Raw genomic sequence first — 115,343 nt, forward strand, 5'->3', positions numbered from 1 at the left:
AATAAAATGAAACAGGTGATGTACAAAACGTCGGACAATCCGTATGTACACCCCTGCTTATGGCAATAGCTTTTAATTACTGTCCGAAGAACTGCTCTCAGTATCCTGAGTCTGATTTTGTGCCTGATAGTCTGCTTCTGCCTGCTTCTGGGCCTGTAAAGCATCATAGTCATCTTTTGCTTCTTTAAATTTGTCTGCCAGGGTCTGTTTTCCGCCTGTTACTTTCTCATTAATGGTAACCTTATCAGAACTGGTCAGCTGCGCTTCCAACTGCTCTCTTCTCTTTAAAACATCACTGTAATCGGAGGTATCAATGTTAGGATCTAAAAGCATTGTCTTTAAAACATCCAGACTAACCGGATAGTACTGCTGCGCCGCTGCCTGCACCCCACCCTCTATATAGGTAGAGCCATAAGCCTTTGTACTGGAATATAAGGCTTCATCTGTCTGCATGGACTGGTAAGCGTAAAAATCCTGCTGAGACACTATCAACTTTAAGGTTGACCCGTTTATTTCCACTACTTCTTTATGCGTCATGGCTATGAAATCCTGTCCCAGTGGAAAAGCAATACGAATATCCACGTAATCACCGATTTCAATTCCAATCGGTATCTCGTCCAATACCACATCCAAGGTTCTTTCGTCATCCGTTAATTTCTGTTGCATTAACATATCGGAAGTTACGATTGTGCCGCTGCTCAAAGATATTTTATAATAGTATCCTTCTATATCTTCCAACGAGATAACTGCATTCTGAGGCAATGAATATTCCGGAACCTCTATCATAGAAAATTGAAAATCCTGCATCTGTGTTCCGCTCTTTGCACTCGTATTCAGCTGATAAACGGTAACCAGTTCCCCTATTTCATCGAGCTGCTGCTGCAGGTTGTTTATTTCATCCTCCCTGCGGGCAATGATATTATCATAGTTTTTCTTCATAATAAACACTCCTGCAGCCGCCAGCAACACTACAAGCACCGTAGCCATTATAAAATATTTTTTCTTTGAGTACATAACTGTTATCACCGTAAAATGAATCTACGGGATACCTCCTTCCTATTGTCCGTAATATTTGTTTCGTCCATAAAGCTTTGAAATCTTTGTTATACCAATAATATGACAGATAATTTTTAAATGTTGTCCAATTACTGTTAATCACCGGTCTCAACTATAGTAACCATATCAAACACCGTAGGAATATTGATGTCACTATTACATTGCCTGTAAATAAGTGTTCCTTTTTTCATATCAGCATCATATAAGAGCAAACCTCTCATGATACTTCCATCCTTTTTCTCAATATAACATTCAAAGTAAGACGGAGCTTCATGGAGAAACCTTACTTTTCCGCTTAAAGCTTCATTGCTTAAAAATTCTCTGCTTTCCTCTATTCTGCACTTATAGATAAATCCGGAAGCATCTGCATATTTTTCAAGAGTATCAAATTCAACATTATAGGTGCTGCTAAGAATCAAACCACTGATTTCCCTTGTAAAATCCGTCTCAATTTCATTCAGGACGGTATCTGTCCTTACATTCTTTTCTTCTCTAAGAATCAGATATGTTTTCTTCTCTCCCGAATAATAACGACTCTCATAACTTTTTGCTACTTCTCCGCTTTTTTCCGTAAACGACTCTGTAACTATGTAATCATTCATACTTTCCTCTTTTATAACCTCCTGACTTTTATTCGATTTACGTGAAATTGTAATTATTGATATGATTAGCAGTATTAGTAATAAAACAAATATAACTATTTGCTTTTTGGTAATATGCAATTTACTTTTCATAACGCTCTCCTCTCCCTCCCGTTATTCACCATTTACAATAATTCCGGGTTCTGTCGTTTCTGTTATTATATTGTCGGGAGTATCACTGTAATGGTTATCCCCTTGGATAATTATTGGTGCTGCCGTACCATCTTTATCCGTCATAGCTCCGGCCTGATTCAGGTCAGAGGCATTTACTGATGCATTTTCTGACAGCTTATCCTGTAAATGGGAATAATCACTTTTTTCAATCGTGCAGCCAGGATTCGCATTTTGCCATTGTTCATACCAGGCAATGCTCCTTGTGCCATACAATAAAAGTGGATCAAAATATACCGTATTCAGTTTAAATCTGACCGTCATAGTTTTACTTTTTGTTTTTCCAAGTGTGTTATATTGTTTAACTTTTTGTTTTGTTTCTACCAATGGCTGAATACCTGTATATTCAATTTCAATGGAACTACCGGTTCTTACAGTCACAGAATCCGAGGTAACAGACGTTACCTTTCCATTAAACTGGGAATAAACCTTATGCTGCTGCTGGATGGAAACAGTAAGCCCGTCATTTGTTTGTTTCTTTCCGCTCTCAATGGAAATAGATTTTCCAAAAGGTATTAATACCATTAACTTATCCTTTGTGAAAGATTCCATATTATTACCGATTACTCCGATATTGGTATAATCCTTTACAGCGCTTAGTAAAGAATTGGCATATGCTATTTTAGCTTCGATATCAGCATCATCGATTAGAGATAATTCAAAAGAATTCTTTTCTGTATATACCGTTCTGAGAGATGCTGCCGTTTCATATTCCACATAATCATCCAGAATAATTTCTATGGGTTTATTACTGCTGAAATCTTCTTCCAAAATATCTTTTGCCTGATACCAGGCATCTTCTGTTTCTTTGAACTCTTTCAACTGCACCTCGTCAATGTCACCCAGTGCCAGGACCAGTTCATTCCATTCTTTCTGCTTATAGCAGGTACTTAATATACCTTTGATCTCTGTCATGGAATCATCGTCCGTTAATCTGTTCATCCCCATCAATTCTCGCAGATCATCTGTAGTGTATGCATCTTCGGCATACACTTTTATTGGAATTAATACTGCCAGAAGCAGCATTGTTAGAAAAATCCGAATTTTTTTATACATTGCAACTACTCACCTTTTCAGTTGTTTTATTTTTAATATGATAGAATATTTTTCTATTCTCCTCTATAACGGGATATTTCAGGCAGAAATTGAAGAAAACTGCACTATGATACAAAAAAACGGGACAGATAGGGTATCTAACTCCTGCTGCATTGATTTAAGTCCTATAGACTTTTTGCAGCAAGAGTAAGAAACCCTATCTGTCCCGAGGGGGATTCATGTTAATGTCTCATTTCTGAGTCTGGACTCGTGTCAATAAATTACGTAGACATGAATCTATACCTTTGGGAGATTTCATTTAGTTAATAGCTTGAGTATTTTCATTCCTTGTAATATTCCTTTACTAATTGTTCTCTCAATTCACAGAAAGCATTCCAAATAAAGGTAGCTTAAAAACATACATTTTTTTTCGCATCTTAATAACTTTTGATATAAGTCCTACTTATGCTTCTTTGTTAATAACTCTTTTGAATCAGACAAAATCCTTAGAAATCCCCCTCTATAAAAGAGCTTAAAGATATAACTTATATTATATAATTACCTTATATAGAAAGCCAATAACTGTTACAGTTCTTCTACACCTCTGATAATATTTATCCTAATACTAGCCCTGTAAAGCCTTTAAAATACATCCTCTTTGTTTTTTTGTTTCTATGTCAGCCAATCGAGTAGGTAATGGCTGCCTGCTGTTCTTATCTACCAAGCTAAAAACAATATTTGTAGCAGTATTAAGTGAAATCCAATTTCCACATGATACAAAAATAGGTTTAACTCCTGTATGTGTTCTCAGTACTCTTCCGTAAATCTTTTCATTTACAATAATATCAGTATAAGCACCCTCTTCATCTTTAGGCATTATATAGTTCGTATTTTCTATTTTTAAATAACTCTTGGCTACTCCTATAGTTGGTTTTTTTAGATAAAAGGAGGCATGAGTCGCTATCCCCATATTTCTATAATGTAAATATCCGTTGCCATCGAAAATTATTAAATCTGTATTATGATTAAGTAATTTATACGTATTAATAATTAATGGTAATTCTCGAAATGATAAATACCCCGGAATATAAGGCACATTGATTTTATCATACAGGGATCTTACTTCAATTATTTCTCTGGAACTACAATCGATCGTTACAATGCTACAAACAGCATATTCCATGCCGTTCTCATTCCAGTAAGCTAAATCAACCCCCGATATTTTATTTAATTCCTCTTTGTTAAAACTATCTTTCAGAACAACCTTATTTAATAAGTTAAGTTGAATTTGGTTATAATAGCTCTCTAGTTCTTTGTTGCACATTTTCTCTCTCTCTTAAAATTACATTTGTTAAAATAATTATTTCATGTTTAATTTTTGATATAATTATCTATTTGATACTTTTCTCTGTATTTTTCAATTTTCTTTTCTACTAAAAAGAAACTACTATTACTTTCGTCTATAGAAGTTTTTTTAATTATTTCTCCTGATTCATTATATAAAATACTATCTATAAATATATTACGTATGACAATACTTATACTTTTAATATTTCCATTTTTATAAAATTCTTTCGCCATGCCATTGATAGTATTATGGTCTGTTTCATTTTCTTCCATTAGCTCCCCTGTATCGTAAAACTTTCTTTCTATTCCAGTCCTATATCCTTCTTTTACTTCAAACTCCCAGGATGGTGTTCCTTTAAAATAATCTACAACTAATCCGGAATATGGTTTTTCCAACCTATCATCCATAAAAAACATATCTTCTCCAGTGTTAACGTCTGTATCTGTAAAAAGTTCATTATAATCTACTTTTTGCATATTAGACCTCCTATTTGCATTTATTAATTATGATTTAAAATATTGATTCCATCTGTTAAATGTCTGCAGTGCTCACACCTTATTTTAGGTACAATTTCACCTGTCTTATATGCTTTTGTTAGATCTATATTTTGCAGATATAGTTCTGATAAGGATGTTTCATTTACCGGTATGCCAAGTGCTCTTCTATTCTTTAATATCTCGTCTAAAGCAACAATTTCAGAATGAGCCGCTAACCTATAGTCAGCAGTTTCTGATAAGGTTATCTCTCCATTTTTAATCTTAGTTTCATATTTTGACACTAATTTTTTTATCAATGGATCTGCCTCATTCTCTAACCACTGGTAATATTGTATGTTACCTGTTGCTGATGTTTTAAAATTCTGCCCATATGCAATTTTACCTGTTAAAGGATCATATATTTCCGATAAACATGGACCTGCTGCTGTCTTTGATTGATTTTCAAGAATCTCCAAGGTCTTTTTATTTGCAGAGGTCTGCATCAATCGGTTTATTTCCTGACTGTTTATTTCAAAAGAAGAAAAATCAAAATTCTTATAGTTTCCCGCAACAGTAAGATTCTTATAATATCCATCTTCCAGAACGCTATAATAATCATAATCTTTAAGCCCTTGTCTACCCTGCACATCAGACCAATACTGATTATACCGGCTTGCCTCTTCCTTTGTCATCCATTTACTGAAATCCTTCGGCATCAAGGCTTTATTGGCTGCCATACCTGCTGTTGTACCAAACAATAATGTTAAGGAAATGGTCACAGCCGAAGGCACTCCCGCTTTGTCACATACAATTACGGTTGTACCTGCTGCAGCTTCTGACACGACTTCTGCTGCAAACAGTTTTGCAAAAGCCACTCCACCCTTACTGGCCAGGGCACCTTGTCCTAAGGTCACCAGGCTTACTGTCGCAGATACCAGTTTAAAAGCTCCTTCTGTGTTCGTTAAATAGTCTCCTGTAATCAGGGTTTTGCCGGTTGCCGCTTCGTATATGGGTATCACGATGGTCAGATCACTCAACTGCCCCAACAATTCCTTCCAAAAAGGTGCATCTTTTTTATGAGCGAATTCTCTTAAGATAAGCTCATCCAGATACTTCTGCAGGCTTTTTTCATCTGAATCTATTTTACCACTATTGACCAAATCTTCATAGTCTTTTGCAAACAAATCTGCAAAGTCATCCACTTTTTGGTTATAGGTACTACTTTCATAAGAATTTCCCCTGGTTTCTTCATAGCGGCTTCCTATAAAATCTTCCAGGTTGAGTTCCGGCAGCTCTACCTCAAATCCATACCCTCTTCCTCCCCCATTAACAGTGACATTTTTCTGAACTCCCAGGGTATTATCCGTCTTTCCGTTTGTCATATCGATGGTAGCCATAAGATCCACCGCTTCGTTAAAGCCTTTATACAGAGGATCCTCCAGGTAACTATCAATGTCGTATAGCACATCATTAATATAAGTTAACAAAGAACATCTATGTTCTGCAAACTCATCGATTCTTTGCCCTTGTGAAAGAAAACCCGCACCTATGGATTTGGAGTCCAGTTCTCCTTCAATGTCCTTGCACAGTTCATCAAGATCTGCAAAATCAAAAAGTAGATTAACTCCGTATCCCGATGTCAAATTGGCTCTCTCCAGCCAGGTGTATTTATCTATTACTTCTCTTTCCAGTTGTTTTACCATGGCAGTTCCTCCGTGAAGCTCCCAGTTATTGATAGGTTCAGATTCAGCTGAGCTAAATCCTGATTTGCTTTATCACCATTAGAAGCAATTCGGATATAAGTGTGAGTATGTGACCATTGTAAATCCAATATAATCTCCCCCTTTTCTTATTTGTTGTTATTTATTGTTTTATTTCACTATAAATAAGTAAATTAGTAACAACTAAAGTGCTTGTGATTTATTTTGGGATGCAAAAATTTTTAACAGTGATTTATGTGGTTCTCAAATCTATTATCTATTGCTTCATATAATTATTTTCTGTTATGACAAAACTTCAAATTTCCCCTTCAACCTTTCACTTTAACCTATTTTTTAACCTGTCAGCTAAATAGTTTTTATATTAAGTATTAAACCCAATACATCTATATATAAATAAAAACTCCGGAGTGAGAAGATATTCCTCTAATAATAGCTACTATCCTGTATGCCATCTACTGTAGGTGTTATATCCCCTTCTCCGGAGTCTCTATTCTAATGTGTATGCTGGGTTGAAATATCTACCAGGGAGGATTTCGTATCATACGCTGCGATAAAGGTGGGAATCGTGCCATCAAAGGTATAGGTCGTACCATCCACGGTTATATAGCCATTATCGTTTCCTGTACTGTATTTTAGGTTCCATTCATCACCGATTGCTTTGATGTCCGCAGTCATTAAGATGACATAATCGTCATTATCGTTAAATTCCTTCCCTGCCTGATATTCGCTTGTAATCGTATACTCTGTCCCTGAAATCAGGAAGGCAGTGCCTACATCATACTCTTTTTCAGCCACGTTTGCAGTCAGAAAAGCCTTTGAAAACTGCTTTGTCTTTGTCACACCCTCTTCAACATAAGACGCTACATACCAGTTGTCCTCCGGTGCCAGGTGGATTCCCTTTTCCCGGTAGGCTACAAAAGTCGAAGAGGAGGGAACTCCGATGGAGAGATGCCATCTCTGTGCCTGATGATAGAACATTTCACTCACAAACTCATCATCTAAGTTGGTTTCTATCCCTCCGTTAATACCATTGGCGGTAATTCCAAGCCTTGATGCCTGTTCTTTTATCGCAGATACCTGGCTGCCGCCGACAAACGTTCTGGCTCTGACTCCCGGCTGCAGGCATTGCAGGGTACCCAGGTTATAGAAGTTTCCAAAGGGAACCGTCAGATACTTATAGGTGGTAATCTCTCCTTCTGCGTCCCTTACCGGCTCAATAAAGTAATCTCTTACCGCATCCGTATTACTGGCTTCCTTTCCGCCTGCTGTGTAGTTACGCCTTGTAGCTTCCTCGGTCCAGTTCAGATACATGGTATATTTATAGAGCTTATCCGCCAAGGTATCATAACCCTCCTTGTAGTTCCCGCTGTCATCCATGTATTCCGAATAAAGACCGAAATAGTTTATGGGCTGGGTATTGCCGTCATTGTTGATATATACATCCACTGGTGTCAGTTCACCGCTTGTTTTATTCAGTGCGTAGAAATAAGGAATAACCTGCAGGTATTGGTTGTAGTCTCCCATGGTTGTGACATCGAAAAGGACATTATAACCTAGCTTTAACTGTTCTGCCTGGAGGATCGACTTGGAGTTCTTATCCGCAGACAAGCTTAAGCCGTTGCTTTCTGCTTTGGTGGTCCATTCCTGTGCACCCCAGGTATTATAATACCCTTTTTCCTTACTGACCTGCTCCCCTCTTACGTCTACTGCCAGGGGATATCCGGCTGTGTTTCTGTGCCAGGACAGATAATGCTCTGAGATCGAGCTGTCCACTCTTGAGATTATCCCCTGCACCAGCCAGTCCTCATTGGTTTCCGCGATGGACTTCTTAAAGTAATTGCTGAACCTCATGTCATCGGAATCCTCCACGATCAGATTCCCGATACGCCCGATTACATCCAGATAAGCCATTTTAGCCGCCGTATGATTAGAGGTGAAATCACTGAATCTGTCTTTGTTGGTGGAATAGGTATTGCCATAATAGTATATGTCATACTCCTCTTCATAGCTGTCATTGCCGGTATAAGGCTCCTCCGTTGTGCTTTGCCCGTCGTAGTTAATACCCTCTACGGCAAACTGGGCCTCCACGCAGGCATGCTCGTTGTTTTCCAGCAAACAGTAGAAATTGTATTCCTTGCAGGGATCGCTTACATTTACCGTACCATCATTGTTCCATACAAAGATTTTCCCGTTCATTACCGCCATATTATTTCCTTCGATCAGGGTCGTACTGCCTCCGTTGCATTGCAGCAGACCATTTGCCCGATCGAACACATAGGTATTGCCGTCAATGGTAAGCTTGGTCCCACCGGTCAGAGCATATTTTCTGGTGGTAGAGGCATCTATGATTTCTAAAGGGATCCAGTTGCCTGCCGCATAACTTTCCCAGACGCCCCTTCTTTCATACAGGACATCAAAGTCAAACTTCACATACTTTTCTCTTGTCCATTCTGTGGTATCCATTCCCTGTTTATAACCTTTTCCCCGGTATACAGAAGGCTGCAGTATCCCGTAAGAATCATTCCCCATAAAATCTCCTGCATTGGGGTAATAGATCTTGAAGAAGTTATCAAGGGTAATATAAGTAGCCTGTTGTACTTTGGTACCATTGGCATCGATTACTTCCAGCTTTGTATGCTTATGGTTGTCATCTTTCCCGCAGGGATCCCAGCATATATCACTGGCATAGTCATAATGTCCGCCGGAATGATGGGGTTCTGTACAGGTCAGGATGGTCTGTTCCGTATAGGTTATCCCGGTGTTGTTCCTGGTCTTGCAATTCCAGATAGGGTTAACAATGGTCACTCCATCTGTGGTCACTTTATCAGGAATCAGATTCATGTTTGCCTTAATAAAGTTAAACAGCTCATTATCTTCCGGTATTGTCTTAACGTCAAGGACGGTAACTTTGGCATAACCATTTCCTGCTCTGACTCCCTGCTGCAGTGTGACGTTGGTAAAGGCTGCATACTTCTGATTTGCCCGGTAAGTGGTGTCACAGCCGGTATAACCGGATACATAAGAGGATCCACCGGCTCCACCCTGGTAAGCTCCTCCACCGGAAGCACCGCCATAGTAGCCGCCGCCACCACCGCCGTAATCCGCAGCAGAATTCGTATTGGCACCGCCATAGCCAAAGCCGCCGTTAACACCTCCGGCTGCGGCAGTTCCACCGCCTGTCTGGGTACCGTATCCATAATTCGCTTCATACCCGCTGGTTACTGCACCGCCGCCATTAATACCTCCTCCGGCGCCTCCGGTTTCATCGTTATCATTTGCCAATGGCGTACTGTAAGTTCCCGGCTGTTTGGAATGATAAGCACCGGAGGCTTCCCCGGTATCATCCGAACCGCCTCCTCCTCCGGCCACTAATATCCTGCTTTTTAAGCTATTAAGATCATTCCAGTTACCAGCAGTTATACGGAAGTCCGTGGCACCACCGCCGGCGCCGAGTTTCGTAGTGGAAACCCAGACAGCATTTCCACCACCGTTCCAGCCACCGGCTGCCGTACCGGTATCAGTATTTCCTTTTTCACCGACATAGATATAAAGGGTCGTGGTTTCTTTTAAAGTTACGGTTCCTGCGGTATATCCGCCTTTACCGCCACGGGAACCTCTGGAGGTTCCACTTGCTGTATTACCACCGCCGGCGGCACCAAAGGCTTCCAGCTGATAGGTTCCTGCCGGTAGTGTGATAGCCTGTACCCCGCCAGTGTAACCGTAGGTGTATGTCTGTCCTGCTTTTACCACTCCCGTGGGATTTTGTACGGTATTGTTTGAGATGACTGTCTCATAGGAAGTAACCGTTCCACCACTTTGTAAAGTTATAGTAGCATAACCGTTACCACTTCTTATACCATTAGACATACTACCGTTGGAGACCCCGCCAATATATCCTGAACCGCCTCCTCCTCCAGAGGACCAGCCAGAGCCGTGATCCTGGGTACTGGTGCCGCCACCACCACCGTAGTATCCACCACCTCCGCCGCCTCCTCCAGCAGAGTTATAACCAGTGCTTCCTTGTCCACCTTGTCCTAATGTACCATTGGTAGCTCCTCTATATGTGATATATGCAGAACCTCCAGCCGTTTGAGTACCAGGCTGTCCCGGATAACCGCTGCTGTTTACTGTACTAGCTACACCGTTCGCACCACCACCACTGCCACTAGTACCGTCACGACCACCACCAGCTCCACCACCGGCTACAATAATTCTGTTCGTTAAGCTTAATCCTCCAATTCGTATATCGGAAGCTCCTCCGCCTCCACCACCAGTTTGCCCAGCGCCAGTATCAATTCCTCCAGCTCCGCCACCATTCCATCCAGCAGTTGGCTTATCCCCTTGACCACCAATAGAAACATAAACTTGATCGCCTTCTGATAAATAGTAACTGCCTGTTGCATACCCTCCGTTTCCGCCTGTTGTATTTAATCCACTACCACCTTGTGCTCCCCACACCTCAAGTTTATATGTACCTGAAGCAGGTGCAGTAAAGGTTTGATAACTACCGGTATACCCGAAACTATATGCCGTGCCAGAAGGTACTGTTTGCGTTTGTGTTACTTTTTCTGTTTCTGTATCTATGGTAGCAGAACGGCTGGTGTTACCATCAACGTTATTACTAACATTTCCTGCGTTTATATTAATACCAAAATTTGAAACAACCTTATTAAACAGCACCGTACCAAGCTCTTTTTTTAGGTCAGTCCAGTCACCTGCTTTTGCTTCTGCCAAAGCAATTTGATAACCCTCGCTGCTTATGGTCAGGCAGGACGCATCATGAACATGTTTCGAATAATTGGATACCACGCCATAAGAGCCATCATTGAAGACTCCATCCCAATCTACGGATGATATTTTAGTTATTTTAATATAACCATTACCGTCATTTACTCCGGTTGTCATCATTGTATTTGTTAAGGTCTCAGCTACATAACCTGAACCACCAGCTCCGCCTGTATTGATTGATGCAGAACCTGCAGTTGCTGCCGTATCCTGGACAGCTGTAACTTTCCCTCCATAATACCCGCCACCATTTCCGGCAGTTGCGTAATTTCCAGAATTTGTTGTATTATATGAATTTAATCCGTTTTGTCCCTGACCCAAAGTATAACCTGTGTTTTGAGTACCGGGTTCATTTGCCGTACTATTAAAGGTTGTTCCAGCAGAACCACCACCGTCACCACCATAACCATCTGTACTGCCATTTGTTAAATAGCTGATCGCACCGCCACCACCACCGGCAACCAAAATTCTGGAAGCCAGTGAATCATAATCCAAAGGAGTACTGACAGTTTGATTTGTATCATAGACACGGATATTAGTAACATATACATCACCGCTAAAAATTTCACCACTCGCAAAAATCCGGAAGTACGCGCCATTCATTTCATTTAGATTTGAACTCAAAGTTGTGGTATAGGCCTTTCTTGTTGATGAAATTGTAAAATCGGTTTGAGGTAATGTATCCGGATGAGCATCTACATGCAGTACATCACTGGAAGCGGTTGTCCATGCTTCAAAACTAATTTTATAAATATGTCCGGCTACAAAAACATTCGTTAAATTAGCTGCCAGATGCTGTGAACCAGCTGTGTATTTCAGGGCAGATTCACCGGTAGACAACTTTACAACAGACACTTTTCCGGTAGAACCGGACGCATTTAAATTATCTGCAAACTTACCAATATTGGGATTTACACTACTGATAATATCTCTATAGAGACTTGGAGCTGATAATCTTATATCAGTTGCACCTCCACCTCCTGCGCCTGATTCCGGTGACGTACCATCCACCATATCGGCACCACCATTACCACCGCCATTATAACCACCTTGCCCATAAGCCTGATAGTCTAAACTGGTTTGGTCACTGCCTTTGCCTCCCGCTACTATATAGAGAGTAGTTTTATTTGTAAAAGTAACAGTACCGGATGAATATCCTCCTTTACCTCCAGAATTCGGAACTATGGTTTCAGTATTTGTCAATCTGCCATTACCTCCGGAGGCACCAAAAGCCTCAAGCATATAAGTACCGGGCTCAAGTGTTACGCTTTGTACATTGCCGGTATAATTATATACCTTGGAGGATACTTCTTTCGACTTATTGCTAATACCATTATACAAATCCTGATAAACCGGATTCGCCTTTTTATAGGTCGTATAACAGCTTGCCGTATGCTCCAGAGTACCTCCGCATCTGGTAATGACTATATTATCTGTGTAGAAATTCGTTGCATATGAAGTATTATATTCCCAACATCCAATGTTAAGCCCCTCACCTCTCATGGTCTCATCAATAGCAGCGGCGTCAATCTGCGCCTCTGTCAGTCCCGTTGTGATCTGTGCTATGACTTTTGTACCATCTATGGATAACTCACAGTCATACAAGGACCCGAGACTAAAGGTTGCTACTACTTTCACTTTACGTCCCAGGATATTTGCAGAGGAAGTCCGCTTTTCTCCCGTACTTGTAATAAATACAGGGGATCCGGTATTTGCCGGAAGATACAAGCCCACACCACCCATTGAGAACAGCATGGTATTGGATGCCGCTGCTGCCGGTACATAAATATCCGCGGATACTCTGACTCTTGAAGCAGGTGTCATATAAATCTTGCAGTCATTATAGGAAAAATTAAGGCTGGTGCCTGCTCCTGCCACTTTCAGAAACTGCCCCGTACCAAAGCCGGAATATGTTTCATCACTGGATGTCAATGTGAACCCTTCAGGCAGCTTATATGTCGTATGGGCACCGTCTGTATTGACAATATTGTTGGTTATGTATTCATCTGTTGTCCCAGATGCGTCATCATCAAATACATTTTCTTTTTCTATTTTGTCAAAATTAAAGGAAAGGCTTGTGGTATCCAAGGTATACTTGCAATTCAAAACTCTGTATTCACACAGAGCAGGCGTACCCGGGCATTTCTCGAGAGCCTGGAGGGTTTCCATGGCATCCTTTACAATCCCTTCTTCTGTACGCTGATCTTCAACCCCTGATTTGACTATCATTGCATCCTGTGCAGAGACTGCATTCAATACAATAAAGTTATTCACTTTATAGTCCGAATTATCATCATAAGCTGAATATTTCGACTCATAGATCAGTCCGGGACCATAATGATATCCACCCTCTACCAAGATATCGCTTTCTTCTTCCTCAAAAGCGTCCGGTATCTCATCCGCATCGGCAGATCCGTCATCGGCGTTCTCTTCTCCCTCCCCAACATTCTTACTTTCTCCTGTATCCTCCGGTACTGTTACTACAGCATCTCCGACTACCTTATACTTCAGAACAGGGATATAGAATACAAAAGAATCACCGGTTATATATTCCTCGTTACTGTTTGTCGGATCCTGCTTTATCTTATCTATGAACAGACGCAAGTCTTTTTCTCTGTTCATACGTGCCTGTGCCTTCCCGGGAGAAGCTATATTAGAAGTGCCATAGGCAGGCCTTGTAAAGGTTTGGTTACTTGTTACACGAGCCAGTCCCAGTTCATCCTTGGGTGATGCGAAGACTGATATGTCGTTGTCGAATCTCGTAGCTATTATGGCATTATCTCCAGTCCCCTTATATTTGGATGAAGTCTGATCGTATTTTCCGTTATAGGATCCTACATTAATAACCGTCTCTATTGCTTTTGCAAAGGTAGTGGCGTTATTGGTCCACATCTTATTCCATTTCGCATCAACCTGCTCCTGTGTAGAAGCCTTTTCAACATCTCCCGAAGCTTGCAAGGAATTGAAATCTTCCTGGGCTTTCACGGCTTTGGTATTCTCTTCATAATAGACCGGGCTTTGGTCTCCGCTGGAGGTCTGTAAGATAAGCATATCTGAAATTACAGTAGCTGTTACCTGCTGGGTACGCCTTGTGTAGAAGCGCTTCCATTCCTCCGTTTGAAGATCCCTGGAATCCAGTTTATTCCCATATGCAGTTTTGGGTGTTGCAGCTGTTGCAGTATTGTCAGATACAAAGTCTTCTGTGGTTATGTTTACTGCCGGGGCTGTTCCAAAGCCTGCGGTCTTGCCGTTACTATACAATATACCGGAGGCGTACCCCCGTTCATGTCCTGTCTTGGCCGGTGGAGCCGGGTTCATAGGGCTCTGTACCTTCCCTAGACCATCGCATTTATTCGTTCTCTTATATTCTCCGTTTGACATTTCTTCATAATATACCTTATCCCCTTGCGCTTCCTGCAGCGAATATCGGATTCTGCCGATCTGTGAGCCATTTGTCAATTTGTTATCTTTATTATAAGCCGGATTATTATAGGCTGCTATGTTATAAAAGATATTCGGGTCACCCTGGGTTATGCCGGCAATAATGTTAGCTTTTCCATCGTAGGTGATATCCGACATCTCAGTGACATAACCATTCTGAAGCTTGTAAACATTACTCTTTGTTATCTTTATGGTATCATAGGTAAGCTCCTGAGACCAAACATCTTCAATAGCCGGCAGATCATGGTCACAGCAGGGTCCGCATAAAGCATGTGCCGGTAAGCTTGAAAGCCCGGTCTTGGTAGTTGCTGCCACATCCGCAGCATTCCCATCGGAATTGTTTGAGGTAAGGGTACCATTTTGGAAAGTCACCTTGATTGTATAGTTAATGGTATCGGAGGCACCTTGCGTAATATCCTTGGCTTCCTTAAAGCTACCGCAGTTATGTGAGTGTTCAACACCCGGAACTGCAGGGCTGCCGCCATTCCCGTTCTTATCCGGCTGTACTGCTGCTTTCGGTTCTGTGTGCCATCCAGTAGCATAATGTCCATGTCCGCAATCAGAGTAACCGCTTCCCGAACCTAATGTACCGGGATTCCACCCCCAGCCGCTGCCTAATTTCCCTTTGTCATTGTTACTTAAGGAAGCTACTGAAGCACTGGAGGAAGAATACGTCCCGCCGCCATAGCTTCTTTGGATCGTATTGGTATATCCATTACTTCCCCCGGTTAAAGTAATTGTAATGACGGCATTCCCTACCTTGTACTGTCTGGCCTGTCCGTCACTGTCGGCAATTTTCTGAACAGTATAGCTGCTGTTGGTGCCTTCCATATCTGTCGCCCATTTTGTTGCTTGTTTCAATGCATTATTGTAAGCATCAACCTTCCAGTCTGTGGAAGGGTCTGCTTTCGTTCTAAGCTTTCCTACGTCATAATCTTTTCCCTCACAAGGTGTGCCGGCTTTTCCTTTGTCAAAGCTTCCGTTATCTGAAGGCTCTTGGGTTCCATTGTCTATACTGCCTGTCCATTCTGCCCATAAGGTGGTTTCTCCGGTATGACCGCTTACAGTAATGTTACCGGAATTATTGCCTTCAGGTGTAGCAATCTGAGAGGATTCAGCTGTTACGGACTTGCTGATTGTTTTACCTGTCGAGTCTCCTACAAAGGTCAGATTTTCGGAATATTTACCTGTGCCTCCTATTAACTTGTCATTTTCCTTATATTCGCATTCTGTTCCATTGTAATGAGTGATGTATTCTCTGATAGCAGTCGTATCATGCTCATAGTCCACTTGCAGGTCAGCCATAAACTCATTGCCGCCGGAGGAGAAATATAAGGTTCTGGTGGAAGGGACACCTGCCATTGCCTCAAAGGTTTCGTTATAAATAGTTCCTTCTTTCATCTCTGCATAAGCAAGCGCTGGCTCCCTGGAAGACCAGGAATCTGAAGGGTAGTCCAAATATTCAGGAGGAGTAGTAAGAGGATTCCATTTATATTTATGATAAACATTATTGCTTTGCCTAACCTCTGCTAGAGTTGTATTCTTACTACTTATCACTAGATTCCCTGTATCTGTGTCTGCCTTACCTGTTGTATAGTACCATTTCTTATCCTGCGCCTGGTACTGAATATATACTCTTGCAGCATATTTAACAGCTTTTTCACCATCTTCTTCTCTAACTAACATAGAAGCAATTGAGGTATCAACCCATTGATTGATGGCCTTTTTTCCTTGTAATAATTCCTTCATATCCTCAGCCGTTATTTTTACCCAGGAATTAGAGGTACACCAGGTATTAGTCCCTGTATGAATCTGAGTATATTTTTTATCGCTTAAAGTATCAAACTTAGCACCGTCATTATCTCTGTACAGCAATATTTTAACTCTAAAATTACTGATATTATTTTGTTTTATAAATGTATCCCATTCTTTAATACTTGACGCTTCTCCTGGTTTCTCACCTTTAATGTTCAGAGCATTTAATAATACTTGAACTTTTACAGTATCATCTGTAAGCACAGCCTCATCTGGTAATTTGCTTGGATCTTTTAGTTCATAATATTTTCTTAGGTTAATATTTTTTGTATTCTCATCATATAGTGCCCCTGTTTTCTTATTATTTGTATTATAAACCGTTGAATCCGTTTGTAATTTCACACCGTAGTTAACAGTGGCACCTGCGATAGGCGGCTCCAAAGCCCAATTGGTACCATACCACGGAGTGGAATTTTCATCTACCTGAAACCTAAGAAGTTTTATCAATTCTGCATCATTATAGGAATCACCCCAAACCAGCTTACCATCCTTTACCTTTCTTACTTCTTCGGATAAAATACGGCTAATTATAGCTGTGGAATAGATTCCCGTATTCTTATAGGTACTTGATTTCGATAATTCAACTGCCTTTTTTAGTCTTTTATTATAGACTTTACTATTTGCAATTGTTGCAACTTTAGAAGACGGAACTAAATCTGATAAATTATAGTCACTCTTTACATTATAAGCCGTCTGAGTAAGGTCATTGCTAGAGACAAATACAGTTGCCGGTTCCACGTCACCGCCTTTTGTACTTAAACTTTCAAGCCTCGCAACCATGCTATGGGTAATTGATAGAGTTGCATCTCCTTTGTTATCCTTCATATAACTTTTTATACCGTTTTGCCAATATGTACGGTTATTAGCCATTGCATTTAGTGTCATTAATAAATCCAGATATCTCAAGTCTAATTCTTCTATAACTGTTATGCTATATGCTTTTAACTTTCCATTACTATCAATTCCCTTAGTATCATAATTTGTCTTACGTTCTTCTTTCCACATAGAGACTATAAATCTATCTGGAAAGGAACCATAATTCATAAATTCTTCCATCTTCTTTTTAATATCTACAGTGTAAGTGTATCCTGTAGAACTGGTTCCTTGCGTATTTGTATCTGTAATAAAAGACCATACCTTTAACGATTCGTCTATCTTTGCAACAGGAGGATTTTCTAATAATTTCGCAAAATCCGCATCTTTCGAAAGAGCTGCAAAATTGCGGTTATTCTTAATATATAACCCCAGTACATTTTGATAAAAAACCCCATTAGGAGCAGGATTCTTATTTGTTCTGTGGCTTGCATCGAAATCAATTATGCTTTTTGTCGTTTCAGGATCGTTGACACCTCCGTATAACATCATAGAACCATTTAAACTGCTTCTTCTTGCCTTGTATACCTGCTTTTTTGTATTAAATCCTTTATCCTCCAGATATTCCGATAATGTATTGGAGCATATCCACAACGCATCCGATTTAGCATATGGTATAACTGATTTTATAGAATCTACTGTTTTTTTATAACCATCCGCATTAGCAGTTGATATTTTTGTCGGATAAAAACTCACTATAAATGCAGGATGCGTTATCGGCCAAATTGATGCATTACCACTTTTTGTTCCTGCAACTACTGCTCCTCCCTGTTTACCAAGTACATAAGATTCTGACTTTGATTGTGCGTGGTTTTCTGTTATGAGTAATAGAAATACCAGGCTAATAATTGATAGAGCAACTACTATAATTAATTTATGTCTTAATTTTCTGTTTGATTTGTTTAGTACTTCAGATATTCTCCGTAAATCATAAAACATTTTGTTTGCCTCCTTTCTTTACATTTTGTTTATATTCTTGTTTGTTGTATATAATATGATTAAAATTTTTATTTCTACTGTAAATTTCTTGAATAAAAGACCAAAAAAATTGGCTTCTTTACAAAGAAGCCAATTAGCAATACTACTATTATTTTACGTTGATTTTAATCGTTTTAGATGTTAAACCAACTCGAACAGATATTGTCACATTTCCAGGCCATATACCGCCTTTAACAAGTATATAATCATCAGTTATTTTAACAACTTTAACAACTTCATATCCCAATCCATCAAAATACTCAACACCTCCCGTAACCTTAACCTTATATCCATTTGCATTTGTAACTTTATATGGTATCTTTAATTCTTTTCCCATTTTTAACGAATAACTGTCTTTCTTTACTTCAATCTTAGTTTCCTTTACATTTTTAAGTTCAGGGTAATCCATTTCTGTTTTATCAATAGATATGAATTTTATATTATACAAGGAACACAGCTCCGCCGTCGCAGATCCTTTATATCCATATACCTTTACCTTTTTTAGCATATTAGCTTTGCTGCCTTTAAAGAATATGTTATCATTCTGATATGAGAACACTTTACAAAAAGGATTCATAATAGTTAACTTCTCCAGATTCGAGCATAGACCAAATGCTCTGCTGCCTATGGAAGTAACACTTTTAGGAATATATACTGTTTTTAGATTTGAGCAATTTTGAAAAGCATATGCTCCGATAGTTTCAACCCCATCCGGTATCTTTATGGATGTAACCGTATTATCAATAAAAGCACTAACACCAATAGTTTTTATGTTCTTAGAAATAGGTAACGTCTTAAAGCTAGTATTTGTAAATGCGGAATCCCCTATTTTCTCAACACTATCCGGATATGTAATACTCGTCAAACTCTCACACCCACTAAATATTCCTTTTGCCAATTCTTTGATATTTCCTTTTATCTTTACGGTTTTTATACCACTACACAGAAAAAAAGCATATTCTCCTATTTCAGTGATACTCTCAGGAAGCTCAATGGAAGTCAGTTTATAACATGCCCTAAAGGCACCATCCCCAATTGTTTTCAAGTTTTTTGGAAAGCGTAAATCCTTTAATTGTTTACATTCGAAAAATGCTGAAGAAGAAATTTCTTCAAGACTATCGGGGAAAGCAATTTTTGTTAAAGACGAACCTATAAATGCTCCTCCTTCTATTATAGTCACTCCATCAGGTATTTCTATAGATACTATACCCGCAGCCTCAAACGCCCCATTTCCAATAATTTTAAGACTTTTTGGTAATTGTACTTCCTTTAAGTTCTTACATGAACTAAATATTCCATCCGAAAGTTTATCAATCTTACTTCCTTCCTGAAACACTACTTTTTTTACTTTACTGTGTGTAAATATGAATTTGTCCATTCCTTCTACAGTATTTGGTATTACTACACTATCTATATCAGTTGATCCCATACAAGCTTCAAACATAAAACTAACATTGTCCGGAATTACGATATCTTTTGCAGTTCCAACATAACCAACCAGTAGATAACCATCTTGAATCACAAACCCTTCTGCGTCTGTTACAGTATTTGCAGAATTGGCATTAACAACTTTATAAGAACACTGGAACATGAGAAAAAGAATCCATGTTACTCCTAATAAATATTTCAATATTTTTTTATACATGTTTATCCCCTTTATCCTATTATTTTTATCTTAAAAAAACATATCTAGATTTTCTTGTTTATAGGATGTATAAATATTCAATATTTTTACACTTATAACCTTTGCTGTAATTTTTCTATTTCCTCTAAGCAGGCCTCCCCTAAAAATCTTTATACTTTGGTTTTTAATTAATTCACACTATGAATAAATTAATACTGTTATTAATAAATAATACAATACGTTATGTGAAATATCAACACAATATTTCCAAACTGTTCCATTAAATTAAATACTTTTACTGCTAAATCCATTTATGATATTATCTCTATCTATAGCAAGTCATTTCTGAATTAATTTGCAGAAAGGAAACTATAAATAACTATATAACAAAAAACTCCGGAGCCGGAAGATATTACTCTAACAATAGCTACTATCCTGTATGTCATCTACTGTAGGTGTTATATCCCCTTCTCCGGAGTTTCTATTTTAAATGCTATCTAATGAGTATTGAAGATGTGAAAATAACTTCCAGGTATCTTCTTATTATTTCTATTTTTTAATGTGTATGCTGGATTGAAATATCTACCAGGGAGGATTTCGTATCATACGCTGCGATAAAGGTGGGGATCGTACCATCAAAGGTATAGGTCGTACCATCCACGGTTATATAGCCATTATCGTTTCCTGTACTGTACTTTAGATTCCATTCATCACCGATTGCTTTGATGTCCGCAGTCATTAAGATGACATAATCGTCATTATCGTTAAATTCCTTCCCTGCCTGATATTCGCTTGTAATCGTATACTCTGTCCCTGAAATCAGGAAGGCAGTGCCTACATCATACTCTTTTTCAGCCACATTTGCAGTCAGAAATGCCTTTGAGTACTGCTTTGTCTTTACCACACCCTCTTCAACATATGATGCCACATACCAGTTGTCCTCCGGCGCCAGGTGGATTCCCTTTTCCCGGTAGGCTACAAAAGTCGAAGAGGAGGGAACGCCGATGGAGAGATGCCATCTCTGTGCCTGATGATAGAACATTTCACTCACAAACTCATCATCTAAGTTGGTTTCTATCCCTCCGTTAATACCATTAGTGGTAATTCCAAGCCTTGATGCCTGTTCTTTTATCGCAGATACTTGGCTGCCGCCGACAAACGTTCTGGCTCTGACTCCCGGCTGCAGGCATTGCAGGGTACCCAGGTTATAGAAATTTCCAAAGGGAACCGTCAGATACTTATAGGTGGTAATCTCTCCTTCTGCGTCCCTTACCGGCTCAATAAAGTAATCTCTTACCGCATCCGTATTACTGGCTTCCTTTCCGCCTGCTGTGTAGTTACGCCTTGTAGCTTCCTCGGTCCAGTTCAGATACATGGTATATTTATAGAGCTTGTCCGCCAAGGTATCATAACCCTCCTTGTAGTTCCCGCTGTCATCCATGTATTCCGAATAAAGACCGAAATAGTTTATGGGCTGGGTATTGCCGTCATTGTTGATATATACATCCACTGGTGTCAGTTCACCGCTTGTTTTATTCAGTGCGTAGAAATAAGGAATAACCTGCAGGTATTGGTTGTAGTCTCCCATGGTTGTGACATCGAAAAGGACATTATAACCTAGCTTTAACTGTTCTGCCTGGAGGATCGACTTGGAGTTCTTATCCGCAGACAAGCTTAAGCCGTTGCTTTCTGCTTTGGTGGTCCATTCCTGTGCACCCCAGGTATTATAATACCCTTTTTCCTTACTGACCTGTTCCCCTCTTACGTCTACTGCCAGGGGATATCCGGCTGTGTTTCTGTGCCAGGACAGATAATGCTCTGAGATCGAGCTGTCCACTCTTGAGATTATCCCCTGCACCAGCCAGTCCTCATTGGTTTCCGCGATGGACTTCTTAAAGTAATTGCTGAACCTCATGTCATCGGAATCCTCCACGATCAGATTCCCGATACGCCCGATTACATCCAGATAAGCCATTTTAGCCGCCGTATGATTAGAGGTGAAATCACTGAATCTGTCTTTGTTGGTGGAATAGGTATTGCCATAATAGTATATGTCATACTCCTCTTCATAGCTGTCATTGCCGGTATAAGGCTCCTCCGTTGTGCTTTGCCCGTCGTAGTTAATACCCTCTACGGCAAACTGGGCCTCCACGCAGGCATGCTCGTTGTTTTCCAGCAAACAGTAGAAATTGTATTCCTTGCAGGGATCGCTTACATTTACCGTACCATCATTGTTCCATACAAAGATTTTCCCGTTCATTACCGCCATATTATTTCCTTCGATCAGGGTCGTACTGCCTCCGTTGCATTGCAGCAGACCATTTGCCCGATCGAACACATAGGTATTGCCGTCAATGGTAAGCTTAGTCCCACCGGTCAGAGCATATTTTCTGGTGGTGGAGGCATCTATGATTTCTAAAGGGATCCAGTTGCCTGCCGCATAGCTTTCCCAGACTCCCCTTCTTTCATACAGGACATCAAAGTCAAACTTCACATACTTTTCTCTTGTCCATTCCGTGGTATCCATTCCCTGTTTATAACCTTTTCCCCGGTATACAGAAGGCTGCAGTATCCCATAAGAATCATTCCCCATAAAGTCTCCTGCATTGGGGTAATAGATCTTGAAGAAGTTATCAAGGGTAATATAAGTAGCCTGTTGTACTTTGGTACCATTGGCATCGATCACTTCCAGCTTTGTATGCTTATGGTTGTCATCTTTCCCGCAGGGATCCCAGCATATATCACTGGCATAGTCATAATGTCCGCTAGAGTGATGGGGTTCTGTACAGGTCAAGATGGTCTGTTCGGTATAGCTTATTCCGGTGTTGTTCCTGGTCTTGCAATTCCAGATAGGGTTAACGATGGTCACTCCATCTGTGGTCACTTTATCGGGAATCAGATTCATGTTTGCCTTAATAAAGTTAAACAGCTCATTGTCTTCCGGTATTGTCTTAACGTCAAGGACGGTAACCCTGGCATAACCATTTCCTGCTCTGACTCCCTGCTGCAGTGTGACGTTGGTAAAGGCTGCATATTTCTGATTTGCCCGGTAAGTGGTGTCGCAACCGGTATAACCGGATACATAAGAGGACCCACCGGCTCCACCCTGGTAAGCTCCTCCACCGGAAGCACCGCCATAGTAGCCGCCGCCACCACCGCCGTAATCCGCAGCAGAATTCGTATTGGCACCGCCATAGCCAAAGCCGCCGTTAACACCTCCGGCTGCGGCAGTTCCACCGCCTGTCTGGGTACCGTATCCATAATTCGCTTCATACCCGCTGGTTACTGCTCCTCCTCCGTTAATACCTCCTCCGGCGCCTCCGGTTTCATCGTTATCATTTGCCAATGGCGTACTGTAAGTTCCCGGCTGTTTGGAATGATAAGCACCGGATGCTTCCCCGGTATCATCCGAACCGCCGCCTCCACCGGCCACTAATATCCTGCTTTTTAAGCTGTTAAAATCATTCCAGTTACCAGCAGTTATACGGAAGTCCGTGGCACCTCCGCCGGCACCCATTTTCGTAGTGGAGGCCCAGACAGCATTTCCACCACCGTTCCAGCCACCGGCTGCCGTACCGGTATCAGTATTTCCTTTTTCACCGACATAGATATAAAGGGTCGTGGTTTCTTTTAAAGTTACGGTTCCTGCGGTATATCCGCCTTTACCGCCACGGGAACCTCTGGAGGTTCCACTTGCTGTATTACCACCGCCGGCGGCACCAAAGGCTTCCAGCTGATAGGTTCCTGCCGGCAGTGTGATAGCCTGTACCCCGCCAGTGTAACCGTAGGTGTATGTCTGTCCTGCTTTTACCACTCCCGTGGGATTTTGTACGGTATTATTCGTAATGATAGTATCATAGGAGCTTACTGTTTCACCTGATAAAAGAGTTATTGTAGCATACCCATTGCCGCTTCTCGTGCCGGAAGTCATGCTTCCATTGGTAACCCCTCCAATATATCCGGAACCGCCCTGGCCTCCGTAAGAAGCGCCATCGGAACTGGCTGCACCGCCGTAATATCCTCCGCCACCTGCCCCAACATAATTCGAGCATGCATGAGAATAATCCTGTCCCTGCCCCAAGGAATATGACGCTGATGCATAATTACCGCCTGTGCCACTATACCAGCTGCCACTGTAATTACCGCCGCCTCCTCCTCCGGCCACTATTACTCTGTTATTCAGGGAAGAACCGCCAACACGTATATCTGTTGCACCACCACCATAGGTAGTTGCATTAATATCACCGTTGCCGGAAGAAGTACCGCCGCCATTATAACCGTATTGACCACCTACATAAATATAAACTTGCTGTCCGGAGGCTAAAGTATAATTTCCTTTTGAATACCCGCCAAGACCAGAATAGTAACCACTGGCCTGAGCACCCCAGGTCTCAAATGTATAGGTACCTGCTGTCGGTGCGGTAAAGATCTGATAACTTCCAGTATAACCAAAATTATAAGCAGTTCCTGAGGGGACTGTGGGTACTTGGGTTACCTTCTCCGTTTCTGTATCCAGAACCGCTGTCTTGCTGGTATTACTGTCAACATTGCTTACACCGCTGCTGGTTCCAATTGCCATCCACAACTCCACTTTATTTACAATTGTATTATTTCCGCCGGGTATACCGGTAGCCGTAACATAAGGCGCATAGGATCCGATTGCATACCACCAGTTATCATGATAGGTGGAGCCATCCAATAAAGAAGCTCCCGAAGTGGATTTGACCAATCCTCCCCAAAAGTTATCGTTCATCTGAATAGCTACTGCTTCATATCCTGCCGCCGATTGTGAACCGTCAGAATTGGTTTCCAGCTCATCCTGCGGTCTGTTCGTCTGCTTCCATATGTTGGTTTGTCCATTTTCTGGATAATATAACATAAATTCATATTTTGAGCCTGTTTTCAGATTCTGAATCTGATTTAAGCAGGAATACTTGAATGTACTATTGGTATTTAGAACCTCTGTATCATTGGCAAAATATTGACCCGTTGTGGAATCATGGTAGTATACGCGTCCCCACAGTTTTCCATTATAGGTTTTAGTCAGCATTCCTTCCGGTATATTGGTATCATTGATATTAAATTGTGTAACAACTTTTTGAAACAGATCTGTACCAAGCTCTTTTTTCAAAGCTGTCCAATTACCGGCTTTCGCTTCTGCCAAGGCAATCTGGTATCCTTCACTGCCTATGTTCAGGCAGGAAAATTCGTGGACATGCTTGGAGTAATTGGACACGATACCATAGGAACCGTCGTTGAATATACCTGTCCAATCGATTGAGGTAACTTTTGTTGAATCTTTCTTTATCGGTATACCGTTATACAAATCCTGATAGACCGGATTCGCCTGCTTATAGGTCGTATAACAGCTTGCCGTATGCTCCAGCGTGCCTCCGCATCTGGTAATTACTATATTATCTGTGTAGAAATTCGTTGCATATGAAGTATTGTATTCCCAGCATCCAATGTTAAGCCCGTCACCTCTCATAGATTCATCAATAGCAGCGGCCGCAATCTGCGCCTCTGTCAGTCCCGCTGTGATCTGTGTGATGACCTTTGTACCATCTATGGATAATTCACAGTCATACAAGGACCCAAGACTAAAGGTTGCTACTACTTTCACTTTACGCCCCAGGATATTTACTGAGGAAGTCCGCTTTTCTCCCGTACTTGTAATAAATGCAGGGGAGCCGGTATTTGCCGGAAGATACAAGCCCACACTACCCATTGAGAACAGCATGGTATTGGGTGCTGTTGCTGCCGGTATATAAATATCCGCGGATATCCTGACTCTCGATGTAGGTGTCAAATAAATCTTGCAGTCATTGTAGGAGAAATGAAGGCTGGTACCTGCTCCTGCCACTTTCAGAAACTGTCCCGTACCAAAGCCGGAATATGTTTCATCTCCGGATGTCAATGTGAATCCTTCAGGCAGCTTATATGTCGTATGGGCACCGTCTGTATTGACGATATTGTTGGTTATGTATTCATCTGTTGTCCCAGATGCGTCATCATCATATACATTTTCTGTTTCTATTTTATCTAAATTAAAGGAAAGGCTTGTGGTATCCAAGGTATACTTGCAATTCAACGCTCTGTATTCACACAGGGCAGGCGTACCCGGGCATTTCTCAAGGGCCTTAAGGGTTTCTATGGCGTCCTTTACAATCCCTTCTTCTGTACGCTGATCTTCAACCTCTGATTTGACTATCATTGCATCCTGGGCAGCTACCGCATTTAAAACAATGAAATCGTTCACTTTATAGTCTGAATTATCATCATAGGCTGAATATTTCGATTCATATAAAAGCCCTGGACCATAATCATATCCTGCCTCTATCAGTATATCGCTTTCTTCTTCCTCAAAGGCCTCCGATATTTCATCGCCATCGCCACCCGAGCCATCATCATCGTAATATTCACCTTCACCGGCATCTTTAATCTGTCCGGCATCCTCCGGTACTGTTACTATAAGATCCCCAACTACTTTATACTTCAAAACAGGGATATAGAATATATATGAGTCACCGGTTATATATTTTTCATTACTGTTTGTCGGATCCTGCTTTATCTTATCTACGAAAAGAAGCAAGTCTTTTTCTCGGTTCATACGTGCCTGTGCTTTCCCGGGAGAAGCTATATTAGTTGTGCCATAGGCAGGCCTTGTAAAGGTTTGGTTACTCGTTACACGAGCCAGTCCCAGTTCATCCTTGGGTGATGAGAAGACGGATAAATCGTTGTCGAATCTCGTAGATATTATGGCATTATTTCCTGTCCCCTTATATTTAGAGGAAGTCTGATTATATTTCCCATTATAGGAGCCTACATTTACAACTGTATCTGTAGCTTTTGCAAAGGTAGTGGCATTATTGGTCCACATCTTATTCCATTTCGCATCAACCTGCTCCTGTGAAGAAGCCTTTTCAACATCTCCCGAAGCTTGCAAGGAATTGAAATCTTCCTGGGCTTTCACGGCTTTGGTATTCTCTTCATAATAGACCGGACTCTGGTCTCCGCTGGAGGTCTGTAAGATAAGCATATCTGAAATTACAGTAGCTGTTACCAGCTGAGTACGCCTTGTGTAAAAACGCTTCCATTCCTCTGTCTTAAGATCCCTGGAATCCAGTTTATTTCCATAAGCGGTTTTGGGTGTGGTAACCGTTGCAGTATTATCTGATACAAAGTCTTCTGTGGTTATATTTACTGCCGGCGCTGTTCCAAAGCCTGCGGTCTTGCCGTTACTATATAATATACCGGAGGCATACCCCAGTTCATGTCCTGTCTTGGCCGGTGGAGCCGGGTTCACCTGGCTCTGTATCTTCGCTAGACCATCGCATTTATTCGTTCTCTTATATTCTCCGTTTGACATTTCTTCATAATACACCTTATCCCCTTGCGCTTCCTGCAGCGAATATCGGATTCTGCCGATCTGTGAGCCGTTTGTCAATTTCTTATCTTTATTATAAGCCGGATTATTATAGGCTGCTATGTTGTAAAAGATATTCGGGTCACCCTGCGTTATGCCGGCAATGATTTTATCTTCTCCGTCATATGTGATATCTGACATTTCAGTGACATAACCATTCTGAAGCTTGTAAACATTACTCTTTGTTATCTTAATAGTATCATAGGTTAGGTCCTGGGTCCAAACATCTTCAATAGCCGGCAGATCATGGTCACAGCAAGGACCGCATAAAGCATGTGCCGGTAAGCTTGAAAGCCCGGTCTTGGCAGTTGCTGCCACATCGGCAGAATTCCCATCGGAATTGTTTGAGGTAAGGGTACCATTTTGGAAGGTCACTTTGATCGTATAATTAATTGTACCGGAAGCACCTTGCGTAATATCCTTGGCCTCATTAAAGTCACCACAGTTATGTGAGTGTTCAACACCCGGAACCGCAGGCTTACCACCGTTCCCGTTCTTATCTGGTGGAACAGCTGCTACCGGTGCTGTATGCCAGCCTGTTGCTCCGTGACCATGACCACAATCAGAGTAACCACTTCCCGATCCTAAGGTACCGGGGCTCCATCCCCAGCCACTGCCTAATTTTCCTTTGTCATTGCTATTTAAAGAAGCTGCTGAAGCACTGGAGGAAGAATAAGTCCCGCCGCCATAGCTTCTTTGGGTCGTATTGGAGTATCCATTACTTCCCCCGGTTAAAGTAATTGTAATAACGGCATTTCCTACCTTATACTGTCTGACCTGACCGTCACTGTCTGCAATTTTCTGAACAGTATAGCTGCTGTTGGTGCCTTCCATATCCGTTGCCCACTTTGTGGCCTGCTTCAATGCATTATTGTAAGCATCGACCTTCCAGTCTGTAGAGGGGTCTGCTTTCGTTCTAAGCTTTCCTACGTCATAATCCTTTCCCTTACAGGGTGAACCGGCTTTCCCGGCATCAAAGCTTCCGATATCCGATGGTTCCTGGGTCCCATTGTCTATACTGCCTGACCATTGTGCCCATAAGGTGGTTTCTCCGGTATGACCGCTAACAGTAATGTTGCCGGAATTGTTGCCTTCAGGTGTTGCAATCTGAGAGGATTCAGCTGTTACAGACTTGCTGATTGTTTTACCTGTCGAATCTCCTACAAAGGTCAGATTTTCGGAATACTTGCCTGTGCCTCCTATTAACTTGTCATTTTCCTTATATTCGCATTCTGTTCCGTTGTAATGAGTGATGTACTCTCTGGTAGCTGTGGTATCATGCTCATAGTCCACCTGCAGGTCAGCCATGAACTCATTGCCGCCGGAGGAAAAATACAAGGTTCTGGTGGAAGGAACACCAGCCATTGCCTCAAAGGTTTCGTTATAAATAGTTCCTTCCTTTATCTCCGCATAAGCCAGAGAAGGCACCCTTGAGGACCAGGAATCTGATGGATAATCTACTTCAATATCTATAGTAGGGGTAGGTGTGATAGAACCTGATGGTGTGGGGGTTATTGTAGGCGTAGTCCAAAAATATGTATGCGTAACCTTATTACTTTCTCTTACATCAGGTATTTTGGTAAGTACACTGCTTATTGATAAACTCTCCTTGCTCTCAACTTCTTTTCCAGAGGTGTAATACCACTTTTTATCCTTTGCCTGATACTTGATATATACTCTGGCGGCATAGTTAACAGGTACTTCTCCTTTCTTCTTATCCAATTCCATGGATGCAATGGAAGGATCCACCCATGTATCAATAGGCTCATTCCCCTCCAATAATTTTAACATAGCATCTGCTGTATAAGCCTTCCAGCTATCCGAGGTACACCAGGTTTTTGAACCAGTATGAATTTGCGTCAATTTACCTACAGCTTTAAAATCTGAACCTCCATTATCTCTGTACAGTACAACTTTTACTTTAAAATTCTTGATACCATTCCTCTTAATAAAATCCTTCCATTCATTTGTGTCACCTGCTTTTTTCCCTTTGCTGTCTATTGCGTTCAAAGAGACTTGAGTACTAACAACATCATTTGTTGTTACCGTATTCTCATATTTCTTACTAGGATCTGTTAACTCATAATATTTTATTAAATTTATACTTTTTGTTGATGCACTATATAATGGCCCATTTTTTCCTTTAATTTTATTAAAATCCGTTGAATCTGTTCTTAAGATAGCCTTATAATTAACGGAACTGAAAATAGGTGGTTCTAAAGCCCAGTTTGTTCCATACCAAGGCGAGGCATCCTTAATCTGGAATTTAAGAAGTTTTATTAATTCTGCATCATTATAAGAATCTCCCCAAACCAGTTTACTGTCTTTTATCTTTCTTACTTCCTCTGATAGAATACGGCTTATGATAGCTGTGGAATAAATACCAGTACTCTTATAAGTTTTTGAACCTGATAATTCAACCGCCTTTTTTAATCTGGTATTATATACCTTACTATTAGTATATTTTGCGACTTTCTCAACGCCATCTTTCGTAGATAGATTGTTATCCTTTTTCACATTATAGGCAGTTTGAGTGAGGTCATTACTGGAAACAAAAACAGTTGCCGGCTCTACATCTCCACCTTTTGTACTTAGGCTTTCCATTCTTGCAACCATACCATGGGTAATGGAAAGAGTTGCTGCTCCTTTGTTATCCGTCATATAACTCTTTATACCATTCTGCCAATACGTTCTGTTATTGGAAATAGCATTTAATGTCATTAATAGGTCTAAATATCTCAAGTCTAATTCTTCTATTGCTGTTATGCTATATTTTTTTAAATTATCATTATTATCGAGACCATTTGTATTATAAGTTACCATGCCCTCTAGTTCCCAGCTTGAAGTTAAAAACTCTGTTGGTAAAGAATTATAATTCATAAACTCTTCCATATTCTTTTTAATATCTACGGTATAAGTCCACCCGTCTTTATCTGACCCTTTTGTATTTGTATCAGTTATAAAAGACCATACTTTTAAAGAGTCACTTACTTTTGAACTGGAAGGTTTCGTTAATAAATTATTAAATTCAGGATCTTTGGAAAGTGACAGAAAATTGCGATTATTTTTGATAAAAAGTCCTAGTACCTTTTGATAAAATACTCCGTCCTTGGCAGGATTCACATTTGTTCTATGACTGGAATCAAAATACACAATTCTACCGGTAGTTTCCGGATCATTTTTGCCTCCATTTAGCTTTAATGAGCCATTTATGCTGGTTCTCCTTGCTAAATACACCTGTTCCTTTGTATTAAAGTTCTGCCGATACAAGTATTCTGACAAAGTATTCGAACATATCCATAACGAATCAGTTCCAGTGTAAGGTATAACTTTTTTTATGGTTTTTAATGTATCACTATAACCGTCATCACTTGCTGTTGAAATTTTTGTCGGATAAAATTTCACTATAAAGACAGGATGTGTTACAGGCCAAATAGACGCGTTACCGCTTTTTGTACCTGCAACAACTGCTGAACCCTTTTTACCTAACACATAACTGTCTGATTCCGACTGGACTTGAGAAAGGTTTGCGAGAAAGAAAACTGCTATACAACAAACCGCGAGGATAACGGAAGTTAATACTTTATATCTTCTATATCGATCTGTTTTATTTATTTTTTTATTTTCTTTCCGTAGGTTATATAACATATTGGGTCTCACTTTCTATATTTGTTATTTATGTTTGTTATTTATGTTTTTGTTTCTGTATATAATATGACAAATTTTTTTAATTTATTAGCTTTTTTTTGTAATTCTCCCAAAAAAATTGGCTTCTATGTAAGAAGCCAATACAAACTGTAGACAATTCATCTCTAGGATGCAAATCTTAGAGCCATTTTTTTATTTATCACTATTCCAAATTCTAATAACATTTCGCTTAAAGGCTTTAAAAGTCCTGTTCTCTGTTTCATCTTTTCTAGCTTTTTTAAGATTCATGCATGCAAAAGTCAGCCTCACTTTCATCTCCATTCATGTTTTCCAGATATTTACGTATATCAGAATCCATGATTCTCCTTTGCCGTTCTTAATAATCTTTCGATTGTTTTCTTCCTCCTGGCATTAAATCCTTTCATTTTAAGTGTTTAAAAGCTATTATCACACTGTTTTTCATATAAGGTTCCCATATATGCCTAGTGGCTAGTTTTACATGATCTCTACTCTCTGTACATTGGGATAAATAAAGGCAGTTTTCACAGATTCCTCCACAGCTTTATAATCCCGATACCCATCTCGGTTTGTTGTGCTATGAAGAAGTACCTGGTTATTTGGATAAACTTATCAAACATAATATCATAAGTATTCTCATACTTTTTGAAAAGTCCTTCTATCGTCATCGGCCTTTTATACGGGAATAATGGATTTATCCCGTCATCAATCAGCAGCTATCTATTGTATAGTAAGAAAAGAGCCTTAAAATCTTGTAAATATTGACTTTTTGGCTCCTTGTGGTGAAAAGTTCAGGGTAAGCCCTGAACTTTTCCTACAGTCTGAAATTGGCTTCTATGAAAGAAGCCAATTAAACTCTTGCCTGTAAACCTATTTTACTGTAATCTTAACTGCTTTACTTGTAAATCCAGCCCTTATCTCTATTGTAACTGTACCTGTCCACTTTCCACCTTTTATGATTATATAGTCATCAGTTATTTTAACGACCTTAGCAACTTCATAACCCAAGCCATCAAAATATTCTACGCCTCCAGTAACCTTGACTGTAGCACCATTTCTATTTGTAACCTTATAAGGAATCTTAATTTCCTTCCGCACTGCTACAGTGTAGCTATCTTTACCCGTTACAATTTTAGCTTCCTTTTTATTTTTTAGTTCAGGATAGTCCATTGCCGTTTTATCAATAGCCACAAACTTAATGCTAAGTACCTTACTCAAATCTTGACATACCTGCTGTTGTACCAAGCAGCATTGCTAAGGAAATGGTAACAGCCGAAGGCACTCCCGCTTTGTCACATACAATTACGGTTGTACCTGCTGCTTCTGGCACGACTTCTGCTGCAAACAGTTTTGCAAAAGCTACTCCACCCTTACTGGCCAGGGCACCTTGTCCTAAGGTCACAAAGCTTACTGTCGCAGATACCAGTTTAATAGCTCCTTCTGTGTTCGTTAAATAATCTCCTGTAATCAGGGTTTTTCCGGTTGCCGCTTCGTATATGGGTATCACGATGGTCAGATCACTCAACTGCCCCAATAATTCCTTCCAAAAAGGTGCACCTTTTTTATGAGCGAATTCTCTTAAGATAAGCTCATCCAGATACTTCTGTAGGCTTTTTTCATCTGAATCTATTTTACCACTATTGACCAGATCTTCATAGTCTTACACCGCTTCATTAAAACCTTTATACAGCGGCTCCTCCAGGTAACTATCAATGTCATATAACACATCCTTAATATAAGTTAACAAAGAACATCTATGTTCTGCAAACTCATCGATTTTTTGCCCTTGTGAAAGAAATCCCGCACCTATGGATTTGGAGTCCAGTCCTCCTTCAATGTCGTTGCATAGTTCATCAAGATCTGCAAATTAAAAAGTAGATTAACCCCGTATCCCGATGTCATATTAGCTCTCTCCAGCCAGGTGTATTTATGTATTACTTGATTAATAAGCAGCGAAGTACACTAAATAAGAAAAGGGGGAGATTATATTGGATTTACAATGGTCACAAACCCACACTTTTATCCGAATTGCTTCTAATGGTGATAAAGCAAATCAGGATTTAGCACAGTAGCTGAACCTTAACCTAGGGGTGGCTGGAAGCTTCATGGAGGAACTGCCATGGTAAAACAACTGGATAGAGAAAATATCCAAAAAAAATTGGCTTCTATGAAGAAGCCAATAGTATCTTGTCAATAAACTATTTTACCGTAACTTTAACTGCTTTCGTTGTAAATCCAACCTTTATCTTTAATGTGACCGTACCAGTCCACTTTAAGCCCTTTATGATAATATAGTCATCAGTTATTTTAACAACCTTGACAACATCATAACCTATGCCATCAATATATTCTGTACCACCCGTAACTTTCACTGTATAACCATTTCCATTTGTAACCTTGTAGGGAATTTTAATTTCCTTATCCATTGCCACCGTATAGCTATCTTTACCAGTTACAACCTTCGGTTCCTTTTTATTTTTAAGTTCAGGATAATCCATTGCTGTTTTATCAATTGATACAAATTTAACATTAAGTACCTTACTCAGCTCCTCAGCTGTAGACCCCTTATATCCATACAACTTTACTTTTTCAAGCATATATATCTTACTACCTTTAAAAAATATATTATCCGTTTCGTTAGTATAGACTTTGCATAAAGGGTTACTGATAGTAAGCTTTTCCAAATTCTCACATTGTCCAAATGCCTCGCTACCAATAGAGGTCACACTTTTTGGTATATAAACAGTTTTCAAATTTAAACATTGACCAAATGCATTATTTCCAATGGTTTTGACTCCTTCGGGCACCTTAATGGATGTGATGTTATTATTACTAAAGGCACTTTCTCCAATACTTTTTATATATTTTGTAATAGGCAGTGTCTTAAAACCGGTGTTAGAGAATGCGGAATATCCTATTTTTGTTACACTATCAGGGTAATTTATTTTTGTCATGGCTCTACAGCCACTAAATGTCATTTTCTTTATTTCTTTTATATTCCCTTGTATCGTCATTTCCTTTATACTTCTACAATCAAAAAATGCATATTCGCCTATATCTGTAACACTTTTCGGTATATCAAGCGATTGTAGATTTCTACAACTAAAAAAAGCATTATTACCTATTATTTCTAAATTATTTGAAAGCTGAACCTTTTTAAGTTTAGAACATTCTCTAAATGCGGACGGTCCAATTTCTGTTACACTATCAGGCAATGTAAGGGTCGTTATATTTGTCTCACTAAACACACCATACCCCGATATTTTTTCAAAACCATCTGGGAAGTCAATAGCAGTTAATCCCGTCATATTAAATGCTTGTCCATTTATCCTTTTGAGATTTTGGGGTAATCTTACCTCGGTTAAATTATTACAATCATCAAATGTACGTCTGCTTATCACTTCAATACCATCTGGTAAATCAACCTTCTTTAATTTACTTTGACAAAAAGCCCCTATACCAATTTTTACTACACTATCTGGTATTTCAACGCTTTCCAATGAACTCTGGTAAAATGCCCATTCATGTATTTCAGTAATACCTTCAGGTATTACAACATGTTTTGCATCCCCAATATATTCCATCAAAACTCCATCCTTAATAATAAAATCTTCTTCACTATCTGCTTTTACTCTATTACCAGGACAAATCATAATAAAAAAGAGTATTGCTATAACGCCTAATAGATATTTCAATAATTTTACTATATTTCTATTCATCTGCAGCTCCTTTAATTTTACGTAAACTTTATTCAATTATATTGTATTATAGTGCATTTTTTTCCAATTATCAACATTGATTTTCCGTTTTATTCCCTTCCCATAAGTTACTGTGAATTTAATAAAGTATGACACAGTTGTACCTAAATACTTTTCTAAGAAAGTATCATGTACTTACTTTAATACCAAGTAATATTTCACTTTCGTTTTTACTTATTATAAATTTACGAAAACACTGTGCTAAAATTATCTCTATAATATAAATTAACCTTGATTACAGAATCAATTAGTTCTTTTGGATCATTCTCAATTATCATTTTGATAATACTCAGGTCAGAGATTTCAGTATACAATTTGTCATCCATTACGGCTTCTTTTATACTATTAATCTTGTTGAGAAGTTTGATATAACGATCATAATATAAGATATATGAATTATCTTTTAGGCTTTCTTCACAAGCGGTTTTTGCCTCTTCTAATAGCATACACATTTCTATTTTTTTCCTCATATTAATCTCCTTTAGTTCAATAACCATTCAGTTGGAATATCATTTAACCAATATTGTACTGCTCCTCCGCCCCTGGATTCAATTATATTTCCAAATTCGTCCAATGCCTTTTGGGGTGCTGTTAATCCAGTCAAAACCTTTTCCCCTTTTGGCACTATTATCGTATATTCACCAACTAATGGATTTCCCCAATCTTCTAGAACAGCAAGCTCATTTCTAACTTCGTCTATTGTTCTATATTTATCTCCCCACCATCTTCCTAGTCCATTCTGGCTACCAGGCTCATCTGGATATCCTCTTCTGTACAATATCAATGGTTCGTCGAGTTCTACAATATTAATGTCTAGATTAACAAACCCTTTAATATCTTCCCCTATTCCTTTCCAATCAAAATGATTAAATCCTGCATTTTTAATTATACAAGATTTTAATAAAACAAGATCTTCATAACGTAATCCAGATATGTTACTAGCCATAACTAATAACATATTCAATTCTGTTGTATTAAGATTTTTATAGTTAATTTTATTAATGGTTTCTATTATCTCATATATATTCTTATTAACTGATGTAAATATGTCCTCCATGTTTTGGTGCATATCTTCAATAGCCGAATAATTTAAATTTTTATTATATCCCCCTTCAGTAAGATTCTTATAATACGAATCTCCTAGAGTACCGTAATAGTTATAATCATTAAGCCCCTGTCTGCCTTGCACCTCAGACCAATACTGATTATACCGGCCTGCCTCTTCCTTTGTCATCCATTTACTGAAATCCTCTGGTATCAGGGCTTTGTTGGCTGCCATACCTGCTGTTGTGCCAAGCAGCATTGCTAAGGAAATGGTCACGGCCGAAGGAACTCCCGCTCTGTCACATACAATTACAGTCGTACCTGCTGCTGCTTCTGACACAACTTCTGCTGCAAACAGCTTCGCAAAAGCTACTCCTCCCTTACTGACCAGGGCACCTTGCCCTAAGGTCACCAGGCTTACTGTGGCAGACACCAGTTTAAAAGCTCCTTCCGTATCCGTTAAATAGTCTACTGTAATCAGGGTTTTACCGGTTGCAGCTTCATATATGGGTATCACGATGGTCAGATCACTTAACTGCTCCAATAACTCCTTCCAAAATGGTGCGTCCTTTTTATGGGCGAATTCTCTTAAGATAAGCTCATTCAGATAATCCTGCAGACTTTTCTCAGTTGAATCTATTTTACCATTTTCGACCAACTCTTCATAGTCTTTTGCAAACAAATCTGCAAAATTATCAACTTTTTGATTATAGTTACTTCTTTCATAGGAACTGCCTTTTGTTTCTTCGTAACGGCTGCCTATAAAATCCTCCAGGTTAAGCTCTGGCAGCTCTACCTCAAATCCGTACCCTCTTCCGCCACCATTAACAGTGACATTTTTCTGAACCCCAAGAGTATTATCCGTCTTTCCATCTGTCATATCGATGGCTGCCATAAGATCCACTGCTTCGTTAAAGCCTTTATAAAGAGGCTCCTCCAGGTAACTATCAATGTCATACAATACATCATTAATATAGGTTAGCAGGGAACATCTATGTTCTGCAAACTCATCGATTCTTAGCCCTTGAGAAAGAAAACCTGCACCTAATGCTTTGGAGTCCAGTTCTCCTTCAATATCCTTGCAAAGCTCATCTAGATCTGCAAAATCAAAGAGGAGATTAATCCCGTATCCAGATGTAATATTCGCTCTCTCCAGCCAGGAGTATTTATTTATTACTTCTCTTTCCAGCTGTCTTACCATTGCAAATCCTCCGGGAAGGATTTGTTTTTTTGTTGCCTCATATGTAATATTATCTGATTCGTTCTATTATCTGTAAAATCAGTTGTATCAAAAGTAACCAAAGTGTTGATGTGTGTGCAGAAAACATCCAATTTTATCTCCCCATTCTGATTTATCGTACTCTTGCAGGTTCATTGCATTTTTGATGAATTACATTTCTTTATAATTACATGCAAAATACTAATAACAAATTAATAATTAATTTCACAATTTGTTTTTAAGCAAAACACTTATTTCACCTACAATATGACATATAAATTCTATTTTCAGGGTAAATAATGAGATATTTCTATGTAAGAAAAATAATATAGATAATTTAGATAGCCATATGCTGTAAGCAACAAATTAATGTTGCCTTTTACAGCATATAACTGCAATAAAATTTGTGTTGACCTTCGCTAAATGACCGTTGTTATCCGGCAATTTAACTGGATAACTATTATGATGATTCTTACGGTATTCTTGCAACAGCCTCTTTTCATTCAGATTACTTTCATATGTTTTTATAAGGAAAAATTTAATCTTTCATCCGGTTGTAACCTTTTAAATCGGAATTCATAATTTCTTTTCCCTCTTCTTCCGATATAATAGGTATATACCCTGCGTTTAGAATTTTTTCGGATTTACTTAATTCCGTTATCACATTCGCTTTGTTTACAGCAATATGTAATTTTCTTAAAGCACTGGCATGATATTTACGTACCTTATCATAAGGTATCTCTAATGTTTCACTAATGTTTTTAAACGCTTTTTTGGTAGGAAATATCTTTGTCTGTTCCTCTTTAAAACTGTTATCAGACAGACCATAATACATAGTAATAATTTTCTTTTCGATATCTGTTAAATACTTTTCAATCGTATTGTTTATCGTTTCCCCAAGTTCCTTTTTCAAAACTATTTGTTCCGGTGTATCTTGTTCATCTGCTTTATTCATAAATACCTCATCATATACAACATTTGATGATGAAGTTATCATATTTCTAAGCTGCTTTACATTCTCTACAGTAATACCCGTTATTTCAGCAATGTTTATATCATTGGGTTCTTTGTTTTCACTTTCCAATAAACTGATGGCTTTATTTATCTTATATTTTTCATTGGCATAGTATGTAGATAAACCATTTACATAATTGTTTATGTACTGACTGACTTCATGTTTAATATATAACACAAAGAAAGTAGTTGGTTTTGCTATTTCCGGATTATATTTTTCCAGCCCGATTATAATGCCCATCCTTGCAGCTTGTATCATATCTTCATAATGAGCACCAATAAATGTAGGATATTGCTCGGATACAAATTTCGTAATGAACTTATCCATATTTCTTACAAATAATTCTTTTGCTCTGTCACTCAGTAATGGATTCTCTGCATCTCTTGCGGCTTCAACAAGAATTTTTGTCATTCTAAAATCTTTATTAAAATAACCTGACACAAACTCTAAGGTGTCTAATTTTTCCATTAAACTTCCTGTACTCATAATATTTATTACATCATTTACCACTTCGTCATCGCAAATTTCGCTATACTGACTTTTCATTTGTTAAGCCCCCCCAGAGAATTTTAAAGATTTCTAGATGTGATTTGCCTTTTATTTCTTCATAAAAAGACAAATTTAAAGATAAATTTTTCCTTTTATAAACATAGTATAACAAAAGTCGATAAAAAAGTAAATATTTTCTACAACAAATTAACAACTTTGTTTAATTTTGTTATTTGACATAAAAAATAAGTGTAAATGTTTAAGCACTAATGATATGCTTTAACTATTACACTTAAATGGTACGAAAAAGAGAACCTTTAAGTTCTCTTTTTCGTTATTTTATTGATTTATTTTTGAGTTATATGAACTGCATTTTCGTTTTCCAGAGCTGTTATTTCCCAATCACCAATATGTATGCTTATCGCTTTGTCCTCAATGGTATCATTTCCGCTTACCTCTTTCATTCTGTTAATTATATTAACACTAGGCTCAAGCCCATGTTCAATAACAGTTTGACCATTGGATGTATGAATAATTGCTTTGTCGTTAATAAGAAAGGCTGTTATTACTTTATAAGTCATTTGACTATAGAACTTGCCAATAACGTATTCACATAAGCTATCGCTGATCATATCCAGATAATTAATTTTTGTAACAGTATTATCCATTGGATTATACTCCTTTCTTTATGCTATTATACATAGATATACTGTTATCTATGACATCAGAATTGCATTAGTGTATGATTCTGTCAATTAATTATCATAGCTATTACCTGTTTATATTGTAAGTTCCAATGATAACTACATAATAAGGATTGGGAAGTAGTAAGAATACTCACTAATTAATATCTATATTATAACATAAAACAATAAATAATGGTTTAAGTTTTTTTTAATTTTTGTTTAGTTTTTTTAGTTACATGATTGACTATATAAAATATACACAAAAAATATCACTATATTCAATAGTAATATATTCCCATATTTGTCGAACTTTTAATTAATATAACGATTCTCGTCGAAATATTTTACGCAATTTTAATAAGTATTATGATAAATTTCTTTTTAAAACAGAATCCCACATTTTAGAAACTTTTTTTGGTGGAATTTCGCTATCATGTAAAGGAATAAAACAAATTTTATAACCATCCATTATTCGCCTTATCAACATCTCCTTCTCCCTCGAAGTTACCAGATTGAACGCAAAAATCCATTCATTTGATGTATTACCAAGCTGTCTGATGAAATTTGATAAAATTCCAAGATATTTCTCATCTCCGTTGCAGATCATTATTTTTATATTACATCGTTTTAATTCAACCAACTGATCCGCATTGAGCTCGCCCAGAATACCGCAATCATAGATTATAAAGCGATTCGTTCCGAATACACTATCATAATCCGTATCTTTGGTATATTCCGCTATATCTTTATTTTCCAGATCATAGGCACCCTTCTTATGGCATATACAGATATTTTCCGGAAAATTTTTTATTATATAGTGAGCGAAGCTTATTCCGGTGTGCGTACAACCGCAGCCATGTTTTAAACCAGTTATGAAGATTGTTTCCTTTCCACATAATACTTGGTTTGCATTCGTTTTTTTCCTGAATTTGCTTCTAGCTTCATCGATATAATTCAACATGGTGTTTTCTTTCACCAAGTTGTCATCTTCGTACCGCTCATCTTGATATCGTTTAGCTTCATCTTCATATCCTTTTTCTTGGTATCCTTTTTCTTCGTATTCGTACCGTTGATTTTCATATTGTTTGCCATCATATTGTTTGCCGTCATTTCGTTCCTCTTCATAACGTTTATAGCTATCCCTATCCTCCTCATTGTAATTGTAACCCGTATATTCTTCTGTACTGTCATTTGTATAAACAGTGTTATTACCACCCATTTTCCCTTTTTCTACGATATTCCCAGGTATCTGCTGAGCTTTTTTCACTTCATCAAAATAAGGATTACCTTTATAAGTTGTATTTACAGTATTATGTTGTAAGTCAATACCATGTTGTAAACCAGTATTTTGTTGCAGTCCAGTATCACGTTGTAAACCAATATTTTGCTGTAATCCAGTATTTTGTTGCAATCCAGTACCGTGTTGTAAACCAGAATTGTGCTGTACCCCAGCATTGTCCTGTAAACCAAAATCATGCCCACTTGCTTTTGCATTATATTTCCTATTTCCATCCAAAAAGCTGTTATTGGGGTAAATTTCAGTCATGGTTTTTATTTGCTGCAGCTGCTGAGAGGTCTGCGGTTCTTTTAGCTTCATTTTCTGTTCCGTAGTATTTCTTTCCATTACCGGATTAGAAACTTGCATTGACTGGCTCGATCTTGGCTTTACTGGCTGGGAAATCCTAACCTGTTTTTCTATTTCTGTTTGCATATCATCAATAAAATCCTTGGTCTGTCGCTCCACCAGCGAAATGTTCCTGTTAAACTCTGTAAAATCTTCGTGATTCAAGTCATTCATTTTCGTTACTATATTGCTGTAACTGATGCTTGTGGTATTATCCACCAGTTTTATTCCGTATCCTGATAATGTTACATGAAGCAATTGCACCAGTTCCTGGGAGCATAATCTAAATACATCAAATTCCCCTTCTTGGTATCCAGTTCTGCCCTTTGAACTATCCCTGTACAATAATGAATACTTAAAACTGCTATTATTCTGATGCCTTGCAGAACGATTTATATTTGCTAATACAATATCCGAACAGATGAACACTTTATTCATTTTACCAAGATATAAAGAATCTTCATTGTTCATACCGCTAAAATCCATTATAACAACATCGGCAGGTTTAATACTTTCTTCCAGATTCCACAAGGAATAGTAATCTACTTTGCCGCAACTGATTGTATTATTTTCAGAAAGGCGAGGAATTAACTGATCTAACAGATTTCCTTTTGAAAAATCCGGTTCAATTAGAGCTACCTTATACCCTGCTGCAGCAATATAATTTGCAGCGGAAATTGCTGTAAGACTACATTCAAAGTCAACATCGGTACCACAGAATCCTATCGATATCGCTTTGCTGCTGAATACAGGCTGTGTTCTCTCAACAGAATCGGATACTGTAAAATTAATATCCTCCGTATATACTCCTGCTGAACTCTTTTTATCTCCTGTCTGATTATTTTCTTTCTTTAATTCTTCCTGACCAATACCTGCATATAATGCTGCTGTTTCTCTTGTCCTGCCATTTCGTATAATATCTCCGATCTCCCCCATCAGGGTCTCTTCATCAAACAACAGGTTATAAAAGTTATAATCTAAATAATATCCAACAGCCTCCGGATTGCCTTTTTTTAACCTGCTGATAACGGGAATAATAATTCTGTTCACAGCTTGAAGTATCCGAAAGTCATTAATAGTGAAAAACCCCTTTAATTGCTCTGAAACAATGATAACATTTATTTCCGGATATGATAGAATAATCTCTGTAATTTCATCTCTGGAATGTGCCTTGTATACACTACTTATCTCTATTCCCATCATACTTATTATCTCTAAACCCTTTTGCAGCTTTTCTTCTTCGTAATTTTCAAGTGCAAACAGAATCTGTACTGTCTTCATTGTTTTTACCTCACATCGTTATGTATATTAGTTTCCAGTCGAAGCTCCTGTGCTGCTTTCCTGGGTATCTGCCTGGGTTGCTTCCTGTGCCTTATCTGATACTGCATTATTTTTCTCAGAAACATCGGCTTCTGATGCTTGTGCCTCTTCTGTCTCATCTTTTCCTATTTCGGCAAAAGATAACTGTTCTAATAAACCCCAGTTGATTGAAGTGTAATAATCATATTCCCCATTGTATTCCTCTGCCAGATCATGGTATTTTTCTATAAAGTACATTTCTCCTGCAGATAAATCACTATCTCCGCTGTCACTATCTTCTGCTGCTTCCTGACTCTCATCATAACTATCAATAATACTGTTATAAACTTTTTGTGCCAATGCGTTCTCTTCATAAAATTTAGCTATCAGATCCACTGTTAAGCTCTTATCCACTACTTTTGCTGCATTTAAATCTCCATAATAAGTGTTGGCATTCTCCAGAAGTATATTTTTCTCATCTTCTGAAAGGGCGATTCCTTCCTCCTTGGCTATCATACAAAGAACCTTGGTCATTCTGATCTGTTCACAAATAGTCCCCTTTACCTGCTTCTCAAAAGTTACGGTATTGTTACTCGAATCAGATACCTCCATATCCCAATCAGCTTCATTTTGCAGATTATATCCCTGATAAACATCTGCTGCATACAGCAAAAATTCATTCATCACAACTTTTTCATTCTTTACTCTCATTACTTCTTCAGTGTCAAATTTTATTACCTGTGATGTTTTGTTATCCCCATAGAAATAGAAAAATAGCCGGGTTCCTGCTGCCAGCAGAAGAACACCTAATACAGCTATAAATACTATTTTTCGGCTCTGTCTTTTCCCTCTTGCAATACTTTTCCCTTTTCTACTTTTTCTTTCATTGTTCTGTAATATTTCATCCATATGTATATCCTCCGTTTTTTAATCATTTACTTTATCTAATAACTTTAATATGACATCAATTATATTTTTCGATGTAAAGAATTCCTATTTCATTATAACTCCCATCATAGATTTTATATTCCGTAAATACAGCCTCCTCTTCAATTGCAATAGACCTGCTTTCAGTATATTTATTAAATTTAGTTTCACTTTTATCTGAAAATCCGTAGGGTGCTATATAACCTCCTGAGATATCTTTTATGACCACTGTATCTTTTAACAGCCTGTTATAATTAACCAAAACCGCATCCTGATAACTTCCTTCTGCATCTTTTATCAGGCTGATTCTGTTGCTGTTGTCATTTTCCATAATATATCGATAAGTCTCCTTTTTTTCACCTTCCTCTTTCCCTGTTAATAGTGCATTGGTCGTAACAAGTAACGCAAAGTCTGTGCCCTTTACCTCCTTGTATTTGTTTTTGATATCACGCCCGCTGATACCAATCTTTAATTGGTCTTCCTGAGTAACCTCTGCCTCTGTTTTTGTTCTACTTGCAGCAGGCAGTTCCGTCTTTCTAGATTTTAACAGGAAACCTGTTATGATACCTGCACTTACTAACAGGGTTATCATTATGAATAAAACAATTTTACTTTTTGTTTTTAACATATAGATTTTTGTTTTTATTCTGAAAATCATATATCATTCCCCTTTTCTAACTCAGTCAGTGATTTTAATACAATATGATTGATTTTTTTTGTATTGTGTAAAAAAACAGACACTTAGGTACAACTCCTTATCAGAATAACGGAGATTAATCAAATTTACTTGGTGTATTTTACATTTTATTCCTTATACTTTCTCCCCTCTAGTACTTTAGCCCCAGTTATATCCAATAATTCTGCATTTTATGTTTTTATCTGTCATATTATTAGAAATACACTATAGGAAAAGGATGAGGGGATTATGGATACGCAAACTATTATTACCGAATATGAAAAAATTCTTCTAAAGGACGAAGGTGTCAATTTGTCTTCAAGTTTCTTCTGTTACAATGACTATAACAATCATAAATTAGCACTTGCCGTTTTCCGTTATGCCGTCGAAAATATTCTTTGTTGGACTCCGACAGAAACAGCAGAAACGCTCAATATGGATATTATCAAAGGATTGCATTTACTAACACCATATAAATATCTCATTTTTCCAGAAGAGCTTACCCGTAAAGACTATTTTTATGTGGCTCACCTCTTGTACCCGAATGATGTTCCTTATAATATGAGGCATCTTGTAATTCTTTCTTATCATAGAGTACTCGGACAGGAAAACGGAAAATTTACCAAGAATTTTTTTAATGGTTCCGGTGGTGAGCTCAGAGCATGCATATGTCTTCAATATCTTTTAAGAGAGTACTTTACCTTTTCTTCAATTGAGGAAATTTATTACTATTTTTCCAGCCCTAAGATTATATCCACTCTGCGGCAGTTCCGCCTGGCAGGCGTTTGCATGGAACTCTTTGATAGTCCTCTGGAATTTGTACATTGTGCTCTGCCGAATAATCAAAAAAATGAATTATATTTTCACTTTTACCGTTTCGAATCTGTTCTTAAAGAGAAGAAGCTGAAATCCAAAATAAAACATATCATAAGTGTCTGAGATATATAGGAGCTAGATTATATGAATGTCCGAAAATTGACCAAAGTATTGTTTACAGCCTGTAATATATGTATGATTTTGATATCATTAATTGCAATTCTGGTGCCCATAATAAGTCTGACTAACATAAACGCAAAAGCAAAAGTTATATTTAATTCCGTTAAGAAAGACTACGAGACCTGTTTTGGTACGAAATATATTCCTGAGGATTCTTATTTTACTGATATTGCATGTATAAAGATGGAAATATCCTCTGCTATCATTACTCGATCAGCCACATTGAAAACACAATATTTTGAAAACATTAAGGGAGCGTCTTCTGCTGAGGCCTCTGCTGCAAAAAACGAAACGGATAACTCAGATGCTCTTGATAGTTTAAGGTCCTCCCTTGCCGAACTTCAGGCTTATAATAATGCAATAGAATTTAAGACGGCTTCCATTCCTTTAGATAAATCCTGCAAATCACTATACACAGCCTTAAACTATATGACTTACGGCAGTGATGCATTGCTAAAAGATGTAACTAATTTTATTGATGACCCAGAGGCCTTGTCTTTGGCCGCAGACAAAGATACGCAGGAAATTCGCATTATGGCTCAAATGAGCAACTCGATTTATCTTAATTTGAATCAACAGGTACTGCTCTATAAATTTATAGCAATAGCCGGAATCTTTATTTTATTGGGAACAATATTAAACATCTACAGAATAAGATCCAGGAAAAGTAAATACAGAAGAAAAAGAACTATAAAAAAGATATAAGGAGGTAACAGATATTCTGCGCTTTCTTTTATACCTCCCTACTTCATTATATTCACATGTAGCTTACAACCTTTTCCAGCATATTTATATTCAGGATTAATTCATCTCTTGATTTCTTCATGGAGTCTATGACTTTAATAAGTTCGTATTTATTAGTAGTAAAGTCCATTGTAAAATTGCTAATATTATCTTTGCTTTCAGGAATCACAGCAGTAAATTCTGAGTAATTCACTGCTGTGGTTTTTACTGAGTCCTCCGGCTCCGTGACGCTGTTATCAAGCTCCTCTTCCGATTCAATAAAAGCCATTAATTTTTCTCTGATTCGTCGGTTTAGCTGCATCTTACCGTTTTCAATCAGGCTGAACTGACTTCTGTTTACTCCTGATTTATCAGAAATGGCAGCCTGGGTGTATTCTTTCCTGCTTTTTATCATTCTTACCTGATTTAGTATTTCTTCATCGGTCAGACTGTCCTTTTTGTTATCCTGTAACTCTTCTTTACTCTCTAGTAACTGTTTGATCATTTCTTGATCTTTTGCATATAAATCACTCAGCTTTATAGTATTTGCTCGAAAATACTCATTCAGCTTATTTTTCACCTTATCCGTTAAGGTCCTCTTCCCCGTTTCAATATAGCCTATCTGAACAGATGTTATTTCAATTGCATCTGCTATATCCTTCCTTGACAGACCCATTGCAGTTCGAATTGTCTTTAAGGCATCACCAGAATTTATTGCTATGTTGTGCAATGATAAGGTTTTATCTACCGGAGTGGTTGATTCTGTCGACAAAGCGGCTTCGTTAAGTTCATTTTTATCATTGGAATTCAAATCATTGGAAATCCAATCATTGGAATCCTGATAATCACTGATATCTAATAGATCAAACCAATTTTCCTGCAAACCGAAGGCTTCTCCAATTTTTCTCTTATCTCTTGCTGATAAGGGCAGATAACCCTTTTCAAGAAGATTTAGAAAACTCAGATTTATTTCTGATCTTTTCGAAAACTCGTCAATAGATAATCCAAGGTTATTTCTTATAAACTTTAGTTTAATACTATCCCCTTTTGCTGTAAATAAATCTTCTTTTGTCATTATAAACTCCCCCTTGTTACCCTACATCTGTTAAACTTTCTTTTATTATTAATATGACAGATTTATTTATAATTTGTAGTATTTTTTCGTATTTTCTGTTTTTTTCTTGATTGTTGGTTACGAGTTGCTAAAATATCCCATCCAAGAAATAAAACAGAAGCCATTAAGGAAATACTGATATGCTCCCTGTAACAGCTTCTATTTGATTTATAGATTGGTGTATGCTTAATAAATTAATGGGTATGTTCTGTAGATATATCCACTAAAGAGGATACAGTATCGTATGCTGCAATAAAGGTTGGAATACTGCTGTCAAAATGATATTTGCTCCCTCTAATGGTAATATTTCCGTTGTCATCACCGGTTTCATATTTTAGATTCCACACTTCTCCGATTCCTTTAATGTCCGCAGTCATTATAATTACATAATCATTATTACCATTGAACTCCTTTCCGGCACTGTATTTACCGGTTATGGTATATTCAATGCCCTCAAGCCAAAATGTATTTCCGATTGCAGACTCTTTATTTCCTGTCTTTGATAGGAGGAATACTTTAGAAAACTGTTTCGTCTTTGTCTTGCCTTCCTGAATATAAGAAGTCTCATACCATTCATCTTCGGGTGTTATATGTACTCCCTTCTCCCTATAAGCCGTAAATACAGCAGAGGACGGAAGTCCCAAGGTCAGGTGCCATCTTTGTGCCTGGCGATAGAACATTTCATTGCGATAAGCTCTGTTTAGATTGGTTTCCATTCCTCCATTAATACCGTTAACAGTAATCCCCAGTCTGGCAGCCTGCTGCCGTATTGCTGTTACAATACTGTTTCCTACGAAAGTTCTGGCTCTTCGTCCCGGCTGAAGGCATTGTATGGTTCCCAGATTAAAATAGTTACCATAAGGTACGGTCAGATATTTATAACCTGTAATTTCTCCATCGGCACCATATATCTCCTCTGCGAAATAATCCCTTACCTGGTCAGTAACCTGAGATTCCATACCCCCTGAGGTATAATTCCTTCTGGCCGCTTCATTTGTCCAGTTTAAATACATATTATAGCGGTATAGATTTTTTGATAATTCTTCATAACCTTTTTGATAATTCCCATTATCATCCATATATTCAGAATAGAGACCGAAATAATTAATTGGTCTTGTAACACCATCATCACTGATATATACATCCACAGGTATCATTTCATTGGTGCTGGTGTTAAGTGCATAAAAATATGGAATAACCTGCAAATATTGGTTGTAATTTCCCAAAGTCGTAATATCAAACATTACATTGTAACCAAGCTTAAGCTGTTGATCCTGTAAGGCTGCTTTTGTATTCTTATCTGCAGAAACTCCCATACTTTGACTATTGGCTTTCACCGTCCATCCTTGTGTTCCCCAGGTATTATAATATCCATTTGCTTCATTAACCTGTTCACCACGTACGTCCGCAGCCAGTGGATACCCGGCAGAGTTTCTGTGCCAGGATAAATAATTTTCCGTTGTAGAACTGTCTACGCTTGAGATTATTCCTTCTATAAACCAATCACTTCGATTCTCTGCAATTGGTTTTTTAAAGAAATTACTAAAACGCATATCATCCGTATCTTCAATAATAAAATTACCAATACGTCCGACAATATCAAGGTAGGCCAGTTTGGCGGCAGTATGCTTCGCTGTGAAATTAGAAAACCTCTGTTTATTGGTAGCATATAAATTACCGTAATTATAAACACTGAATTCATTTTGATATCTACCATCACTCGCATAAGGCATCTCCTTACTACTCTGCCTGTTATAATTAATTCCTTCTACTGCATACTGAACTTCCGCGCAGGATACCTCATCATTAGCAAGCAGACAATAAAAATTATACTCTGTTTTGGGAGCACTAACATTAACCGTACCATCGTTATTTAATTCAAATATCTTACCATCTATTATTGCCAGGGTCCCGCCTTCCAATAAGGTTGTACTTCCTCCATTATAATTCAATAAATTTCTGGTCATATCAAAAAGATAAGTCATTCCCTGCAAATTGAGTGTTGTACCATCGCTTAATGCATATTTCCTTGTGGTTGTCTTATCTACGATTTCCAAAGAAATCCACTCACCTGCTGTGTGATTTTCCCAAACTCCATTCCTCTCATATAAAACATCATAGTCGAATTTTACATACTTTTCCCTTGTCCATTCTGTAGTATCCATATCCTGGCTGTATCCCCTGCCTCTACTGATTACAGGCTCTGGTATACCATAGGCCCCATTACCGTAAAAATCACCTGTATTGGGGAAATAGACTTTAAAAAAATTGTCCAGGGTTATATAAGCTGCCTGCTCTACTTTAACCCCATTGGCATCAATTGTTTCCTCAATGGTGGTTTTATGGTTTGCATCTTTTTCGCAGGCACTCCAGCAGATATCGTTGGAATAATCATAGTGCCCCCCTGAATGATGAGGTTCCATACATGTAAGCAGTGTCTCCACCGTATATGTTTTTTCGGTATTATTAATCAACCTGCAATCCCAAATGGGATTGACTATTGTCTCTCCATTCGTTGTTACTCTATCAGGAATCAGGCGCATTTCAGACTTTATAAACTGAAACAGTTCTGTTTCATCAGGAAAACGGTTTGCTTCCAGAACAGTAATAACAATCCTGCCGTTTCCGCTGTTAATACCATTATTTAGTGCTCCTCCTGTCAGTTGTGAGGAAACGTATCCCGAACCTCCGCCGCCTCCTGCATCAGCAGCGGCAGCAAATCCTCCATAGTAGCCTCCACCACCACCTCCTCCGTCTCCGGTGTGTGACTGTCCCTGACCAAGATCATAATAGGAAGCAGAAGAACCTCCTATTCCATTATACTGAGCATTATATACTTCACCGCCGTTTCCTCCGACAGAGCCACCTCCGGAGCCTCCGGCACCTACAAAATATGTAGTTGTGGAGGAAAAAACTGTATACTCAATCTTCCAGTTACAGGAGCCGGAAGCACGGTAGGCTCCTGCATAAAATTCAACTCTGTCTCCCTGATATACAGTAGCACTGCAGGCAAAGTGCAGGCTGCCGCCGCTATCATCATCAGAAGTACTGCTTCTTAAAGCTCCCGTGGAATCGTAAACATATATAAATCCGTAAGGATCCGACGTGAAATCCGTAGATCTAAATGTAACTGTACCGTTTCCAGCTGCAATAAATGATTTTGCAAGGGTTCCGTTTCTGGTCGTATAACTTGTATTTCCAGTGTAAGAGATGGTAGACGGGGTATTTGTGGTTACGGTATGGTTATTACCGGCACCACCGCCTCCTCCCGCAACCAAAAGCACTTTATTTCTCGTTTCATTATTTTTTAGCAGGGAGCTTAAACTTCCGTTTACGGTTGCTATGGAGGTAGCCCCTCCACCCCCTCCGGAGGACCCGACTGTACCTGCATGTCCACCTCCATTATATCCGCCGCCAGAACCGGATGCACTACTGGCACCCTGACCGCCTACCTGAAGATATAAGTTGGATGCTTTTAAAAGTGTCAGTGTGCCTTTGGCATAACCTCCATTTCCACCTGCAGTACTGTCATTCCCCCCCTTTGCACCATAGGTTTCTAAGGTGTATACTCCTTTTGGCAGGATTACTGTCTGTACATTACCAGAATAAGAATAATTTAGGATATCTCCGCTTTTTAAATTGCCTGTACGACCACTTGACACATCAATTTTAAACTTTGAAACCAGCTTTTCAAAAAGTTCATTTCCCAGTTCCTTCTTTAATGTGTCCCAGTTTCCTTCCCTTGCCTCAGCCAGTGCAATTTGAAGACCTTCACTGCTCTGAGTCAGACAGGAAGTATCGTGTACATGTTTGGAAAAGGAAGTTATAACACCATAGGAATAACCGTCATCCTGGCTTCTTGTCCAGTCAATGCTTTTATTAAGGGAGGTAATCCCATTAAACGTATCCTGATAAAAGGATCTTTCCTTTTTGTAGGTCATATAACAGCTTGCTGTATGCTCCAGTATTCCTCCGCATCTTTTTACGATAACATTGTCCAAATAAAAATTTGCAAGAAAGGAGTTGTCAAAATCCCAGCTGCCCATATTAACACTGCTGCCTCTCATCTCATCCGTTATGGCGGCTTCCGTAATCTGCTCTTCCGTGACTCCGCTGGTAATCTGACTTATAACTTTGACTCCATCTATTTCAAGTTCACAGTCATAAAGGGACCCAAGACTGAAGGTAACCGTGATTTTTACTTTTCTGCCTACAATGTTTGTCACTGTACCAGCCCTGGTCTTTTCTTTACTCGTAATAAAGGCAGGTGAACTTCCTCCTCTTGGAAGGTATAAGCCAACTCCGCCAATGGAAAAGAGCATCATATTATTTTCCGGTCTTGCAGGAATAAACACATCTGCCGAGATTTGCACCCTGGAACTGCCATTTCTGCTAATCTTACAATCATTGAAGGGCAGTTGTAACCTTGTTCCGTTCCCTGTTATTTTTAAAAACCCGCCTGTTCCAAAACCACTATAACTACTGTCATTTAAAGTTAATTCTATTCCGTTTGGAAGTTCATAGGCCGGAAAAGCTCCGTCTTTATTTTTGATACTGCTCGCAATCATTTGTCCGTCGTAGGAACTATATATGTCCTTCTCTCCCGTATTGCTTTTCCCTGTAATTTTATCTTCAAAGGTAAAGGACAGACTGGTGGTGTCAAGCGTATACTTGCAGCTAAGATAACGGTATTCGCATAGCTCCGGAGTTCCGGGGCATTTCTCCAGCGCTTTTAAGGTATCCATAGCATCTTTTACAATGCCTTCCTCCGTACGTTGATCCTCCACCTCCGACTTCACTATCATGGCATTTTGCGTGGATACCGCATCTAAAACAATAATATTGTTCACCTTATACTCAAGCCCGTCATCATAAGCTGAGTATTTCGAATTATAAAGTAATCCCGGACCGTACTGATAGCCAGCCTCTTTCAGTACGGTATTTTCAGCTTCCGAAAATACATCCTTTATTACCTCTTCGCCTGTAATCAGCTTTGCTTCTTCACCGGTCAGCTTATATTTTAAGACAGGACGGTAGAATACAAAGGATTCACCTGTTTCATATTGAGCATTTTCATTGATAGGATTCTGTTTGATCTTATCTATATATATTCGCAAATCGGTTACTCTGTCCATACGAGCCTGGGATTTACCCGGGGAAGATATATTGGCTGCTCCATAAACAGGTTTACTAAAAGATTGGCTGCTCCTTACTGTTGCTAGTCCCAGCTCATCAGCCGGACTAGAAAATATGGCCATATCCTTATCAAATCTGGTAATTATTTTTTCTCTTTTTCCGGTTCCCTGGTATTTTGCTGCTGTTACATTATATTTTCCATTATAAGATCCAATATTAATCCCATCAGGCCTGGTATCAGCAAAGGTGAATTTATTATTCTCCCACATCTTCATCCATTTTCTGTCTATCTCGTCCTGGGTAGATGCTTTCTTCACATCCCCGGAGGCCTGAAGAGAAGGAAAGTCCTCCTGTGCTTTTGCTTTCGTTATTTCTTCATAATATACAGGACTTTGATCTCCGCTGGAGGTCTGCAAAAGAAGCATATCAGATATAACAGTAGCCGTTACTTCCTGAGTACGCCTTGTATAGAAACGTTTCCATTCATCCGTAAGCAGATCTTTTGCATCCAGTTTATTCATATATGCCTGTTTAAGCGTCGCAGAAGTTGCTTTATTATCGGAGATAAAATCCTCTGTTGTGATAGAGATGCCAGGAGCATTCCCATAACCCGAGGTAATACCGTTACTATATAGAATTCCGCTGGCAAACCCCAGTTCATGTCCCTTTTTAGCCAGAGGTGCCGGATTTTGCGGACTTTGCACCCTGCTTAACCCGTCACATTTATTAGTACGTTTCTCGGCCCCCTTTGACATCTCTTCATAATACACCCTATCACCTTGGGCTTCCTGCAGTGAATACCTTATCCTTCCTATCTTAGATGCATTGGTTATTTTCTCATCCCGGAATACCGGCTGATTGTCTGCAGCTATGTTATAAAAAATATTCGGATCCCCCTGAGTGATGCTTGCTATCAGATTCTTATCACTGTCATAGGTTATCTCTGACATGTCGGTAACATATCCCTTTTCCACCTTATAAACATTGCATTTTGTAATCTGGATCGTGTCATAAGCCACTTCCTGATACCATACATCTTCAATGGCCGGCAGGTCATGGATACAGCAGGGGCCACAAAGTGCATGAGCGGGAATTCCTGTTAAACCTGTTTGAATGGAAGCTGTTACATCCGAGCTGTTACCGTCATAATTCTCAGCTTTTAAAGTACCATTTTGGAAGGTAACCTTTATCGTATACTCTATCGTACCAGAGGCTCCTTGGGTTATATCCTGGCCCGGAGTATAGTTTCCGCAGTTATGCGAATGTTTAACTCCCGGAACAGCCGGGCTGCCACCATTACCGTTCTCATCCGGCGGAACAGCCTCTTTCGGTTCTACGTGCCATCCAGATGCATCGTGTCCATGACCACAATCAGAGTAACCGCTTCCAACACCTAATTTACCGGCATTCCACCCCCAACCATTGCCCAACCTTCCTTTATCAGAACTGGTTAAGGAAGCACCTGTAGCACTGGAAGAGGTATAATTTCCTCCGCTATAACTTCTTTGGGTAGTATTCGTATAACTGTTAGCTCCTCCATTCAGGGTAACGGTTATTACCGCGTTTCCAACCTGATATTGTCTGGTGTGTCCATCACTGTCCGCAATCTTTTGCACCGTGTAAGTGCTGTTGGTTGCTTCCATTGCTTTTGCCCAGCTAATAGCCTGCTCCAGATTCTGATTATAGGTATCAACCTCCCAGCTGGTACTGGGTTCGGCTTTGGTTCTTAAGGATCCCGGATCAAAACCAAGGCCTGCGCAGGGATTTCCTGGTTTACCTGGATCGAATTTACCGTTATCTGCAGGTTCTTTGGTACTATTTACAATGTTTCCTTTCCACTCCGCCCATAGCTCTGTATTGCTTGTATGATTGTTGACACTTATATTCTTCGTTTTGCTTCCGGCAGGCTCAACTATTTTAGAGGATTCTGCAACAACACTCTTGCTGACGGTTCTACCAGAGCTATCCCCCACAAACGTTTCTGTTTTGGTATAAGTCCCGGTCCCTCCTTTTAATTGGTCATTTTCTTTGTATTCACACTCTGTTCCATTATAATGGCTGATGTATTCTCTTATTGCCGTTCTATCTGGTTCGTAATCCACCCTTAAATCTACCATAAACTCGTTACCGCCGGAGGAAAAGTATAGTGTTCTGGTAGACGGAACACCTGCCATTGCTTCAAAGGTTTCATTGTAAATGGAGCCTTCTTTTAATTCTGCATAAGCCAATGCCGGCTCCTCTGAATGCCAGCTGCTGGTTGGGTAGTATAAGGATATCGGTAGCTTGCTCCAGGTATATTTTATTTCAACTTTATTGGTTAACCGCGCATCCGAGATTCTATCCTCCCCTTCACTGAGATCCTTCTCTGCAGTTTCATCCGCTTTCCCGGTAGTGTAATACCATTTTTGGTCAGTTGCTTTGTATTGGATATAGACTTTTGCTGAATAAATAATATCCTTCTCTTCTTTATCAGATAATTTTAATTTACTGATCGTATCATCAGACCATTGGCCAAGTGGAGTTTTCCCACGTAACAAATCCAAAAATTTTTCTGCAGTAACTATTTCCCAATCTGTAGAAGTACACCATTCAACATTGTTGGTATATTTTTGTTTAAAATCCCTGCCTTCCATTGGTATACTGGTAAAGGCTGTACCATTAAAGCTTCTGTTTAATTTGATCAGTAATCTGAATTGCGTAATATTATTCTTTTTTATAAATGTAGCCCACTCATCAATGGCATTCTCCTGCCCCGGACTATTCCCCTGAGATGTAAGCGCCTTTAATGTTACCTGTAAGTTAACATCATCATCTGTAATAACGGTTTGTTGTTGCCTCGCCCTTCTATCGACATAATATTTTACTAAATCAATTATACTATTATCCTTTCTATACTCTTTTTTGGTTTTTTTATTAATTTTATCCAGGTCTTTTGAGTTATATGTCAGATTTGCCTCATAGTTTATAGCAAGAGTGGTTATAGGAGGTTCCAGCACCCAATTGGTACCATCCCAGGTATCATCTTTAAAGTTAAACTTCAAGAAACCACTCAGATTCAACGGATTATTTGAGCTCCCCCATCTCAGTGTATTATTGTCATCGGATTTTACTCTTTCGGCTATAACTCTGCTTATAATATTAGAGGAATAAATCGAATCATTATAAAATGTCTTTGATTCCGACAAGCTTACTGCTGCTTTCAACCGATTGTTATAATCCGTTTTGTTTACACTTTCAAAAACAGTTTTTGATGAAATCAAATCGGATAAATTATAGTTTTTCTGTACTCGGTACGCGTCCTGTGTCAAGTCATTACAAGACATAAAAACAGTTGCCGGGTTAACATTGCCTCCTTCGGTACTTACACTTTTTAATCTTCCTATTATTCCCTGTGTTATGGAAATATTTGAGCTTCCATTATTATCGGTCATGAAACTTTTTATCCCATCTGTCCAATAGGTTTTGTTATTCGATATTATATTCAGGGTCATCAATAAATCCAGATATCGCAAATTAAAACAATCAGCTGCTGTAATCGTATATCCATTGGTTGTAAATTTTGATGTACTTGAATCATTCCACTTATTAAAATCCAGTCCGGCCTCATAAAGTTCCTTAACATGCAGGAATTCGTCAATCTTTTCCTTAATATAGATTTTATACTCACTACCACCTCCTACCGGAATTACTGCGACATCCGTTATATAGGACCATAATTCTAAGGAATTTTTAATCTTTGACTCATCGTCTGTATTTAGGTACTTTAAAAACTCACTGTCATTCGACAGCAAAGCCATGCTCCGGTTATTTGCTATAAATAGATCCAGGATTTCTTTATAGAAAACTCCTTGATTAATATTACCGCCAAAGGTTGTATTTTTATTTCTTGATAAATACTTAATTCTTCCCAAGGCATCTGGATTACTCCTACCGCCAACAAGGTTCAACTGGGTTAAGGATAAACTCGTTTTTCTTGCAAAATATACCTGCTCACTGGTATGGAAATCATGACGAATCAAATAATCGGATAGAAGATTGGAGCAAAGCCACATAGCGTCCTCAGTAGCATAAGGAATCACTGTCTTAATAGATTCAACCAGCCCATCGTAAGAACCATTATCTGTACTTAATCCGTCTATTTTAGAATATAATTGCACAATAAACACTGGTTCTGTTATGGGCCAGATATCAATATCTCCACTTGTAGTACGGGGAAGCACCGCGCTACCATTAGAACCGACCGCATAACCGTCATTACTGTATGCATTGATATTCTTCCATATCAAAAAACCGGAAAAACAGCATAGGAATATTATTCCTAATAAAAAAAACTTAAATTTCCTGCTGTTGCTTTTAACGCCAAACATCTTTCTTAAAACTACTTTGAAATTATGAAACATTTTTTAATCTCCCCTCTTATGAATCTGTTTCTTAATTGAAAGTATTTCACAGATATAATATGATGGAAAATTTTAGATTAAGGTGTATATTTACATATTTTGCACGAATTTTCTATTTTAATATAAGATTTTGAGATATAAGCTAAAGATTAAGAAGAGAATAGTTATGCTAATTATAATTTATTTTAGCAACTTCTTCTAGTTGTGCAAAGATTATGAAGAATAATTTCTTCTAATAGAAACTATGATTATCAATGGCAATCTCCTCTAATCGAACTGTGATTATCAATAGTAATTTCCTCTGGTTTTCCAACTCACTTTTAATAAGAAAAACAGCCCCCAAAAATAAGGGAGCTGTTTTTGTTTTGTTAATTCTTTATTTAGGAAAACTATCCCTACAACTACAGTTACGAAGCCGTTTATATTTTGTTAAATTTTTTATTCCAAGGAATTGCTATAAGGTGGTACTCCGCTATTCATAATTACAGAAAAATATCCTTCTTCAATTAATCTATGATCCTCCCATAGATTTTCCGATAAGAAATATTTAAAACTGTTAAGTCCTGCATTCCAATAAGAATCTATATAATACCAGGTTCCATCAAGCTTCACCTTATTCCATGCATGGCCTGCGAAGCCAATTCCGCTTCGGTTATCCGCACTTCCAATACAATAATATACTTCTATTCCAATACATTCAGAAAGGAAACAAAAGGTTTCTGCATAGGAGGCACATACTCCACTACCAGTCAATATAACACCAGATATTAGATCCGTATAAGTATCATCGACAAATTTGCCGGTATAAGTTGAGTTCAGATAAGTCTGTAAGATCTTAACTTTTTCTCTGTCGCTCAGGGTCGCAGAAAACAGGTTATTATCCTCTAATAACTTTCTGACAGCTGTCATCGTAATTAATTCTTTCCCTGTATAACCACTCAGATTATTGCTTTTGATTGCATCAACAGGATCCAGTTTTTCATATCCGTCACCGACAACAACTTTTAACTCTTTTGTGATACCCGCAACAGTAACTTTTATGTAGCAGGTTCCTTCTTTGATTCCTTTTATGTAAATACCTTCACAGCGTTTATAATTACTGTTTAGATCTATATGATAACTTTTTTCTGCTACCGCGATTTCATTGTTTGTTGAGACGATTTCAACATCCTTCATAAGCGGCAGTATATCTTTAGCAAAACCTACATATTCCTCAATATTTGTTTCAAGCCATAAATCCGGAACCGTAAATCCATCATAAGCTGCCGCATTCATTGCAATAGTCTGAATCTTTTTACCATGTACAGAGGCAATAATTTCAAACTTTCCCGCCAAAGCAGCTGTGACCAGCCCTGTACTGCTGATTTTTACAGTTGAATTACCGGTAACTTTATAGTTAATCCCTAACTTTTCCAACTCAGCTGCCGTGTAGGTGCCAGATACGGGATTCAGACTTACTCCAGTTCCATTTACGAATACAGTAGTATAAGCAGGTTCAAAAGCTATCTTTGCAGGATTTATTACAGTTATTTTACATTTATAACTTTTATTACTTACAGATGCCTTAATAAAGGTGCTTCCATAACCGACAGCCGTTACTTTTCCTGAACTTGTAACTGTTGCAATGTTTTTGTTCATAGAAGTCCAGATAATTTTCTTGGTTGTCCCTGATACTTTTAAGGTTGTGGTTTCACCTTTTGTCAGGTATGTACTTGTAGTATTTAATGAGATTGCAGTAGATTTTGCTGAAGCAGATGCGATAAATGCTTGATTAGTAAATAGAAACCCGATTGAGAAAAGCATTGTAAAAACAAAGATACTGATGGTAGATCGTTTTTTCATCATAGATTTACTCCCCTGGTAAAATGTTTATGAGTTCATTGCTTTACTTTTTTATGAATTTGAATACAGATTTTTATATATTAATACATATTATAGCATTATATACATATTCTGTCAAAATTATCTTGCTATGATAAAAAGTTATCCATGTTTTGGATAAGAATACAATGTTATTTCTTGTAAATTATGTAACTGATTTATTTACTTTTACTACACCCGTTCCAAATCATAAGCCTGCTTTATATCTAACCATGTACCAATATCAAAAAAAATGAGGAGGGATTTCGTAATCTTTTTTGAGTATGATTACTTTTTAATTCTATAAAAGCGTACCTTTCATGACAAATTTCATACCTAAAGGTACGTGTATGAGCATATTGAAAATATACCTAATAATCCGATTGTATATCCAACCAGGCAAATTTTTTCGCTAAAGGTTCTTTATTCATATCATGGATTAAGTCACTTCGTGAGAGCTATGATATTGAAGTAAGAGCCTGGGATTTTGGTAGTGGAAGTTCTAAAGTATAACCATAATATAATAAAAATAAATTATAACTAAGCTCCACTCTATAAATTTCTCAGACCTTTACCTGCTCTTAACCTTTTTATTAGATTTTCTAATGCTTCTGCTTCACTCTCAAACATTTTCTCTGAACCAGTAACCTTACTTGCTCTTTCATCTGTTGCGTAAATATACCACTGGCCACCTTCTTCTCGAATTACTAATTCATTTTCTTTGTTATAGCGATTTTCAAAAAAATTAAATCCTTTAAGTTCTTTTTTAAATACAAATAATAGCCTTCTTGCCTTGTCATATATTCCTCCCTTATTTAATTTCCTTTAGTAACCCTAATTTTTCTAGTTGCTTAGAGAGAATTTTGAAAACAAAACTAACAATAAATTTATGTTATTTAGTTAGTTGAAAATCCTAAAATATAACCATTGGCATAGGTCAGCGTAATCCACTTACAATTACTTGACTAAGTTGCATTACATCGTATCAAATCCATCAATTTGTTGATACTCTTTCTGACACTTTTGGGAGATTGGTAACGGTTCTCCGATTTCCTGCGTTCTTTGACTACACCTTAAAATCCTTTTGAATACCCAACAAGGCATTTTTTTGCATAAGTCTTTCAAATTAATTAATATCTCCTGCCATTACTTCGTAAGGGCTACGATATTAATTAATTTAAGAGACCGGAATTTAAGGGAGTTGGAAGTAATAAAGTATAACCATAATATTAAATTAAATTTAATGCATTATCTTATATTGAAATTTAATTTTTTTACTAAGCTTTAATAACGCCTCCTCCTCTTTGTCAAAATACCATTCTAAATGCATACCCTTTTCGCTATTTTGAAAGACCTTCCATTGACCTTTTACTTCATCAAATCCATATCCCATTATAAAATCTGCATCTGTTAATTGCCCAAGCTCTACTTTCCATAAACCAATATCATTTTGAAGTTCTTCAATACTCTCAATTAGTTCTTTCTTTATCATACTCAATTCCCCTTTATAATTCCAATTTTACTTAATACGTCTCCTCCAAAAGGAGTAACTATTTGTCCAGCACCACCAGACATATCGCCCCAACTATTTGCATTTCCTTTAACCCCGTAAGTTACATCTACAGAATTCCCCAATGCATTACTTGTATTATTTATGAAGACGTCATAACTATCGCATAATTCTTCAAAAGTATCAATATCCCATCCATCTATTCCCTCTTTTTCTAAAATACTATTAAAGGAATCTAAATCTTTCCCATTAATCGCATCAATCTTATCAAAATAGGTCTCATTATTAAAAGTTCCTATATGATATGCTGCTTCATTTTCAACATATGGAATTGCTCGTTCACTATAAGAATATTTACCGCTTACAGGTACATCTGCAAAATTAGAACCACCCATATAGCCATATCTGTCCCATGTGTCTGGTAATCCATCGCTTCTAGAAATGGATGTTATTGTGCTTTCATCAAATCCTAATTTATCTGGCCAATCATAAATAACATTTCCTTTTGCATCAAACCCATTTATATATTGCAAATCACTTGGAACATTAATATCAGAGTTATATCTTGAGCTTTCGAACAGTTCTTGTAATTTCTTCACTTTTTGAGCATCTGTTAAGTCTGTTCTATTACCAATAGTTTTTGCTACATCACTAAATTCACTAAATGAATTTACGCCACCTTTAATTGCATTATGAACCTCATCTAGCCCTGTAACCTTAATTCCATTCTTAATCAATGCTTTATCCGCAATCATTCCCGTTGTGGACCCTAACAGAATCGCCAAAGCAACCGTCACCGTAGAAGGCACACCTGCCTTATCACAAACGATTACAGTTGACCCTGACACCACTTCCGCCAGGATATCTGCGGCAAACATTTTGGCTAAAGCCCCACCGCCTTTCGCGATTGCAGCTCCATATCCTAAGGTCGCCAGGCTTACTACCCCTGACACTACCTTAAAAGCTTGTTCATCACCCGTTAGATAATCTCCCGTTATAAGGGTTTTACCCGTTGCTGCCTCAATAATAGGAATAACGACCGTCATTTCGCTTAACGATTCTAACAGTTCCTTCCAGAAAGGGGAGTCCTTTTTATGAGCAAATTCTTTTAATACCAGGCTGTCCAGATACTCCTGCAAAGTCTCCTCATTTGGGTCTATTTTATCATTATTTACCAGATTTTCATAGTCTTTTGCAAATAAATCCGCAAAGTCATCCACTTTCTGATAATTAGTGAGACTTTTATTCTTATTACGGCTGCCTATAAAATCCTCCAGGTTAAGAGAGGTCATATCTCCCCCAACCTCATCATACATTCCAGCCCCTACATACATACTTGTGTGTTCCTGTAACCCAATGGTATTATCCGTCTTTGCGTCTCTCATATCAATGGTAGCCATCAGATCCATGGCTTGCTCTCCTTGATTTCTCCAGTTTCTCTATCAAGGGTATTTGTCCTTAGAAATATTCTTTATCGGACATCTTCTGTTAACTCCTACAGAAAATTGGACTTCTCGGATGTCTCCTGCTGTTTTGAATTTTACTTTGGTCTCTTCATAGAGAATTATTGATTTTCACTTTTTTAAATTCGCATAATAAAACGCACATTTCGCAACAAATTTTTTTGCTACAAAAAGTACGTTTATATGAGCGTATTGGAACTACACCTAAAAATCCGATTATATACCCAAGGCAAATTTTTTCGCTAAAGTCTCTTAAATATAATTAATACCTCCTGCCATCACTTCGTAAGGGCTCCGATATTAATTAATTTAAGAGACTGGGATTTAGGTTGTTGGAAGTCCTAAAGTATAACCATAATTAGATATAACAATAATATATTATTGATTTAATTTAAATACCAGTTCCTCTGCCTTATCCATTTCAATCAATAAGGGGTTCATATAATCACTAAAGGCGTCAAGATATGCTCTACAGCCACCATTAATTATAATTTTTTTAGTATCCTCATTATATAATAAAATCTTTTGTGCTTTGTCATATCTGTCATATAGAGTTTTCAAAATTGGTCGATTAGGGTCATCCTCTAACCGCCTTTTTAATAATTCAAGCACTTTAACAATTTGTATTTCTAATTGTTTCTTACTCTCTTCCATCTTTAACCTCCTATGGTTTTACTTCTCGTATACTTTTAATCCAATTCAAATCCCAATTCTGTGGTAACAAAAATTGGTCTGCATCTCCTGCAAGTCTTGCTCCACTCATAGTAAACTGTTCTTCAACACGCCCAATGTTTAGTGTGCTTCCCTTTGGAATAACTATTTCAGCTTCATATTTAAGTGTATTTTTCCATTCTGGTAAAATCGCACTATCAACTTTTGTCTGAATTCTGTTCAGGGCAGGATTACTAGTTGCAAATGCACCGCCCGCTTCTGCATTGTGCCCAAACGAACGATATACTGTAATATCTTCATTCGTTACAACAGTTCTATAATTCCCATCTTTAAATGTCTTTACTAATGAATTCGGTAGTTCTTGTTTATTTATTACAGTAACCTTTGTATCAATTTTAGTGCTATAACTTCCATAAGAATTACTTCCACCCTTAATTACATCATCTGACCTTTTAATAGCTTTATCAACCTTATCCATACCTTTCAAATACTGAGCATATTCCTCAGAGGTCATACCATAAGGTATATCATACTTCCCATTAGCAACATCATCCCAATACTTTTTGTATTTTACAGTATCATCAATCTCAATTCCGTTCTTAAGCAACGGTGTATTTTTAAGCAATGCTTTATCCGCAATCATTCCCGTCGTGGACCCTAACAGAATCGCCAAAGCAACCGTCACCGTAGAAGGTACACCTGCCTTATCACAAACGATTACAGTTGACCCTGACACCACTTCCGCCAGGATATCTGCGGCAAACATTTTGGCTAAAGCCCCACCGCCTTTCGCGATTGCAGCTCCATATCCTAAGGTCGCCAGGCTTACTACCCCTGATACTACCTTAAAAGCTTGTTCATCACCCGTCAGATAATCTCCTGTTATAAGGGTTTTACCCGTTGCTGCCTCAATCATGGGAATTACGACCGTCATTTCGCTTAACGATTCTAACAGTTCCTTCCAGAAAGGGGAGTCCTTTTTATGAGCAAATTCTTTTAATACCAGGCTGTCCAGATACTCCTGCAAAGTCTCCTCATTTGGGTCTATTTTATCATTATTTACCAGATTTTCATAGTCTTTTGCAAATAAATCCGCAAAGTCATCTACTTTCTGATAATTAGTGAGACTTTTATCCTTATTGCGGTTGCCTATAAAATCCTCCAGGTTAAGAGAGAGCATATCTCCCCCAACCTCATCATACATTCCAGCCCCCACATACATACTTGTATGTTCCTGTAACCCAATGGAATTATCTGTCTTTGCATCTCTCATATCAATGGTAGCCATCATATCCATTGCATTATTAAACCCTTTATAAAGTGGATTTTCCAGATATTCATCTATATCATATAAGACATCACTGGTATAGCTTAACAACGCACTTCTATGTTCTACGAACTCATCGATCCGCTGTCCTTGGGAAGTGAAGCCTGCTCCCAGGGAGTGGGCGTCCAGTTCGCCTTCGATGTCCTTACACAGATCATCCAGATCAGCGAAATCAAAGAGGAGGTTAGCGGAATAACCCATGGTAATATTTGATCTCTCCAACCAGGTGTATTTGTCAATTATTTCTCTTCCCAGTTGTCTTACCATTTCGCATCCCCCCGCTGCAATGCTCTTGCCAGTATCATATCCTGTTCTATCATGTCTATGATAGCATTTATTGCAAACTGATACGCTTTACTATACAGATTAATCAGTGTTTGGGTATGATTGTAACAGCGTGAATAAAACACAAGCATTTCTTCTTTTGCTTTTCCTTCATATGTAACCTCTTCTTCAAGCAGGTTCAGGGAGTTTTCTATTTGTTTCATTGCATCTCCCAATTCAGAGACCATTAACAGAAGCTTGTCAAACTCCTGCATCATCTCAACGGAAATCTTAATGTTAGCAGCCATTATATACTCCCTCCTTACTGTTTATCTGAAATAACTTCAGCAGCAGCTGTCTGAATTGCAGTGAGCCACCCCGCTTCATCTGCTTGGAAGCAGGCTCATAGAGATAGCCCTGGTTCTCTTTCTGGTATAGGATATAGGTACCACCGGATTTATTCTGCTCAAATTCCTGCAGGAAAGTGATATTCCTTAATTCCGGACTCTCTAAATCCTGGTACCATTCTTCAAATTCCGTCTTTGCTGCTATTCTCTCCTTGGAATCCTCTTCTGCCAGAAAAGGGATATTCCTCATATATTCATATAAGAACAATTCCTTTTTTAAGACCGTCATTTCATAACCCTTATCGGTCTTACCGAGACATATAATGTTTTTTTTATCTTTTGCAAAAGCGATATTCATCTGATTCATTATCAGATACCGCTGTGATTTCTTGTATTCTTCCAATACCTTTACTGCAAGGCAAAAGCTTTCGGTCGGTTTCTTATTCTCATCTAAAAACTTGTTCTCTGCCAGCTGTGACAGGGTCTTCTCTATGTATTCCTTTGATATTTCCTGAGGTGCACTGAAATTTGTGCCAAATATTCGCTTTCCATCTAATACACTGTTAAAACAGATAAGTTCCTCTTCCTTGAACAACATCCTATATCCTCTCCAATTCCTGGTAAGATTTACTGTTGCCGGTAAACTGATCCATATTTCGATTGTGTTCCTGCAAGGTTTCCAGGGCTGCCTCACAGGTGTTTCCATTGACTTTCGCCGTTTTTACTTTTCCTATGGCAGGCATTTTCTCACCGATCAATTGTCCATGATATTGCAGCACCAGATGCAGGTAGCTTTGAAATTCCTCTTTGCTCTTACCTTCCCACTGATCTGTTGTCTGCAGCATAGCAAGAAATTCCTTGCCTAATTGAAATGCCTTCTCTAATTTGTCGTTCATTTGGGATGTATTGTTCTTAAGCTCTACAAATCTATCCCTGTCTAATACTAATTTTTCCATCGTTACTGCCTCCTGACTTACGATAAAGCTCCTTTATTTCTTTGCTTTCGCACTTTGCGCTGCTGCTCTTTCTCTTTCTTCTCTTTCCTGTTCTTCCCGGATACGCTGTCTTCTCCTCTCATCCTCAAGCCTGCTCTGTTCGGCATAATATTCATACAGGCTTTGAGCAGAGGCTAATTTATTGCGAAAAGCAGCTATCATATTTTTATAATAATCCAATAAATTTGTAGTATCCGTCTGGTAGACTTCAAATTTTAGATCATACATATTAACCAACTCTCCAGCTAAGTTCTTATCTTTGGTCCCTTTCATTATCTTAAACTCCATGTCACAGCCTGTTTTCAAATTGCTATATAGCTCTTCCGCTTTGGGAATCTTCTTATTTAAATATTTGACTAATTTACTGTATTCATCTCTTTTTCGTTCATTGTCCGAGGTATGAAAAAAATCACCAACCGAATCCCAGAAATACATCTTATTCCTCCTTCATTCCTATCTCTGTTTTTATCCGCTCTATTTTATTTTGCTTATTCCAAGCATATACAGTCTTATTGTGAATTCTGAAAAAAGCTGCAGTAGGAAAGGATTCTCTGTTACCATCCCCTTCCTGCTGCAGCCTCTTTACGACTTCATTCTTATAATTTTAGCCTGTCAGCGATTGCCTTATCTGTCTCCTCCAGGGTAGTTGCAGTTTGCGTTAACTGCGTTTGAATTCCAGTAAGAATCTGAGGCATCGTCTTGTCCAGAACCGGCCATAAGTCATTCGTAAAGCCGCTGATAAATGCAGATTGAGCAGCACCTTCCCAATTCGTTGCAATTTCATTGATTTTTGCATTCAATGCATTTGCATCTGCTGTCATTGCCTCCTGTTTCTGCTTGATAAAACTCGCTGCATCTCTTAGTTCTTCCGGTGTAATTCTAATGGTTCCTGCCATTTTTTTATCCCCTTTCAATTCGTATGATTTTATGTTAATGCTCCTTATTTTTAGGAGAATTAATATCTCATTCACATTCATCTAAATCAAGATGGTTTTTATCTGTGTTTTAGATACCATAACTTTGGTTAAGCTGTTATTTATATGTTATTAATTTATATTTTTTAATTTATGTTTTTTACTTACAGAAACAATATGACATTTATTTTTGTTTGTAGTATCTTTTTAGGGTGTTTTTGAAATATAAAATACACTTTCTATAAAAATCGTATACAAAAACAAACTTTTTTAAAAAATAGCACAGCCTTTTTATTTACTCCTTTCCTAAAAGTTATAAAAAGCTTGATTATGATACCTCCTCCCGGCAGGGCTTTACATATAAATACACAAATTTTGTTACATAAAAAACTGACCTCCCAATTGTTAGATTTTTAGGTCTAACTTTTTGGGGGGTCAGTTCACTTTTAACGTCTATTTCATTCTATATACTAGATTTTATAAACCTCTTACCATTCTTCTTCCTTCGTTACTACTACTTTAACTGTAGCTGACTGATTTCCGCACTTTATGGTAATGTTTGCTTTTCCAGCTTTCAATGGTGTATAAACCCAGCTTTCCTCTTCTTCATTATATACAACCTTTAAAACATCCGGTTTATCAGACTCAATGGTAACCTTATCGGTGGTATCCCAAGGATCCAGTTCATAATTAATTTCAAAATATTCATCACCTATATAGGTAGATAATTCTTCCTCTTCAAGAGTTATTGCCTGGCAGGGTGCTTCTGCTACAACAATAGTAACTGTTCCAATAAGAGTTCCCTGTTCTGAGCCTTCTTTTACAGTAACTTCTGCGGTTCCGGCTTTGTTACCATAGATATATAAACTGCTGTCGTTTTGTTTTAATAATAATACATTATTATCCTGATTAGCTTCATCGTAACCTTTTATCTCAAAATAATAACCTGTACTCTCTTTCCCATAATTAACCAGTGATAAAGCATTAATGGAATCACCTAACAACATTTCCTGTTTGCCTTCTGCAACACTGGTCTCTTTAATAACTACTTTGAAGCTTCCAAGAGTTCTGGTCTTTTTGTTGTAAGTTTCTTTCACCGTTATAGTATATGTACCGGCTTTTTTTGCCTCAAACTGATATCCGTAAATATAACGATCAGCTATAAAGCTTTTCAGAACATCCTGATATTCCTGATTATCTGTAACATCTTTTATATTGGAAGAACTATATTTCACTTCTTTTATTGTGAAATCATTACTACTGGAGGTCAGTGCATAGACTGCATTGGGATTACGATATTCAATACTGTACAAACTGCCGGAGGAGCTATAATATCCAGCAAGGTCAAAACCACCTTTTCCTACAGCAAATTCACTATCGGAATCACTTACCAGGGTTGCATTTTTTACTGTGACTTTACATTTTCCGATTGTTGTTTTTTTGCTTTTTAAAGTCTGTACAAGGGTTATTGTAGCACTTCCTGCTTTCACACCAGTGAGGTCCCCACCGCTTTTACCTATCTTAACAACTTTGGTATTGCTGGAAGTAAACTGATAGGTTGCACCCTTCACTGCATTTTTAACTGTTAATTTTTGCGGACTCTCAATTTCCCAGTAATTTTTAATATAATATACCTTGTTTGTCATTTTGCCAACCGGTATTGTTAGACTGGTTGTGCTTATTGCTGTCTTTTTCGTGGCTGCTTCTGCAACAACTCCAGGCATAGCCAGGTTCCCTATAACCAGTGCACAGCAAAATACCATTACTACTAAAAGTTGCGTAATTTTCATCTTCTGCATTTTCATAAATTATCTCCTTTGTTGTTAATTATTATCATATTATGTAAATTATACCAACATAACCTCATTTAGTTTAACAAATTTCTGACAAAAGTCAAGAAAATTATACTTTATTTTCATTTTATTTACATATCGATATTATTATACTCTGTTACTTTAATATGTCTAGCCTATATCTTCCTATACAAGTGATAACTATGTAAAACTTACCAGTAATATGAATAATCTGATTGTGACCAGTCACCTATTATTCACAGATTAAGTTTCATGTAACTGCAGTCTTATTTTCTGCGATGCTTCTGTGTTGAAAGTTGTCTGCCTTTTTCAGGATTAAAAGTAAATCTCATAGCTCACTGCATTCCCCTTATTGCTCTCAAATCATTAGATGGTATAATGCAATTAATAAAGAGGTTCAACATTTTAATATCAACAGAAATATATACAAATAAAATTCAATATAGTTTTTGTTTTTTTCTTAAATTATTTTTCACATATAATATGATTCGTTTTTTATTGTTTAGGTATTTATTTTATTTTTGAATTGAAATAATTCTAAAAATTAAGTCTATACATTAAAAATAATCACCTTAATTGAAGAACATATAATACTTATAATTATACATCTATCTACATCTCTCTATAATCTTCAGAATTTCTTCTCCATACTTATTTACCTTTGCTTCACCAAATCCAGATACCTTCAACAACTCTTTTCTACTCTTTGGCATTTTTAAAATCAAATCCTTCAGCTGGCTGTCATATAAAATACGGTTTAATTTTTTTTGACTCCACATTTAATATGATTAAAATAATTTTTTTTACGTAATTTTTTAATACTTTTAACAGAATTAAACAGAATCTAATCAAAAAAACATCAAGAACTAATTAAAAGTTCTTGATGTTTTTTTGCTGTTTACTGCCTTTAATGATTGCAGTTTAAAAAATAGGTGAACGAAAATTTAGTCATTCACCTATAATCGGTACATATTTTGCATAATCCTCCAGACTTTTTTTCTCACTGATTTTCTAAAAATTGCAGTAAAATTATCTCCTATTCTGATAACCCATGGGATTATTTTTCTGCCATCTCCAGGCATCTTCACACATATCATGTAAGTTTTTCTTGGCAGTCCAGTGCAATTCCTCTTTCGCAAGTGCAGCATCCGCATAACAGGTTGCGATATCTCCGGGTCTTCTTTCCTTAAGAATATAGGGTATCTCTTTGCCACAAACTTCTCGAAAGGCATGGAGCATTTCCAATACACTATAACCTCTTCCTGTTCCAAGGTTGTAGGCTCGTATACCCGGCTTCTCTGCCAACTTTTCCACAGCTTTTACATGTCCCAGGGCCAGATCGACAACATGAATATAATCACGTACACCGCTTCCATCCGGTGTGGGATAATCTGTCCCAAATACCCCTACTGCTTCCAACTTTCCGGCAGCAGTCTGGGTTATATAAGGTACAAGATTATTGGGAATTCCTTTGGGATCTTCACCGATCAAACCACTTTGATGTGCTCCTATGGGGTTAAAATATCTAAGAAGTATTATATTCCAAGCTGAATCTGACACATAGAGATCACGGAATATTTCCTCCAGCATGAGCTTGGTCCTGCCATAGGGATTGGTCACTGCCAAAGGAAAATCCTCTTTGATAGGTACTGTAACCGGATTTCCATATACGGTAGCCGAGGAACTGAATACTATATTTTTCACACCATGGTTTCTCATTACCTCTAAAAGTACCAACGTACCTGTTATATTATTCTGATAATATTCCAAAGGCTTATAAACAGATTCACCTACAGCCTTTAATCCGGCAAAATGAATTACTGTTTCAATCTTTTCCTGTTCAAATACCTGCATCAGATTATCTCTGTCCGTCAGGTCAGCACGATAGAATTTCAACTTTTTTCCGGTAATTGTTTCTACCCTTCGAAGAGCCTCTTCACTGGAGTTGCATAGATTATCCACTACTACTATATCATAACCTGAATCCAACAGTTCAACGCAGGTATGACTCCCAATATATCCGGCTCCGCCGGTTACCAATATCGACATTGTTTCCGCTTCCCTTCTGCTTCTCATTAACATTCCGCTCTTTTGTGCCAATTCCTCTACATCACAATATATATAATCATATTCTTCTCAGTATTCTATTCATAATGCACGTATTTATAGCTTAGAATTTTGAGTTTATTTCACTTGCCGTATATTTATTTAATTTAGCACCCAACTACAGGATCCCACGGCAGAGTGTCTCATCCTCTGTTTAATCTGGAAGCTCATTTTTGCCTGGGCGTTAAAGCTTCGGCCATATGACGTTTTATTCCTGCAATAGAATAAGCAATTCCGGCGTCTTCCAGTCCTTCGATTACGCTTTACAAAGAATCTATTTCAGTGTATAGGTTGGAAGCATTCCAGCGCTTGGAAGTCTGCTTACTATACTCCAACTGCTGTCCACATCCTTAAAACCGATACGAAAAGAACTTGCCAGGTTGCTGATTGCCGTCCTTTCAATTCTTGCTTCAAAAACAGAATCGTTGCTTACCACTGCAATATTAGTGTACCCCAGATCATTCCAGTCCCACATACTGTTATTGTCGGTATGACTATACAAATTTCCTAATTCAATTAAATAATCACTGCCGTTGTCAGTCCAGGTTTCATCGATATAACCAGTAGTAGCTTTATTATCGCTATCTAGGTAGATTTGAGCATTAGGCCCCAAGTTGCTTCCCTGTATGCAGATATAAATATAATTTAAATCATTGGTTATCTTAAGACTGGCAGCACTTTGTCCCCCTGCAGTTACCAAAGCTGTGATATTACTCCAGTCTGAGGAATTTCCATCTATTGTGATTGTCTCAGGTGCTGCAGGAGACGAAGGGTTCAGGGTTATGGCAGACTTTGCAGACGGAGTTGCGGTCGGGGTTATGGTCGACTTTGTGGTCGGCGTTGTTGTCAGGGTTGTTGTCGACTTTGTGGTCGGCGTTGTTGCCGGTGTGGTTGTCGGTGTGGTTGTCGGTGTAGTTGTCGGTGTAGTTGTCGACTTTGTGGTCGAGGTCACTGTAGGTGTTCCTGTATTGCCAACGGAAAAGTTTCCCAATTCCAGCCACCCGTCTGTATTTTGTCCTGCATTAGCAAATCCCAGTTTATTACCATTGGCAAGTGGATTTACGACTTTAATGCATATACTGTAAGACCCTGCTGCCAGGGAAGGGCGTGATTTGGTATACTCAAAAGTTTTTACTGTTCCATCTGCCGGTATGGTATTGAGATCCCAGGTTGTCGTCCAGCTCTTTATAAGCACTCCGTTCTGCTTAACTCCAATCTGTACTGGCCACATAGTATGATCATAATAGAAAGGAGCGATTCCGATATTCGTAATATCAATACCTAAATAAAGAGGAGCGGTGGTTGATAGATTATCATAATAAGCTGTTTTTATCTGGAAATCATAACCTAGCTGCTTGGCGGCTGTTTTGGCATTTGTTAAGGTGTGTCCGGTATAATACTTCATCTGATCGCACATCAGCCAGGTGGGATGGGCTTCGCTCAGGCAGGCATCCCAACTTTGATTTGTGGAGCCCTGCCAGGTTGTTCCGGAAAAGATGGTATTTTGATCCGGCGGATATATTTCACCGCCAATGACGTCAGTCTTCCATTTATTCTGCTGGTTTAAGTCAATCAATTTCTGTCCATAGCTCCAGCTTTGACCTCCCTTAGCTGCCGATAAGGTTGCATATCCAAAGGAATCATCGTGGTATCCAATGTTCACGCTGGTATTTGGTAGTCCTGACTTGGGTTCCCTGACGCATAGCTGCGTTTTATTAAAATAGGTCTCGAAAGCGGTCAGAACCTCCGCATACACTGTATTTGATATATTCCAGTTTTCTTTACCATCAGAGGTATCCTCATCATATGGCCAATTATGCCACTCCCCCCAGAAGCCCAAAAGTCCCAAAGTAATATATCCGATACGTGGGTCTCCATCGTATTTTGTACCAAAGGCTTTGATAAAATTCTGCATTGAGTTACGAAAGGTCTTGTTTTCATAATCTGGACTATAACCTGCTCCACCTAAGTCTACTGGTTCATTATAATAGCGCATGGCGAGACCGCCATCAATCAGAAACTGTGGTATACCAGTGGTCTCTCCCGGATAATCATAATAAAAACGAAATATTGCCTGATGCCCCCGTTCTGCTACTGCGTCCAGCCGGCTCTCTAGAGCAGACCAGTTAAAGGTATTCATACCCGTCTGCACCTCACGAACCGAAATGTAAAACCATTCAAGGCTATGAGGAAATGTTGTCGTGCTATAATCAAAAGGCACAAATCCTTTTAATGGATTGTTGTCAAAAGAAATTCCCGGACTAATTGTGTGAGCAGTATGACCTGCAGTACCAGTCAGCGAGGGATCCGTGGTTTTATACATAATGAATACTCCTATTATAAGAGAAAGTGATAGCATTAATACCCTTACTTTTTTTGTATTCATACGATATCCCTCCTTCTCAATTTTTCAGCTGTTCGCTGGAATCTCCTGTGGTAATTTAAAGGATAAATCCAATCCCTTCAGGCTATACAGCATAACCTAAACCTCAAACAATCTATTATATTTATTTAAATATCCGCTTCCATTCTCACTGTCTTTTGAGGTTATGGTTGATTCCTTATGAATCTATACCATATTTCTTATTATATACCTTTCTACTTGTATAAAATTATCGAATGTTGTATGATTCAGTCATTTTTTTTTAACTCCGATTATATTAAGTCCAACGATATAATTTGTAATGATATAAAGTCCAAAGATATAAATTGCAATGATATAAGGGCCTATGATATAAAATCAGAATGTTCATGGTAAAAGACTATTTCATTTTGTTTCATTTTATATTATTTACAGGAAGCTCAAAAGACACCTGCGTTCCCTTACTTTTCTCACTGATGACTTTCAATTCTGTGTTATACATCATCTTTAGCCTCTGGTTAATATTCCATATACCTATCCCCCGCTCTTTTGTAGTAACGGTCAGTATTTCTTTTAACTTTATCTCATCCATGCCCACTCCATCATCCTTTATCGTAAAAACCACCTTTTCTCCCTGGCACTTTATAGAAATTCTCACCGTTCCACCTACTATCTTTGCCATTACACCATGCCTTACTGCATTTTCTACCAACGGCTGCAATATCAGGGGAGGTATGGGAATATCCAGATTCTCAAGGTTTTTATCTATGTCATATTCAATCTGTAAACGCTCACCAAAACGTGTTTTCTCTATATATAAATATGCTTCCAGTAATTCCTGCTCTCTTGCCAGTGTGGATATTCCATCGATGCGTTTAAAATCAAAACTGTGGCGCAGATACTGTGCAAGCTCCACTACTACTTCCTCTGCCTTTTCCGGTGACGACACACATAAAGACGCAATGGAATTGAGAGCATTGTATAGAAAATGCGGATTTATCTGCGCTCGTAAAAAAGCAATTTCAGCATCCTCCGTCCGTTTAACGGAACTTTTCAGATTAATAAGCGCAGAAAAATATTGCATGGATAATAACAGAATCATCACCAATGCAAATATCATAATGAACACCTGTGAAAATCCGGAGCTTGTCTTTCGTCCCAGTGAAAATAGAATTGCATCCGCCGAATACAGATTGACTGTCAGTATGGCAATGAAGAGCAGCAAACCTTCTGCATTCCTGATATATAAAAAGATCGCTCTTACCAGTAATGCCAATAAAATCACTGTATTACAGGCCATTACCAGAAGGTGTATTTTATAATAAACGTATATCGGCAGTACCACCACTGCTGCCAGATATGCTCCATATAAAAAGGAAATGACCTTAGCGAAACGAGGAGGTAATAATCCTTTCTTAAATTTATGGAAGATCCATAACATCACAATAAAATTGGCAGATAAGAAGAAATCCTTCATCTTAAATACCAGGGTAAAGGGAATATCCGGCAGCAAAAGCAACAGGGGGCGTTGATCTGCCAAGCCATTTCCTATTGCAAACAGAAAGCAAAACAGTGCAAAAAGCGGCATTAAAAATTCTCTGACACCCCCTGCCCAGGCAACACCAAAGAAAATCAGATCAAGTAAAGCAATGGTTAGGAGAATAGCAAAGATCGCCAGAGCCAGCAGGTTATTTTTTTGAAACTGATGTAGCATAGCCGACTCACTGCCAAGTTCAAGAGAAACCGGAATACCAGCGTTCATGTATTCATAATTGGCTACCTGTACAATGATTTCAATTCTGTTGCTATTGCAGCTGAAAAACCCAAGCTGAGGCGTGTTCCCGGATTTGTACTCCTCTGCCTGTCCCGCCGGTTTTCCGTCAATGAGCAGTTCCTGATTATTTACATATATTTTGCTGGAAAAGCGGGCATTTCCTTTTTTCAGACCAAGTACTCCATGAAAGGGGATGTTCTCTACCACCAGCCGATATGTAGCATATCCAAAAACAGATACTTTCTTCTTACCAAAAACCTTTCCATTCCATAAACCTGGCACAGTCATATAACCGTCAGGTTCCGGCCTTGTCTCATTTTGAGCCGAAAAATCCTCCGGTGTCAGGAGCTGATTCCAATAGAATTCCCACTCACCATCCAGCGGAAGAATTTTTGTATGCTCCATGTTCCAATCCGCAAGCTCCAGCCTGCCTTTAACAGCGTGCAAATTTCTGCTTTTTCCTTGCTTTTGCTCAGGCATTGACAATAGCAGCATTGAAGTGAATACAACTATAATCAGAATAACGATTGAAACTCTTTTTAACAAATTGCTACCTCCATTGAAATCCTACTGGATTCTTTCAAACAGCCTTATGAGTGAAAGCAGAAACAGCAACCACCTGAGCATATAGCAGAGAATCCCGGCATTATAAATTAATTATATCAGATTTATTGTTGCAGTTATATTGCAAATACGACATTCTACAACATTTTATTCAAAAAAAGCCTTCTGCTACAGGAAGCAGAAGGCCCTTTCTATTCTCTATTTGTTAATTCCTGATCTGATTATTTTCCATGCCTGGATAAGAACAGAAGGAACAATAGCAAGTCCATAGATCATACCCATCTGATAGTTTGACAGTTTCGCAATTTCAAATAGATTCTGCAGAAATGGAACAAACAATACAAGATTAAGGAAGATAATACCCGCTAAGAAAGCAAACAGGCTGTAGATGTTCTTTTTAAACCCTATCGCAAAGATAGAAAGCTTGCTTCTGCAGTTAAATCCATGGAAAAGTCTTGCCAGACACAGGGTAGCAAAGGCCATGGTACTGGCAACTGCTTCTCCACCGCCGGAAAGGCCGATATGAAAAGCAATCAGGGTACATACAGCAATTAATCCGCCCTGTACCAAAAGCTTTGTCATAAATTCCCTGGAAAGGATACCAGCTTTGGGGTCTCTGGGTTTCTCATCCAATAGATTCGCTTCCGGTGGCTCCATACCAATTGCAATGGCCGGCAGGGAGTCTGTTAACAGGTTGATAAACAACAGATGCACTGCATGGAAAGGTACAGGTAATGCAAGAATACTTGTATAGAGTACACTTAGTATACCTGCCATATTCCCGGAGAGCAGGAACTGGATCGCATTCTTAATATTTCTGAAGACGTTTCGTCCATTTGCTACTGCTTTAATAATGGTTGCAAAGTTGTCATCGGATAATATCATAGCTGCTGCATCTTTTGATACTTCGGTTCCTGTAATACCCATGGCAATACCGATATCCGCTTTTTTTAGAGCAGGAGCGTCGTTGACACCATCCCCTGTCATGGCAACGATATTCCCTTTATTCTGCCAGGCATTAACGATTCTGATTTTATTTTCCGGTGAAACTCTGGCGTATACAGATACGGAAGAAACTTTCTTATTAAGCTCTTCTTCTGAGAGAGCATCCAGCTCAACGCCAGTAAGTGCTATGTCACCTTCTTCATAGATACCAATCTGCTTCGCTATGGCAACTGCTGTCAGCTTATGATCACCGGTAATCATGACCGGACGTATACCCGCTCTCTTTGCATCGGCAACGGCCAGCTGTGACTCAACCCTCGGAGGATCCACCATGGAAATCAGTCCAAGGAAAGTAAAGCCATCTTCGCTTTCTAATTTCAGAGCATGCCCTTCTTCAACTTCTTTATAGGCAAAAGCCAGTACACGAAGTCCTTCTTCGGAGAACTCACGGTTCTTATTAAGTATCTTCTCTCTGTCTGCTTCGGTTATTTCCCGGATACCATCATTGGTTCTGATACTTACTGTCCTGCTAAGGAGTTCATCCAGGGCACCTTTGGTTAATAAAGTGGGTACACTGTGCAGTTCATAGATGGTACTCATGAGCTTTCTCTCAGAATCAAAAGGAATCTCGTCGATTCTTGGCATCATACCACGGATTTCATCATCCATTAGCTGAATCTTTCTTGCCATTTCAAGTAATGCATATTCCGTGGGATCACCGATTGCAACCCCATTATGAATAGAGGCATCATTTGTCAGGATTGCATCATATAGCAGATATCGATGCAGCTGATTCTTAAGGTTAAGTTCATTTACGTCTAAAGTTTCTTCTCCAATGTAAATATGCTGAACAGTCATCTTATTCTGTGTTAACGTTCCTGTTTTATCAGAACAGATTACAGATACGGAACCAAGGCTTTCCACTGCCTTTAATTCTTTAATAATCGCATTTTCCTTGGCCATCTTTTGTGTTCCCATAGCCTGAACAATGGTTACAATGGAACTTAAAGCTTCCGGAATCGCTGCAACAGCCAGAGCTACAGCAAACATAAGAGAATCTAACAAGGGTACATTACGTATCATACTAAGTACAAAAACAATGGCACTGATAATCATAATTACAATAGCAAGTTTACTGCTGAAATTATCAAGACTTACCTGAAGAGGTGTTTTCTTTTCCTTGGTGTCATTCATAAGAGCGGCTATTTTACCGATTTCAGTGTTCATACCTGTATCTGTAACCAGTACCACTGCTCTTCCGTAGGTTATTAAGCTTCCCGAAAATACCAGGTTCACTCTGTCACCAAGGGGAACTTCTTCCTCTAGTGTAATGTCATTCTTATCTACATTGGTGGATTCTCCGGTCAGTGAGCTTTCATTCACCTGAAGTGAGTAATTATTCAGGATCCTTCCATCTGCAACCACCATATCACCGGCTTCCAGCATAAGTATGTCACCTGGAACCACTTCCTTTGATGGAACTTCAATTTTCTTACCGTCTCTTAATACTTTCGCATTCGGCGAAGAGAGAGATTTCAGACTTTCCAGGGATTTTTGTGCTTTTTCATGCTGTACGGTTCCAAGTATCGCATTCAGTATGATAACCAGCAGAATTACGATAGTACTTTCTACGTTTCCGGATAGACTGGATATAACCGCAGCAATAATAAGTATTATTACAAGAAGGTCTTTAAACTGTTCAGCGAATACCTGAAATACACTCTTCTTTTTTGCTTCAAGAAGAGTATTATCCCCCACTCTGTCCCGTATTTCTACAACCTGTTTCGAGGTAAGACCATCACTGGTTACCTTCATTTCCTTCAGGGCTTCTTCGCCTGATAACTTGTACCATTGTTTCATTCTTTCACTCCTTGTGTATTTAGTTAAAAAAAAGACTTCTAATGGAGGCAAGAGGAATTCCTTCTTGTCATTTCCATTAAAAGTCTTGTAACCGAAACTTGGCATGCACACCCAGGTTTGTTAATCCGCGACTGTTGGATTGTGCATTAAAACTACTCCCTTTTATCAGAAAAGAACATATACTTTTTCAATGAATAACATTATATTTTATAAATATTTATGTGTCAACTATGAATAGTTAATTTCATGGAATGGTATTGATTTTCTGTTTTTGAGGAGATCATTTTAGATAAATGTCACAATAGAATATCCCTGTATATTCCTAGTATGTACCAAATGTCATCTGATTATGCTGTCCTTTGGTCGAAAGAATTTTGTGTTATTTGATTTATTTCTTCGCAACAATCAGGTAACGATGAATAGTGCCCTTTCGATTATATCATTAAATCGGCATTTCAGGGAAATAGTATCCTGCAAGGAAATCCTCTATCTTTTCTTTATGAGAGATTCCGGTGACAATCATAATACGTTCTGCCGGATAATTTTCAATAAGCCTTTTTATATTATGCTGTATCCTTCTTTCTCTTTCAGCATTGAAATTTACAAGTTCCTGAAAATCGTGGAGTTTTAGATATTCCTCCAATTGTTCTTCGAGGAATTGGATTTTGGAATAGTAACTTGAATACTCGAGCTGGCAGGACTTTAATGTGCAAGTCTCAAAAAAGGGCTTCATTCGTGCCTTTCTTTGAAGAATCAATTCTTTTACATGGATATCTTTCTGCATAAGTGAGAATATGTCCGGCAGACCCGCAGCACTTTCACCTATGCGTAAATTTTCCATAGCTTTTCCTCTCCAGTCGAATCCATATACAGGAATACGATTTTCATATTCCTCTTTTAACAATACCATCTCCGGCGGATAGAATGTGCGGAGATAGGAATTCGCTTCTGCCATATCCTGCGCACGTATTTCCACACAGAGAAGATCCGGTTTATACCGTTTTACTTCTTCCAGGATATGATAAAACCCATAATTTTGGTTAATCTCGTGTGTCCCGTGAATAGTTCCAAGTATATATACATTTTTCATTTTGTATGTCTCCATATGTTAGTTTTAACTAACTTTATGGTAGCCGTAAATCAGTTCTTTGTCAACCGTTTCATCGCTTTAACTACTTCCTCCACATTCTCCAAAGTTATCTCGCTATGGGAATATTTCTCATAAGCTTTTATATTGACATGTTCAAAATCTATTTCCTGCAATCTTTCGATAATTTCCTGCTCGAAACGATATTTTAAGATTCGGTTTCCCGCATAGATAGCATAGGGAGGTATATTCTTTGCTACAACGCTTCCGGCTCCTATTACACAGCCTCTTCCAAGGGTCACCCCTGACAGTATAATTGCTCCATAACCAATCCATACATCGTCTTCAACGGTTATTGGTCCTTTACAGACTGCATCATATTCCGAGTGATATTCCAGTTCGGGAAAGGGGTAATTAGACGCTCGTTTATAATTATGCTCGCCACCAAGTACAAAATTTACATTACTGGCTATGGAACAGTAAATTCCGATAGTGAGCTGTTCTTTCCTGGAACCATACCAATGAGCATTAATATGTCCATAGGTTCCCTTGCCAACCCTGATCAGATTCATTGGACTGTTATAGCTTATGGTTGTTAAATTATGTCTGTTAGTTTTCCTCCAACGGGCATTTTTTCTTTCCTGCAGATATTTTGAGGCAAAGGGTGAAATGAGTGCTTTCAACAGTAACATATGCTCCTCCGGTTTTATTCAACTATACTTCTATTACTACAAATATATGCTTCTCTGGGCCACTCCTTGCATTTTTTGTGCTTTCTCTTCAATTTTACTAAAACAGTAAAGATAAACCGCATCACACACCCTTACGGCTCATATATTATAGGAATACCGTTTTCAAGGAATATATCTATGTGCACAGCAATGACTTTACATACCCAGTCCCATGAAATTTTCTTTGGACGTACCATGGACTTTTCCCATGACATTATACCGCAGCTTTACATCGTTCCCAGCTCTTATGTATGGCACAATACGCTAAATAATAATCCCATCAAAAACCCCTATAGCTTTATCGGGCTTGGTCAGGAGCTTGATGGGATTCTTGGCTTCTTTGATGGTGTCAATGAGAAAGGCTTCGCAGCAGCAGTCCTATACTTTGCAGGTTATGCCCATTATGCCTCACAGGTCTCACCCAAAACTGCGCTTCCAATTGCATCCATTGATTTTCTACAGTATATTCTGGGCAGATGTTCCTCCGTAAAAGAGCTGCCCTATCTGTTAAAGGATATAAACTTAGTAGGAATACCAGATCCGGTCACTGGATCAATTGCTCCTTTACACTGGATTGCAGCTGACAAAAACGGTGACTGCGCCGTAGTCGAACCCACCATTAATGGACTGACTATCCGAAATAACCCTATCGGTGTCATGGCAAACAGCCCCGACTTTTCCTGGCATTTGACAAATCTGAGGAACTATATGGGTGCTTCCCCTGTGCAAACAGAAGAGGTCTGCTGGGATTCTCTCCGTTTAACACCTTTTGGGCAGGCGGGAGGAACGGTACCGCTGCCAGGAGGCTTTACTTCACCGGAACGCTTTGTCCGGACTGCTTATCTGAAAGCACATTTACCCGAACCTAAGAACAGCAGTGAAGCACTTGCGGCCTGTTTTCATATTATGGAAAGTGTCTCGATTCCCAAAGGAGCCGTTCTAACCAGTAGAAACACCTACGATTATACAAAATATACAGCATTTATAAACACGAATACCTGCGAATACTTCTTTAAAACCTATGACGACATAAATCTGAAAACAGCAAGCCTTACCCAAGGATTGAATCTGTACAAAACCAGATTATAACTCAATGCCAGTATTCTGTGTCAACGGTAATCCATTGCGCAGGATCCCTGGAGGGATAGCTGTTATTGTATTTCTCCACACGCTCCAGCATTCGGATATACGCTTCTGCCGAATTAAAGGTCGCATTCAAATTGACAATATCCGGTCTGGATTCCATTCTTTTCAGCAGATCCGGTATTAGTCCATAGTGTGCTACTCCACGATTACCGTTGACATCAAAGGTCCTGTTGCCTGTCACCTGTCTTCCAAACAATACCTTTTCCACCTCAGAACTGTAAACCCCAGGGTACAAAGCCTGAAAACTGCCGTCGTCATAATTGACATTTGAGAATACTCCGGGAAATCTATCAAAATTCGGGAGCATACATGCTCCATTTACATCACTGCCAAAGGGAATTCCAAGTATTATGTCATCCGATGTATCACTGTTGGTGTTATACCAGGTGGTAGGTACTTTATATGGTCCTCCGTATGCCTGATATTCACTCTTGTCTAAGATTCCATAAGAAGGTGTTCCCCCCTTGCTTAACTCTATCATATAGGAAAGATAGTCTGAAACACAAAGCTGATGTTTATCCATTGTTTCCCATAACATAGGAGAGATGATGCCGCCCAGCTGCATGATCTTAATCATCCTGGGAATATCCATCTGCTCCCAGGCTGCGTCTTCCGGCTCGAACATATCAAGAATTCTAGTATGAGAGGCGATGATGCCTGGATACTTTTCCTCCCATAACATATCCAGCGCGGTGTTAAAGGTTTTATCACTCATATGATCCACTTCAATTACAAAACGTTTATCGATAAGCTTTTGAATGAACCATTCACCGGTTCTTGAAAGCCCCTGCGTATTGGCATGCCCCTGTGCCTCAGCCGGCAGCTCAGCTTTGGGCTGTTTATAGAATACACGGGGATTGGAGCTTACTTCCGGCTGATAGAAGTCCCCCGTCTGCATATAATTCATTATACTGAATAATTCACCCTGATAGACCTGGGCTCCTGCAAAACCATTATTTAAGGCATGCACCGGGAAAATACTGCGCACTCCCAGATTATAGAATTTGGTAAGCTGAGACTCAATATTGGCAAGCCTTGTATCGCATTCTGCTTTGGTTATCTGTCCCGCTTCATACAGACCAATGTAGTCCTTATCCGCACCAAAGACAGTATCTAACTCAAGTGCCAGAAATACTGCCATCTTTCCTTCACTGATAACCTGTCTGGCCTCTTTTGAATCCTTAACAATACGAAACCAGCCTTTACCCGGTCCCCCGCACTGTGCATCGATATAATCCTGCATGCTATAGATATTCTGAATCTGAAGTTCTGCAACCACCATATCATCGGTGGGTCCGTTTTTATAAGGCGGCAGCGTATTGGTAATCTGTGCCAGGGTCTTATTATTAACACATTGCTGCACAAGTACCCTTTGCCCAGCCAGCCAGGAACGTTCTAGCCATTTATAGTATGTCTGCTGGTGATTGGTAGAATAGCTGGTTGGCCAATAATTAAAATTCGGATATCCGCCGGTATCATGTGAACCTGCTCCGTCCACCAGTTTTCCCCATAGGTCAAAGATACCGCCATTTCCGTGATTACCGGAGCAATCGGCTAAAGCCTGCTCAATTCCCAATGGATTGTAAGCCTCCCCTGCAAAGGTAGCCTGACCGGACCCAAGATTATGATTGATATGGGCATGGGTATCTGCATAACCAATGATATTCTCACCGACACCAGGACGTGAAAGAGCATATTCCGGCGTTATTGTACTACCGGTAGAGCTTAAGATATTTACATTGGTATCCGCTTCCGGAAAAGCTTTTGTACCCTGAGTGGCTTCAAAAGCAAAAAGACAGCTGTTATCAACTGCAGTCTTCCATACCAGGGAAGTACCTGAAATACTAACGTATTTCTTCTCCGTGATGGAATACAGGCTGAACGCTCCGCCGTTCTGTGGATCAATCCGCCATTGTATACTGTTCTGCCTGTTGGTATCCCGGATAATGGCTTTAAAGAAGTTGATATTAAGCCACTTACCGTCATTGTCATAGAGTATGTATACACCAAGTGCAGAAGGTTTCAGATAGAAGGTAATCCCTTCTGATGCTGTATTTGCCTGTGCTTCATACCCTGCATTATTGCCTAAAAGATATTTTCCGTTTGAAAGTGACTTAACCTTATAGTATTTATTGGCAAGGGAATACTGGTTCTGCCCTGTCCCTGTGTCAGCTGATGCAGTAGAATAGTAAGGAAAGAATAAGGATGCATATATTATCAAAATAACCATTAGAAATGCTATATACTTATTTATTACTTTCATAATTTCCCTCCGTGTTCTTAGAACGATCTGTTTTCTTCTGTAAATAATCTGTTATTGTCTTAGCAGGACCTGTTTTTTGGGGAGAATCTGTTTTTTTAGGAGAATCTGTTTTTTAGGAGAATCTGTTTTCTTAGATTGGCCTGCTTATTCTCAGATTGACCTGTTTTTTTCTCAAACCGACCTGCTTTTCTCGACCTCTTTTTTCTCAAATTGACTGCTCTTTCTCGACCTGTTTTTTCTCAGATTGCCCAGTTATGTTCTTACATGATCTGTTTCAGAAGGATGCTTCCTCTCTGCCATTTACTTGTCCTTGTTTTGAAGCATTCTTTTAATTCCTGTTATAAATCTCCGGTTAAGGATATGGATTATTCCTTCCAGGATATTTTCTGAAATACCCCCTTCACCAGAAGCAGCAATCGCAAAAAAGGGCATTTCATATATCATAGCCGCCATCATTCCCTCCTGACCTGCTTCGGCCTTTGACACCTCCTTTGCATATTTATTTGAATACCAGCAAATGATTTTTCCAAGCATTGTACCACTTATGTCCTCCAAGGTGTTTCCCATGTGAAATGGCCTTTTAGCCTGAATCGGATCAGTCGGAATCTGCCTTCCGTAGATTACTTCAAATTCCTCTTTGCAAATTCCTGTAAAACCCTTTGTTACATGGTAATAAGAAAGTGCCTTTTGCCGGTAATCCGGCTGTATTGCATCCGGAGATTTCAGTTCTATTACTCCTTTTAAAAGCGTATTGTCTGAGGTTCCTCCCAGGAGTATCTTATACTCACCACTTTCTGCATACCAATCTTTTAAAATTGTATTATAATAACCAAAGGTTTTCGTATCCAGCAGAACTGATATGTTCTTTGACTCCCCCGGCTCAAGCTCTGTCACTACAAAATCTCTCAATTCTTTCTTTGGCAGGAATACCTCCTCACTTTGATGTGAGGTAAATAGAAACGTTATTTCTCTCGCTGAATGTTCTCCGGTATTTGTTAGTGTAAAGGAGACCGTTATTTTATCCCCATAAATGCAGTTTTCTTTGCTCAGCCTCATATCCGAGTAAGTGAAGGTGCTGTAAGAAAGCCCATGACCAAAAGGAAACAGTACCGGAACACCTGCTCTATCATAATACCTATACCCTACATAGATACTTTCCCGATACTCAGTGGTAAGTCTGCCTCCAGGGAAATTACGGTTTGAGGGAATGTCCTCCAGCCGGACTGGCCAGGTTTCTGCAAGTTTTCCTGAAGGAACTGCTTTTCCCAATAAGAGATTAACAATCGCACTGCCTCCGCCTTCGCCTCCAAGATAAGCCAGCAGCACTGCCTTAACTTTTGACAGCCAGGGCAGCTCCATTGGTGCCCCTCCCTGGAGAATGACTACGATATTGGAATTGTATCGGGACACCTCCTCAATTAATCTGCTGTGTTCCTCTGGCATCGATAGATTGCTGCGGTCGAAGCCTTCTGATTCATAGCCTTCTAAAAGACCTGCAAAGATATATACGATATCCTTATCCTTAGCCTGGTTACAGGCATCGTACAACAGACTGTCACGGTAGGCTTTCTCCGTCTCAGTCAAACTATTACCCTTGGTCATTTTCTCACTATAACCTTGTGCATAGCTGCAATCTGCTCCAGCTTTCAGAAATGCATCCCATGGATTATCGAGCTTATAAGGATTGATTTTTGAACTTCCTGCCCCCTGATATCTTGGATACTTTGCAAGTGCACCTATAACCAGTACCTTCTGCTGACAGGTGCCGGGAAGAATACTTTCTTCATTCTTTAACAGAACTGCTGACTGTTCAGCTGCTTTCACAGCAAGCTGATGATGTTCCTCCTTACTGTAGCTGCAGCTCTTCTCTTTGTAATGCATTCCTTTTAATACAAGCTCTGTAACATTACAAGCAGTCCTGTTCAGTTCCTCCATTGTCAGGGTTCCTTCCTTAACTGCCCTTATAACCTTTTTATCGTTGTAACCGTTATTCCCCGGCATTTCAAGATCCAGGCCTGCTCTTATCCCTGACACCCTGTCATGAACAGCTCCCCAATCCGATATAACAGCTCCGTCAAATCCCCATTCCTTTCGCAGTATATCTGTCAAAAGATATTTGTTCTCACTTGTATATTCACCATTTACACGGTTATAGGAGCACATGACCGTATCCGGTTTTCCCTTTTCTACCGCTATCTGAAAGGCTTTTAAATAAGTCTCACGCAAGGCTCTCTCATCTACCACTGCATTAATGGTCATCCGGTGCTTTTCCTGATTATTAACAGCAAAATGCTTTAAGGAGGTTCCGATGCCCTTGGACTGTACCCCCTGAATCATTGCTGCTGCAAGTTCACCGGATACTACAGGATCCTCACTGAAATATTCAAAGTTCCTGCCGCATAAGGGATTACGTTTCTGATTAACCCCCGGTCCAAGGATTACGGAGACGCTTTCTGCCAGGCATTCCTCTGCAATCGCTTCACCAATCCTGTGAAGAAGTTCCCGGTCAAAGCTGCATGCAAGAGCACTGGCTGTAGGAAAGCATACCGCCGGAACACTGTCCCCTATGCCCAGATTATCCCCTTTTCCTATCTGTTTGCGAAGCCCATGGGGACCATCCATCATACTGATGGATTCAAGCCCCAATCGTTTAATCGGTTTTGTTGTCCAGCAATCCTGACCGGAACATAAACCTGCCTTTTCTTCCAGGGTCATCTGTGCTACCAGTTCTTTGGCCTGTTCTTTAAAATTCGTGTTTTTATAATTCATTGGTTATTCCCCCTTACTGCCCCCGGCAATAGTCTTCTTTATCTGGTCAAAGGCTTCTCTTCCCAAAGACAGTTTCTTTACAAAAACAGCTGATAAGAGAAAACAGACCGCCGGCATCAAACTAAATAAAATCCGTATGCCAAATATTGCTCCAGACGTCTGTTCTATGGTATTGCTGCCCATGGCTTCAACATAACCAAAGAAACCCATAGCCGCAGTCACTCCTGCAACGATTAAGGCTGAAGCGATTTTATATAAGAACATGGTGGTGCCATAAATAACACCCTCTCTTCTGGTACCATTTTGTAATTCGTCCACTTCCACCACATCGGGAAGTATAGAAAAGGTCAGGGTCTGTGAGGCTGAAATCCCGCCTCCCATAAGAATAGTTACAACGATGACCAGTGGGATATTGCCAGCTGGAAGAAACAGGCAGCTAATCAAAGGGAGCAGAAAGTATATTGCTGAAATGATATATGCTTTTTGCTTGCCCAGCCGGTTACTGAGAGTTACCCACAAAGGCGTCGCAGCAATGGCAATCAGCAGGGGAACTGCCATAAAGATATAGCTTATGCTGTCCGAGATCTTTAAGGCATACTTAATAAAATAAATATATAAGGTCATTATGATATCAAAACCTACCATGTTAAAGATAAAGACACCCAGAACCAGTCGAAATTCCTTTAATTTCATAAGTGATCTTAGATTCCTTAGCACATTGCTCTGATTCTTAGGTACAGCTGTTTCCACCCGTTCTTTGGTTCCCAAAAATGCCAGCAGTATATTTACTGCAATCAGCACTGCCAATACCAGTCCCATGACCGGAAAACTTGTTTTATACAGCTCCTTGCCGGGGTATAGGGTATCCACGATGAGGGTGACTCCCATTGCAGACAGTAAAGAACCAACAAAGGAAAAAGCCATTTTATAACCTGAAATACTTGTACGTTCATCATAATCCTGAGAAATCTCAGGCAGTAAAGCATTATAAGGTATAGCTACCAGGGAATATAAGGTACTGAATATAATTCCTGCAGCCGTATAATACAAGATCATATGTATGGTTTCCGTGTAAAAAACCTGCCATAACATTGCAAATATTATTCCAAGGGGTACTGCTCCAAACAACAGATAAGGTCTTCTGCGCCCATATCTGGTTCGGGTATGATCTGATAAAACACCCGTTATCATATCACAGACTGCATTCCAGATACGTACAATCATAAAAATGTAACCTGCCCACAGCGGCGACAATCCCGCAACATCTGTCAGGAAAAAGACCAGATAGAAACCAATGGCACCATATGCCACATTGTTACCCAGATCTCCTAAACCATAAGCAATTTTTTCTCTTTTCAATACCTTCATATGTAAACCCTCCATTCTGTTTTAACTATATCATTGAAATATTTGTTAAAATATCATTATTTCCCGTAGAATATCAATATTTCTTGACACACAAAAAATTCCTTTCTATAATCAGGATACAGAGAAGTATATTAGTCCTTTTTATGTTTTTTAGAAATGGAAATAATACTACATATAGGTTTTATTTTGTCATCTTATGCCCGGACAGAAATTTTTCAATTTATATCGTTATTACCAAAAAGCTTCTGGGAGGTTTTATGTTATTCACTGCTTATGAATATGAGATGCTGCAGAGTTTTTACAGTATAAATCGAATTCCCTTGTTCCTATATGATCAGGAGCTGCAGCTGAAGGCTTCTTTCTTAACTGCCGGGTCAGCTGTGATACAGGGAAAAATAACAAAATATATAAGCGATTTTATTTTTCAGATTCATCAGAAGGATTATGATATCCTGTGTCAGGATAATGAATTGTATTTTATCTTTTCTTTTCCATACAATCAGGAGAAATATTATTGTCTGGGCGGACCCATGTTTTTTTCTGAACTTCTTGTGCCTATGTCAATGCATGCCCTTTCCTTTTCCAATTTCTTCAACACCAAGGAACTGGAGCTGCTGGCCGATGTTCTTCCTGTAGTATCCCTTCCTTTTTTCAGTTCCTGTCTGCGAATGACCATGCTGTTCTTAAACAAAGAAGCACCGGAACTAGAAGCAATCAGCAGCTACCGGTTATCTCATATAAAGTATCAGATGAAAGGGGTCTTTACCTCAGAGCTTTTTGAGAACCGGGAGATAATCAGAAGCCATACCTCATACCGCCAGGAGCTTGCTGTCCTTCATTGTGTAAGGCAAGGTAACGTTGCTTTGTTAGAAGCCACCTACCGGTCGCTTCCGGGGATTAGATACGGCAACATGTCGAGTACTCCCTTACGGCAGCTTTTTTACGGAAGTATTGCCAATACTACCCTGGTCACAAGATACGCAATTGAAGGCGGTATGGAAGAAGAAGCCGCCTTTACGTTAAGTGATGTTTACATAAGAAGAATGGAGAAGTGCCGCACTTTATATGAACTGAATGCTTTAAATGAGAGGATGGCAATTGACTTCACCGAACATGTAGCCAATGCACAACAGGCAGCCAGAACTTATTCCCCTCCCGTTACCTGCTGTATCAATCAAATATTATTGAATCTGCATCATAAGATCTCATTAACGGAATTGTCCAGAGAAGCCGGCTTGACTCCAAAGTATCTTTCCTACCTGTTTCATAAGGAGACCGGCACAAAACTCAGTACCTTTATTGAAGAAAAAAGAATTGAAGAAGCTAAGAATCTTCTGGCTTTTACCCAATACCCCCTTAACCGTATCAGTGAATATCTCTCCTTCACCTCACAAAGTTATTTTATTTCAGTTTTTAAGAGGAAAACCGGGATGACACCAAAAGGTTATCGTAACAGTTTCAGTATAAAATCAGAATAAAGCTTTGGCAGGATATAAGTACCATCTTCAGACTGAGCATCATAATAACCGCAATGTTCATATCCCTTTAAGCATTTTAGATCTACCTTTTCCATATCATAATTAAAATGATACATTGTTCGATAGAGCAGCTGGTTTTGTTCCGGTCTGTTTGTAATATCCTTATCCGAATATAAAATTAATATCTTAGGCTGGGAAGTCTTAAATTCATAATCCTTCTCAATAAAATAGATTGGAGCCGCTTCATCTACACGTATCAGACGTGTATCCAGGCCTCTCTCAGCCAATACATTAAAATGGGTGGTAGGTTGCCCGGCATCAAAAATATAACCGGAAATATCTTCAACAGCCATCCCTTTCTTTTCCAAATACCTTCTGTCAAAGAACAGCATCATTGCAAGATATCCGCCGGCAGAAATACCACCGATATATACTTCACTGAATTTATCATGTTCCAGATTATAATCGTGGATAAACTTAACGGCCTCGGCACTGTCTTCAACAAATTCAGGGAATCTTGCCTCCGGGTACATTCGGTAATCAGCCGTAGCCACTGCTATTCCATATAATTGTGCAAGCTTTATAATAATGGTCTCATCTTGTCTGTTGCCGGAATTTAAACCGCCTCCATGAAAATAAATCAAGACCGGACATTTTACGTCTGTAACAGGTACATAAAGATCCATCAGGCATTCCTTCTGTACCGAATAAGGAATATCTCTTATTATATCAACATCAAACATATATTTTTCTCTCCTTCCCTATACTCTGCATTTTCTTTTTGGTATTAAAATAAGCTTACTTACTTCTGTATTTCTGTGAAAGCAGTTCAAAACTAATAACAATCTAAATTACTGTTTCTTTCTGTTTTTCTCTCTTTGCTTTTGAAAACCATAAATACTGCCTCTTCATCTTTGAAATCAATTAAGAATTAAAATCTTACTTGATTTCATTTAGTTGATCCAATGCCTTATTTCTGTAAAAGATTATAATTGCTATTAAAACCATTAACGCATTCAGTAAATAGAAAAAACACCCATACTTTGTGATATCGCCGGAAAACATCGCCTGCATATCACCACTTAACAGTTTCCATATAATCGAACATATATATCCAAATTCTATACAGCTCAGAAAGATTAAACTTGTTCCTTTTGCTGTTCGTCCCTGAAAAGCTTTTATGATATTCATGGGCCATGATAAACCAAAACTTATTACCATTAATGTTTCAAATAATTCTTCCATTCATCCCCCTTAAATCCAGATAGCTTCTACAATTATTATACACAGCTGTTTCTATATTGCACAGAATACAATTAATCACACTGCTATATCTTGAAATATATAGTATGCTTTGATAAAATTACAAACAGACTAACATGTAAAGGAGTGAACGTCGGTCTGTTATCCCGACAATTAGAATGGAACTCTTACAATTAAAATATTTTTTAGCGGCTGCAAAAACAGAAAACTTCTCTCAGGTTGCCCGATTATATTGTGTACCCGCCTCAACCATCTCTAAATCTATTTCCCTGCTTGAGAAAGAAATAGGCGTAAAATTGTTCAGCAGGCAAAGTAATAAATTGACCTTAAATGAAGCAGGAAAGATATTTTCAGAGAATGTCTCAACCGGTTTAGATTATATAGAGAAAGGCGTCAGCAGCTTAAAGAATCAAACAGAAAATACCGAAATTAGACTTCTTGTTTTATGCGCCAGGAAAATTGTAACCGATTTTATTGGGGAATATAAAATAAAGGCACCCCATATAACCTTTAAGATCAATCACAATTCCGCAACGGAATTTAACGATTATGATCTGTGTATATGTGATGCCAATTCAGTTCCTCCTAATTTCAACACCATACCATTATTTCATGAAAACTACGGTATTGCAGTTAATAAGCACAATCCTTCCTTCTGTGATCCGATTTGTCTGGCAGATCTGTCAAATGAGAAATTTGTAATGATGTATAAGGATGCCATCCTTACAAAAGATACCCTTAACTTCTGCAAAAAATATGGATTTGAACCCAAAACAGATATTATTTGTGAAGATCCTCTTTATGTAAGGCAATATGTAGAAATAGGGCTCGGAGTTACCTTTATCCCTTTGAAAAGCTGGAAGAACCTCTTTTCTGATAAGGTACGTCTGCTTAATTTTGATGACACGAATATAGGAAGGGACGTCGTATTCTGCTTTCAGAACTCCCAGTGTTCTGCTCTATGCAACAGCTTTATAATGGATTTTCAAGCATATATTAAAGATATCTCTTAAATGCCGCCTTATTTGTTTTTTGAGGTGCGCTTAATAACTGCTTGTACCATACAAAACCGTCCACCTTTACGGAAAAATGGTAAATGAAAATGCATCCTATTTCTCACTGCTTAAGTCCCTGATACAAGGCATTTAATAATATCCGGTCCGGGTCCTGGCTTATTTCCCAGATCATAGCCCCCATCAGACCTTTTTCCTTAATATAGCTGGCCTTTTCTAACATGGATTGCTCATCCTCAAAAGTAATGAAGGTGGATCCGTTGAATAACCAGGGAACTCTTTGTACCGGGTGGAAAAAGCGCTTATACTCCGGCACATTCAGATAATTAGCTGCTATATTTGCAAAACTGATAGAAGCACCTCCTGAGTAGGTCTGATTCAACCCATTGTTGATATCGGGTACCGACTTATAGATATACCCATAGAAAGGCACACCCATTACAATCTTATCTTTTGTAAAACCTGCATTCATCCAGGCCTTGATACTTGAGTCCACACTCACCGACTGATTTGTGTCACTATATAAAGGAGCGTTGAAATCAGTATAAGTATCCCAGGTACCGTGAATATCATAGGTCATGATATTAGCATAGTCTACGTACTTACTTAATTCACTTAACTGGGTATTGTTCGCATACCAGTTTCCTGCTGCTCCGGCAAAAGAAAGAAGATATTTCTTTCCATCAATTGCCCCTCTTGCATTTAGCTTCTCCCTCAGAGTCTTCATTAGTAAGGTAAAATTATACTTATCTTCAGGTCTTTTCACATTTGTAGATAAACCACCGCTGACCGGATACTCCCAGTCTATATCAACTCCATCAAAGCCGTATCGGACAACAAAATCGACTACACTGTCAGCAAAGACTCCTCTGGAGCTTTCAGTAAGGGCAGCATCGGAGAACCGTCCCGACCAGGACCATCCGCCAACTGCTATAATTGTCTTTAGGTTAGGATTTGTTTTCTTGAGCGCATTTAGTTGGCTGATATTAGCGGCATCAATATCCGGATATCCCAAGGTAATCTTAAGATTACTGTCAATATTGGCAAAGGCATAATGGATGTGAGTGAATTTATCAGCTGCTATCTTATCCGGTGTAAATCCAGCGTATCTTGCCCAGGCTGCATAATACCCAACCAACTTCGGAATGGCCTCCGGCATCGGTGTAACCCCCGGAAGGGTGGGAGCAGGTGTTGGCGTTGCAGCAGGCTGTGGAGCTATTACGGTAACCACGCTGGTTAATTTGTTACCTGCTACAGTTGCATAAATTGTAGCTGTCCCCACAGCCTTTGCTGTAACTTTACCCGTTGTGGTGACTGTTGCAACAGAAGCTTTACTGGTTGTCCAGGTTACCTTGCTGGTCGTTCCGGTTACTGCCAAAGTTTTCGATTCGCCTGTTTTTAGTGTAAAGGAAGTGGTGCTTATTTTAATTGGTTCTTTTACAGTTACTTTCGTGGTTAATTTCTTACCGGCAACCTGTGCATTGATTGACGCCGTACCAACTGCTTTGGCGGTTACTTTTCCACCTGAGGTAACGGTTGCAACGGAAGCCTTGCTGGTTGACCAGACCACCTTACTTGTGGTTCCGGTTACTTTCAAGGTCTTTGCTGCTCCTTTTACCAATGAAATCGAAGTACTGCTTACTTTTATCGGAGGCTTCACCGTTATTTTGCTGGCTAATTTCTTACCGGCAACTGTTGCATAGATGGTAGCTGTACCAGCGGCTTTGGCCGTTACTTTTCCCCCGGTTGATACGACAGCAACAGACTTTTTGCTGGTGGACCAGGTCACTTTACTTCTGGTTCCTGTTACAGCCAGAGTTTTTGTCTTACCAACTTCTAGGGCCACTGATGAATAATTCAGTTTAATGGTTGCTGCCAATGCTTTTCCACCAGCGTTAAATAACAGTCCTATCAGCAGACAGCTAAGCATAACTTTATATAGTAATTTCGTTAATGAATTCAGGGAATTATCCTCCTTTTGCTATATATAAAGTACCATGGGAATCGTTACAGAAAAATCACTTGGAAATTCCTTATAGATTGACAGACTTGTAAATCATGGTACACAAATTAATTATACCTGTGGCGCAGGAATAATTCCTTAGCAAAATACTGGATATTTCTTAGTATATTTACAAAAGGTAACTTTTCCAAAAGTCATTGACAGAGTTTTGCCGGGATTGAGACGAGTAGTAACTTGAATTATGAAATGGTTATTACTTAAGAAGAGATACTATTTAGAAGAATAATGAAGGCTGTTCCAATAACATTATGTACTGGAGAGGCTGCGGGGTTCCCTATAACCACTTGTCGTTTTCTGAAGCACACCAAAAGTAAAGAGGCTGCTTGCATCACTATTATATATGCAACAGCCCCTTACTATTTATATTTCTTTCGTTTTCTTATACCTCTTAGAAATTCTTGTCCGCAAGACTGTTTTTCGGATATGTGTAAAATTAATATTTTCCACAATAAATTCCCTAAACACACTTTCCTTGATATCAGATAAGGAATTAATATAAATCTTAATTTCCGTAATATTCACCCAATGAAATTCCGTTACTGCCAAGAGGCACAACATGGTCAAGTCCGATAAATTTTCCGTTGGCTTGCCAAAGCGCAGGTTTTAATAAATTATATTTACTTTCATCCCAAGTCTTCCAGTCATAGGTCAGAAGTCCGCCGGTATCTCCGGAATTCGGATTAATACACCAGAAAGTATGACTGATACGATTTTTAATCATATAATCGCGTAATAAGGTCATCCATTTTTCATTCTTTCCGCCGTCCATATGACCGCCCCATTCACCGATCAGAAGTGGTGCAATGCCTTGGTCATTAATATATGCCCAGGAATCATACCAATAATCATCTAATAAAGTCTGAGTTGTAAAATCCTTATCAAACCAGGTCTGATTATATACAGAAGGGCCATAGTCATGGGGGGAATAAACAATCTGACTGTTTAAAGAACCCAAATTAATGGGAAAATCCTTAACACCTCTTAAATTTCCGCCCCACCAGGCACCATTATAAGGAGCCTGATTGCCTGATGCTCCCCATACCTCGGGAGTGGCGTAGGTATAACCCTGATTGGTTTTAGGGTATTGTTCGATTCCTTCAATAACAATTAACAGCCTCGGATTCTTTTCAAGTACGGCAGCAGCACACCTTTCAGCGGCATACTTCCAGTTATTCTCCTGGGTGGAATTATCCCATTTGGCAAAATTAGAAGGTTCAGCAGCCGTATATCCTCTCTGTCCATGAGGTTCATTTTTAAGATCAAAGGCCAGAATCGTATCATCATTTTTATATTTGTCTGCAAGCCAGGCTAAAGTATCTATCCATTTCTTTGTGGTTATTTCCCCTGCTGTGCTTGTAGTCAGACCATACCACAACGGATAATTATGACCTGAATTATTGGCATCCGGGCTATGTACATCAATCATTACCTTAATGCCCAGCTCTTTGCAGTATCTCATAATAATATCGAATATTTCCATACTGTTTTTTACACCGCTTGTAGCGGCATCATAAAAATCAGGATTGCATACATAATAAGGTGGATTATTAGCAGCGGTTACACTGGAGACTTTATTGGGTTTTCCAATCATCCAGCTGTATAAAAGTTCTGTTGAGATTGGTATTCGAAGCAAACCGATTCCCCTGTCTGCAACCGCCGTTAATATATCCTTGATGTCATACCATGCACCATGAAATACATTTTCAGTACAGTTAAACCCAAACCAGTTTGCACCCGTTAACCAAACCTCCTTACCCTTACTGTCATAAATCCTGTTTCCCACACAGTGGAGCCAGTCGTCATTATTCGTATCTGCTGCATTAATCTTCTGACTGCCCACAAAATTACTGGTAGTTATTAGGATTGCTGCAATACAAAGCATTGAAATAATCGCCTTAAATTTCTTTTTTACACCACCCAATACATTCCTCATGATTTTCCTCTCCTTTATTTATTATTTTACTCTCCCTGAGTTCTTTTGTAGCTATTTGCACCTCCTTTGTAAATTACGTATATATAAATAAAGAATTATTGTGTACAGGTTATAATTCTCTACTTATTCGGATTTGTTTTGTATTATGCTGAAACTGATTTGGATGTTATAAAATGAATTTAAGCAGATAAATATTCCGTGAACTATAGACGTCATAAGATTGAAGTTATTGCAATACTTATATTATGATTTTAGATTAGTTAACTATTTGATTTGTGTGTTGTTCATCAGGTACCAAAAGGGAGGTAACTACAGTGGCCCTTTGGGGAAAACGAAAAATTACTATAGTAATATCCTAACATATATTCTATATTTTTACAATTTATATTTCAACTTGCTTTCAGACTTATTTTAAAGATACTATTTATCTTTCCTCACTAAAAAATAATGCCGATGCTATGTGCAAAAACATACATTTACTGTATGCAGATACTCACAGAATCGGCAATAGACCTTGAAGACTGTCATATATATTATTTGGACTTCTTACAATACCACGGTTAAAAACTGCTGCCCAATGCTTATGCTCCTTTGTATGCATTGGGATTATAATTATTGGGGCTTTTTAGGGTCCACACAAGTGCTACAATCTGAACTTCTGATAATTCCAGCGGGTCTACACCGTAATAATGTTCCGCAGCTTGTTTCAATCCATAGCAGCCTTCACCGTAATAAGCTATATTACAGTATAGTTCCAAGATCTCATCTTTTGTAAGTTCTTTTTCAAGTTTGAAGGCAACAAAAAGCTCCGCTACCTTTCTTTCATAATTCTTTTCAAAAGAAAAATACATATTTTTAGCAAGCTGCTGGGTTATGGTACTGCCCCCTTGTACAAATCTTCCTGCCATAATATTGTTTGCCATAGCCCTTGTGGTTGAAATCGGGTCAAATCCCAAATGATAATAAAAACGCTTATCCTCTGACTTTAACACTTGGTTTATATATTCTTCCGGTATCTCATCAAATGTAATATAATTCTCATCTTGCCTGATTTCCTCAACCTTATCGGATATGCTCATTGTTTTTATTGCGGTTTTATACATTTCATATCCTGTAACTACGGTAGGTGATATTTTTATTATACCGGCAATTAAACCGATTAAAGCAAGTACCAATATACTGATTCTAACTTTTTTCTTTTTCATTAAAATCACTCCTCTCATACTCTGCAGCTACAGTATAACAACAAAAAGAGTGCATAACCATCGTTTTTCCTTACGATAATCTTACAATTATGTAAGATTACTCTTATAATTTCATTACATATGCAGATTTTATAAATCCTCTTCCATAACTTTTGCGCCCGCAGGCAGTGCTCCTCTAACGTATTTCTCCCAAGGAGTATTAAGTGTACGGTCTAATATTACTATCTTTCCTTTGTCACTTTTTGTTCTTATAAGTCTGCCACAACCTTGCTTTAGTTTAAGACCCATCTCCGGATAATCTATTACTTTTACCGGGTCTAGTCCCTGCTCCATTACCTCCTTACGAGCTGCTTCCAATAAGGGATCCAGCACTGGGAAAGGTAATTGCCATATAATCAGCTGGGTCAGTGCCTCTCCTGGGACATCTATTCCTTCCCAGAAGTTTGCACCAATCAGTACGGTATTTGCTTCCTCACGAAACCTGTTTACCAGATAACCTCGCTCGCCCAAGTCCTCCCAAAGAATCTCAAAGGGAAAGGAATACCCTTCCAGACTCTTTCTCATCTTACGAACTTGCGAGAGTGTATTGGTCAATACAAGTGAATGTCCCTTATTCTTCTCTAGCAAATGTACCAGTTTCTTAATCGGAAGGTCAGTTTTCTCATCCATATCGTCAGCTTTCTCGTCAAGAAAGACCGTTACCTGCTCTTCTAAATCAAAGGGGCTGCCGATCGTTGATTTGGAAACCCCGTCTAATCCAACTGTACGAATAAAATAATCAAAATCCCCTTCATTGCTTAAGGTTGCGGAAGTGAACACTACTGGCAGCTTCTTTTGAAATAAATGCTGGTTTAACTGTTCGCTTATGTTACGAGGAACAATCCAAAAGCTCCCATCTTTTCTATTCAGCCATGGTATATTGCTTTCTTCCCCCTCTTTAAGGAAACTGTCCAATGCCCTGATTGCTCTTTCCATTTGTCCTTCGTAGGCTTGAATAAGATGTGCCGGTACAGATTCAAAATACAGTTCCTGTTCTATCTGTAATTCCAGAAGAAGTCCATCCAATGCTTTTCGAAAGAGAAGAGCCGCTTTTAAAAGGTCTTCCTTTCTATTTATAGACAGCCGCTCTGTACTTTCAACCCTTATAACAGATTTCTTTGCAACCAAAAAGAACTGCCTCATTGTTTGATTCATCCTGACAGTTGCTGTCATCAAGGAATTTCTGGCTCCCTGAATCTCTTCGAATACCTCAACAATGGACTCCATATCCTCTTTATCAATCTGATACCCTGCCTGAATAGATGCCGGCAGCAAAACCTTATGACCTTCATCAAATACTACTGCACTATAGCCTGGTAGTATAGGTAATTTCCCTTCTGCCAAAAGTTCTGTACGAGTCCATAAATCCTTGAAAAAGGTTTCATGATCAACAATAATCAAATCTCTGGCAGCTCTGTAATGTTCTCTTGCTTTCACTAATTTACAATAACCACGATTAAGGCAGGTACCACAATCCATTCCTTCGTCCCAGGAAATCTTCTTCCAAATTCCATCCGGTATAGTAGGCATTTCCGAACGCTCTCCAAGTTTTGATTGGCTCATCCACTGTTTAATCTCATCTGCCATCCTATTCTGCTCACTTGTATACTCTTCCATTTTCACATCACAAATATATTGTCCTGGATCTTTCGCCATACGAGCATCAATCCCTATTCCCAACAGCTTTGATAATCTATTGTAATCCCCTTCCGGATGGACCAGCTGCTCTTGCAGCGCCGCCGAAGCACATGCAATTACAACGGGTTTACCGCTCATTCTGGCATAAGGAATTGCGGACAGCAGGTAAGCAATTGTCTTACCGGTTCCAAGTCCTGCCTCTGCCAGATGAACCTGCTTTTCACAAAAGGCATCTGCAATCTGAAATGCTGTAAATATCTGTTCATCACGTACTTCATACCCATGGTCTGGCAAAATGTCGTATAGAACATCCCCTATCCATTCAACCAGCTTTTCATGGAATTCTGTTTTATTCTTATAATCAAAAGGTTCAATCCTTCGCGCGCACATATCTGATCTCCTGTAAAATGAAAAATTCCCTTATCTCCAATATTCTATTGTATGGGATAAAATTGCAATAGTCTCTATTATATCGGAATCCTCCATAAAATCAAACTGTTTTTATTAACTAATATACTTGATAGTTATTAAATACTGTTTTTCTTGATTATTACTCCTTTATACTTCCATAATTCTTTCACCCCTGATGTAAACCTTTCCTGCTTTAAAACTCCTTTATGATATTTATTTTAGTTTAATCCATGTTTACATTTTTATCCAGTCTTTCTCTTTACCTTGTAGAAGATGCTTCTCAAACGGCGCGCGACATTTAGGAGTTCTTCAATAATTGAAAGAAAGCAGGTAAAAATTATGGCAACAATTCCAGCTTGGCCTGTCTTAAGTACAGGCAACTCCGGAAAAAATGTAAGCGCACTTCAGTGCTTGCTGGTTTTCCGGGGGTATTCCCTCACCATTGACGGAAGCTTTGGGTCAGGCACCCAAACCGCAGTAATTAATTATCAAAGCAGCAAAGGACTCTCAGCAGATGGTGTTGCCGGAGCAAACACATTATCCGCATTGGTAGCCACCGTACAAAATGGTTCCAGTAATTATGCGGCAAGAGCCGCCCAGTATCTCCTTAGCAAGTTTGAGTCGATTGCAGTTGATGGTGTCTTTGGTTCCAATTCAACGACTGTCACGAAAACTTTCCAGCAGAAGATGGGTATCTCAGATGATGGTATCATCGGTTCCACCACCTGGCAGTATCTATTTGGTTATGAGGTTTATCCTTCTTCCGGTAGCGGATCCCTTTATATCAGCAACAGTTATCTGACACTGAGCCAAATGGCAGTAAATGCCCAGTATATCCTTAATTATCTGCGTGGTAAAGGCTGGACCAAAAATGCAGTATGCGGAATGCTTGGAAATATGCAGACAGAAAGCACGATTAATCCAGGTATCTGGCAGGGACTTAATGCAAACAATACCAGCGGTGGCTTTGGTTTAGTTCAATGGACCCCGGCAACGAAATATATCAGCTGGGCTCAGAGCAATAATTATACAGTAGCCGATATGGACAGTCAGCTGCTCCGTATCCTGTATGAGGTAAGTGCAGGCATTCAGTACTATCCTACCTCCGCCTATAATCTTACATTTACCCAATTCACCAAATCCACAGAAAGCGCTTATTACCTGGCTGGTGCATTTTTGCATAATTACGAGAGACCGGCAAATTCTTCACAGGATCAGGTACGAGGTAATCAAGGCACTTATTGGTTTAATACCTTGACTTAAAGATTAGGTGATATTGCTTCCTTTACTTAATTGTCTTGTAAAAAAGGAGCAGACTGTTTCCCTTTTTAACCGGGGTAAAGGCTGCTCCTTTTATTATATTAACGTATCTATATTAACATCAGTTAGAGCGTATCAGAAAATCATTGCTCTATTTTGTCCCCTCTGCATTGGTATATACTGCATTGTGATTTATGATATAACCCTTTGATTAAATTGTAACGTAACAGTGAATTTGAATGTAAAGTAAAAGTGGAGCTGTTTGCAATGAAAGGATTTAATCCTCCCAATACTTCTGCTCCGGCAGATAAAACCGCTGTATGTCACTGTAATTAAGCTGTGCTTCGAAATGATCGCTTCCGGTTGCATGCACGGCCGGCAGGCTAAATACGATGCCGTCTTCTTTCAAAAAACAAGTAACATTATCCGCTATACTAAATGGATCTACGGTTTGATAATCTGGCGATTGAAGGCTGAGCATCTGGGAAAAGCTATCCTTATCGTAAGAGGTTACAGGGTCCGTAGGAAAATACGCTTTTTCAAAAAATACCTTTTCAAACTCCTCATTGGTATTATACAAATCTTTCAATGTCATTTCTTTCATTTCTTGTAAGTCTATGTTGATTGGTATGAGATTGCTGGTGGGATATGCGCTGCCCTCCAGATAACTGGTACCCCAAAATACAAGGCTTATCATCTTATTATTAAACAAAGTAACCGCGGACTGATACTCCAAGGTCAATGCGGTATCACTTGAGAAATAATCCGTGTCAATTGTTGCAAAGCTTTTCACCTTCTCATAAATCATAGCATTGACCGCTTTATATTCACTGGCTGTAAAATTTGGGTATTGAATTTTTATGGAGCTGTTTTCATTGGGTGCTTCTGTATATTCCATCAGCTCATAGTCTTTGGAAGGACTTTCTTCTTTTATTTCCTTATCAGTTCCTTCTGAGTCTTTGGTTGGCTCTATGGTGCTCTCTGGTGCCTGAGTGGATGAATCCACGGAAGTTGGGGAAGGGCTTTGTGTATTTGACGCTTCCTTGTTTTTAGCGCAGGCATTAAAAGTGAGCAGCAGGACGAGCATGAGCAGTCCGGCAATCGCTTTTGTTGATAAATGTACAGGTTTCATGGCTGCCTCCTAAATTTTTCTTTTATTCATTATTATACTCTATTAATTTCCATACTGCAAATATGTGACAAATTTGTAAGAAAGACATTTTTCGTAAAAAATGCAATAATAAAAACAGAAATTTTATTTCCATATGTTTACATATTAGTGTTTTCCATCTCTTTACTACTTGAAAGGTGGAATTCAGTATGATAATTGAGGAAGTTTATAAAATACAACACGGGGATAATACAGCAACATTAAAGCTGATAGAAAAATTCAAGCCAATCTTAAAAAAATATGCTCATAGTCTTTCTTACGAAGATGCCTATGACGACCTTCTTGTGGATTTTATTGAATTACTTTCTACTTTAAAAGCTGATAAGCTACAGAATAAAAATGACGGTTGTTTGGTAGCTTATCTTACCACTTCCATACATAACAGTTATATCAAGAAGCTCATAAGGGTAAAGCAGTCACGAAATTATACCACTTACTCAGAACTCAGTGAGTATGAAATGTATTATATTGACTCCCTGACCGCAACAACGGATATCTATACAAATACAGATTATGACCTGTTAAGAGAGCTTCTAACAAATCAGGAGTTTTATATCATCAAGATGCTTTATTATGACGGTTACACAGTTGCTGAAACTGCCGGTACCATGGGTATAACCCGGCAGGCTGTAAATCAGATGAAGAACAGAGCTTTGAAGAAGCTAAAAAATATATACATGGACAAGCATTAGACCGGGAGGGATAAGTTATGGAGGATATGATTGAACATATAAGATTAATTCTTGCCTTTGTGGGAGGAATACTTGGCTGTATCTTTGGGGGCTTTAACTCGCTTATATATGCACTGACCGCATTTGTAGCCCTTGATTATATTACAGGAGTTTTACTGGCAATACGGGATAAGAAGATTTCCAGTGAAGTAGGGTACCGGGGTATTGTCAGGAAGTTCCTGATATTTTTGATTGTATCCATGGGAAATATTATGGATAATTATGTATTGGGAACAGGAAGTACTCTTAGGACCTTAGTTGTTATGTTCTATCTGGCCAATGAGGGTATTAGTATACTGGAAAATGCGGGACAGTTGGGGTTACCCATACCGAAGAGGTTAAGAGAGGCTATTGAAAAGCTTAATAGTAATAGGGATTAAAAAAGCTATCAATAAAGTTTTTACCTTTCTATTGATAGCATGATTTATGATTTATTGTCCGTTTTCTTCTCTTGGATAATCCTATCCATTCACAATGGTGCCACCATTGATATGAATAGTCTGTCCAGTAATATAGGTTGAAGCATCGGAAGCGAGAAATACATAAGCTTCTGCTACCTCAACCGGCTGTCCTGCCCGTTTTAAGGGTGTATCTTTTCCAAAGGTTCCAACGGTATTTTTATCCAGCGTGGAAACAATCAAGGGTGTCCAGATAGGACCAGGTGCCACTTGATTTACCCTAATCTTACGTTCTGCAAGATTGGTGGATAAAGATCTAGTAAAGGCTGTGATTGCACCTTTTGTTGCGGAATAGTCCAATAAAGTCTCATTTCCTTTATAGGCCGTTATAGAGCTTGTATTTATGATGATGCTATTTTCTTTCAGATGAGGAAGCGCTGCCCTGGTTAAATAAAACATAGCAAAGATATTGGTTTGAAATGTCCTTTGCAGCTGCTCATCGGTAATGTCTTCCAGTCTTTTCTGCTGATGCTGCTCGGCTGCGTTGTTTACCAGAATGTCCAGCCGCTGAAAGGTCTGTATGGTTTTCTCTATGACCTGGTTGCAGAAGTTGCTGTCCCCAATATCCCCCTTAAGCAGCAGCACTTTACTCTGATAGCTTTCTACTGCCTGTCTGGTTGTATTTGCATCATCCTCTGCTATATTATAGACGATGACAACATTGCAGCCTTCCTTGGCATAGGCAACTGCTACCGCTCTGCCGATTCCACTGTCTCCACCGGTTATAATTGCTGTCTTTCCCTTCAGTCTGTCAGCTCCTTTGTAATCCGGATTATCATAAATCGGTTCCGGCTCCATGCTGCTTTCCTTACCAGGAACAGGCTGTTTCTGACCTTTTATTTCCTGAGGGGTATACATATCCTTATCTTTCATGAGACCTATCTCCTAACCATTTTTGATTAGTATTTCCCTATGAAAGCCAAATTGATACTTAAGTTACTTAAGTTTCAGAGGTATAAATAGTAGTTTTGTCCTAATAAATCTTAATAAATCTTTTGTGCAGAATAAATTGACTTACTGCCGTTAAAAGCATATGCAACGGCTGCTACCACAAAAAAATAAGGAACATATTCATAACCAAATACCTCCGCACCAATGAAAATCGGTGCTATCACAGTATTGGTTGCACTGCCGAAAACTGCTATATATCCTAAGGCTGCTGCAAATTCAATCGGCAATCCAATAACACCGGCTACCGCAACTCCCAAGGAGGAGCCGATTGAAAATAATGGCGTTACTTCCCCGCCTTGAAAACCAGCACTAAGGGTTATAATCGTAAGTAGAAACTTCAAAGCCCAATCAAATTCATATATTTTACCCTCTGTAAAAGCTGCATCAATTAGATTTGTACCTAATCCCGAATATCTGCCACTATATAAAACAAGAAATAAGATACTTAAAAAACAACCAATCATAAAAATCTTTAAATATGGATTCTTAATAAGACTGCTAAAAAATGCTTTGCTAAAATGAAGCAGCCTGGCAAAAAGACTGCCGACAGCTCCAAATAAAACCCCCAATAGCATAATTTTTAGCAATGTCCGAATGTCAATATTAACTGCACTGTTCAAATTAAAACTGAATTTCTCCAGACCTAATGCGTGTGAGGTAAAACTGGCAGTAAAAGCAGCAATTATACAAGGAAATAATGCCCTGTATTCCAATACTCCTGCCGTAAAGATTTCCATTGCAAAGAAAACGCCAGCAATGGGTGTTTGAAACAGTCCGGCAAACCCCGCTCCCATTCCTGTTATCAGTAAGATTCTATCTCCATTCCTGATCTTTATCTTTCTGCCTATATTGTGGGCTACTGCACCACCTATTTGAACCGCAACCCCCTCACGTCCTGCACTGCCCCCAAATAAATGAGTTATCCAGGTATTTAAAATAACCAACGGCACAAGCCTTTTGGGTATTGCCTGTTCCTCCTTCAGACCCACTGAAAATAAGAGAGACATTCCTTTTATAGCATTGTTACCGAATTTTGTATATAGGAAGATTATAAATAAACCCGCAAAAGGAAGCAAAGGAATCAGAAAAAAATTATATCTGTTTCTAAAATCTGTTATTTCTAACAGTACTCTTCCAAACATCCAATCAATGCAGCCAACGAATAAACCGATAAAGAAGGAAATACACCCAAGAAGAAGTATATCTCTATAATTGCTGAACATTTCTTTTAACTTAACCATCTGTCTCCTCCTTTGTGTTCCATTAAAATAAGCTGATATCCCCTGTTTTTAAACAGAAGTCATCAGCTTTAAAAAGCAGTTCAGGTATTATTAAAGGGAGAACCTCATTCCCTAAAAGGAGTATAGCAACGATTTTATGGCCTGTCAATATCATTTACGATGATCCCGCTATAGGATTGTGGCGTTCCGCTACAGGATGCAGTGTTCCCACTATTGAATACTCTATTAATTTTATTCATTTTTAATTACTTTCTGCAGAGCTCTGCAAATACCTGCGGTGAGTATGGCCGCCAACACCGCTTCAGGTAATCCATTAACAAAAATAATCGTTAATATTGCCTTAAAAACCGCCTCTAAAGAAAGATTGAAAGCTTCACCATAGGCATCACGAAATAATAAATATATCAAACTCATGACAAACAGGGTATTTGTCATCGAGCCAACAAGTCCACTAACTCCCAGCGTTAATAATTTTCCTCTGGTTTTTAATAACTTGTTTAAAAGTTTATACACATAATAAGGTAATATCCCCACTAAGATACGAGGAAGAAACGCAACAATAAGCGCCAGCCAGCTTCCCTTTTCCGTCCCCGGTAAAGGTATGAAGGGAGAAAAGGCGAAGGAGAGCACCGTTGGTGCAAATGTATTATTATAAAAACTGGTAAGCCCAAATACAAACCCTAAACCCGCTCCGATTCCTGGTCCAAGCAAGATTGCTCCAATTATTACAGGCACATGGATAATAGTAGCCTTTATGACAGGCAGCTGTATATAACCAAATGGTGTAAAATTCAAAAGTATAATGATAGCACCAAATAAAGCTGCTGACACCATCCTCTTCGTACTATATTTATTGTTCATTCCATTACCTTTCTATTGTGATAAATATTCTGCAAGTTAGAAAGTTCTTTCAGCTTCTCTACTTCCTTTTTATCAATATAACTTTGCTTATCTGCATTACCCTAACTATACTTTTCTATAGTATCATTATTTTCCAATACTTGTAAAGCAATCTGCATGATTTTTATTCTTTTGTCCATTTATTCCATAGTTCACAGACTCAGATAAGCCCATCCTTTCTGCCCTTATCTACCGCCAGCATCCGGGAGGAAACCCCTAATTTACCATATATACTGAGCACATGAGTCTTGACTGTAGCTTGAGAAATACAGAGTTTTTCTGCAATTTCACGATTTGTAATACCCTTCGCCAGTTCCTTTAACACCTCATATTCACGGGCAGACAGCAATTCTGATTTACTTGTCTCTAAGCCCTGACCCTCACAAATCCCAATGGTATCTCTAAGAAACTCCATTTCCTGAGGACTCATCAGATTTCTTTTCCCAGCTTGGGCAGATAGTTCTCTAAGCACCGGTAAAAGTGTTTTCCGGTCGAGATAAAAAGGCATCAGAATACGGTCTTCCCTGGCATAATGCAAGGCCTCCAGCAGTAAATTATTTATTTCACGCTGGCTTCCAGTTTTATTCTCTCCCTGTAACAGCATATATATTTTAACAATACCGGCTTCTACAAGTCGGAGCTTATTATGCTGCAGTCTGGAAAAGGTCAGCACATCATCTGTTTCTTGAAAGGCTTCTTCTGTTTCACCCCGCTTAAAAAGCAGACGTGCTCGCAGTATTCTCATAAAAGGTTGTATTCTGTAATTCTCTGCAGTTTCAAGCTCCTTCAGAAAATTATTGCCAAGAATGTCTGAAAGCTTTTCCGTACACTCAAGCTCATAAATCAAACGCGCCAGAGTTAGTATGCTGTAGTTTGAATATTCGGATATCATGTTCTCAACATAGGAAGCTGCCGTATCATTCTCACCACACAGAAAACTCATTTCAGCCAGATGGTAAATCAATGTTATGTCTGTAAGATCAATACGAATATGCTGTTTTTCCAGCAGGACTCTGGCTTGTTCCAGTATATCCTTTGCCTTATCAAGCTCCATTCTTCGTAAATAAACACCTGCCAAACCAAAATGATAATTGGTTTCTACACACATTAACATCTCAAGTGATTTTAGCTTTTCTTTTGATTTGGCATAACAGAGCAGGCTGTCATTAAGCCGACCTACCTCTTCATAGACCTGCCCTAATTGATTGTAAGCAAAAAAGCTTATAAAAGCATTGGAATCGGCTGTTTTTAGTCCTTTTAAGATACACTTCTCTGCCTCCTCATATTTCATAACTTCTACAAGTGCTGCGGCATTTTCAATCAATAACATAGCTTTCGCCACAGGTCCAAAAGGAATATGCTCGATTTGCTCGGCAGTCAGTGCAGTATATTGAGGTAAAACTCCATCTCCCTGTTTAAAATATACCTCTGCAAAGCTTACAATATTGAATAAATCGGAATCCCCGTACAATTCTCTGTATTTATCGTAGATCATACGGCAGCGTTCAAGGTTTAGGTTACCGATATTATAGATAAAACACTGAGCAGTGAGGTCCGCATCCTTAGCTAAAAGTTCCAGAGGTACCTGATTAAGATAATTCCAGGCTTCCAGCTTCCCCTCCATCAATCTTGCTACTCGCAGTGCCTCAGGATAATTACCTGCCTCACAGTACTCCCGTAATGCTTCCTCATAATCCCCTTTTTCTAAAAAGGCCTGGGCAGTTGTTTGGTATAGCCTGGCTTTCTGCTCTTCGGAAAGACTATGGAACTGCTGCGTCAGATATTCCGACAGAATATTGTGATAACGGTATACGCCCCTCTCATCATCCAGACAGATAACAAATAGATTCTTTTCAATCAAACCCTCCATCATCTGTTTAAACTCTGGCTCAGCAAAATTTGGGAACAGCTTACTGCATATTTCTGCATCAAAATAAGAGAGATATCCTGTTTTCGTAAGAAAATCTCTTTCCTCTTCTGTTAATGCAGCAATAATCTCGCGTGTCAGATATTCCGAGGCGATTCCTCCGCCTGCCCGCAATAGCTGTCCGGAATATTTTCCGGCGGCTTTCGCAGCTGCCGCCAGCTGCAGTCCGCCAATCCATCCTTCCGCATAGCTGTTCAGCTGATTCAGTTCCTCTTCACTGTCCTCCAGCTTCATGGTCTTTTTTAGGAAATTAAGGCCTTCTTCCCTTGATAGCTGCATCTGTTTGCTGTCAATAAACAATAGTCTGCCAGCTACTGCCTGAGGTCCCAAATAAACCGGCGGATCCTCACGTGATAACAGAAAGAAATGAAAATTGGCAGGCATTGCTCCTATAAAAAATTCAAAGGTTTTAATAAGAGCAGCATCACGGATGCAATGGATATCATCAAGCACCATATAATAATCTTCTTCTGCCCATAACCTGTTGATTAGTGTAATGAGCAGATTTTCCATATGGGAGGCCTCGGAATTCATTCGCATCAATTGCAGAAGACTTCCATCCTCTTCTAAAAAGGAACTGACTGCGGCAGTAAAATAGAGCCAGAAGGAATATACATTGGTAACCGCAGCATCCAAGGACATCCAACATACCTTTTTCAGTTTTTTCTCCTGAAGAAAGGATGACAGTAACGTAGTCTTACCGGTTCCGGCTCCGCCGCTGATAAATGTTATATTCATGTCTGCACATAACGAAAGCTTATCAAACAAAGCCTGCCGCACAATATAGTTTTTACGCGGCGCAGGTATCTTTAGTTTTGTAGTCAGCAATAATATTTCCGATGAATGTTCCATAATTTCCTCTCTATATTCCGAGTATGAATGCTAACACTCCATACCAGAATGCTAACTACAGCGTGAAATGTTTTTACTGACATTTCATCTGTCTGTCTTTTATTTCTTTATTGTATTCCAGTCCAATGGCTTTGGCAAGCCCCTTCGCCCAGCAGGTTCGGTGTTCCTGCTATTTCACGTATTTAAACCTTAAAACCAAACCAGAAAAGGTCATTAGTACAACCGAAAAGGCTATAACATATAAAAGGCTCGTGCTATGCTGCCAAGGGGTTCCCTGTTCCAGATAATGAGCAAAATTCATTAGCTGTTTCTGGGGCAGCAGCTTAATGATCCGGTCAAGCATTGAATTATTCTTGCTGAATACATAGAAACTTCCTGCAAGCACTGAGGTCAATACGACAATGGAATTTCCCAGCATATTGGCATTATCGGGCTTTTTGATCAGTGTGTTCAAAAACATTGCAAAGGAAATGCTCAACAAACTGAGAACTACCAACAGACCTGCATATTCTAATAAGGTAAATCCGATTTCAAATCCACTTAATTCCAGTATAATAAGAAGGATAAATTCCGGCAGTACCATCGACAGACAATAAAAGCAATGGGCTAACAGATAACCAAGAAAGGAAACCGGTGCTGCTGCGATTCTCTTTAGCTGCCCCTGCTCTTTCTCCTCTGCAAAGGCAAAGAGATTGATAAAGGCTAACATTAACAGAAACATCATCATGAAACCTATGATATTGGTTCCCACCCCCCTGTCTGTTTTACCAGTATCTACAGGCGCCTGAGGGTTATTAAGAAACATCTGCAACATTTGTTGATAGTCCTTGTTCCTCAGTGTTTCAATTTGGTAGTTCCCCTTGTTATCAATGGTCACATAGGCGTCATATTTTTGCTTCACAAGTGCAGAATGAGGCGGTTTCTCTTTTAATACAACAACGCTCAGATTCTCTGTACTCTTTGGTAAAGTCTCATAAGGTCTCTCTGCAATCAGCACGATATGACCTTTCACCTGCCGTACTTCTGTCATATGTACTGCCAGTAACATGGAGCAAAGCGTAAAGATTGTATACAAAATCAGTGGCATAAGACGCGGAAGGGTTCGCAGGTAATTGTTTTTGATTATAGACAAAAAAGTCCTCATATATAGTCCTCCGTTCTGAAAAATAAGCGGCAGCCGAGTATCAGCAGCAGGGAAAGCAAGGCGGCACCAAGAAACACCGGCCAGAAAAACTCTAAGCTGTTATCACAGGAAATAGTAAAAAAAGCTTCGTTTAACCATTTTACCGGAGACAGCTTTGTAATAAATGCGAGAGTACTTCCCATCCCGTCAAGGGAAAAGAATGAGCCTCCCAAAAAACAAAGCAGACTGATCAGTGTACTGAGTAAGGAACTGGTGGTCTCTTCACAATGAAAGATACAACAGAAAAAGGCACCCAAGGACACTGACGTAAACTCCACCGGAGCCATTAATAAGAGAAAAAATACCGGATTGCTTCCCAGGCTGACCTGAAAGAGAGGGCACACTACCAGGAGCAGGAGCAAATGCAAGCTGTAATTAAACAGAAACGAGGACAGAATCTTCGAAAAATAAATCTGGAAGCTTCCTCCCGGAGAGTAAATTATGCGAAGGTTTGGACGTTTTATGTCACGCTCCATAAAACAATTGGATGCTGTCATGGCACCATTTAGCATACCATAAACCAACAGGGATACTGTGTAATACTGATAGGCATCTTTACTGTCCGCATAAATACCTCCACACAAGTATCCCATAATCAGGATCAAAAGTACCGAAAATACCGTATTATACCCAACCAGTACGGGATTTTTAAATAAATTCTGCAAATCCATTTTTAAGACGGTTAGAAAGTTATGCATTCTTGTTCTCCTCTCTCAATCCCGAAGTTTTCGGCCTGTCAGCTTTAAGAAAACCATCTCAAGACTGGCTGCTTCACTTGAAATATTTCGTATTTTTTCACCTCGATCACTTAAAAGAGAGATAATTCTATCAAGATTCTCAATTCCCTTCAGTGAGGTAATTTCGATGGTGTTACCCTCAATTTTTACGTTTTTCACACCTTCAATTGTAAAAAATTCATCATGTCCGGTTATACCATTTTCCTCAACTTCAATGGTATAACGTTTTTCGTTTTCAATCTCTTCCTTCAGACTTTCTTTGGTACCTTCAGCAATAATTGCACCATGATCCATGATAATGATACGGGAGGATATTGCTTCCACCTCTTCCATATAATGTGTGGTGTAAATAACTGTCATGCCCTGAGCCTGAAGTTCTTTAATGGAAGAAAGAATGTGGTTACGGCTTTGGGGATCAATCCCTACCGTCGGTTCATCCATGATGACAAGTTCCGGATGATGTGCTATGGCACAGGCGATATTAAGCCGTCTCTTCATGCCTCCTGAGAAAGTTTTCACCTTATCCTTTCTGCGTTCCTTAAGCCCTGCAAAATCAAGGGCTTCCTCAACTGCTGCTTTGAGCTTATTACCAGAAAGCCCGTAGAGAGATGCAAAGAAGCTTAAATTTCGCTCCGCACTTAATTCTTCGTATAAAGCGATTTCCTGGGGAACAATACCTATGGACTGTTTATAGCTGCGAAGCACTTTACTGATTGGAGCATCCTTAAAATATATGCTGCCTTCGTCACTTCCCAATGCCGCAGTAAGAATGTTAATGGTTGTACTTTTACCCGCACCATTAGGACCAAGAATACAGAGCACCTCACCTTTGTGAACCTCAAAGTTGATTCCTTTCAGGACATTATTTTCTTTAAAGTTTTTTTTCAGATTTCTGACTGACATTATGTTTTTCATTGAGTCATCTCCTTTATTTTTATCCTAAAGTTAGGATACCGGATTTAAGGAATAAAAAAATCAACCCTTCGGTTGATTTTTGTGGTTGATTTTTTTAAGCCTGTACTAAATAAATCCCTTATATTATATTCTAATTCTCTATTAGCTAATTATAAGCTGTTATCTGTTCCTGCATAATTGGTCGTCTTCACCTAATATCTAAATCATAGACTCTATTTAAATCAGACAAATACTTATCTCATGCCTGTAACTCAATGGTTCTCTCATATCCCTTTTCATTAAGAGAAACCTTCGGTACCTTGCTGTAAATCATGTATCTTCCACAAACTCAGGAAGCAGCTTCTCATTATTATCCGCCCTTTTCTATCATTATTCTACCATATTTGATCAGAACTAAATTGGTCTATTGTAGCAAATCCTCAAAATTCGTTGCTGTTCTTGAAACCTTCTTTCACAGGCAGTAACTTTGTATTCTTAGCCAAAAACATTTCTATCCTATTACAATTAGTTTAACTAATAACTTTTCAATGACTATGTTTTCTTTATCAAAATGTAATAAATTGTAATTGACATCCAAATGGATGGATGCTATAATTTAATCATGATTAAATCACAGTTAAACTCGGAGGTATCCTATTGAAGTTATTGCCAAATGCAATCTCGTTTTCCAGAATCGCGTTATCCCTGCTCATGTTACTGATAACACCAGCCTCCGCTTTGTTTTTGATAATTTATCTCCTCTGCGGATTAAGTGACATCGCAGACGGATACATTGCACGCCATTACCGTATGCAAACCAATTTCGGTGCCAAACTGGACAGTCTTGCCGATTTTATTTTTTGGATCATTGTTTTTTATATATTGATATTTCGCACGAATTTTGCAATTGACCTGTTCATTTTAAGCATTTCACTCATTGTTGCTGCCGTCAGATTGATTAATTTTATTATTACACGGAATAAATTTAAACAGTGGGCAATGATGCATACACTCGGAAATAAGCTTACCGGCTTGGTTCTGTTTCTTGTGTTTCCCCTTTGGGTCTATTTTGGCGTCGTTCCCTATGTGCTTGCAATAATACCCCTCCTCTCCTCCCTGGAAGAAGGAATAATCCTATTAACCACAGAGTCTTATGATGTAAATAGAAAAAGTATCTATCAGTCAAAAGAGAACGCTGACATAATTCGAAACCTTAAATAAAAATACTTATAGGAAAGAAGGAACGTAAAATGAATGAAAATGCAGGTGCAAAAGAGCGGATTATGGAGGTAGTGGTAAAGCTTTTACAAGAACAAAAGGACATAGACAAGATAACCAACAGACAAATTGCTGAAATGGCCGGTGTGAACAGCGCGCTGATCAATTATTATTATCAGTCAAAAGAAAATCTTGTTAACATTGCCGTTGGCTACTGTATGGAGGATATAGCAGAGACTATTCTTAAAAAGTCAACGGATGAAAAGCATCCGGTTTACCGGGTCAAAAATCTGGTAAAAGCCATCTCCGGATTCGCTTTCAGTAATTACACCTTTGCAGAAATTGCTTTTTCCTCGGAATTAAAACATGGGAGTATTAATACCATTCAAATTATTATTCCATTACTAAAAGAGATCTTCGGAGATAAAAAGACTGATACCGAGTTAAAATTAATGGCATTTCAACTTATCATTCCGATGCAGGTCATGTTTTTAAATGCCACTGAATACGCTAATTATTTATATTATGATATTTGGGATACCAATTCCAGAAATGAATTACTGGATAAGTTAGTGAATAACATCTTTGATAATTCCTACGAAGATTTGGTATTAAAGCAAGAATTGACATTGAAGTAAGCTTTGGCGTTGAAGTATGCTTTGGCATTGAAATATGCTTTAGCATTGAAGTATGCTTTAGAATTGAAGTATGCTTTGGCATTGAAATATGCTTTAGCATTGAAGTATGCTTTAACATTGAAGTATGCTTTGGCATTGAAATATGCTTTAGCACAGGCTTGACTGCAGCGACACTTGTAATTTATAAAGACTTATTTATACTGCCAGGATAATGAACCATGTTAGTTATGATAGAGATGCACCTGCACTCTATATGCTCCTCAAAAACGAGCATACTTATGCTCATTCTAAGCTTTTTCATCAAACTTTGTACCGCCCTGAGCGGAGAATTGGAGGAAATAATGAAAATTGAAGTGAGGTATTTTACGAAAACAGGTCATACGAAGAAACTTGCAGAAGGTATTGCAAAAGAATTAGGCATTGCTGCAAAATCTATTTCGGAACCGGTGGAGGGGAATGTTGAGGTATTATTTTTAGGTGAGGGCTTATACAGCTTTGATATAGATCCGGAAATGAAAGCCTTTATTAAGACCTTAAACCCTTCAACCGTTAAAGAAGTCGTTGTCTTTAGTTCCGGTTCCTTTGGAAACGCATATGCTCCCATGAAGAGAGAACTGTCTGCACAAGGACTAAAGGTGTCCTCCCAGGAATTTCACTGTAAAGGCGCCTTGGGATTTATGCACAAGAACCGCCCCAACGATAAGGATGTGAACAATGCAGCTGTATTTGCCAAAACAATATCCGGAAAATTAGGAGCTTAATTTTATGGGTGATGTGAAAAAGAAAAAACTTAAGAAAGCTGCCTTTGTAATAGTGGTATCTATCGTAATTATTGGTTTAGGAAGTTTAGCCGGTATACAGTATGTTACAAGTGCAGGTAATGTAAAACATAAAAGTAACGAAACCCTACTGTCCTCCCAGGGTAGCAGCCAATCCGCATTTGTAATCTACCAGCCAGGCCGGTCAGAGTTCGCCAAAGACATAGCTTATAATCTTGCAAAAGGTTTAAATGATTCCGGATACGAAGTAACCATAAATTATCCTGGGGAATTTTTACCTTCTGATTTGGGAAATTATGATATCATTGTACTGGGAACCACTGTTTACAACGGTAAATTTTCACCGGTACTTGGTGACTATGTATCGGGTATTAAAAATATTGACAATAGTAAGGTTTTGATCTATTCTACTGGCATGATGACTGATAATACCTCGGAATTGGACGGATTAAGCAAACTTCTGTACCGGAAAGCAGATTACCTGGAGAAATTCTATTCCAATGAACAAGAGACTGAAGTCCAAAGGGCCTATGAGTTCGGCTCTTCATTAGGTGAACCCTGATGAAGGGCTTCATGAAGAAATATGGTGCCAATGCTCTTACGGTGTTGCGAGTACTGTGTACGCCTCTAATACTATTTGTCACAAATAAACTGTTGAGCGGAATTCACACCCAGGTGGTAGAAGTTTTTATACTTTTTGCCTTTTTATATTTTGTTATATGCTCCAGTGATTACTTTGATGGAAAAATCGCAAGAAAATATGGTATTGTGTCCCGATTCGGTGCTATACTTGATTTGGCTGCAGATTTTTCCTTTGTAGTGTTCATGCACATTGTTATGATACTGCATGGGATAATTCCAGCCTGGTTTATGATTGTAATTATAGACCGTTTTTTCAATTTCATTATTACCTCTAAGATTGAAAACGATTGGGCGGGCCAGAGCTTTCATCCAAGATTTGATAACCTTGGTAAATATATATCAGCCGTTATGTATATTATGCCGTTTATCATGGGCGTCGATTACTGCTTTTTCGGTCATGAATTATTTATTACCAATGGATTGGTATACGGCATTGCCGGAATATCCGTCATCACTTCCTATTCAAGAATAAGAAATATAAAATCAGCAATTGCCCCAAAGGCTAACGATGTAAATAAAAGTTTGTAATAGATACAAAACAGCTGCGGGAAAACCTGGCACGTAGTTCTCAAGGGGGAGAATCGTTAGAAAGGAAACCTATATTATCTGATGAACCACTATTCACTGTTAACGAATTATATTACACTCTTTTTAAGCCTCTTTGTATCTTTACATATTTACATAAAGTACATAGGAAAGCTTGAATTAAAAAGTAATCCCCCCTTTGAAGCGGCTGCTTATGTTATCTTAATCTTATTAGGTACAATCCCTTTGTTATTCCATACGAATTCTTCACGTTTTCTAAAACTAATCCTTTTGCTATTTATTGTTATAACCACTATTCGTAATCATGCCCCGTTGCCCCTGTTAAATGGACTGGGTATCATATATACTATTTCAATTCCTTTTGACTGGTTTTCTTCATATTTAGGCTGGTTATATATTCCCTTGCTCAGCATTACAGTAATGGTTTACGTATTTGTGTCCATCTTGCTAATAGATAATAACATCTCGACCCTGATTAAATTCTTATTCCTTTCCGCTTTTATCCTTGAAATCATAATCCTTATGAATCTAAAATTTACGTCAGCCGGAATGTATAGACCCAAAGAAGGTTTTATCGCAGAAATCTTTGTATTGTTTAATATTCTGGAGGCTCTTTTATATGAAGCGTACATAAAACTACGAAAAAAAGATGCTCTTATTCTTTTTCTTAATCAAAAAAAGCTGGTATTAGCTAAAATATACACTACAAAGGAAGAGGAATTAAACAGCCAGACCATTTACAGTTATATCACTCAGCATATGAAAGAAAATGAAGACGCAGCCCATATACTTCATTATATTCAGCTAATTGATATCTCCTGGAAAGTCTTTATTAATTATGCAAATAAGATCAGCCGCAAGCATAATGTTAATCTCTCCTTTGAAATTGGGGATAGAGATTACCATATACTAAATCAGATGGTCCTGACTTCTTTGATGTATACGGTAGAATATCTGAACAGGGATTCTCAGAATCAATATACGAATTACGGAAAGATTACATTAGACGAGCATGAAGGAATTATAGCAATTAATGGGTCTGTAAACTGTAATTGTAATCAGGTCTGTTATTCCGTGGAAAGTGAAGTAGATGTTTATATGAATGACTATGTTAAGCTTGTCGGTGCCACTCTGAAGAAATACACAGATAATGGGAAAGCCTTTATCCTTTTTACCATACCTATAAGCGGGCTGAATACATTAGACCGTAATATCCTAAGGACATCACCTTAATCTCCTTAACAGAATAAAAGTAAATGAAAGCTTTCCTTAGCAAAGCTTTCAGGACTCAGGCCTTCTGTATAAAATAAACAAAGGGCAAGACCGTTATTATCTGGTTCCTGCCCCTTATCTGAATTATATCCACACATATTCCCTATGAAATTCATTTATCTGGTCCAGGTATAATAACTTCTCTTTTCTGTCCACATTAAAAAGCCCTGGAATCACTTCAAAATCAAGCTTTGCATTGCGTGTACCAAATTTCACCAAATCGCTTTGTCTTAATAAGCTATTATATAAATCCATAGACAGCTTATACCGGGAATCCAGCTGCTGTTCAATTGCATATTTACGCTGAATCCGCTGTCCTTCTTCTGTTACCACACCACTGTAGAATTCTGAACAGCACCCTGAGCCATAAGAAAAGCACCCGATCCGTTTTGGTGTAGGGAAGTCACCACAATCTATGATACCAAGGAGTGATAAAAATATGGTCGCTCCCATAACATTCCCTACTCTCTGGCAATATTTCATTCCTGGCATTACCCTTTCTTTAAAATCCTTTTCAATCTCTGCCGGACTGTATCGTAACAGTTTACGCATCATACTGCGATGGGCACCCTTCACCATACCTCCAAAGGGTGTATGATAAGCAAGATAATCAAAGGTATCCTTATAGCTAACCCCC

71 protein-coding genes, 1 pseudogene and 1 riboswitch (1 of these 73 running past the window's edge) are annotated in these 115,343 nt (G+C 38.7%); of the genes and pseudogenes, 14 read left to right on the forward strand and 58 right to left on the reverse strand.

What is annotated here, in order from left to right; all coding sequences use genetic code 11:
- Positions 1 to 72: 72 nt before the first annotated feature.
- From R2R35_RS04955 to R2R35_RS05045, 20 genes and pseudogenes are all read right to left on the reverse strand, one after another.
- Positions 73 to 939, reverse strand: a complete 867-nt coding sequence (locus R2R35_RS04955; protein ID WP_317733394.1) for an SAF domain-containing protein — start codon at positions 937 to 939, stop codon at positions 73 to 75.
- A 212-nt stretch (positions 940 to 1,151) separates the two neighbouring features.
- Positions 1,152 to 1,790, reverse strand: a complete 639-nt coding sequence (locus R2R35_RS04960; protein ID WP_317733395.1) for a hypothetical protein — start codon at positions 1,788 to 1,790, stop codon at positions 1,152 to 1,154.
- A gap of 21 nt (positions 1,791 to 1,811) precedes the next feature.
- Positions 1,812 to 2,924 carry a hypothetical protein gene (locus tag R2R35_RS04965; RefSeq protein ID WP_317733396.1) on the reverse strand — a complete coding sequence of 371 codons (1,113 nt, stop codon included), beginning with the start codon at positions 2,922 to 2,924 and terminating at the stop codon, positions 1,812 to 1,814.
- Between the two features lie 604 nt (positions 2,925 to 3,528).
- Entirely contained in the window at positions 3,529 to 4,227 is a 699-nt protein-coding gene (locus tag R2R35_RS04970; protein ID WP_317733397.1) for an endonuclease V, read from the reverse strand.
- Positions 4,228 to 4,274: 47 nt separating this feature from the next.
- Positions 4,275 to 4,727, reverse strand: a complete 453-nt coding sequence (locus R2R35_RS04975; protein WP_317733398.1) for a hypothetical protein — start codon at positions 4,725 to 4,727, stop codon at positions 4,275 to 4,277.
- A 23-nt stretch (positions 4,728 to 4,750) separates the two neighbouring features.
- Positions 4,751 to 6,430, reverse strand: coding sequence for a pre-toxin TG domain-containing protein (locus R2R35_RS04980; RefSeq protein WP_317733399.1), 1,680 nt, complete (start codon positions 6,428 to 6,430; stop codon positions 4,751 to 4,753).
- Between the two features lie 510 nt (positions 6,431 to 6,940).
- Entirely contained in the window at positions 6,941 to 18,301 is an 11,361-nt protein-coding gene (locus R2R35_RS04985; protein WP_317733400.1) for a glycine rich domain-containing protein, read from the reverse strand.
- 148 nt (positions 18,302 to 18,449) lie between these two features.
- Positions 18,450 to 19,985, reverse strand: coding sequence for a leucine-rich repeat domain-containing protein (locus R2R35_RS04990; protein WP_317733401.1), 1,536 nt, complete (start codon positions 19,983 to 19,985; stop codon positions 18,450 to 18,452).
- 535 nt (positions 19,986 to 20,520) lie between these two features.
- Positions 20,521 to 30,882, reverse strand: coding sequence for a glycine rich domain-containing protein (locus R2R35_RS04995; protein WP_317733402.1), 10,362 nt, complete (start codon positions 30,880 to 30,882; stop codon positions 20,521 to 20,523).
- Between the two features lie 480 nt (positions 30,883 to 31,362).
- Positions 31,363 to 31,772 (reverse strand): annotated as a pseudogene (locus R2R35_RS24625) (transposase); the annotation flags it as partial.
- 154 nt (positions 31,773 to 31,926) lie between these two features.
- Positions 31,927 to 32,274, reverse strand: coding sequence for a hypothetical protein (locus R2R35_RS05000; protein ID WP_317733403.1), 348 nt, complete (start codon positions 32,272 to 32,274; stop codon positions 31,927 to 31,929).
- Positions 32,267 to 32,590: a pre-toxin TG domain-containing protein gene (locus R2R35_RS05005; protein ID WP_317733404.1), complete on the reverse strand. Its 324-nt coding sequence runs from the start codon at positions 32,588 to 32,590 to the stop codon at positions 32,267 to 32,269. Before R2R35_RS05005 ends, R2R35_RS05000 begins: the two co-directional genes overlap by 8 nt.
- 664 nt (positions 32,591 to 33,254) lie before the next feature.
- Positions 33,255 to 34,775, reverse strand: coding sequence for a leucine-rich repeat domain-containing protein (locus R2R35_RS05010; RefSeq protein ID WP_317733405.1), 1,521 nt, complete (start codon positions 34,773 to 34,775; stop codon positions 33,255 to 33,257).
- Between the two features lie 224 nt (positions 34,776 to 34,999).
- Positions 35,000 to 35,284, reverse strand: coding sequence for a hypothetical protein (locus R2R35_RS05015; RefSeq protein ID WP_317733406.1), 285 nt, complete (start codon positions 35,282 to 35,284; stop codon positions 35,000 to 35,002).
- A gap of 11 nt (positions 35,285 to 35,295) precedes the next feature.
- A complete protein-coding gene (locus tag R2R35_RS05020; RefSeq protein WP_317733407.1) occupies positions 35,296 to 37,059 on the reverse strand; it encodes a hypothetical protein in 1,764 nt (587 codons plus the stop codon).
- A 556-nt stretch (positions 37,060 to 37,615) separates the two neighbouring features.
- The gene (locus R2R35_RS05025; protein WP_317733408.1) at positions 37,616 to 38,638 is read right to left on the reverse strand and encodes a sigma-70 family RNA polymerase sigma factor; all 1,023 of its coding nucleotides are present in this window, start codon (positions 38,636 to 38,638) and stop codon (positions 37,616 to 37,618) included.
- A 290-nt stretch (positions 38,639 to 38,928) separates the two neighbouring features.
- Complete coding sequence (locus R2R35_RS05030) at positions 38,929 to 39,249, reverse strand: hypothetical protein (RefSeq protein ID WP_317733409.1); 321 nt, start codon at positions 39,247 to 39,249, stop codon at positions 38,929 to 38,931.
- A gap of 382 nt (positions 39,250 to 39,631) precedes the next feature.
- Complete coding sequence (locus tag R2R35_RS05035) at positions 39,632 to 42,172, reverse strand: hypothetical protein (protein ID WP_317733410.1); 2,541 nt, start codon at positions 42,170 to 42,172, stop codon at positions 39,632 to 39,634.
- Between the two features lie 27 nt (positions 42,173 to 42,199).
- Complete coding sequence (locus tag R2R35_RS05040) at positions 42,200 to 43,099, reverse strand: hypothetical protein (RefSeq protein WP_317733411.1); 900 nt, start codon at positions 43,097 to 43,099, stop codon at positions 42,200 to 42,202.
- 55 nt (positions 43,100 to 43,154) lie between these two features.
- Positions 43,155 to 43,775, reverse strand: a complete 621-nt coding sequence (locus tag R2R35_RS05045; protein WP_317733412.1) for a hypothetical protein — start codon at positions 43,773 to 43,775, stop codon at positions 43,155 to 43,157.
- Between the two features lie 267 nt (positions 43,776 to 44,042).
- Here R2R35_RS05045 and R2R35_RS05050 point away from each other — a divergent pair, with 267 nt between their 5' ends.
- Both R2R35_RS05050 and R2R35_RS05055 read left to right on the forward strand, forming a co-directional pair.
- Positions 44,043 to 44,732, forward strand: coding sequence for a hypothetical protein (locus tag R2R35_RS05050; RefSeq protein WP_317733413.1), 690 nt, complete (start codon positions 44,043 to 44,045; stop codon positions 44,730 to 44,732).
- A 21-nt stretch (positions 44,733 to 44,753) separates the two neighbouring features.
- A complete protein-coding gene (locus R2R35_RS05055; protein WP_317733414.1) occupies positions 44,754 to 45,494 on the forward strand; it encodes a hypothetical protein in 741 nt (246 codons plus the stop codon).
- A gap of 52 nt (positions 45,495 to 45,546) precedes the next feature.
- On the opposite strand, the gene R2R35_RS05060 is transcribed toward R2R35_RS05055, so the two are convergent.
- The 20 genes from R2R35_RS05060 to R2R35_RS05155 form a co-directional block, all read right to left on the reverse strand.
- Entirely contained in the window at positions 45,547 to 46,587 is a 1,041-nt protein-coding gene (locus R2R35_RS05060; protein ID WP_317733415.1) for a helix-turn-helix transcriptional regulator, read from the reverse strand.
- A gap of 233 nt (positions 46,588 to 46,820) precedes the next feature.
- Entirely contained in the window at positions 46,821 to 56,162 is a 9,342-nt protein-coding gene (locus tag R2R35_RS05065) for a glycine rich domain-containing protein (RefSeq protein ID WP_317733416.1), read from the reverse strand.
- Between the two features lie 438 nt (positions 56,163 to 56,600).
- Positions 56,601 to 58,007: a transglutaminase domain-containing protein gene (locus R2R35_RS05070; RefSeq protein ID WP_317733417.1), complete on the reverse strand. Its 1,407-nt coding sequence runs from the start codon at positions 58,005 to 58,007 to the stop codon at positions 56,601 to 56,603.
- Between the two features lie 1,255 nt (positions 58,008 to 59,262).
- Positions 59,263 to 59,514 (reverse strand): hypothetical protein, encoded by a 252-nt coding sequence (locus R2R35_RS05075; protein ID WP_317733419.1) that lies wholly within the window; start codon positions 59,512 to 59,514, stop codon positions 59,263 to 59,265.
- Positions 59,515 to 59,516: 2 nt separating this feature from the next.
- Complete coding sequence (locus R2R35_RS05080) at positions 59,517 to 60,941, reverse strand: pre-toxin TG domain-containing protein (protein WP_317733420.1); 1,425 nt, start codon at positions 60,939 to 60,941, stop codon at positions 59,517 to 59,519.
- Between the two features lie 432 nt (positions 60,942 to 61,373).
- Positions 61,374 to 61,649, reverse strand: coding sequence for a hypothetical protein (locus tag R2R35_RS05085; protein ID WP_317733421.1), 276 nt, complete (start codon positions 61,647 to 61,649; stop codon positions 61,374 to 61,376).
- A gap of 10 nt (positions 61,650 to 61,659) precedes the next feature.
- Positions 61,660 to 63,261 (reverse strand): hypothetical protein, encoded by a 1,602-nt coding sequence (locus R2R35_RS05090; protein WP_317733422.1) that lies wholly within the window; start codon positions 63,259 to 63,261, stop codon positions 61,660 to 61,662.
- Positions 63,255 to 63,566: a hypothetical protein gene (locus R2R35_RS05095; RefSeq protein WP_317733423.1), complete on the reverse strand. Its 312-nt coding sequence runs from the start codon at positions 63,564 to 63,566 to the stop codon at positions 63,255 to 63,257. The genes R2R35_RS05090 and R2R35_RS05095 overlap by 7 nt, the downstream gene beginning before the upstream one ends.
- Positions 63,556 to 64,203: a DUF5081 family protein gene (locus tag R2R35_RS05100; RefSeq protein ID WP_317733424.1), complete on the reverse strand. Its 648-nt coding sequence runs from the start codon at positions 64,201 to 64,203 to the stop codon at positions 63,556 to 63,558. The genes R2R35_RS05095 and R2R35_RS05100 overlap by 11 nt, the downstream gene beginning before the upstream one ends.
- 1 nt (position 64,204) lies before the next feature.
- Entirely contained in the window at positions 64,205 to 64,561 is a 357-nt protein-coding gene (locus R2R35_RS05105) for a hypothetical protein (RefSeq protein WP_317733425.1), read from the reverse strand.
- 33 nt (positions 64,562 to 64,594) lie between these two features.
- Complete coding sequence (locus tag R2R35_RS05110; RefSeq protein WP_317733426.1) at positions 64,595 to 65,035, reverse strand: hypothetical protein; 441 nt, start codon at positions 65,033 to 65,035, stop codon at positions 64,595 to 64,597.
- A 161-nt stretch (positions 65,036 to 65,196) separates the two neighbouring features.
- Positions 65,197 to 65,496: a WXG100 family type VII secretion target gene (locus tag R2R35_RS05115; protein WP_317732143.1), complete on the reverse strand. Its 300-nt coding sequence runs from the start codon at positions 65,494 to 65,496 to the stop codon at positions 65,197 to 65,199.
- Between the two features lie 506 nt (positions 65,497 to 66,002).
- Positions 66,003 to 67,319, reverse strand: a complete 1,317-nt coding sequence (locus tag R2R35_RS05120) for a hypothetical protein (RefSeq protein WP_317733427.1) — start codon at positions 67,317 to 67,319, stop codon at positions 66,003 to 66,005.
- A gap of 617 nt (positions 67,320 to 67,936) precedes the next feature.
- Positions 67,937 to 68,107 carry an HRDC domain-containing protein gene (locus tag R2R35_RS24630; RefSeq protein ID WP_317733428.1) on the reverse strand — a complete coding sequence of 57 codons (171 nt, stop codon included), beginning with the start codon at positions 68,105 to 68,107 and terminating at the stop codon, positions 67,937 to 67,939.
- A gap of 250 nt (positions 68,108 to 68,357) precedes the next feature.
- Positions 68,358 to 69,377 carry a UDP-glucose 4-epimerase GalE gene (galE, locus tag R2R35_RS05130; RefSeq protein WP_317734747.1) on the reverse strand — a complete coding sequence of 340 codons (1,020 nt, stop codon included), beginning with the start codon at positions 69,375 to 69,377 and terminating at the stop codon, positions 68,358 to 68,360.
- 331 nt (positions 69,378 to 69,708) lie between these two features.
- The gene (locus R2R35_RS05135) at positions 69,709 to 71,820 is read right to left on the reverse strand and encodes a hypothetical protein (protein ID WP_317733429.1); all 2,112 of its coding nucleotides are present in this window, start codon (positions 71,818 to 71,820) and stop codon (positions 69,709 to 69,711) included.
- A gap of 391 nt (positions 71,821 to 72,211) precedes the next feature.
- Positions 72,212 to 74,116 carry a sensor histidine kinase gene (locus R2R35_RS05140; protein WP_317733430.1) on the reverse strand — a complete coding sequence of 635 codons (1,905 nt, stop codon included), beginning with the start codon at positions 74,114 to 74,116 and terminating at the stop codon, positions 72,212 to 72,214.
- A 216-nt stretch (positions 74,117 to 74,332) separates the two neighbouring features.
- A complete protein-coding gene (locus R2R35_RS05145) occupies positions 74,333 to 76,939 on the reverse strand; it encodes a cation-translocating P-type ATPase (RefSeq protein ID WP_317733431.1) in 2,607 nt (868 codons plus the stop codon).
- Positions 76,940 to 77,381: 442 nt separating this feature from the next.
- Complete coding sequence (locus tag R2R35_RS05150) at positions 77,382 to 78,029, reverse strand: hypothetical protein (RefSeq protein WP_317733432.1); 648 nt, start codon at positions 78,027 to 78,029, stop codon at positions 77,382 to 77,384.
- A 50-nt stretch (positions 78,030 to 78,079) separates the two neighbouring features.
- Positions 78,080 to 78,718, reverse strand: coding sequence for a CatB-related O-acetyltransferase (locus R2R35_RS05155; protein WP_317733433.1), 639 nt, complete (start codon positions 78,716 to 78,718; stop codon positions 78,080 to 78,082).
- A 177-nt stretch (positions 78,719 to 78,895) separates the two neighbouring features.
- Here R2R35_RS05155 and R2R35_RS05160 point away from each other — a divergent pair, with 177 nt between their 5' ends.
- Entirely contained in the window at positions 78,896 to 79,846 is a 951-nt protein-coding gene (locus tag R2R35_RS05160; protein WP_317733434.1) for a choloylglycine hydrolase family protein, read from the forward strand.
- A 1-nt stretch (position 79,847) separates the two neighbouring features.
- Here the strand turns inward: R2R35_RS05160 and R2R35_RS05165 are convergent, their stop codons facing one another.
- The 3 genes from R2R35_RS05165 to R2R35_RS05175 form a co-directional block, all read right to left on the reverse strand.
- Entirely contained in the window at positions 79,848 to 82,166 is a 2,319-nt protein-coding gene (locus tag R2R35_RS05165) for a hypothetical protein (protein ID WP_317733435.1), read from the reverse strand.
- A 300-nt stretch (positions 82,167 to 82,466) separates the two neighbouring features.
- Positions 82,467 to 84,935, reverse strand: coding sequence for a glycoside hydrolase family 3 C-terminal domain-containing protein (locus R2R35_RS05170; protein ID WP_317733436.1), 2,469 nt, complete (start codon positions 84,933 to 84,935; stop codon positions 82,467 to 82,469).
- A gap of 3 nt (positions 84,936 to 84,938) precedes the next feature.
- Entirely contained in the window at positions 84,939 to 86,303 is a 1,365-nt protein-coding gene (locus R2R35_RS05175; protein WP_317733437.1) for an MFS transporter, read from the reverse strand.
- Between the two features lie 257 nt (positions 86,304 to 86,560).
- Here R2R35_RS05175 and R2R35_RS05180 point away from each other — a divergent pair, with 257 nt between their 5' ends.
- Positions 86,561 to 87,781: a helix-turn-helix transcriptional regulator gene (locus R2R35_RS05180; protein WP_317733438.1), complete on the forward strand. Its 1,221-nt coding sequence runs from the start codon at positions 86,561 to 86,563 to the stop codon at positions 87,779 to 87,781.
- On the opposite strand, the gene R2R35_RS05185 is transcribed toward R2R35_RS05180, so the two are convergent.
- Both R2R35_RS05185 and R2R35_RS05190 read right to left on the reverse strand, forming a co-directional pair.
- Complete coding sequence (locus tag R2R35_RS05185) at positions 87,748 to 88,524, reverse strand: alpha/beta hydrolase fold domain-containing protein (RefSeq protein ID WP_317733439.1); 777 nt, start codon at positions 88,522 to 88,524, stop codon at positions 87,748 to 87,750. The genes R2R35_RS05180 and R2R35_RS05185 overlap by 34 nt on opposite strands.
- Positions 88,525 to 88,720: 196 nt before the next feature.
- Positions 88,721 to 89,026 carry a hypothetical protein gene (locus tag R2R35_RS05190; RefSeq protein WP_317733440.1) on the reverse strand — a complete coding sequence of 102 codons (306 nt, stop codon included), beginning with the start codon at positions 89,024 to 89,026 and terminating at the stop codon, positions 88,721 to 88,723.
- Positions 89,027 to 89,202: 176 nt separating this feature from the next.
- Here R2R35_RS05190 and R2R35_RS05195 point away from each other — a divergent pair, with 176 nt between their 5' ends.
- Entirely contained in the window at positions 89,203 to 90,057 is an 855-nt protein-coding gene (locus tag R2R35_RS05195) for a LysR family transcriptional regulator (RefSeq protein ID WP_317733441.1), read from the forward strand.
- 103 nt (positions 90,058 to 90,160) lie between these two features.
- Here R2R35_RS05195 and R2R35_RS05200 read toward each other — a convergent pair whose 3' ends face one another.
- The 4 genes from R2R35_RS05200 to R2R35_RS05215 form a co-directional block, all read right to left on the reverse strand.
- On the reverse strand, positions 90,161 to 91,936 hold the full coding sequence (locus R2R35_RS05200) for a glycosyl hydrolase family 18 protein (RefSeq protein ID WP_317733442.1): 1,776 nt from the start codon (positions 91,934 to 91,936) through the stop codon (positions 90,161 to 90,163).
- Positions 91,937 to 92,582: 646 nt separating this feature from the next.
- Positions 92,583 to 94,013, reverse strand: a complete 1,431-nt coding sequence (locus R2R35_RS05205) for a glycoside hydrolase family 5 protein (RefSeq protein WP_317733443.1) — start codon at positions 94,011 to 94,013, stop codon at positions 92,583 to 92,585.
- Positions 94,014 to 94,594: 581 nt separating this feature from the next.
- Complete coding sequence (locus tag R2R35_RS05210) at positions 94,595 to 95,218, reverse strand: biosynthetic peptidoglycan transglycosylase (RefSeq protein ID WP_317733444.1); 624 nt, start codon at positions 95,216 to 95,218, stop codon at positions 94,595 to 94,597.
- 129 nt (positions 95,219 to 95,347) lie between these two features.
- On the reverse strand, positions 95,348 to 97,285 hold the full coding sequence (locus tag R2R35_RS05215; RefSeq protein ID WP_317733446.1) for an ATP-dependent DNA helicase: 1,938 nt from the start codon (positions 97,283 to 97,285) through the stop codon (positions 95,348 to 95,350).
- 360 nt (positions 97,286 to 97,645) lie between these two features.
- Between R2R35_RS05215 and R2R35_RS05220 the strand changes: the two genes are divergently transcribed.
- On the forward strand, positions 97,646 to 98,569 hold the full coding sequence (locus tag R2R35_RS05220; RefSeq protein WP_317733447.1) for a phage tail tip lysozyme: 924 nt from the start codon (positions 97,646 to 97,648) through the stop codon (positions 98,567 to 98,569).
- A gap of 274 nt (positions 98,570 to 98,843) precedes the next feature.
- On the opposite strand, the gene R2R35_RS05225 is transcribed toward R2R35_RS05220, so the two are convergent.
- Positions 98,844 to 99,698: a hypothetical protein gene (locus R2R35_RS05225; RefSeq protein ID WP_317733448.1), complete on the reverse strand. Its 855-nt coding sequence runs from the start codon at positions 99,696 to 99,698 to the stop codon at positions 98,844 to 98,846.
- A 188-nt stretch (positions 99,699 to 99,886) separates the two neighbouring features.
- On the opposite strand from R2R35_RS05225, the gene R2R35_RS05230 reads away from it, so the two are divergent.
- Both R2R35_RS05230 and R2R35_RS05235 read left to right on the forward strand, forming a co-directional pair.
- Complete coding sequence (locus R2R35_RS05230) at positions 99,887 to 100,429, forward strand: RNA polymerase sigma factor (protein WP_317733449.1); 543 nt, start codon at positions 99,887 to 99,889, stop codon at positions 100,427 to 100,429.
- Positions 100,430 to 100,446: 17 nt separating this feature from the next.
- Positions 100,447 to 100,848 carry a phage holin family protein gene (locus R2R35_RS05235; RefSeq protein WP_317733450.1) on the forward strand — a complete coding sequence of 134 codons (402 nt, stop codon included), beginning with the start codon at positions 100,447 to 100,449 and terminating at the stop codon, positions 100,846 to 100,848.
- Positions 100,849 to 100,929: 81 nt separating this feature from the next.
- Here the strand turns inward: R2R35_RS05235 and R2R35_RS05240 are convergent, their stop codons facing one another.
- The 7 genes from R2R35_RS05240 to R2R35_RS05270 all read right to left on the reverse strand — a co-directional run bounded on the left by R2R35_RS05240 (position 100,930) and on the right by R2R35_RS05270 (position 109,632).
- A complete protein-coding gene (locus tag R2R35_RS05240; RefSeq protein ID WP_317733451.1) occupies positions 100,930 to 101,799 on the reverse strand; it encodes an SDR family oxidoreductase in 870 nt (289 codons plus the stop codon).
- A gap of 110 nt (positions 101,800 to 101,909) precedes the next feature.
- A complete protein-coding gene (locus R2R35_RS05245) occupies positions 101,910 to 103,118 on the reverse strand; it encodes a chloride channel protein (RefSeq protein WP_317733452.1) in 1,209 nt (402 codons plus the stop codon).
- A gap of 46 nt (positions 103,119 to 103,164) precedes the next feature.
- A riboswitch (Fluoride riboswitch) is annotated at positions 103,165 to 103,239 on the reverse strand.
- Between the two features lie 110 nt (positions 103,240 to 103,349).
- Entirely contained in the window at positions 103,350 to 103,979 is a 630-nt protein-coding gene (locus R2R35_RS05250; RefSeq protein WP_317733453.1) for an ECF transporter S component, read from the reverse strand.
- A gap of 199 nt (positions 103,980 to 104,178) precedes the next feature.
- Positions 104,179 to 106,797 (reverse strand): LuxR C-terminal-related transcriptional regulator, encoded by a 2,619-nt coding sequence (locus R2R35_RS05255; RefSeq protein WP_317733454.1) that lies wholly within the window; start codon positions 106,795 to 106,797, stop codon positions 104,179 to 104,181.
- 169 nt (positions 106,798 to 106,966) lie between these two features.
- A complete protein-coding gene (locus R2R35_RS05260; protein WP_317733455.1) occupies positions 106,967 to 107,941 on the reverse strand; it encodes an ABC transporter permease in 975 nt (324 codons plus the stop codon).
- Positions 107,938 to 108,678, reverse strand: coding sequence for an ABC transporter permease (locus tag R2R35_RS05265; protein WP_317733456.1), 741 nt, complete (start codon positions 108,676 to 108,678; stop codon positions 107,938 to 107,940). Before R2R35_RS05265 ends, R2R35_RS05260 begins: the two co-directional genes overlap by 4 nt.
- A gap of 15 nt (positions 108,679 to 108,693) precedes the next feature.
- Complete coding sequence (locus R2R35_RS05270; RefSeq protein WP_317733457.1) at positions 108,694 to 109,632, reverse strand: ABC transporter ATP-binding protein; 939 nt, start codon at positions 109,630 to 109,632, stop codon at positions 108,694 to 108,696.
- Positions 109,633 to 110,268: 636 nt separating this feature from the next.
- Here R2R35_RS05270 and R2R35_RS05275 point away from each other — a divergent pair.
- From R2R35_RS05275 to R2R35_RS05300, 6 genes are all read left to right on the forward strand, one after another.
- On the forward strand, positions 110,269 to 110,832 hold the full coding sequence (locus R2R35_RS05275; RefSeq protein WP_317733458.1) for a CDP-alcohol phosphatidyltransferase family protein: 564 nt from the start codon (positions 110,269 to 110,271) through the stop codon (positions 110,830 to 110,832).
- Between the two features lie 29 nt (positions 110,833 to 110,861).
- Positions 110,862 to 111,467, forward strand: coding sequence for a TetR/AcrR family transcriptional regulator (locus R2R35_RS05280; RefSeq protein WP_317733459.1), 606 nt, complete (start codon positions 110,862 to 110,864; stop codon positions 111,465 to 111,467).
- Positions 111,468 to 111,808: 341 nt separating this feature from the next.
- Entirely contained in the window at positions 111,809 to 112,228 is a 420-nt protein-coding gene (locus R2R35_RS05285; RefSeq protein ID WP_317733460.1) for a flavodoxin, read from the forward strand.
- A gap of 4 nt (positions 112,229 to 112,232) precedes the next feature.
- Positions 112,233 to 112,808, forward strand: coding sequence for a flavodoxin family protein (locus tag R2R35_RS05290; protein WP_317733461.1), 576 nt, complete (start codon positions 112,233 to 112,235; stop codon positions 112,806 to 112,808).
- A gap of 11 nt (positions 112,809 to 112,819) precedes the next feature.
- Entirely contained in the window at positions 112,820 to 113,416 is a 597-nt protein-coding gene (locus R2R35_RS05295; RefSeq protein WP_317733462.1) for a CDP-alcohol phosphatidyltransferase family protein, read from the forward strand.
- Positions 113,417 to 113,854: 438 nt separating this feature from the next.
- Positions 113,855 to 114,667 carry a hypothetical protein gene (locus R2R35_RS05300; RefSeq protein ID WP_317733463.1) on the forward strand — a complete coding sequence of 271 codons (813 nt, stop codon included), beginning with the start codon at positions 113,855 to 113,857 and terminating at the stop codon, positions 114,665 to 114,667.
- A gap of 123 nt (positions 114,668 to 114,790) precedes the next feature.
- Here the strand turns inward: R2R35_RS05300 and R2R35_RS05305 are convergent, their stop codons facing one another.
- On the reverse strand, positions 114,791 to 115,343 hold the 3' end of the coding sequence (locus R2R35_RS05305; RefSeq protein ID WP_317733464.1) for a hydroxymethylglutaryl-CoA synthase family protein. The gene runs 707 nt beyond the window's last position; only the last 553 of its 1,260 coding nucleotides appear in the window; its start codon lies off the right edge, out of view; the stop codon is at positions 114,791 to 114,793.

Origin of the sequence: Anaerocolumna sp. AGMB13020, from assembly GCF_033100115.1 — a bacterium.
Taxonomy (GTDB): Bacteria; Bacillota; Clostridia; order Lachnospirales; family Lachnospiraceae; genus Anaerocolumna.

Coding starts and splice junctions, on each gene's coding strand:
- R2R35_RS05150 (WP_317733432.1), bottom strand. CDS start 78,029: ATGAAAAATGTATATATACTTGGAACTATTCACGGGACACACGAGATT.
- R2R35_RS05155 (WP_317733433.1), bottom strand. CDS start 78,718: ATGTTACTGTTGAAAGCACTCATTTCACCCTTTGCCTCAAAATATCTG.
- R2R35_RS04990 (WP_317733401.1), bottom strand. CDS start 19,985: ATGTATAAAAAAATATTGAAATATTTATTAGGAGTAACATGGATTCTT.
- R2R35_RS05175 (WP_317733437.1), bottom strand. CDS start 86,303: ATGAAGGTATTGAAAAGAGAAAAAATTGCTTATGGTTTAGGAGATCTG.
- R2R35_RS05020 (WP_317733407.1), bottom strand. CDS start 37,059: ATGGTAAGACAGCTGGAAAGAGAAGTAATAAATAAATACTCCTGGCTG.
- R2R35_RS05250 (WP_317733453.1), bottom strand. CDS start 103,979: ATGAACAATAAATATAGTACGAAGAGGATGGTGTCAGCAGCTTTATTT.
- R2R35_RS04965 (WP_317733396.1), bottom strand. CDS start 2,924: ATGTATAAAAAAATTCGGATTTTTCTAACAATGCTGCTTCTGGCAGTA.
- R2R35_RS05165 (WP_317733435.1), bottom strand. CDS start 82,166: ATGAAAGTAATAAATAAGTATATAGCATTTCTAATGGTTATTTTGATA.
- R2R35_RS05080 (WP_317733420.1), bottom strand. CDS start 60,941: ATGGATCTGATGGCTACCATTGATATGAGAGACGCAAAGACGGATAAT.
- R2R35_RS05295 (WP_317733462.1), top strand. CDS start 112,820: ATGAAGAAATATGGTGCCAATGCTCTTACGGTGTTGCGAGTACTGTGT.
- galE (WP_317734747.1), bottom strand. CDS start 69,377: ATGTCGATATTGGTAACCGGCGGAGCCGGATATATTGGGAGTCATACC.
- R2R35_RS05040 (WP_317733411.1), bottom strand. CDS start 43,099: ATGGATGAAATATTACAGAACAATGAAAGAAAAAGTAGAAAAGGGAAA.
- R2R35_RS05015 (WP_317733406.1), bottom strand. CDS start 35,284: ATGAGGAAAAAAATAGAAATGTGTATGCTATTAGAAGAGGCAAAAACC.
- R2R35_RS05075 (WP_317733419.1), bottom strand. CDS start 59,514: ATGATAAAGAAAGAACTAATTGAGAGTATTGAAGAACTTCAAAATGAT.
- R2R35_RS05205 (WP_317733443.1), bottom strand. CDS start 94,013: ATGAGGAATGTATTGGGTGGTGTAAAAAAGAAATTTAAGGCGATTATT.
- R2R35_RS04980 (WP_317733399.1), bottom strand. CDS start 6,430: ATGGTAAAACAACTGGAAAGAGAAGTAATAGATAAATACACCTGGCTG.
- R2R35_RS05285 (WP_317733460.1), top strand. CDS start 111,809: ATGAAAATTGAAGTGAGGTATTTTACGAAAACAGGTCATACGAAGAAA.
- R2R35_RS04960 (WP_317733395.1), bottom strand. CDS start 1,790: ATGAAAAGTAAATTGCATATTACCAAAAAGCAAATAGTTATATTTGTT.
- R2R35_RS05105 (WP_317733425.1), bottom strand. CDS start 64,561: ATGGAAAAATTAGTATTAGACAGGGATAGATTTGTAGAGCTTAAGAAC.
- R2R35_RS05245 (WP_317733452.1), bottom strand. CDS start 103,118: ATGGTTAAGTTAAAAGAAATGTTCAGCAATTATAGAGATATACTTCTT.
- R2R35_RS05065 (WP_317733416.1), bottom strand. CDS start 56,162: ATGTTTCATAATTTCAAAGTAGTTTTAAGAAAGATGTTTGGCGTTAAA.
- R2R35_RS04955 (WP_317733394.1), bottom strand. CDS start 939: ATGAAGAAAAACTATGATAATATCATTGCCCGCAGGGAGGATGAAATA.
- R2R35_RS05185 (WP_317733439.1), bottom strand. CDS start 88,524: ATGTTTGATGTTGATATAATAAGAGATATTCCTTATTCGGTACAGAAG.
- R2R35_RS04970 (WP_317733397.1), bottom strand. CDS start 4,227: ATGTGCAACAAAGAACTAGAGAGCTATTATAACCAAATTCAACTTAAC.
- R2R35_RS04975 (WP_317733398.1), bottom strand. CDS start 4,727: ATGCAAAAAGTAGATTATAATGAACTTTTTACAGATACAGACGTTAAC.
- R2R35_RS05195 (WP_317733441.1), top strand. CDS start 89,203: ATGGAACTCTTACAATTAAAATATTTTTTAGCGGCTGCAAAAACAGAA.
- R2R35_RS05210 (WP_317733444.1), bottom strand. CDS start 95,218: ATGAAAAAGAAAAAAGTTAGAATCAGTATATTGGTACTTGCTTTAATC.
- R2R35_RS05010 (WP_317733405.1), bottom strand. CDS start 34,775: ATGAATAGAAATATAGTAAAATTATTGAAATATCTATTAGGCGTTATA.
- R2R35_RS24630 (WP_317733428.1), bottom strand. CDS start 68,107: ATGTGGAGTCAAAAAAAATTAAACCGTATTTTATATGACAGCCAGCTG.
- R2R35_RS05190 (WP_317733440.1), bottom strand. CDS start 89,026: ATGGAAGAATTATTTGAAACATTAATGGTAATAAGTTTTGGTTTATCA.
- R2R35_RS05050 (WP_317733413.1), top strand. CDS start 44,043: ATGGATACGCAAACTATTATTACCGAATATGAAAAAATTCTTCTAAAG.
- R2R35_RS05060 (WP_317733415.1), bottom strand. CDS start 46,587: ATGACAAAAGAAGATTTATTTACAGCAAAAGGGGATAGTATTAAACTA.
- R2R35_RS05280 (WP_317733459.1), top strand. CDS start 110,862: ATGAATGAAAATGCAGGTGCAAAAGAGCGGATTATGGAGGTAGTGGTA.
- R2R35_RS05225 (WP_317733448.1), bottom strand. CDS start 99,698: ATGAAACCTGTACATTTATCAACAAAAGCGATTGCCGGACTGCTCATG.
- R2R35_RS05115 (WP_317732143.1), bottom strand. CDS start 65,496: ATGGCAGGAACCATTAGAATTACACCGGAAGAACTAAGAGATGCAGCG.
- R2R35_RS05290 (WP_317733461.1), top strand. CDS start 112,233: ATGGGTGATGTGAAAAAGAAAAAACTTAAGAAAGCTGCCTTTGTAATA.
- R2R35_RS05070 (WP_317733417.1), bottom strand. CDS start 58,007: ATGATGAAAAAACGATCTACCATCAGTATCTTTGTTTTTACAATGCTT.
- R2R35_RS05265 (WP_317733456.1), bottom strand. CDS start 108,678: ATGCATAACTTTCTAACCGTCTTAAAAATGGATTTGCAGAATTTATTT.
- R2R35_RS05110 (WP_317733426.1), bottom strand. CDS start 65,035: ATGTATTTCTGGGATTCGGTTGGTGATTTTTTTCATACCTCGGACAAT.
- R2R35_RS05025 (WP_317733408.1), bottom strand. CDS start 38,638: ATGAAAAGTCAGTATAGCGAAATTTGCGATGACGAAGTGGTAAATGAT.
- R2R35_RS05090 (WP_317733422.1), bottom strand. CDS start 63,261: ATGGTAAGACAACTGGGAAGAGAAATAATTGACAAATACACCTGGTTG.
- R2R35_RS05300 (WP_317733463.1), top strand. CDS start 113,855: ATGGTTTACGTATTTGTGTCCATCTTGCTAATAGATAATAACATCTCG.
- R2R35_RS05180 (WP_317733438.1), top strand. CDS start 86,561: ATGTTATTCACTGCTTATGAATATGAGATGCTGCAGAGTTTTTACAGT.
- R2R35_RS05260 (WP_317733455.1), bottom strand. CDS start 107,941: ATGAGGACTTTTTTGTCTATAATCAAAAACAATTACCTGCGAACCCTT.
- R2R35_RS05055 (WP_317733414.1), top strand. CDS start 44,754: ATGAATGTCCGAAAATTGACCAAAGTATTGTTTACAGCCTGTAATATA.
- R2R35_RS05215 (WP_317733446.1), bottom strand. CDS start 97,285: ATGTGCGCGCGAAGGATTGAACCTTTTGATTATAAGAATAAAACAGAA.
- R2R35_RS05160 (WP_317733434.1), top strand. CDS start 78,896: ATGTGCACAGCAATGACTTTACATACCCAGTCCCATGAAATTTTCTTT.
- R2R35_RS05240 (WP_317733451.1), bottom strand. CDS start 101,799: ATGAAAGATAAGGATATGTATACCCCTCAGGAAATAAAAGGTCAGAAA.
- R2R35_RS05085 (WP_317733421.1), bottom strand. CDS start 61,649: ATGGAAGAGAGTAAGAAACAATTAGAAATACAAATTGTTAAAGTGCTT.
- R2R35_RS05145 (WP_317733431.1), bottom strand. CDS start 76,939: ATGAAACAATGGTACAAGTTATCAGGCGAAGAAGCCCTGAAGGAAATG.
- R2R35_RS05230 (WP_317733449.1), top strand. CDS start 99,887: ATGATAATTGAGGAAGTTTATAAAATACAACACGGGGATAATACAGCA.
- R2R35_RS05235 (WP_317733450.1), top strand. CDS start 100,447: ATGGAGGATATGATTGAACATATAAGATTAATTCTTGCCTTTGTGGGA.
- R2R35_RS05170 (WP_317733436.1), bottom strand. CDS start 84,935: ATGAATTATAAAAACACGAATTTTAAAGAACAGGCCAAAGAACTGGTA.
- R2R35_RS05100 (WP_317733424.1), bottom strand. CDS start 64,203: ATGTTGTTCAAGGAAGAGGAACTTATCTGTTTTAACAGTGTATTAGAT.
- R2R35_RS05030 (WP_317733409.1), bottom strand. CDS start 39,249: ATGGATAATACTGTTACAAAAATTAATTATCTGGATATGATCAGCGAT.
- R2R35_RS05120 (WP_317733427.1), bottom strand. CDS start 67,319: ATGAAAATGCAGAAGATGAAAATTACGCAACTTTTAGTAGTAATGGTA.
- R2R35_RS04985 (WP_317733400.1), bottom strand. CDS start 18,301: ATGTTTTATGATTTACGGAGAATATCTGAAGTACTAAACAAATCAAAC.
- R2R35_RS05270 (WP_317733457.1), bottom strand. CDS start 109,632: ATGAAAAACATAATGTCAGTCAGAAATCTGAAAAAAAACTTTAAAGAA.
- R2R35_RS05035 (WP_317733410.1), bottom strand. CDS start 42,172: ATGAAGACAGTACAGATTCTGTTTGCACTTGAAAATTACGAAGAAGAA.
- R2R35_RS05135 (WP_317733429.1), bottom strand. CDS start 71,820: ATGAATACAAAAAAAGTAAGGGTATTAATGCTATCACTTTCTCTTATA.
- R2R35_RS05220 (WP_317733447.1), top strand. CDS start 97,646: ATGGCAACAATTCCAGCTTGGCCTGTCTTAAGTACAGGCAACTCCGGA.
- R2R35_RS05045 (WP_317733412.1), bottom strand. CDS start 43,775: ATGATTTTCAGAATAAAAACAAAAATCTATATGTTAAAAACAAAAAGT.
- R2R35_RS05255 (WP_317733454.1), bottom strand. CDS start 106,797: ATGGAACATTCATCGGAAATATTATTGCTGACTACAAAACTAAAGATA.
- R2R35_RS05095 (WP_317733423.1), bottom strand. CDS start 63,566: ATGGCTGCTAACATTAAGATTTCCGTTGAGATGATGCAGGAGTTTGAC.